Annotated in this window: 107 protein-coding genes, 2 pseudogenes, 1 riboswitch and 1 other annotated feature (2 of these 111 running past the window's edge); of the genes and pseudogenes, 92 read left to right on the top strand and 17 right to left on the bottom strand. The window is 45.5% G+C overall.

From position 1 onward, the window contains the following. From ACFQZR_RS15400 to ACFQZR_RS15360, 9 genes are all read left to right on the top strand, one after another. Positions 1 to 316 carry the 3' end of a helical backbone metal receptor gene (locus tag ACFQZR_RS15400; protein ID WP_379347310.1) on the top strand. 677 nt of this gene lie to the left of the window's left edge, so only the last 316 of its 993 coding nucleotides appear in the window; its start codon lies beyond the left edge, outside the window; the stop codon is at positions 314 to 316. Positions 317 to 355: 39 nt separating this feature from the next. After that, entirely contained in the window at positions 356 to 1,345 is a 990-nt protein-coding gene (locus ACFQZR_RS15395; protein WP_379347308.1) for a FecCD family ABC transporter permease, read from the top strand. 1 nt (position 1,346) lies between these two features. Beyond that, positions 1,347 to 2,138, top strand: coding sequence for an ABC transporter ATP-binding protein (locus ACFQZR_RS15390; RefSeq protein WP_379348861.1), 792 nt, complete (start codon positions 1,347 to 1,349; stop codon positions 2,136 to 2,138). 19 nt (positions 2,139 to 2,157) lie between these two features. Continuing rightward, positions 2,158 to 2,655, top strand: coding sequence for a HugZ family pyridoxamine 5'-phosphate oxidase (locus ACFQZR_RS15385; protein ID WP_379347306.1), 498 nt, complete (start codon positions 2,158 to 2,160; stop codon positions 2,653 to 2,655). 26 nt (positions 2,656 to 2,681) lie between these two features. Continuing rightward, the gene (locus ACFQZR_RS15380; protein ID WP_379347304.1) at positions 2,682 to 3,146 is read left to right on the top strand and encodes a DinB family protein; all 465 of its coding nucleotides are present in this window, start codon (positions 2,682 to 2,684) and stop codon (positions 3,144 to 3,146) included. A 145-nt stretch (positions 3,147 to 3,291) separates the two neighbouring features. Continuing rightward, positions 3,292 to 4,179, top strand: coding sequence for an ABC transporter permease subunit (locus ACFQZR_RS15375; protein ID WP_379347302.1), 888 nt, complete (start codon positions 3,292 to 3,294; stop codon positions 4,177 to 4,179). Continuing rightward, entirely contained in the window at positions 4,176 to 5,096 is a 921-nt protein-coding gene (locus ACFQZR_RS15370; RefSeq protein ID WP_379347300.1) for an ABC transporter permease, read from the top strand. The genes ACFQZR_RS15375 and ACFQZR_RS15370 overlap by 4 nt, the downstream gene beginning before the upstream one ends. A gap of 167 nt (positions 5,097 to 5,263) precedes the next feature. Beyond that, a complete protein-coding gene (locus ACFQZR_RS15365; protein WP_379347298.1) occupies positions 5,264 to 5,770 on the top strand; it encodes an RNA polymerase sigma factor SigV in 507 nt (168 codons plus the stop codon). Further along, positions 5,771 to 5,893: a hypothetical protein gene (locus ACFQZR_RS15360; protein WP_379347296.1), complete on the top strand. Its 123-nt coding sequence runs from the start codon at positions 5,771 to 5,773 to the stop codon at positions 5,891 to 5,893. It abuts the gene before it with no gap. A gap of 21 nt (positions 5,894 to 5,914) precedes the next feature. On the opposite strand, the gene ACFQZR_RS15355 is transcribed toward ACFQZR_RS15360, so the two are convergent. Next, entirely contained in the window at positions 5,915 to 6,649 is a 735-nt protein-coding gene (locus ACFQZR_RS15355; RefSeq protein ID WP_379347294.1) for an alpha/beta hydrolase, read from the bottom strand. Between the two features lie 257 nt (positions 6,650 to 6,906). On the opposite strand from ACFQZR_RS15355, the gene ACFQZR_RS15350 reads away from it, so the two are divergent. The 8 genes from ACFQZR_RS15350 (at position 6,907) to ACFQZR_RS15315 (ending at position 14,776) form a co-directional block, all read left to right on the top strand. Continuing rightward, on the top strand, positions 6,907 to 7,752 hold the full coding sequence (locus tag ACFQZR_RS15350) for an EcsC family protein (RefSeq protein WP_379347292.1): 846 nt from the start codon (positions 6,907 to 6,909) through the stop codon (positions 7,750 to 7,752). Positions 7,753 to 7,906: 154 nt separating this feature from the next. Continuing rightward, positions 7,907 to 10,096 carry a heavy metal translocating P-type ATPase gene (locus ACFQZR_RS15345; protein ID WP_379347290.1) on the top strand — a complete coding sequence of 730 codons (2,190 nt, stop codon included), beginning with the start codon at positions 7,907 to 7,909 and terminating at the stop codon, positions 10,094 to 10,096. 111 nt (positions 10,097 to 10,207) lie between these two features. Continuing rightward, positions 10,208 to 10,363: a DUF1540 domain-containing protein gene (locus ACFQZR_RS15340; protein WP_018758211.1), complete on the top strand. Its 156-nt coding sequence runs from the start codon at positions 10,208 to 10,210 to the stop codon at positions 10,361 to 10,363. A gap of 195 nt (positions 10,364 to 10,558) precedes the next feature. Beyond that, complete coding sequence (locus tag ACFQZR_RS15335; RefSeq protein WP_379347288.1) at positions 10,559 to 11,506, top strand: VanW family protein; 948 nt, start codon at positions 10,559 to 10,561, stop codon at positions 11,504 to 11,506. A 5-nt stretch (positions 11,507 to 11,511) separates the two neighbouring features. Next, complete coding sequence (locus ACFQZR_RS15330; RefSeq protein ID WP_379347286.1) at positions 11,512 to 11,820, top strand: phasin family protein; 309 nt, start codon at positions 11,512 to 11,514, stop codon at positions 11,818 to 11,820. 47 nt (positions 11,821 to 11,867) lie between these two features. Beyond that, positions 11,868 to 13,547, top strand: coding sequence for an ABC1 kinase family protein (locus ACFQZR_RS15325; RefSeq protein ID WP_379347284.1), 1,680 nt, complete (start codon positions 11,868 to 11,870; stop codon positions 13,545 to 13,547). A gap of 106 nt (positions 13,548 to 13,653) precedes the next feature. Next, a complete protein-coding gene (locus ACFQZR_RS15320) occupies positions 13,654 to 14,226 on the top strand; it encodes a bifunctional transcriptional activator/DNA repair enzyme AdaA (protein WP_379347282.1) in 573 nt (190 codons plus the stop codon). Positions 14,227 to 14,233: 7 nt separating this feature from the next. Further along, on the top strand, positions 14,234 to 14,776 hold the full coding sequence (locus ACFQZR_RS15315; protein WP_379347280.1) for a methylated-DNA--[protein]-cysteine S-methyltransferase: 543 nt from the start codon (positions 14,234 to 14,236) through the stop codon (positions 14,774 to 14,776). A 317-nt stretch (positions 14,777 to 15,093) separates the two neighbouring features. Here ACFQZR_RS15315 and ACFQZR_RS15310 read toward each other — a convergent pair whose 3' ends face one another. Further along, complete coding sequence (locus tag ACFQZR_RS15310; protein WP_379347278.1) at positions 15,094 to 15,261, bottom strand: hypothetical protein; 168 nt, start codon at positions 15,259 to 15,261, stop codon at positions 15,094 to 15,096. A gap of 15 nt (positions 15,262 to 15,276) precedes the next feature. Here ACFQZR_RS15310 and ACFQZR_RS15305 point away from each other — a divergent pair, with 15 nt between their 5' ends. The 8 genes from ACFQZR_RS15305 to ACFQZR_RS15270 all read left to right on the top strand — a co-directional run bounded on the left by ACFQZR_RS15305 (position 15,277) and on the right by ACFQZR_RS15270 (position 23,645). Next, positions 15,277 to 15,597: a hypothetical protein gene (locus ACFQZR_RS15305; RefSeq protein ID WP_379347276.1), complete on the top strand. Its 321-nt coding sequence runs from the start codon at positions 15,277 to 15,279 to the stop codon at positions 15,595 to 15,597. 169 nt (positions 15,598 to 15,766) lie between these two features. Further along, a complete protein-coding gene (locus ACFQZR_RS15300; RefSeq protein WP_379347274.1) occupies positions 15,767 to 16,918 on the top strand; it encodes an acyl-CoA dehydrogenase family protein in 1,152 nt (383 codons plus the stop codon). Further along, a complete protein-coding gene (locus ACFQZR_RS15295) occupies positions 16,918 to 18,087 on the top strand; it encodes an acetyl-CoA C-acetyltransferase (RefSeq protein WP_379348859.1) in 1,170 nt (389 codons plus the stop codon). The genes ACFQZR_RS15300 and ACFQZR_RS15295 overlap by 1 nt, the downstream gene beginning before the upstream one ends. A gap of 15 nt (positions 18,088 to 18,102) precedes the next feature. Beyond that, the gene (locus ACFQZR_RS15290) at positions 18,103 to 18,957 is read left to right on the top strand and encodes a 3-hydroxybutyryl-CoA dehydrogenase (RefSeq protein ID WP_379348857.1); all 855 of its coding nucleotides are present in this window, start codon (positions 18,103 to 18,105) and stop codon (positions 18,955 to 18,957) included. 35 nt (positions 18,958 to 18,992) lie between these two features. Beyond that, positions 18,993 to 20,135 carry an acyl-CoA dehydrogenase family protein gene (locus ACFQZR_RS15285; RefSeq protein ID WP_379347272.1) on the top strand — a complete coding sequence of 381 codons (1,143 nt, stop codon included), beginning with the start codon at positions 18,993 to 18,995 and terminating at the stop codon, positions 20,133 to 20,135. Between the two features lie 34 nt (positions 20,136 to 20,169). Beyond that, positions 20,170 to 21,060, top strand: coding sequence for a methylisocitrate lyase (gene prpB, locus ACFQZR_RS15280; RefSeq protein ID WP_379347270.1), 891 nt, complete (start codon positions 20,170 to 20,172; stop codon positions 21,058 to 21,060). Next, positions 21,057 to 22,178 carry a bifunctional 2-methylcitrate synthase/citrate synthase gene (prpC, locus tag ACFQZR_RS15275; RefSeq protein WP_379347268.1) on the top strand — a complete coding sequence of 374 codons (1,122 nt, stop codon included), beginning with the start codon at positions 21,057 to 21,059 and terminating at the stop codon, positions 22,176 to 22,178. Before prpB ends, prpC begins: the two co-directional genes overlap by 4 nt. A gap of 21 nt (positions 22,179 to 22,199) precedes the next feature. Continuing rightward, a complete protein-coding gene (locus ACFQZR_RS15270) occupies positions 22,200 to 23,645 on the top strand; it encodes a bifunctional 2-methylcitrate dehydratase/aconitate hydratase (RefSeq protein ID WP_379347266.1) in 1,446 nt (481 codons plus the stop codon). Between the two features lie 80 nt (positions 23,646 to 23,725). Here ACFQZR_RS15270 and ACFQZR_RS15265 read toward each other — a convergent pair whose 3' ends face one another. Then, the gene (locus tag ACFQZR_RS15265) at positions 23,726 to 24,013 is read right to left on the bottom strand and encodes a hypothetical protein (RefSeq protein WP_379347264.1); all 288 of its coding nucleotides are present in this window, start codon (positions 24,011 to 24,013) and stop codon (positions 23,726 to 23,728) included. A gap of 210 nt (positions 24,014 to 24,223) precedes the next feature. On the opposite strand from ACFQZR_RS15265, the gene ACFQZR_RS15260 reads away from it, so the two are divergent. From ACFQZR_RS15260 to pdaA, 5 genes are all read left to right on the top strand, one after another. Then, on the top strand, positions 24,224 to 26,503 hold the full coding sequence (locus ACFQZR_RS15260) for an ABC transporter ATP-binding protein (RefSeq protein WP_379347262.1): 2,280 nt from the start codon (positions 24,224 to 24,226) through the stop codon (positions 26,501 to 26,503). After that, a complete protein-coding gene (locus ACFQZR_RS15255) occupies positions 26,503 to 27,033 on the top strand; it encodes a DUF1854 domain-containing protein (RefSeq protein WP_379347260.1) in 531 nt (176 codons plus the stop codon). The genes ACFQZR_RS15260 and ACFQZR_RS15255 overlap by 1 nt, the downstream gene beginning before the upstream one ends. A 13-nt stretch (positions 27,034 to 27,046) precedes the next feature. Then, a complete protein-coding gene (locus ACFQZR_RS15250) occupies positions 27,047 to 29,281 on the top strand; it encodes an ABC transporter ATP-binding protein (protein WP_379347258.1) in 2,235 nt (744 codons plus the stop codon). Positions 29,282 to 29,459: 178 nt separating this feature from the next. After that, positions 29,460 to 31,049 carry an acetate--CoA ligase gene (locus ACFQZR_RS15245; protein ID WP_379347256.1) on the top strand — a complete coding sequence of 530 codons (1,590 nt, stop codon included), beginning with the start codon at positions 29,460 to 29,462 and terminating at the stop codon, positions 31,047 to 31,049. A 239-nt stretch (positions 31,050 to 31,288) separates the two neighbouring features. Further along, positions 31,289 to 32,053, top strand: coding sequence for a delta-lactam-biosynthetic de-N-acetylase (pdaA, locus tag ACFQZR_RS15240; RefSeq protein ID WP_379347255.1), 765 nt, complete (start codon positions 31,289 to 31,291; stop codon positions 32,051 to 32,053). Positions 32,054 to 32,165: 112 nt separating this feature from the next. On the opposite strand, the gene ACFQZR_RS15235 is transcribed toward pdaA, so the two are convergent. Beyond that, positions 32,166 to 32,372, bottom strand: a complete 207-nt coding sequence (locus ACFQZR_RS15235; RefSeq protein ID WP_379347254.1) for a hypothetical protein — start codon at positions 32,370 to 32,372, stop codon at positions 32,166 to 32,168. A 364-nt stretch (positions 32,373 to 32,736) separates the two neighbouring features. On the opposite strand from ACFQZR_RS15235, the gene ACFQZR_RS15230 reads away from it, so the two are divergent. Continuing rightward, positions 32,737 to 33,384: a FusB/FusC family EF-G-binding protein gene (locus ACFQZR_RS15230; RefSeq protein ID WP_379347253.1), complete on the top strand. Its 648-nt coding sequence runs from the start codon at positions 32,737 to 32,739 to the stop codon at positions 33,382 to 33,384. A 197-nt stretch (positions 33,385 to 33,581) separates the two neighbouring features. Here the strand turns inward: ACFQZR_RS15230 and ACFQZR_RS15225 are convergent, their stop codons facing one another. Continuing rightward, complete coding sequence (locus ACFQZR_RS15225) at positions 33,582 to 34,478, bottom strand: cupredoxin domain-containing protein (RefSeq protein WP_379347252.1); 897 nt, start codon at positions 34,476 to 34,478, stop codon at positions 33,582 to 33,584. A 108-nt stretch (positions 34,479 to 34,586) separates the two neighbouring features. On the opposite strand from ACFQZR_RS15225, the gene ACFQZR_RS15220 reads away from it, so the two are divergent. The 4 genes from ACFQZR_RS15220 to ACFQZR_RS15205 all read left to right on the top strand — a co-directional run bounded on the left by ACFQZR_RS15220 (position 34,587) and on the right by ACFQZR_RS15205 (position 38,184). After that, complete coding sequence (locus ACFQZR_RS15220; RefSeq protein WP_379347250.1) at positions 34,587 to 35,693, top strand: hypothetical protein; 1,107 nt, start codon at positions 34,587 to 34,589, stop codon at positions 35,691 to 35,693. Between the two features lie 509 nt (positions 35,694 to 36,202). Continuing rightward, positions 36,203 to 36,580: a PadR family transcriptional regulator gene (locus ACFQZR_RS15215; protein ID WP_018758236.1), complete on the top strand. Its 378-nt coding sequence runs from the start codon at positions 36,203 to 36,205 to the stop codon at positions 36,578 to 36,580. A gap of 75 nt (positions 36,581 to 36,655) precedes the next feature. Further along, complete coding sequence (locus ACFQZR_RS15210; protein ID WP_379347247.1) at positions 36,656 to 37,246, top strand: RNA polymerase sigma factor; 591 nt, start codon at positions 36,656 to 36,658, stop codon at positions 37,244 to 37,246. Further along, positions 37,207 to 38,184, top strand: a complete 978-nt coding sequence (locus tag ACFQZR_RS15205) for a hypothetical protein (RefSeq protein WP_379347245.1) — start codon at positions 37,207 to 37,209, stop codon at positions 38,182 to 38,184. The genes ACFQZR_RS15210 and ACFQZR_RS15205 overlap by 40 nt, the downstream gene beginning before the upstream one ends. Positions 38,185 to 38,315: 131 nt before the next feature. On the opposite strand, the gene ACFQZR_RS15200 is transcribed toward ACFQZR_RS15205, so the two are convergent. Then, complete coding sequence (locus ACFQZR_RS15200; protein ID WP_379347243.1) at positions 38,316 to 39,212, bottom strand: pentapeptide repeat-containing protein; 897 nt, start codon at positions 39,210 to 39,212, stop codon at positions 38,316 to 38,318. Positions 39,213 to 39,389: 177 nt separating this feature from the next. Between ACFQZR_RS15200 and ACFQZR_RS15195 the strand changes: the two genes are divergently transcribed. The 21 genes and pseudogenes from ACFQZR_RS15195 to ACFQZR_RS15095 all read left to right on the top strand — a co-directional run. Beyond that, on the top strand, positions 39,390 to 41,996 hold the full coding sequence (locus tag ACFQZR_RS15195; RefSeq protein WP_379347241.1) for a glycoside hydrolase family 84 protein: 2,607 nt from the start codon (positions 39,390 to 39,392) through the stop codon (positions 41,994 to 41,996). A gap of 124 nt (positions 41,997 to 42,120) precedes the next feature. Next, on the top strand, positions 42,121 to 42,399 hold the full coding sequence (locus ACFQZR_RS15190; RefSeq protein ID WP_018758241.1) for a DUF2277 domain-containing protein: 279 nt from the start codon (positions 42,121 to 42,123) through the stop codon (positions 42,397 to 42,399). Positions 42,400 to 42,586: 187 nt separating this feature from the next. Continuing rightward, positions 42,587 to 43,087 (top strand): C40 family peptidase, encoded by a 501-nt coding sequence (locus ACFQZR_RS15185; protein WP_379347238.1) that lies wholly within the window; start codon positions 42,587 to 42,589, stop codon positions 43,085 to 43,087. 8 nt (positions 43,088 to 43,095) lie between these two features. Beyond that, a complete protein-coding gene (locus ACFQZR_RS15180; protein WP_379347236.1) occupies positions 43,096 to 43,722 on the top strand; it encodes a TVP38/TMEM64 family protein in 627 nt (208 codons plus the stop codon). Positions 43,723 to 43,806: 84 nt separating this feature from the next. Then, positions 43,807 to 44,058: a binding site (T-box leader), on the top strand. Between the two features lie 71 nt (positions 44,059 to 44,129). Continuing rightward, positions 44,130 to 45,809, top strand: a complete 1,680-nt coding sequence (locus ACFQZR_RS15175) for a glutamine--tRNA ligase/YqeY domain fusion protein (RefSeq protein WP_379347234.1) — start codon at positions 44,130 to 44,132, stop codon at positions 45,807 to 45,809. Positions 45,810 to 46,061: 252 nt separating this feature from the next. Then, complete coding sequence (locus ACFQZR_RS15170; protein ID WP_018758245.1) at positions 46,062 to 46,568, top strand: sigma-70 family RNA polymerase sigma factor; 507 nt, start codon at positions 46,062 to 46,064, stop codon at positions 46,566 to 46,568. After that, a complete protein-coding gene (locus ACFQZR_RS15165) occupies positions 46,565 to 47,416 on the top strand; it encodes a hypothetical protein (protein ID WP_379347231.1) in 852 nt (283 codons plus the stop codon). The genes ACFQZR_RS15170 and ACFQZR_RS15165 overlap by 4 nt, the downstream gene beginning before the upstream one ends. 266 nt (positions 47,417 to 47,682) lie before the next feature. Then, the gene (locus ACFQZR_RS15160; protein ID WP_379347229.1) at positions 47,683 to 51,591 is read left to right on the top strand and encodes a glycosyl hydrolase family 95 catalytic domain-containing protein; all 3,909 of its coding nucleotides are present in this window, start codon (positions 47,683 to 47,685) and stop codon (positions 51,589 to 51,591) included. A gap of 262 nt (positions 51,592 to 51,853) precedes the next feature. Beyond that, positions 51,854 to 52,900 carry a Gmad2 immunoglobulin-like domain-containing protein gene (locus ACFQZR_RS15155; RefSeq protein WP_379347227.1) on the top strand — a complete coding sequence of 349 codons (1,047 nt, stop codon included), beginning with the start codon at positions 51,854 to 51,856 and terminating at the stop codon, positions 52,898 to 52,900. Positions 52,901 to 53,040: 140 nt separating this feature from the next. Next, the gene (locus ACFQZR_RS15150; protein ID WP_379347225.1) at positions 53,041 to 54,645 is read left to right on the top strand and encodes an alkaline phosphatase family protein; all 1,605 of its coding nucleotides are present in this window, start codon (positions 53,041 to 53,043) and stop codon (positions 54,643 to 54,645) included. 65 nt (positions 54,646 to 54,710) lie between these two features. Continuing rightward, complete coding sequence (locus ACFQZR_RS15145) at positions 54,711 to 55,613, top strand: LysR family transcriptional regulator (RefSeq protein ID WP_018758250.1); 903 nt, start codon at positions 54,711 to 54,713, stop codon at positions 55,611 to 55,613. Between the two features lie 137 nt (positions 55,614 to 55,750). Then, positions 55,751 to 58,033 carry a 5-methyltetrahydropteroyltriglutamate--homocysteine S-methyltransferase gene (gene metE / locus ACFQZR_RS15140; protein WP_379347223.1) on the top strand — a complete coding sequence of 761 codons (2,283 nt, stop codon included), beginning with the start codon at positions 55,751 to 55,753 and terminating at the stop codon, positions 58,031 to 58,033. Positions 58,034 to 58,239: 206 nt separating this feature from the next. Further along, complete coding sequence (locus ACFQZR_RS15135) at positions 58,240 to 58,815, top strand: GNAT family N-acetyltransferase (protein WP_379347221.1); 576 nt, start codon at positions 58,240 to 58,242, stop codon at positions 58,813 to 58,815. 181 nt (positions 58,816 to 58,996) lie between these two features. Then, a pseudogene (locus ACFQZR_RS15130) lies at positions 58,997 to 60,051 on the top strand (suppressor of fused domain protein). 153 nt (positions 60,052 to 60,204) lie between these two features. After that, complete coding sequence (locus tag ACFQZR_RS15125; protein WP_018758260.1) at positions 60,205 to 60,615, top strand: MarR family winged helix-turn-helix transcriptional regulator; 411 nt, start codon at positions 60,205 to 60,207, stop codon at positions 60,613 to 60,615. 88 nt (positions 60,616 to 60,703) lie between these two features. Further along, positions 60,704 to 61,546, top strand: a complete 843-nt coding sequence (locus ACFQZR_RS15120) for an SDR family oxidoreductase (protein ID WP_379347218.1) — start codon at positions 60,704 to 60,706, stop codon at positions 61,544 to 61,546. Between the two features lie 158 nt (positions 61,547 to 61,704). After that, positions 61,705 to 62,901, top strand: coding sequence for a chromate transporter (locus ACFQZR_RS15115; RefSeq protein WP_379348855.1), 1,197 nt, complete (start codon positions 61,705 to 61,707; stop codon positions 62,899 to 62,901). Between the two features lie 112 nt (positions 62,902 to 63,013). Next, positions 63,014 to 63,415, top strand: a complete 402-nt coding sequence (locus tag ACFQZR_RS15110; protein WP_379347216.1) for an RrF2 family transcriptional regulator — start codon at positions 63,014 to 63,016, stop codon at positions 63,413 to 63,415. Positions 63,416 to 63,492: 77 nt separating this feature from the next. Then, positions 63,493 to 64,395, top strand: coding sequence for an NAD(P)/FAD-dependent oxidoreductase (locus ACFQZR_RS15105; protein WP_379347214.1), 903 nt, complete (start codon positions 63,493 to 63,495; stop codon positions 64,393 to 64,395). 185 nt (positions 64,396 to 64,580) lie between these two features. Next, positions 64,581 to 64,739: riboswitch (cyclic di-AMP (ydaO/yuaA leader) on the top strand. A 188-nt stretch (positions 64,740 to 64,927) separates the two neighbouring features. Then, on the top strand, positions 64,928 to 66,754 hold the full coding sequence (locus ACFQZR_RS15100; RefSeq protein ID WP_379347212.1) for an APC family permease: 1,827 nt from the start codon (positions 64,928 to 64,930) through the stop codon (positions 66,752 to 66,754). A gap of 103 nt (positions 66,755 to 66,857) precedes the next feature. Continuing rightward, a pseudogene (locus ACFQZR_RS15095) lies at positions 66,858 to 67,397 on the top strand (flavin-containing monooxygenase); the annotation flags it as partial. 831 nt (positions 67,398 to 68,228) lie between these two features. Here the strand turns inward: ACFQZR_RS15095 and ACFQZR_RS15090 are convergent. Then, positions 68,229 to 68,741 carry a DUF3231 family protein gene (locus ACFQZR_RS15090; protein WP_379347210.1) on the bottom strand — a complete coding sequence of 171 codons (513 nt, stop codon included), beginning with the start codon at positions 68,739 to 68,741 and terminating at the stop codon, positions 68,229 to 68,231. A gap of 367 nt (positions 68,742 to 69,108) precedes the next feature. On the opposite strand from ACFQZR_RS15090, the gene ACFQZR_RS15085 reads away from it, so the two are divergent. From ACFQZR_RS15085 to ACFQZR_RS15070, 4 genes are all read left to right on the top strand, one after another. Next, positions 69,109 to 69,483 carry a hypothetical protein gene (locus ACFQZR_RS15085; RefSeq protein ID WP_379347208.1) on the top strand — a complete coding sequence of 125 codons (375 nt, stop codon included), beginning with the start codon at positions 69,109 to 69,111 and terminating at the stop codon, positions 69,481 to 69,483. Beyond that, the gene (locus ACFQZR_RS15080; RefSeq protein WP_379347206.1) at positions 69,480 to 69,770 is read left to right on the top strand and encodes a hypothetical protein; all 291 of its coding nucleotides are present in this window, start codon (positions 69,480 to 69,482) and stop codon (positions 69,768 to 69,770) included. Before ACFQZR_RS15085 ends, ACFQZR_RS15080 begins: the two co-directional genes overlap by 4 nt. 98 nt (positions 69,771 to 69,868) lie before the next feature. Further along, positions 69,869 to 70,360: a hypothetical protein gene (locus ACFQZR_RS15075; protein ID WP_379347204.1), complete on the top strand. Its 492-nt coding sequence runs from the start codon at positions 69,869 to 69,871 to the stop codon at positions 70,358 to 70,360. A gap of 160 nt (positions 70,361 to 70,520) precedes the next feature. Beyond that, positions 70,521 to 70,823, top strand: coding sequence for a WGxxGxxG family protein (locus tag ACFQZR_RS15070; RefSeq protein WP_379347202.1), 303 nt, complete (start codon positions 70,521 to 70,523; stop codon positions 70,821 to 70,823). A 126-nt stretch (positions 70,824 to 70,949) separates the two neighbouring features. On the opposite strand, the gene ACFQZR_RS15065 is transcribed toward ACFQZR_RS15070, so the two are convergent. Continuing rightward, positions 70,950 to 71,144: a hypothetical protein gene (locus ACFQZR_RS15065; RefSeq protein ID WP_379347200.1), complete on the bottom strand. Its 195-nt coding sequence runs from the start codon at positions 71,142 to 71,144 to the stop codon at positions 70,950 to 70,952. Between the two features lie 223 nt (positions 71,145 to 71,367). Here ACFQZR_RS15065 and ACFQZR_RS15060 point away from each other — a divergent pair, with 223 nt between their 5' ends. From ACFQZR_RS15060 to mglC, 8 genes are all read left to right on the top strand, one after another. After that, a complete protein-coding gene (locus tag ACFQZR_RS15060; RefSeq protein WP_379347198.1) occupies positions 71,368 to 71,673 on the top strand; it encodes an NAD(P)/FAD-dependent oxidoreductase in 306 nt (101 codons plus the stop codon). Positions 71,674 to 71,770: 97 nt separating this feature from the next. After that, on the top strand, positions 71,771 to 72,118 hold the full coding sequence (locus ACFQZR_RS15055; RefSeq protein ID WP_379347196.1) for an ArsR/SmtB family transcription factor: 348 nt from the start codon (positions 71,771 to 71,773) through the stop codon (positions 72,116 to 72,118). A 220-nt stretch (positions 72,119 to 72,338) separates the two neighbouring features. Further along, positions 72,339 to 73,940, top strand: coding sequence for a response regulator (locus ACFQZR_RS15050; protein WP_379347194.1), 1,602 nt, complete (start codon positions 72,339 to 72,341; stop codon positions 73,938 to 73,940). After that, positions 73,937 to 75,676, top strand: a complete 1,740-nt coding sequence (locus ACFQZR_RS15045; protein ID WP_379347192.1) for a cache domain-containing sensor histidine kinase — start codon at positions 73,937 to 73,939, stop codon at positions 75,674 to 75,676. Before ACFQZR_RS15050 ends, ACFQZR_RS15045 begins: the two co-directional genes overlap by 4 nt. After that, positions 75,673 to 76,641, top strand: a complete 969-nt coding sequence (locus ACFQZR_RS15040) for a substrate-binding domain-containing protein (protein WP_379347190.1) — start codon at positions 75,673 to 75,675, stop codon at positions 76,639 to 76,641. The genes ACFQZR_RS15045 and ACFQZR_RS15040 overlap by 4 nt, the downstream gene beginning before the upstream one ends. A 116-nt stretch (positions 76,642 to 76,757) precedes the next feature. Continuing rightward, entirely contained in the window at positions 76,758 to 77,786 is a 1,029-nt protein-coding gene (locus ACFQZR_RS15035; RefSeq protein WP_379347188.1) for a galactose ABC transporter substrate-binding protein, read from the top strand. A 100-nt stretch (positions 77,787 to 77,886) separates the two neighbouring features. After that, a complete protein-coding gene (locus ACFQZR_RS15030) occupies positions 77,887 to 79,398 on the top strand; it encodes a sugar ABC transporter ATP-binding protein (RefSeq protein ID WP_379347186.1) in 1,512 nt (503 codons plus the stop codon). A 24-nt stretch (positions 79,399 to 79,422) separates the two neighbouring features. Further along, positions 79,423 to 80,433, top strand: coding sequence for a galactose/methyl galactoside ABC transporter permease MglC (gene mglC, locus ACFQZR_RS15025; RefSeq protein WP_379347184.1), 1,011 nt, complete (start codon positions 79,423 to 79,425; stop codon positions 80,431 to 80,433). Between the two features lie 76 nt (positions 80,434 to 80,509). On the opposite strand, the gene ACFQZR_RS15020 is transcribed toward mglC, so the two are convergent. Continuing rightward, the gene (locus tag ACFQZR_RS15020) at positions 80,510 to 81,403 is read right to left on the bottom strand and encodes a LysR family transcriptional regulator (RefSeq protein WP_379347181.1); all 894 of its coding nucleotides are present in this window, start codon (positions 81,401 to 81,403) and stop codon (positions 80,510 to 80,512) included. A gap of 104 nt (positions 81,404 to 81,507) precedes the next feature. On the opposite strand from ACFQZR_RS15020, the gene aroA reads away from it, so the two are divergent. From aroA to ACFQZR_RS14970, 10 genes are all read left to right on the top strand, one after another. Next, positions 81,508 to 82,854, top strand: a complete 1,347-nt coding sequence (aroA, locus tag ACFQZR_RS15015) for a 3-phosphoshikimate 1-carboxyvinyltransferase (RefSeq protein ID WP_379347179.1) — start codon at positions 81,508 to 81,510, stop codon at positions 82,852 to 82,854. 19 nt (positions 82,855 to 82,873) lie between these two features. Beyond that, complete coding sequence (gene aroC / locus ACFQZR_RS15010; protein ID WP_379347177.1) at positions 82,874 to 83,929, top strand: chorismate synthase; 1,056 nt, start codon at positions 82,874 to 82,876, stop codon at positions 83,927 to 83,929. 63 nt (positions 83,930 to 83,992) lie between these two features. After that, complete coding sequence (locus tag ACFQZR_RS15005; RefSeq protein ID WP_379347175.1) at positions 83,993 to 84,169, top strand: aminoglycoside 6-adenylyltransferase; 177 nt, start codon at positions 83,993 to 83,995, stop codon at positions 84,167 to 84,169. Between the two features lie 201 nt (positions 84,170 to 84,370). Then, positions 84,371 to 87,787 (top strand): endo-beta-N-acetylglucosaminidase, encoded by a 3,417-nt coding sequence (locus ACFQZR_RS15000; protein ID WP_379347173.1) that lies wholly within the window; start codon positions 84,371 to 84,373, stop codon positions 87,785 to 87,787. A 165-nt stretch (positions 87,788 to 87,952) separates the two neighbouring features. After that, positions 87,953 to 88,180: a DNA glycosylase AlkZ-like family protein gene (locus tag ACFQZR_RS14995; RefSeq protein WP_379347171.1), complete on the top strand. Its 228-nt coding sequence runs from the start codon at positions 87,953 to 87,955 to the stop codon at positions 88,178 to 88,180. A 194-nt stretch (positions 88,181 to 88,374) separates the two neighbouring features. Continuing rightward, positions 88,375 to 89,751: an amino acid permease gene (locus ACFQZR_RS14990; protein WP_379347169.1), complete on the top strand. Its 1,377-nt coding sequence runs from the start codon at positions 88,375 to 88,377 to the stop codon at positions 89,749 to 89,751. 138 nt (positions 89,752 to 89,889) lie between these two features. Further along, positions 89,890 to 90,690 carry a hypothetical protein gene (locus ACFQZR_RS14985; RefSeq protein ID WP_379347167.1) on the top strand — a complete coding sequence of 267 codons (801 nt, stop codon included), beginning with the start codon at positions 89,890 to 89,892 and terminating at the stop codon, positions 90,688 to 90,690. 152 nt (positions 90,691 to 90,842) lie between these two features. Beyond that, a complete protein-coding gene (locus ACFQZR_RS14980) occupies positions 90,843 to 92,291 on the top strand; it encodes a spore germination protein (protein WP_379347165.1) in 1,449 nt (482 codons plus the stop codon). 18 nt (positions 92,292 to 92,309) lie between these two features. Continuing rightward, positions 92,310 to 93,425, top strand: coding sequence for a GerAB/ArcD/ProY family transporter (locus ACFQZR_RS14975; protein ID WP_379347163.1), 1,116 nt, complete (start codon positions 92,310 to 92,312; stop codon positions 93,423 to 93,425). Further along, positions 93,422 to 94,549, top strand: coding sequence for a Ger(x)C family spore germination protein (locus ACFQZR_RS14970; RefSeq protein WP_379347161.1), 1,128 nt, complete (start codon positions 93,422 to 93,424; stop codon positions 94,547 to 94,549). Before ACFQZR_RS14975 ends, ACFQZR_RS14970 begins: the two co-directional genes overlap by 4 nt. A gap of 80 nt (positions 94,550 to 94,629) precedes the next feature. On the opposite strand, the gene ACFQZR_RS14965 is transcribed toward ACFQZR_RS14970, so the two are convergent. Further along, positions 94,630 to 94,845, bottom strand: a complete 216-nt coding sequence (locus ACFQZR_RS14965; RefSeq protein WP_379347159.1) for a DUF3955 domain-containing protein — start codon at positions 94,843 to 94,845, stop codon at positions 94,630 to 94,632. A 257-nt stretch (positions 94,846 to 95,102) separates the two neighbouring features. Between ACFQZR_RS14965 and ACFQZR_RS14960 the strand changes: the two genes are divergently transcribed. From ACFQZR_RS14960 to ACFQZR_RS14915, 10 genes are all read left to right on the top strand, one after another. After that, positions 95,103 to 95,801, top strand: coding sequence for a response regulator transcription factor (locus ACFQZR_RS14960; RefSeq protein WP_018758287.1), 699 nt, complete (start codon positions 95,103 to 95,105; stop codon positions 95,799 to 95,801). Then, positions 95,794 to 96,894 carry a sensor histidine kinase gene (locus ACFQZR_RS14955; protein ID WP_379347157.1) on the top strand — a complete coding sequence of 367 codons (1,101 nt, stop codon included), beginning with the start codon at positions 95,794 to 95,796 and terminating at the stop codon, positions 96,892 to 96,894. Before ACFQZR_RS14960 ends, ACFQZR_RS14955 begins: the two co-directional genes overlap by 8 nt. A gap of 162 nt (positions 96,895 to 97,056) precedes the next feature. Further along, positions 97,057 to 97,884 (top strand): carbohydrate ABC transporter permease, encoded by an 828-nt coding sequence (locus ACFQZR_RS14950; protein WP_379348853.1) that lies wholly within the window; start codon positions 97,057 to 97,059, stop codon positions 97,882 to 97,884. 15 nt (positions 97,885 to 97,899) lie between these two features. Then, on the top strand, positions 97,900 to 98,760 hold the full coding sequence (locus ACFQZR_RS14945; protein WP_379347155.1) for a carbohydrate ABC transporter permease: 861 nt from the start codon (positions 97,900 to 97,902) through the stop codon (positions 98,758 to 98,760). A 25-nt stretch (positions 98,761 to 98,785) separates the two neighbouring features. Then, positions 98,786 to 99,946 carry an efflux RND transporter periplasmic adaptor subunit gene (locus ACFQZR_RS14940; RefSeq protein ID WP_379347153.1) on the top strand — a complete coding sequence of 387 codons (1,161 nt, stop codon included), beginning with the start codon at positions 98,786 to 98,788 and terminating at the stop codon, positions 99,944 to 99,946. Positions 99,947 to 99,977: 31 nt separating this feature from the next. Then, positions 99,978 to 101,294: an ABC transporter substrate-binding protein gene (locus tag ACFQZR_RS14935; RefSeq protein WP_379347151.1), complete on the top strand. Its 1,317-nt coding sequence runs from the start codon at positions 99,978 to 99,980 to the stop codon at positions 101,292 to 101,294. 153 nt (positions 101,295 to 101,447) lie between these two features. After that, complete coding sequence (locus tag ACFQZR_RS14930) at positions 101,448 to 102,236, top strand: DeoR/GlpR family DNA-binding transcription regulator (protein ID WP_379347149.1); 789 nt, start codon at positions 101,448 to 101,450, stop codon at positions 102,234 to 102,236. Continuing rightward, positions 102,233 to 103,387 (top strand): N-acetylglucosamine-6-phosphate deacetylase, encoded by a 1,155-nt coding sequence (gene nagA / locus ACFQZR_RS14925; RefSeq protein WP_379347147.1) that lies wholly within the window; start codon positions 102,233 to 102,235, stop codon positions 103,385 to 103,387. Before ACFQZR_RS14930 ends, nagA begins: the two co-directional genes overlap by 4 nt. A 158-nt stretch (positions 103,388 to 103,545) precedes the next feature. Then, on the top strand, positions 103,546 to 104,412 hold the full coding sequence (locus ACFQZR_RS14920) for an AraC family transcriptional regulator (RefSeq protein WP_379347145.1): 867 nt from the start codon (positions 103,546 to 103,548) through the stop codon (positions 104,410 to 104,412). Between the two features lie 27 nt (positions 104,413 to 104,439). Next, complete coding sequence (locus ACFQZR_RS14915; protein WP_379347143.1) at positions 104,440 to 105,228, top strand: class I SAM-dependent methyltransferase; 789 nt, start codon at positions 104,440 to 104,442, stop codon at positions 105,226 to 105,228. Between the two features lie 69 nt (positions 105,229 to 105,297). Here ACFQZR_RS14915 and ACFQZR_RS14910 read toward each other — a convergent pair whose 3' ends face one another. Genes ACFQZR_RS14910 through ACFQZR_RS14900 form a run of 3 tightly spaced genes read right to left on the bottom strand, consistent with a single transcriptional unit; the run spans position 105,298 to position 109,062 of the window. Then, a complete protein-coding gene (locus tag ACFQZR_RS14910) occupies positions 105,298 to 106,464 on the bottom strand; it encodes a Ger(x)C family spore germination protein (RefSeq protein WP_379347141.1) in 1,167 nt (388 codons plus the stop codon). Then, on the bottom strand, positions 106,461 to 107,969 hold the full coding sequence (locus ACFQZR_RS14905) for a spore germination protein (RefSeq protein ID WP_379347139.1): 1,509 nt from the start codon (positions 107,967 to 107,969) through the stop codon (positions 106,461 to 106,463). The genes ACFQZR_RS14910 and ACFQZR_RS14905 overlap by 4 nt, the downstream gene beginning before the upstream one ends. Beyond that, positions 107,950 to 109,062, bottom strand: a complete 1,113-nt coding sequence (locus ACFQZR_RS14900) for a GerAB/ArcD/ProY family transporter (RefSeq protein WP_379347137.1) — start codon at positions 109,060 to 109,062, stop codon at positions 107,950 to 107,952. The genes ACFQZR_RS14905 and ACFQZR_RS14900 overlap by 20 nt, the downstream gene beginning before the upstream one ends. A gap of 163 nt (positions 109,063 to 109,225) precedes the next feature. Here ACFQZR_RS14900 and ACFQZR_RS14895 point away from each other — a divergent pair, with 163 nt between their 5' ends. The 3 genes from ACFQZR_RS14895 to ACFQZR_RS14885 all read left to right on the top strand — a co-directional run bounded on the left by ACFQZR_RS14895 (position 109,226) and on the right by ACFQZR_RS14885 (position 111,431). Further along, positions 109,226 to 109,609, top strand: a complete 384-nt coding sequence (locus tag ACFQZR_RS14895) for a VOC family protein (RefSeq protein WP_379347135.1) — start codon at positions 109,226 to 109,228, stop codon at positions 109,607 to 109,609. Positions 109,610 to 109,699: 90 nt separating this feature from the next. Beyond that, positions 109,700 to 110,551 (top strand): AraC family ligand binding domain-containing protein, encoded by an 852-nt coding sequence (locus ACFQZR_RS14890; protein WP_379347133.1) that lies wholly within the window; start codon positions 109,700 to 109,702, stop codon positions 110,549 to 110,551. Then, positions 110,541 to 111,431: a DMT family transporter gene (locus ACFQZR_RS14885; protein ID WP_379347131.1), complete on the top strand. Its 891-nt coding sequence runs from the start codon at positions 110,541 to 110,543 to the stop codon at positions 111,429 to 111,431. The genes ACFQZR_RS14890 and ACFQZR_RS14885 overlap by 11 nt, the downstream gene beginning before the upstream one ends. A gap of 213 nt (positions 111,432 to 111,644) precedes the next feature. Here the strand turns inward: ACFQZR_RS14885 and phnE (ACFQZR_RS14880) are convergent, their stop codons facing one another. From phnE (ACFQZR_RS14880) to ACFQZR_RS14865, 4 genes are read right to left on the bottom strand one after another with little or no spacing between them, the layout of a single operon-like run. Continuing rightward, positions 111,645 to 112,442, bottom strand: coding sequence for a phosphonate ABC transporter, permease protein PhnE (phnE, locus tag ACFQZR_RS14880; RefSeq protein ID WP_379347129.1), 798 nt, complete (start codon positions 112,440 to 112,442; stop codon positions 111,645 to 111,647). Next, complete coding sequence (gene phnE / locus ACFQZR_RS14875; protein ID WP_379347127.1) at positions 112,439 to 113,251, bottom strand: phosphonate ABC transporter, permease protein PhnE; 813 nt, start codon at positions 113,249 to 113,251, stop codon at positions 112,439 to 112,441. The genes phnE (ACFQZR_RS14880) and phnE (ACFQZR_RS14875) overlap by 4 nt, the downstream gene beginning before the upstream one ends. After that, complete coding sequence (phnC, locus tag ACFQZR_RS14870; RefSeq protein WP_379347125.1) at positions 113,248 to 114,018, bottom strand: phosphonate ABC transporter ATP-binding protein; 771 nt, start codon at positions 114,016 to 114,018, stop codon at positions 113,248 to 113,250. The genes phnE (ACFQZR_RS14875) and phnC overlap by 4 nt, the downstream gene beginning before the upstream one ends. 20 nt (positions 114,019 to 114,038) lie before the next feature. Beyond that, entirely contained in the window at positions 114,039 to 114,959 is a 921-nt protein-coding gene (locus ACFQZR_RS14865; RefSeq protein WP_379347123.1) for a phosphate/phosphite/phosphonate ABC transporter substrate-binding protein, read from the bottom strand. A 344-nt stretch (positions 114,960 to 115,303) separates the two neighbouring features. Between ACFQZR_RS14865 and ACFQZR_RS14860 the strand changes: the two genes are divergently transcribed. Next, positions 115,304 to 115,343: the start of a DUF6359 domain-containing protein gene (locus tag ACFQZR_RS14860; protein ID WP_379347121.1), read on the top strand. Its footprint extends 3,578 nt past the window's final position; 40 of the gene's 3,618 nt are visible here — the first part of the coding sequence; its start codon is at positions 115,304 to 115,306; its stop codon lies beyond the right edge, outside the window.

Raw genomic sequence — 115,343 nt, 5'->3', positions numbered from 1 at the left:
AGGAAGTATTGCGAAGAAATTAGGAGCATCCAATGTGGTGTCCGATGTACTGAAATCCGAAGAAACTTATATATCTCTAAATATGGAAAATGTCGTCGCGGCGAACCCTGACGTGATTCTATTGGTTGCACACGGCGATGCCAATACAGCAGTGAAGAAGTTCGAAGAAGATGTGAAGAAGAACGGTGCGTGGGATAAATTGAACGCATTTAAGAATGACAAAGTCAAAGCGCTGGATTATAACTTGTTCGGCGTAGCGTCAGTCGTCAAAGCGTCGGATGCCTATCAACAGATGCTAAGCATTCTGTACTCATAAGGACGTAGCTCTTGGGTTCGTGGAATAGGGGGAAGACAAGTGCTCGTACATAAAAAGGCAACCAAGTTAACGATAAGCTTGACGTTCGTCCTACTCATCTTAGCCATTATCGTATCGATGGGGCTTGGCAGCGTTCAATTCTCACCTGAAGAAATTATTAAAGCACTCTTCGGCCATGGCGGCGAAGTATCGGATACCATCCTGTGGGATATTCGAATTCCTCGTGTCATGCTCGCAGCAGTGATTGGCATTAATTTAGCATTATCAGGCGCGATGCTGCAGGCTGTTATGAATAATCCGCTCGCGGACCCGGGATTAACAGGGGTATCCAGCGGTGCATCCGTAGCTGTATTATTTATCTTGCTGGTCGTACCGCAATTCTCATCGTTCATCCCTTTCGCAGCGATCATTGGCGGCAGCTTGTCAGCGCTGATGGTCTATGCGCTTGCATGGAAGAAGAGGGGGATCACACCAATACGGGTTATCCTTGCTGGGGTTGCTGTCAATTCTGTCTTCGGCGGCATTATCGGATTGTTATCACTCCTTTATAGCGATAAGCTGCCTGGAGCCTTGCAATGGTTGAATGGGAGCATGTCGGGCAAAGGTATGGGAGATCTGCGCGTGATGTTGCCGTACTCGGTCATTGGCTGGATCGTTGCGTTATTTTGTATCCGGCAAGCGAATATATTACGTCTCGGGGAGCAAGTTGCCTTGAATCTAGGCGAAAGCCTGAATCGCGTTCGTATTCTTCTCTCTTTCGTCGCTGTCTACTTAGCGGCGGTATCGGTATCAACGGTTGGGATGATTGGCTTCGTTGGACTCGTTGTTCCACATATGGCACGAATGCTGGTTGGATCCGATTACAAACATCTGATTCCGATGAGTATTGGACTTGGCGCACTGGTATTGCTTGTTGCGGATACGATTGGTAGAACGTTCTTCGCTCCACTCGATATTCCTGCGGGCATTGTCATGGCTGTTGTTGGTGGGCCGTACTTTCTATATCTGATGAGGAAAGGTGATGTATAGCATGCTGGAAGCTACCTCGCTATCCATAAGTTATGATGGGAATCGTATTGTGAAAGACGTCTCTCTTCATGTCACTGAAGGAGAAATCGTCTCGATCATTGGCCCGAATGGATCTGGTAAATCGACGTTGCTCAAGGGGATGTCTCGTCTGATCCCATGCGAGAGCGGTCGTGTATGTATCGCAGGTCAAGAGCTGAGTGCGATGCGCAGCAAGCAAATTTCGCAGATGATGTGCATCTTATGCCAATCCAATCAGACGCCGGCTGATATGACGGTGGAAGAACTTGTCTCTTACGGCAGAACACCGCATAAGAATTGGTTCGAGCGATTGACGCGGGAAGATCATGAGATCATCGATTGGGCGATAGAACAGACAGGGATGACTTCGTATCGGAAACGCCTAGTCGTATCCTTGTCAGGAGGCGAGGCGCAGCGAGCATGGATCGCTATGGCTTTGGCTCAGCGTCCTAAGGTATTGCTGCTCGATGAACCGACAACATACTTAGATATTGCGCATCAGCTTGAAGTCTTAGAGTTGGTGAGATCGCTGAATAAAGAGCTTGGCATTACCGTTATCATGGTCCTGCATGATCTGAATCAGGCAAGTACGTATAGTGATAAAATTTGTGTCATTCGGAGTGGCGTCGTGGAGTTGGTCGGTAAACCGTCCGAAGTCTTAACACATGAGATGATTCGCAATGTATACGGCGTCGAGGCAGAAGTAGAATTCACACCGAATTCGACCTCGCCGCGCATTCATCCAATTCGTAGAGCAGTTGCTAATGCAGGCTAATTTTGAGGAGGAATATCAGATGAAGACAATGGATATTGGAACAATGAAGCAGAAATATGTTGATTTTACGAGCAGTCGCAAGACATTAGTGATTAGCAGCTTGGATGAACAGGGTATGCCATTCATTAGCTATGCGCCCTTCGTGAAGCTTAATGACAAGCTGTACATTTATATTAGCCGTATCTCTGATCATTATCGCTATGTGGAGAGCAATGACCGCGTTCATGTCATGATGATTGCGGACGAGAGTGAGACGCAGAATGTATTTGCTCGCGAGCGTGCACGTTGGTCTTGCTCGACTGCGAATCTTGGCAATGAGGGTCATGAAGAAATTTTCGAATTATTTAACACTTCGTTCGGCGAGAAAATGATGACGATGCTTCGTGGATTGGATTTCTCCTTATTCGAATTGACGCCAATCGGAGGCCGATTTGTTGTCGGGTTTGGTCAAGCATTCGATGTGAACCTGTCAGGTGATAAATTCGAGCACGTCGTGGTTGATAAGAAAGATAAATAAGGAATTTGAAGGAGGTAAACTCGACCATGTCCTATGAATTCGTTCGTCCCGTATGGAGAACCGTCCGTGATCGGTTCCAGAAATCGATGTCCACTTTGAAATCTGAAGAGTTGTCGCTGAAACTCTCGGATGACTCATCATCCATTGGTTTTATGGTTCGGCATAATGCTGAAGTAGAGTATATGTTCGCGGAGTGGTTCTTCCAGAAGCAAGCTCCGGAAGGTCTGATCTATCTGACCAATGGTCATTCGACAGATGATTCTGCATTTGCGGATCTAGCGTCGTTGCTCGCGTTCTCGGAAGCTTCGGATAACTATTTAACTTCCGCGATGGAAGAGCTTCCTGCAGAGGCATGGGATCAGCCGGTCACTACACCGATGGGTGTGTCTACGCCGCGTGAAGCGTTGGGACGCGTTCTTTATCACGCGGGACTGCACGCAGGTCAGATTTCTTTAATCCGCAAATGTGCCGGGCAAGCTAGTCGAGTTTAATACATAACAGGGAGCACCTTAGAAGGTGCTTCTTTTTTTGTTGATGCAGGAAATATTTTGCTAAAAAATGGAGGTATTTACCTGATGTTGTCGAATACAACAGGATTGAACTTTGATCATTCTGTTTGAAAGGAAGCTCTCTACGATGTCAAAACTATTTCAAGTATCGCTATTTGTGCCGGGGGTTCTACTCATTGTCCTTCTTTTTTCGATGTTGCCAGTTGTTTTTCAGGCTGATCCTGTGAATGGCGCGCTGCACTTTCAATGGATGAATGGCTTCACGAAGATCGGGGAGTATATTGATGGCATTTGGACCGGGCAATCCTTCCGCTATTACGCTGGGATCAATGAACTATCGTTCTGGGAGCAGATTGGTTACGGCATTAAAGTTACATCCTTTTATATGGTTCTCGGTGCAGTCATGGGCATGACGGTTGGTATCTTGCTTGGCGTCTATTTCGCCGTTTCACGTGCGGAATGGTTCAAGCGTCTCCTGGAGTTGACGGGCGCAATGCCAGACTTCATTATCGTGATCGTCCTGCAATTCATCATCGTACTCGTCGCGATGGAGACGGGCTTGGTCATTGCCAAGGTCGCAAGCTTCAATGATAATGAACCTGCCATCCTACTTCCGCTGCTATCAACAATCATTATTCCTGCGAACTACATGATCCGTAATGTTGCGCTTCATATGAAGCATACGTTTACGGAGGATTATATCAATTTCGCGAAATCGCGAGGACTGCGGAAGGGGTATATCATTTTCCGCCATGCCCTACCCAATGTATTGCCCTTCATCAAAGCGGATTTGCATAAATTTATGGGGATCTTGTTCGGCAACCTGTTTATATTCGAATATTTGTACAATTTGCACGGGGTTACACTGCTTGTATTCACCAATGCGTTTGGTATGAATAGCTATCAGTATAGTCTGGTCGTCAACGGCATTCTGACGTTCTTGTTACTCTACGCGATCGTATATCTGCTGCTAAGGCTTATGATTCTAGGGTGGGAGAAGGTGTTGACACGATGAATCGAGCATTGATTGCAGGTCTCATCATTACCCTTGTCATGATTGCTGCTTCCTTCTTCGGACAATACCTAGCACCGCATCATGTGGAGGATCAGGTTGCAGTCCATTATGTTGTCGATGCGAATGGACAAGGCACATTAGTCGTACCGCCGATCTCTCCGAATGCTGAGTACCCATTTGGAACGGATAAGGCAGGAACGGATCTGATGGCGAAATTAATCGCTGGGTCCAAATACACGATTATTGTATCTCTCGCTGTTGCATTTGCTCGTATCTTCATCGGTGGGATTGTCGGTCTGCTCCTTGGTTATTTCGGTAAAGAAAAGAAGTCTCGTGCGAAACGACTGCCCCTATGGAATGTATTAAATGGGATTCCTATGTTCATCATCGTATGGATGGTCATGATCGGCATTTCGATCAATCCGGTGGTTTCCCCTGTCTATTTGTCGATCATACTCGCCGTCGTCATGACGATCGTCGGAATTCCGTCCGTCGCCTCGACGATTAAAGATAAAACGATGGTTATCCGGGAGAAGCAATTCATTATCTCGGCGAGATCGATCGGTGCAGGCCCCCTGACCATCATTCGAACGCATATTTTCCCACATATGAAGGAAAGCTTCATTATTTTGTTCGTACAAGAGATTATTCTGATTTTGGGATTGCTCGGACAATTGGCTATTTTCAATGTATTCGTAGGCGGTACGACGATGTACTTTGATCCCATTGAATATGTGAGCCGAACGAATGAATGGACTGGGCTAATCGGCCAAGCAAGGAATTTTTTGTTAATCTACCAATGGATCTTAGTTATTCCGCTTGTTGCTTACATCGTGTTTATTTTTGGCTTCCATCTCATTTCCGTCGGACTGGAGTCCATCTACAAAGAGAAATACTCCAAAGTATCTCATATTTAATTCTTCCGTGTTCGTCTCATGATTTGCTCGAGATTGTGACATAATAGCTATATGTAGAAGGGCTGAAGATCAGCATGTAAGGTGCTGCTGCAGTCCTTTTATTGTTCTTCAAGGAAATGATTCAAGCTTGGGGAATATTTGCTTAATGAGAAGGAGTATTCGATCTCATGCTTCAAAGTGAACTCGAAGAATGTTTAATCCGATGCATAACAGATTACCAAGCAAACATTTACCGTCTCGCATATAGCTATGTTCGGAATACCGAGGATGCCCTTGATATTGTCCAAGAATCGATACATAGAGCCTTAGTATCCGCCGAATCGCTGAAAAATCCCGATGCAATCAAAAATTGGTTCTTCCGCATTGTTGTTAATTTGTCGCTTGATTTCTTAAGGAAGCACAAAAGGATTCGAATTGTAGACGATGAAACTCTGGAATCGTATAGTTCGGGCACTGCAGATGTCTATCCAGATCTTGACCTGAAGCGAGCATTAGAGGAGTTGCCTATGAAGTATCGCAGCATCGTAATCCTTCGATATTTCGAAGACATGAAGATTGAAGAAGTTGCAGAAGTCCTGCAAGAGAACGTGAATACGATTAAGACGCGTCTCTATCAAGCGCTCCGCATTCTTCGAATCCAACTGAATGACGACAGTTCTGAGGAGGTACAATAGATGGACAATCCGATCGAACAATTAAAGAAATGGTATCAAGACATTCCAGTACCTGAGGAACTAGAACGTGTTGTTGAACAGGCAATCAAGCGTCGTAAGGGAAAGGCATCAGCCTCGAAATGATGGGGTGGCTTGTCGGAGAATCTAGTCACGTCCTGCTTCATAGATTCTGTAAGCGACGGACCGCGGGTCGGTCTTGGCTGTCGAGAAGTGGTCGCCAACGCCTTGAATATAGCGGAATAATCCAAGCCGACTCGACATGTGTGGATGCCAACCGTAGGAACCGTCAGCTTGTGGGGAGATCGCTGTATCTTCTGTCAGATTGACATAACTTCTTGGAATCGTTAGGTTGTAGAACTTCTTCAGATCTAGCCTCTCAAAAAGCGGTCCTGCGGGCTCAGACGGTGTTTGCTGATACATATGGGAAGCGAACTCGAAGCTTGCGGTGTTAGCGAAGTTCTCACGAAAGACAGGGAAAGGGAGCTTGATTGTATCATCAGGTGAACTTTTGCGTAATTGTATGAACGTTTCACGGACAGCAGGTGGGAGTTCTTCAGCGGCACTCTCTCCGTCCTTGAGCACGAATGCGTTCCAGAAGACCATTCTGCGAATGCGATCCGGTATTTGCTCAGCCACCTTCTGAACCACAGTCCCCCCGAAGCTGTGACCAACGAGGATAATATTGTGAAGGTTGTGAGACACAATGTAATCGACAACAGATTGCGTAATCATCGCATGCGTCACTGCTTTGTTCGGATCTGCACCATGTCCAGCGTATTCCGGTACATACACTATATGTCCTAATTGCCGGAGCTCAGCTGCGATTTCATCCCAGAAGCTTGTATCAGCCCATGAACCATGAATGAGGACGAAAGTCAATGGCTTGGGTTGTATAGCATAAGTGGGACTTTCGATATATGGCCAAGGATTGGAATATCGAACGTAGGGAAAGGGTACAAACATTTGTAATCAATTCCTTTCAGCGTATAGGCTCTTCTATATGTTTCTACGATATGCCCAGAGCGCCCAATTGGTTAATCTGAATGGATATTAAAAAATTGAAACGATCTGGAGTTCATCCACGTACTAGAAAAATACATGTCAACCCATGTGGATCAGAATGAGGGGATTGAGCGATGGTGGATGAACAAAGGACGACTCGAATGGAAACGAGTGAAGAATTACAACAAGAACTTAAAGGGATAACCAAATGGGAACAGGAGCAGCGTGATTTATGGATCTGGGATCGAATCGCTCGCTTTCCTTTCAAAATATTAGATCGACTTACACCGAAGTTCATTCATGAAAAAATTGGCAAGGCACTCGACGAGCTTGGCGGATATGTTCAAGACGGTGGTAAATATCTCGTATCTAGTGGGCAAATCAATCAGAAATTACGAGAAAAAGGCGACTTCCCGAATAGTATTGCTGTTGATCAATTACCGTTATCGATCATGGATGCCGTAGCCGTTGATCTATCCAACAGCCGGAGTAAACTTGCGACCTTGCAAGGCGCAACGACAGGCATTGGAGGAATATTCACCCTCGCAATCGATATACCGGCGATCCTAGGATTATCCTTGAAGGTGATTCAAGAAATTGGACTATGTTACGGGTTCGATCCGAATACGCAGCAAGAACGGGTCTTTACGGTGAAGGTCATGCAATTCACATCGTCAGATATTGTCGGTAAACGCGCCATTCTGGACGATTTGAATGCTGAGACGGCTTCGGAGTATAAGGATTCTGAAGCGGGTAATGCAACCTTGTCCCGTATTGAAGGCTGGCGCGAAGTGATGACAGTCTATCGGGATAACTGGGGTTGGAAGAAGTTGTTTCAGATGATACCAATTGCAGGAATGGTGTTCGGCGCTTGGATTAATCGCGGCATGATGCAAGATGTAGCAGATGCAGCACATAAGTTATATCGGAAGCGGAGAATCCAGATTAGGCTTGCGGAATTAAAAAATCGTCACGCTTAGCAAGGCTTGTTATTGGAAAATAGAGTAGAGTAATAGGGGCATACTTCGGTATGACTCCTATTTTTATTTGTGTAAGAAGCATTGGACAGGGCATGCTCTATCTTCTGAGGCATATAATATATCGATTTACGATGAAAATGGGAGGTAGCGCGTAATGAACACCCAAATTCAGCTTCAGATTACGGGGATGACCTGTGCGGCCTGTTCGGCTAGGATCGAACGAACGCTTCGCAAGCTGCCAGGTGTCGATACCGTCTCCGTGAATTTACCATTCGGACAGGCCCATGTTGAGCTCGACTCGAAGGTGATTCAGGTTCATCAGATTACCGAGAAGATCCAGCAGATCGGTTATGGTGTGAAAGAGGAACTTGAAGATGCACATACGCACGCTAGCAACGAAATTCGATTTTACAGGAATAGATTCGTTGCATCGGCTTTGATGTCAATGCCATTATTCTGGGTCATGTTTAGTCATTTTACTTGGATGCCGGGCATTGAGGTGCCGGCGTTCATCGCCTCACCTTGGACTCAGCTGCTTATCGGGACGATCCTGCAATTCCTCATCGGATTCCCTTTCTATTACGGAGCATACAAAGCATTGATTCAGCGATCTGCGAACATGGACGTCCTCGTTGCGCTTAGCACGTCGATGGCATATCTTTATAGCCATTATCTCATTTTTAATGCGATGCATACCCAGGAGATGCACCATACCCATTATTACTTCGATACAAGTGCGATGATCTTTACCGCCGTGTTGCTCGGGAAATGGCTCGAATCTATCGCGAAAGGGAAAGCGCTCAAAGGAATGAGCCACATGCAATCGCTGCAAGCACAGATGATTCGTCTTCTTGATGGTACACAAGAGAGATGGATACCCGTAGAGGATTTAAGCATTGGAGCGACCGTGATCGTCTATCCTGGAGAAGTCGTCTCTGTCGATGGGAAGCTGATTCGAGGACTGACGGAGGTGGATGAATCTTTCTTGACAGGGGAGAGTAAGCTAGTCCAGAAATCTATGGGTGATATGGTGTACAACGGCTCAAAGAATGTTTCTGGCGTCATTCATATTCGAACTGCTGTAGACAATGCTAATTCACAGTTGTCCAGGATGATTCAGCTCGTGGAACAGGCACAACATAGTAAACCGCTCGTTCAGCGTCAGGTGGATCGATTGGCTGCATTATTTGTTCCGGCGATGATTCTGTGCGGAGCCATTACCTTTCTGATATGGAACTATATGATCTTGCCAGGGAATCCTGAGATGGCATGGCATCACGCGATGGCAGTATTATTGGTCTCCTGCCCTTGTGCCCTTGGATTAGCAACACCGATATCCATTCTGATTACATCGAGTTTGTCAGCAAGGCGAGGAATTTTGTTCAAGGAAGGCAAGTATATTGAGAGCCTCTACCGAATGGATTGCTTCCTGCTCGATAAGACAGGGACACTCACGGAAGGCAAACCCAGTGTTCAAGCGATTGATGCTCCAGGTCAATCCGAGAATTATATTCTCCGCATTGCAGCTGCCTTGGAGCGGTGTTCCGCACATCCGTTGGCTCAATCCATTGTCACAGCTGCTGAGAAGAAACAGTTATTGTTGCCTGAAGCTTCAGCCGTGACGGAGATTGCAAGCCAAGGCATTATGGGGTGTGTTGAAGGCATACAGCTTCATATTGGAAAAGAATCATGGCTGCAGTCGATGGATATCTCAGTCCCAGGTGCATTGAAGCCGCGGGTGAAACATGCAGGGGAGACTCGACTTCATGTCGCATTGCATGGCGTATGGAAGGCGACGATCTATTTATCTGACCCGATCCGACCTTCTTCATCGGAAGGGATTGCACTTTTGAAGAAGCACGGTACCGTGATGATGGTGACCGGAGATGAGCAAGCTGTAGCGGCTGATGTTGCTGAACGTACAGGGATTGAATACGTATATGCTGGCATGCTCCCTGCTGACAAGTTACACCTTGTGAGTCGTCTGCAGTCGGAAGGGCGTAGAGTTGCGATGATCGGAGATGGCGTGAATGATACGGCGGCACTCACCGCTGCGGATATTGGTATCGCGATGGACTCAGGGACGCGAACGGCGATCGAAGCCGGGGATGTTGTTCTGCTGAGAGGGGATCTCACCCATGTTCCAGCTGCAATTCAACTAAGTCGAAATGCCATGCGCAATATTCGCCAGAATCTCGGATATTCACTAGCCTACAATATGATCACGATTCCAATGGCAGCCGCGGGTTTCCTGGAGCCAATGACGGCTTGTGTGCTTATGGCATTTAGTTCAGTGACGGTTGTCTGCAATGCGCTTCGACTGATGAAGCAGCTCAAGAATTGAGAAGAATTAGGATCATTGTTTATACTAAATTGAGAATCGAGTGAGAATGAACAGCTCGTGTATAAACCTCTCCAAAACCGCAATGCTAGTAAAGAGGGAGGTGAATATCACATGGCTAAAGACGTACTATGCGAAGTGAATAACTGCAAATTCTGGGCGAACGGCAACAAATGCAACGCGACTTCTATCTATGTCGTAAGTAACCGCGGTTCAAATGCTAGAAATTCGGAAGAGACCGATTGTAAAACGTTCGAATCAAAAATCTAATGTAAATGGGGTAGCGTCGGAAATGATCCGGACTACCCCATTTACACGTTATAGAGGGGATTACCTTCTGGAAGCCACAGTCTGTGAACTCGTAAGATAAATAGGATTCTACTCCATTGTTACATATCGGATAAATCCATACACTTTGATACACATTATAGAACGTAATGAGATGTGCACTGGAGGTAAGCAATCATGGGGCCATATGGACTTATGACGGTAATTGTTCTATTTTCTCGATTAATTTCACCTGACAGTTTCGTTGTGGAATGGAATGGAGAGACGCTGGCAACCGTTCATCGAACGGATTATGCGCTGCCTCAGCCGGGTATTCCGCTGATCAATGAGAAGAAGTTCCAGAAGTTCCTCGATAATATAGGCGACAAAGTGTATCTTGCACCCGTAAATGCGGGTCTAGATGATCTTGGGAGGATCACTCCGGAACAAATGGGGAGAAAGTTAGATCGGCGTTTGCTCATGGAACAATTTTATCGATATATGTATGAAGGGGGTTCTTCCAAGATCGAAGTCCCACAGCGCCCCTCGTTTCCTAAGGTCGATCGGGAGCTTCTCTCCATCATCCGAGAGAAACAAATTGGTCAATACATAACGTATTTCAACCCGAGGAATAGGAATCGTTCCCAGAATATTGTCCTGGCGGCGCGTGCAGTGAATAATCAAGTTTTGTTTCCAGGAGAGAAGTTCTCCTTTAATCAAGTCGTCGGTATACGGACCGAGTCGAAGGGATATCAACGTGCGCATGTTATCGTCAAAGGGGAGATCGCAGAAGGCGTTGGGGGTGGAATTTGCCAAATTTCTTCCACGTTGTTCAATGCGGTTGATCGCGCAGGGCTGCGTATCATTGAGCGCTATTCTCATAGCCGAAATGTCCCCTATGTGCCCCCTGGTCGAGATGCGACGGTTAGTTGGGGAGGTCCGGATCTGGTGTTCCAGAATAAGTACAACCAGCCCATATTTATTCGAGCATTGGTCCATGGCGGACAAATTCAAGTTCTAATCTATTCGTCTGAAGGGGTTAATTACAAGTCCCGCGGTGTGCCGAGCGCCTCGGAACAGCTGCCGGAAGAGATTTTCTCAGATTCGTATCAATTAGATATACAACAGTTTAATACAGGAGGTTAGATCAGATGAAGGATCTATTGAATCGTTCGTTATCGTTAGGGATTGGTATTATTGCTCAAAGCAAGGAACAAATTGAGAAGACGGTGGAGGAACTCGTCAACAAAGGGGAACTAACCCGTAAGGAATCCGCTGAATGGGTTGATGAACTTGTCAAGAAAGGCGAAGAAGCGCGTCAGAAGATCGAATCGAATGTGATGGAGCGTGTACAACGTACCATGGGGGAACAGCAGACTGGCGGCGTGACGCGGGAAGAGTTCGATGAACTATCCCAACGTCTTGCGAGACTGGAACAGCGGTTGGCAGAGAATCAATAAAGGTTTGATTCGAACTCAGATAAATCCGGTACCGAGGAGGGTGCTGTATGCAGATTAGGAAAAGAATACGCCAGCTTAAACGGTATCGGAAAATTGCCATTGCGCTTGTTCGCAATGGCTTCGGTTTTATCGTCCATGATCTTGACTTACTGGAATTGGTTCCGTTTTTGCGTAGCAACGAAAGACATGATGTACATAAGAAGTCCATTGGTGAGCGAATTCGTCTGATTCTTGAAGAGTTAGGTCCTACCTTCGTGAAGCTCGGGCAAATTGCTAGCACGCGACCGGATTTGTTGCCAGCGGATGTCATATCAGCGCTTGAACAGCTGCAGGATCAAGTACCACCGTTCCATTCTGATGAGGTAGTGGAGATTGTTGAGGATGAGCTTGGAGATCGTCTTCAGCATGTTTTTCTTGATTTTGAATTGGTTCCTTTGGCTTCTGCTTCTATTGGGCAAGTTCATCAAGCGACATTGCATGATGGCACACAAGTCGCCGTGAAAGTACAACGACCGCGAATTCAAGAGATCATCGAGACTGATCTCGGGATGCTGGCTGAATTTGCAATTCTTGCGGAGAAACGCTTGGAATGGGCGAGGGACTACCGCCTTACAGAAATTGTTCACGAGTTAGCCCGTTCACTCCATGCGGAGTTGGACTACTCCGCCGAAGCGCGTAATGGTGAGAAGTTCGCGAAGCAATGCAAGCATTTGCAGCATGTACGGGTACCTTCATTATTTCTTAAGTATTGTACGCGACGCATCCTAACAATGGAATATGTGACAGGGATCAAGCTGTCTGACCACGCAGGGTTGATGGAAACGGGACATAATCGCACAGAAATTGCTAGACAATTCGCATCGGTTATTTTTCATCAGGTTCTTATTGAAGGTTTCTTTCATGGAGATCCGCATCCTGGAAATGTGTTGGTACAAGAAGATGGAGATCTCATATTGCTTGATTTTGGGATGGTGGGACGGCTGTCGGATGCCATGAAGAAGCATTTCGCGCTTCTTGTTATTGCACTGCGCAATCAGAGCTCCAGAGGGGTCATTCGAGCCATTGGGAAAATGGGGATTGTTCCGGATGATGTTGATGATGCTGCTCTACGCTTAGATGTCGATGAGTTAAGAGATAAATATATTCATGTCCCGCTGAGCCAGGTGCACATTGGCGAGGCTGTGAATGATTTATTTCGGGTTGCTCGAGATCACCGAATCCGTATCCCTTCCGAATTAACGATGCTCGGTAAGACACTCCTCACCATGGAAGGCGTTGTAACAGCTCTGGACCCTGAGTTTAGCATATTTGAAATCGCTGAGCCTTATGGGCGTAGGCTATTCAAAGAACAGTTTAACCCGATTCGTATCGGTAGGCAGTTGCTCGATGACATTCCAGAATTTTTTGACTTGCTCACCGAAGTGCCAACGAGTTTGAGAAATTTACTCACTCAGTTGCAGAGAGGGAAAATTAGGATCGAAGTGACGGCTCCGGAATTAACGAAATTTCTACACAAATTGGATCGTGTGGCGGATAAAGTATCGTTCAGTATTGTTCTGCTCGCATTCAGTATTTTGATGGTAGGTCTCATTATAGGGTCATCGATTGGTCATAAGACAACTCTTACGAGATTTCCGGTGATTGAGATGGGTCTTGGTATTGCTGTATTGTTCGTCCTATGGCTTGTCTTCGAGATGATCAAGTCTTTACGTTCCAAGCAGCGATGAAGAAGGTTTTGAATTCCTTCGTTCATTTCAAAATCTTGCGCTTCCATTCAGGCAGGCTATCATCGGGTCAGTCACTTGGTTATACTGTTCATAGAGGTGAGACCCGATGATGGATCAGATTCCAGATGTGCAGTGGCAAGCTATTCTGCAGAATGATGCTGCCTATGATCATCAGTTCTACTATGCTGTGAAGACAACAGGCATTTTCTGTAGACCTTCCTGCAAATCCAAACCGCCGAATAAAGATAATGTCAGTGTCTTCCGGAATGCCGACGAAGCGCTGAATGCCGGATATCGACCATGCAAACGGTGCAAGCCTACGGGTCAGCGATTACCTGATGCGGAATGGGCTGACCAAATATCTCGGTTTATAGAAGAGAATTATCAACACTCCATATCGCTTCAAATGATTGCAGATACATGTCATGGAAGTCCTTATCATCTGCATCGAATTTACAAGCGTGTTACGGGAATTACGCCGGGTGAATATGTTCAACGGATGAGATTAGAGAAAGCTATGGAATCATTGCGCAAGTCAGATATCGCGATATCTACGATTGCCGGGAGGGTAGGGATGCCGAACATCCCTTATTTCGTAACCTGGTTCAAAAAAAGCACAGGATTCACGCCGGCAGCGTATCGCGAGTCCTATCGAAATCCGTTAATGGAAGAGGTGTGAAAAATCTATGAAAATCATAAATCCATTGAACAACATTTACTGGTCATCCGTCCTTCATGATGGCTGGAAGCTGTACTTCGCTTCGACGGATAAGGGGCTCTGTTATGTCGGGTCGCCGAATCGACCCTTCGAGGAAATGGTTGCCACCGTTGCAAAACATCGTACCGACCATCCTTGGATTCAAGATGATGAAGGGTTGAAGCTCATCCGCGAAGAATTGATGGAATATTTGGAAGGCACGCGGTCCAATTTCTCCATTCCGTTCGATCCGATCGGGACTTCCTTCCAGCTTGCGGTATGGCAGGCATTGTGCAGTATTCCCTACGGGGAGACCAAGTCGTACGCAGATATCGCTCATTCCATTTCAAAGCCTGCTGCAGTACGTGCGGTAGGAGCAGCAATTGGAGCGAATCCTGTGCTGATAGGCATCCCATGTCATCGTGTTATTGGAAAGAACGGCGCATTGACTGGTTATCGTGGTGGATTGGAAATGAAGACAAAGCTGCTGCAATTGGAACGGAATCATGCGCGAATGCGTGTCACAATTTAATATGAAATTAGATATAGAAATCCGCTGCGAATGTAGCGGTTTTTTTTGTCGTCGATATGCTGTTGAATCGATATTTAGGTATCTATCGCTATTAAATAAGGAATGCACCTAAAGAATTGAATCCGCAAGTGCATATGATAGGGAGGTGACAGGCATCCCGCGTAAGAATAAGAAGAGGTGATCTGAACATGAACCAGCATTGGCCTATCCATGCGCGTAAGAAATGTATACGAATGGAGCCACAATATCAACAACCTAGGCGTCGTATTAGACGAGGATGTCAATTATTCTATTGCCATCCACGGAGAAGGGTAAATCTAACGACGATTGAAATGGATCAGCTGATTGTGTTGGTCGAGCAGCTTCGAGTCAAGGTAGATCCAATGCGGCAGATAAGTCACTTTCAGCATATACAGCATATACAGCATATACAGCATATCCATCCTATCGTTAAGAACCTCCAGCAATTTATGGATCGGTTGCATCTACCTCCTTCCAGATTGAAACCTGTAAAGTCATCTTTGCAGCAGCTGCTAGACTTGATGAGTCAAGGGAACATGTCTCTGGCAAATCAGAGTTCTGCACTGCAGAACATGCTGGATGCATTGCTACATTTTGCACTGCATGGGACAAATAATCATAAACAAATCACAGCCCACATTCATGCTATACAATTAATTCTATTCAATATCGATGTGAAAATGGCGGCTTCAGCGTTTGATATCAGATCAGGCGTTGGACCTGTAGGTGCGGTGGGTCCCACAGGGCCTGTTGGCCCAACAGGTGCTAGTGGCTTCATAGGATCTTTGTCTGTCCAATAACGATCCCGATGGATTGGTAGAAGCCGTTGCATCACCAACGCAGTGTCATTTGATGCTGCGTTTTTGTTGTTGTGATGTACTTAATCCGAATGGTCCCCTCATATAATACGATGAATGCGGTTTACGTCGAACTTTGTCCATCCTAGACCCCGGTGAGGAGGGAGGAGATATGCAGTTTCTTGGTTCTGAAGAACTTGAGATGACGCGCTCTGTTCTTCGAGACTTTGCTCGCAGTGAATTAGCACTTCGAGTGAAGGAGCGTGATGAGGAGCAGTCATTTGACAGAGCGATTGTCAAGAAGATGGCAGAATTGGGTCTCACAGGGATCCTCATTCCAGAACATTACGGAGGTGCAGCGGGAGATTGTCTGACATATGCGGTTGTGATGGAAGAGCTGGCGGCAATTTGTGCTTCTTCAGCTGCTGTGCTGGCAGCACATACCGCTTATGCGAGTTGGCTGTTATACAGCAACGGTAATGAAAGACAGAAGGCTTTGTATTTGCATGATTTGGCGCTGGGGGTGAAGCTCGGGGGGATTGGTTTTCCGGTCGGGCGTGCAGACAGCGAGAGTCAGAGAGACCAATTATTGGCACATAGGGCAGGGGATGTCATGGTCTTGGATGGGAACCATCCTTGTGTCGCTAATGTGGGGATCGCGAATCTTTATATATTATTTGCATGTGTTCCAAGTGGGTCGAGAAAGCGATATCAAGCTTTTATCGTAGAGGAGGGGAATCCGGGGTTCAAACTTGGCAAGCTGCAGCGCAAGATCGGACTTCGATCGTATCCAACGGCTGAAGTGGTTCTGGAGCAATGCGAGGTGCCCTATTCGAATCGTCTTGGATCTGTACGAAGTGGGCGTAGCAAGGATGTGTCATGGGTTGATTTAGGCCATCTTAGTGCGGCCGCACAGGCCGTAGGAATTGCTCAAGGTGCACTCGATCGAGCAGCAGCTTACGCAAAAGAGCGGGTTCAATTCGGCAAAAACATTGGCCGTCAGCAAGGGATTGCTTTCAAATTGGCAGATATGGCCGTGAAGTTGGAAGCCTCACGATTGCTTACGTATCAGGCCGCATGGCGAATGGATCAGCGATTATCCTGTAGGAAGGAAGCGGCAATGGCTAGATTGTACTCAGCAGAGGCAGCAGTTGCAATTACGACCGAGGCTGTACAAATCTTCGGCGGGTACGGCTACATGCAAGAGGTTGGGTTAGAACGTTATATGCGCGACGCGAAATGTTTGGAATCGGATTATGGTACGGGTGGATTCCATATGGATGTGAGGAGACGTATTCGGTCCGATTCGAAGGTGGTGAAGTGATGCAGGATACCGTGATTGTCTCGGGCTGCCGAACCGCATTCGGCAAATTCGGAGGCATGTGGCGAGACGTCAAGGCCGTTGATCTGGGTGGCGCGGCCATCCGCGGAGTCCTGCAGCGTAGTCCAATGGATCCTGCAGATGTGGATGGCGTTATCATGGGGATGGTGCTTCAAGCGGGAGTGGGACAAAGTCCTGCGAGGCAAGCAGCAATGCTCGCAGGACTCAGCAAGCACGTAACGGCGGAGACGGTGAATAAAGTCTGCGCTTCCGGGCTTCGAGCGGTTACTTTGGCAGATCAGATGATTCGAGCGGGTGACGGCTCCATCTTCGTTGCAGGTGGGATGGAGAATATGAGTCAAGTGCCTTATGCAGCACCTAACATGCGGTGGGGTGTTAGGATGGGCTCCTCTGAGCTGATTGATCTGATGCAGTATGACGGTCTGTTGTGCGCCTTCGAACAGGTACTCATGGCACAATACGGCGATGAGGCGGCTCAAGAGCAAGGGATTAGCCGGGAGGAGCAAGATGAATGGGCTCTGCGAAGCCACAACCGCGCAGTTGCAGCGATAACACAAGGGAAAATAAAAGATGAGGTGATCTCTGTATCCACATCACAAGGTCAGAGGGATACGGATGAATGTCCGCGAATGGATACCAATCTTCAGAAACTGGGCCAGTTAAAACCAATCGTTGGCGATGGGGGGACTGTGACGGCTGGAAATGCGCCAGGTGTGAATGATGGTGCAGCAGCATTCCTACTTATGACGAAGGAAGAAGCCGCACGTCGCTCCCTTACGCCCCTTGCCCGGATTATCGGTCATACGTCGATTGGAATGGAAGCGCGTCATATTGCGCAAGCACCAGCTGTTGCGATTCAGAAGCTGCTGCAGAAGACAGGGCATCGATTGGATGAGATTGATCTCTTCGAAGTCAATGAGGCGTTTGCCGCAGTTATTCTCACTTGTTCACGAATGCTTGCGTGGGATATCGAGCGCGTGAATGTGAACGGCGGTGCGATTGCGCTAGGACATCCGTTAGGTGCGAGTGGAGCAAGAATTTTACTGAGTCTGATTATGGAACTACGGCGCAGGGGAGGGGGCTTAGGGATTGCAGCGATATGCAGCGGCGGTGCGCACGGGGATGCGATACTAGTTCAAGTGGATGGATAGAATGAGGTGATTCCAATAGCCATTCGAGAAGTTACGGTGCTGGGTGCAGGTCAGATGGGAAGTGGAATCGCACAGACTTTTGCACAACACGGCTACCAGGTTGGGCTCTATGATATCGAATCAACGGCCGTCGAGCGAGGGATTGCAGGGATCGAAGGTTCTCTAACTCGTTTCGTACGGAAAGGAAGTTTGACGGAGGAAGACAAAAGTCGGATTATGCAGCAGATTCAACCATCTACGGATCTAGGCATCGCAAACCGTTCACAGCTTGTGATCGAAGCGGTCCCTGAGAAGATGGAACTGAAGACCGCGATTTTTCAAGCATTGGACTCCATTTGCATGCCGGATGCGATTCTTGCAACCAATACATCGTCGCTCTCCATCACCGCGATTGCTGCAGTCACGGGTCGTCCAGATCTGGTGATCGGGATGCATTTTATGAATCCTGTTCCGATCATGCCGCTTGTTGAGATTATTCGAGGATTGGCCACGTCGGATGCGACCTTCGAACAGATCCAGACCATAACACAGCAGCTGGGAAAAACTGGCGTGGAAGTCCAGGACGCACCCGGTTTCGTCTCCAATCGAATTCTAATGCCGATGATTAACGAAGCCATTTATACCGTCTATGAAGGGGTGGCAGCACCAGAAGCGGTGGATCAAGTGATGAAGCTTGGTATGCATCATCCGATGGGACCGCTTACGCTTGCTGATTTCATTGGACTCGACACATGTCTATCCATTATGGAGATATTGCACCAAGGTTTCAGTGATTCGAAATATCGGCCATGTCCTTTATTACGTAAATATGTGAGTGCAGGTTGGCTCGGACGAAAAACGGGTAGGGGGTTCTTCGTATATGACCAATAAGAATCACGCGCTTCATGAGAGAGGAGTGCCTGCGGATGGAGCTCAGATTGTCGAGCGAACAAGAGCAGTGGCAGAGCAGGGTGCGGCAGTTTGCGGAGACAATCCTTGTATCTCATGTGGCTCCTATGGAACTCGAGGGTGCTTTTCCGCGGGAATTGCTGAAGGAGATGAGAGCGAGCGGCTTCATGGGCATTCCCATCCCGAAGCAATGGGGAGGCGCGGGGGCTGATTTCATATCCTACATTCTAGCGATTCATGAAATCTCAAAAGTCAGCGCTGCTGCGGGAGTCATTCTCTCCGTGCATACTTCGGTGGGCACGTTGCCGATTCTTCATTACGGTACTGACGAACAGAGGGAGAACTATGTACAGAAGCTGGCATCAGGTGAAGCACTTGGTGCGTTCGCGCTGACGGAACCTCATGCCGGCTCCGATGCGTCATCCATTCGAACGATGGCAACGCTTGAAGGGGATCATTATCGATTGACGGGATCGAAGATTTTTATCACGAACGCAGGCGTAGCGGATACTTATATTATTTTTGCAGTGACCAATGCAGTACAAGGGGCTCGTGGAATTTCTGCTTTTATTATTGAGAGGGATAGTCCTGGATTCAGCATTGGCAAAGCGGAAAAGAAAATGGGTCTTCATGGCTCGAATACATGTGAGATTACACTGGATCAGGTGGAAATTCCAGTGACTCAGCGCCTAGGAAGAGAAGGTGAAGGTTTCGTGATTGCGATGGGAACGCTCGATGGTGGGCGCATCGGTATCGCAGCACAAGCATTGGGTATCGCGCAGGCAGCGCTTGAACTCGTGGATGGAACAGATAGGCATAGGATCGATGATCGCGGACGAAGACGGAGAAGGACACCATCGGACCTCGATCTCATTGCGGAGCTCATGACGCAGGTTGAAGCCGCAAGGCTGCTTGTCTATCGTGCCGCTTCGTTTCGCCAAATGGGCATGCCTTGTACGAAAGAATCATCGATGGCTAAGATGTTCGCTTCGGATACAGCGATGCGGGTCACTGGCGCGGTGATACGAATCCTTGGACGCCAAGGCTGCATAGATCATTTTACGGCAGAACGGCTGTTTCGCGATGCGAAAGTGACCCAAATCTATGAAGGGACGAATGAGATTCACAGGATCGTGATCAGTGGTTCAATGCTTCGATAAGGTATGAGATGTTCTGTAAAGGAGGTAACCGTCTATGGTAGACTCACCCGGTCTACGATTACGTCAAGCAATAGAAACGGAGCGTCCTCTTCAAGTCGTGGGTGCAATCAACGCTTACTCCGCTATGATGGCGGAACAAATTGGATTTCAAGCGCTCTATCTATCGGGTGCAGGGATTGCCAACGCTTCCTATGGGCTTCCTGATCTCGGAATTACTACACTGCAAGATTGTCTAGAGGATGTCAGGCGAATCTCAAGTGTGACCAAGCTGCCGCTACTTGTCGATGCCGATACGGGTTTTGGTGGGGCATTTCAAATCGCACGGATGATGCAAGAGATGCATCGCGCAGGTGCGGCTGGTATTCATATCGAGGATCAAGTTGCTGCCAAACGATGCGGTCATCGACCGAATAAAGCCATTGTCCCTCAAGAGGAGATGGTGGATCGCATTCGAGCGGCTGTCGATGCTCGCGTTGATCCGCAATTTGTCATTATGGCACGTACGGATGCTATCGCCGTCGAGGGTATGGAGGCTGCCATTGAGCGCGCATGTTCATGCGTTGAAGCAGGGGCTGATATGATTTTTCCCGAAGCGGTGACAAGTCTGGAGGATTATCGTCGCTTCGCAGAGCAAGTCAATGTTCCTGTGCTCGCGAATCTTACAGAGTTCGGCCGGACTCCATTCTTCACGCTTGAGGAACTGCGGACTTCGGGTGTACGCCTTGCGCTTTATCCGTTGTCAGCCTTTCGGGCGATGTCTGCGGCAGCCATGCAGGTCTATCAGGCTATTCGTCAGGATGGTACGCAGCAGAACGTGCTGGATCGGATGCAGACGCGTGCCGAATTGTATGACGTACTTGGTTATGAGGGCTACGAGCAAAAGCTGGATCGGTTATTCGCTACGGAGAGGAGTGAACCAACTTGACGGATCGGCACAATAATGGATTAGCGGATGTCATCGCAGGACAGACGGCTATTTCAACAGTAGGGAAGGAAGGTAAAGGACTTACGTACCGAGGCTATAGGATTCATGATCTTGCCCGCGCAGGGACATTTGAAGAAACGGCGTATTTGTTGATCTATGGAGCACTTCCGAATAGCGAAGAACTGCAGCAATATCGAACGAAGCTAACGATGTTAAGAGATTTGCCTACAGGATTGCAGACAATTCTAGAACAGCTCCCTGCCACGACGCACCCTATGGATGTACTGCGAACTGGCATTTCTGCGCTTGGGGCATTTGAGCCGGAATCCGAAGAGGGAACTGGACAGGATATTGCAAATCGTCTTATCGCGAGTAGTGCTTCAATTCTCTTTTATTGGTTTCATTTTCAGACGAAGGGCGTACGTATTGAGACTGCAACCGGGAGCCGATCTGTCGCAGGTCATTTTCTCGAGTTACTGCATGGCAGCGAGGCTAGTGAGCTGGATCAGCGGGCGCTGGATGCCTCACTCATTCTGTATGCTGAACATGAGTTCAACGCATCGACATTTGCCGCTCGGATTACAGCTTCTACACGATCAGACTTCTATTCGGCGGTAACAACCGGCATCGGAACACTGCGCGGACCTCTACACGGGGGTGCGAACGAAGCGGCAATGGATTTGATTGAACGATTTGAGAGCCCAGATGCTGCGGAGATCGGGATTAAGGAAATGTTGGAGCGTAAGGAACTGATTATGGGCTTCGGTCATCGCGTCTATTCTATCTCCGACCCCCGGTCAGATATTATAAAGGCTTGGTCGAGAACGCTGTCGGAGGAGGCGGGGAATATGCGACTTTATGAGATCTCTGAGCGGATCGAGAAGGTGATGTGGGACGCGAAAAGGTTGTTTCCGAATCTTGATTTCTACAGCGCATCCGCCTACCGGATGTTGGGCATTCCTACAGCTCTGTTCACACCGCTCTTTGTCATATCCCGAATTAGTGGGTGGTCGGCGCATATTCGTGAGCAGCGGGAAGTCAAGCGAATTATTCGCCCTCAAGCTGATTATACCGGGCCTGAACCGATGTCATGGGTCCCAATCAACCAGCGTTCATGAATAGGGGAGGGAGCTTCATATATGTCTCTATCTCATCAAGCTGCTAGGCCGCAACCTGATCAGCTCCTCGTCGAGATTGCAAAATATGTGTTGGAACAATCGATTGATAGCGAAGAAGCCTATCAGACGGCAAGGTTATGTTTATTGGATACATTGGGCTGTGGACTGCTAGCGCTGCGCTATCCGGAATGTACGAAGCTGCTAGGTCCGATCGTACCCGGTACAATCGTGCCGAACGGTGCTCGCGTTCCTGGCACATCGTATCAGAGCGATCCAGTGAATGCTGCCTTCAATATCGGGACGATGATTCGCTGGCTGGATTATAACGATACATGGCTTGCCGCGGAATGGGGACATCCATCAGATAATTTGGGTGGAATTCTCGCAACGGCGGATTATATTAGCCAGAGCCGCACAGCCGAAGGCGGAACTACGCTGCATATGCGGGATGTACTTACGGCGATGATCAAAGCCCATGAGATTCAGGGCGTCCTTGCACTTCAGAATAGCTTCAATCGAGTGGGGCTCGATCATGTAATCCTGGTGAAAGTCGCTTCTACTGCTGTGATAACAGCGATGCTGGGCGGTACGCAAGAGGAAGTCATTCAAGCGGTGTCGAATGCCTGGATCGATGGTCATCCGCTGCGAACGTATCGGCATGCGCCGAATACGGGGACCCGGAAATCTTGGGCGGCCGGAGATGCAACGAGCAGAGCTGTGCAACTAGCGCTTATGACATTAAAGGGAGAAATGGGATACCCTTCGGCTTTAACAGCCAAGACGTGGGGATTTCAGGACGTATTATTCCGTGGGCAACCATTGCGCGTTGAGCGGCCGTTCCAGTCCTATGTCATGGAGAATATTTTGTTCAAAATCGCATTTCCTGCGGAATTCCACGGCCAGACGGCGGTTGAATGTGCACTGCAGCTTCACCCGAAGGTGAATCATCGTCTAGCAGAGATTGATACCATTCAGATTACAACGCATGAATCTGCGCTGCGGATTATCGATAAGATTGGGCCGCTTTATAATCCTGCGGATCGTGATCATTGCCTGCAATACATGGTTGCCATTGGGCTTCTCCATGGCTCGCTCCATGCGGATCATTATGAAGATAACGTTGCAGCGGATCCTCGGATCGATGCATTACGGCAGAAGATGATTCTCGTGGAAGATGAGCGGTATTCCTGTGATTATCTGGATGAGCATCGACGTTCTATCCCGAATGCGATACAGATCACCTTCGTAGATGGTACAGCAACGGATAAAGTAGAGATTGAATACCCGATCGGACACCGCAGGAGAAGACAAGAGGGTACTCCTCTCCTGATGGAGAAGTTCGAATCCAATGTACGAAGTCGATTTGCTGTGAAGCAAGCGAATCGAATCTTCTCAAGTTGTGCGGATCAGGCGGAGCTTGAACAGATGCCCGTGCATCAGTTCATGGAATTATTTGTCGCGAAATGAACGCAAAGAAGAGCTGCCGACGTATCGGCAGCCTTCTTCGTGTCTAGGTCATTCGGTTGATTGGAACGACTTGAATCTGATTACAACTTTCTCTTCATATCCCCAAGATACTTCAGAGCAACCCCGAATGCGCCGACGTAATATGCTCCGAGGAGCAAATAGCCAGTATAATCCAGGGAGACGATGTTCGCAAGTACGAAGAGTGGAAGCACGTAATACAATACGTCTTTCAAATAGTCAAGAAATAGAGAGCTGGAGAACTTATTGTCTACGAGTGCACGGTACAATCCAAGCAAAAAGCTAAGACCCATCAATCCAAACAGAACCCACATCGTGTAAAGCATCCAACCTGTTAGCACAAATGTCATTTCAACTCACCTCCTCCGCAGGAGGATTGACTGCGTACTATACTATATGTGAGACGGATCAAGGTTGTACTAGGACAACGCATAGGGTACCAAAAACAATTTTAACGAAATATTATCATTTCCTGAACCTAGTAATTATGGTAATATCATTGTGTTTCGTTAAACGCATGATACAAACATAACGTTGAGTTAATGATGGAAGGGGTGCCTATGAACCAAAAGTTGAAAGCCGAAGTGCTGTCTGTTCTGCAACAGGTGAAGGCGAGCGATGTTGTCTATTGGATGCATTGTGATCGAAGTAAAGACGGCAAGGGCTTTGCCAGTACGTATCTGATTCTTACGAGCGTTGCACTTCATATCGTATCGAGTACAGAGGGTCAGATTACACAGAAAATATTCAAAGGGATTCAACGAACTCCGAAAGAAACGCCGCGCACAACTACATATCAGTTCGTAGAATCCATTCCACTCCACAGTATCGAGAAGATTTCCATCGTTAATTTAGTTGCATCCGGACTCGTCGTTATACATGAACAAGAAGAGCGTGCCATCGGTGCGTTCACGAACGGGGAAATGGCGCGAGCCGCCAAATTAGCCTCCTTCGTTACAAAGCTGAAGAATCAGGAAGAGATTCGCCAGGATGAAATCGAAGATCATTCGGAACAAGCTTCATGTCCGAAGTGTGGGATGATCTATCCGGAAGAAGGCAGGCAGATCTGTCCGAAATGTATGAAGAAACACGCGATTTTCGGGAGATTGCTCTCGATTGCAGGCGGGTATAAGAGGCTTATTGTCCTCATCGTGCTATTCATGCTGCTTAACTCGGCATCGGGTCTTGTCATTCCGTACTTGCAAGGAACGGTACTCTTCGATCAAGCGCTTAACAATACGGGAGCTTTTGCTGGGCAGATTGGTCTCGTCATCGTACTGATTTTAGCGTTTCGAACCATTTCACTTGGATTTGGCGTTGTGTTCAGCATGTTGAATGCAAAACTCGCCGCCAATGTAGCATTTGATCTCAAAGCAAGTGTGTTCGAATCCATGCAGCGGCTATCCCTGAACTTCTTCCAGAAGAAGCAGACCGGCCAGCTCATGACCCGTGTCAATAATGATGCGACGGAATTGCAGTATTTTTTCGTAGACGGGATTTCGTTCTTTATTGTGAATGCAATGAACATTATCGGGATTACAACCGTAATGCTCATCATGGATTGGAAGCTCACTTTAATTTGTTTCATTCCAATTCCAATCGTCATTCTGCTGATGCGCTGGGTATTCCCAAAGCTTTGGCGATTGTCTTGGCGCAGACACCGACGCGTGAGCATCATGAATGCATTGATCAGTGACTCCATCCGTGGAACCCGTGTCGTGAAGGCGTTCGGTAAGGAGCGGCAAGAGTCGGAACGGTTCCAGCGAGCTAATCACAATTTCTCGGATGCGGAACAATCGTTCAACTTGATGGGCAGCACCATTTTTCCTATTCTGAACATGCTCACGCAAATCGGTGGGATTCTGATCTGGGCATTTGGCGGTTGGAAAGTGATGAGCGGCGAGATCTCATTTGGTCAGATCATGACGTTCGTTAGTTACATCTACATGCTCTATGGCCCAATCCAATTCATGAACAACATCGTGAACTGGTGGTCGTATTGCATGACAGCTGCACAGCGGATATTCGAAATTCAAGATGCTGTACCGGAAGTTGCTGAACAACCCGATGCGATCCATTTGGAGCGGATGAAAGGTGAAATTCAAGTGTCGAATATGACATTCGGTTATGAGCCTAACAAACCGGTTCTACAGAATGTAACGTTTCGTGCGAAACCTGGCCAGATGATTGGGGTTGTCGGACATTCGGGTGCGGGCAAATCAACGCTCGTGAATCTGATCTCTCGTCTCTATGATGTGACAGATGGTGAGATTCGAATCGATGGACATAATGTTCGCAGCTTGAGCATCTCATCGATGCGTTCGCAAATCGGCATTGTATCGCAAGAAGTCTATGTCTTCATGGGTACGATCGCTGAAAATATTGCCTATGCGGATCCGGATTGTACAATGGAGGATATCATTCATGCAGCGAAAATTGCGAATGCGCATGACTTCATAACGAAGCTCCCTGATGGCTACGATACGATCGTCGGTACAGGCGGGCATAATCTATCGGGTGGTGAGAAGCAGCGGATTTCGATCGCGAGAGCGGTACTGCATAACCCTCGTATTTTGATTCTGGATGAAGCAACGGCCTCGCTAGATACGGAGACGGAGCTTCAAATTCAGGAAGCGCTTGAATCACTTATCGAAGGTCGAACGACAATTGCCATTGCACATCGATTATCAACCTTACGGAATGCAGATTATCTCCTTGTCATGGATAGCGGTAAAGTCGTTGAAGAAGGAACCCATGAACAATTACTTGCTAGAGACGGCATGTATGCCGGTATGGTGAAAAAACATGACGAAGCGTTGAAAATGAGAGAGGTGGTCTAATGCAATCCATAGCTGATGAACGCACGGATTTATCCGTTGCCGCGCAGTTGAATTATTTAACGGCTCAGAATGCGGTTTTTCGTAAAACAGACGGGAATATGCTCGCTGTTCAAGTAGGAGATGAAGATTTTCAGGGGGTGTATCTTCATTGCTCCTTCCCTCACACGAATCGAAGAATCTATATCTCCGTACGTACGGGCGAACATAAAGAAGTGGGTATCATCAAAGCATTAGATGAAGATTTTCCACCAGAAACAGCTGTGCTGCTCGAAGAACAAATGGACATTCGATATTTCGCACCCGTCATTACGAAGGTGATCTCGATCAAAGAAGAATTCGGATATTCCTATTGGAATACAGAGACGAGTGCTGGCCATTGTCAATTTACGGTTCGAAGCGGCAGTGGCAATGTGAAGTCGGTTACCGAGAACAAGCTGCTGGTCATCGATGTGGATGGCAATCGCTTCGTGATCGAGAATGTGAAGCAGCTAAGCGAGAAGGAATTCCGGATGGTGGAAATGTGTATATAGGAGGTCGACTGCGATGAATCTGCAATTCGAACTGTCCGAGCAAGATCATCATGCGGTAATGGAAGTGTTGGATGAGCCCATTACGTACTGCGTTCCGGCAGATTTAGCGCTTGATGGAAGAAGAACGAACGGTTTCTTTGTCATCGGGGAGACGAAGTGGGTGGTTGTCATGGATGGAGAGGTTATTGAGACCTGCGCCATTCATGAGACGAGTGATTACAAGGTGATTCCCTTAGTAGGCAATGTCATTATGGAAGCTACCCATCGCGATGTACGGAGAATTATCATTCGAAGTACGATGCAGCATGCCGCGCGTGTAACCTACATGGCGCAAATTCTCAACTATATGTCTTCGAATAGCAAGATACGTATTTACAATAATGAGGCAGAACAGATCTGTACGAATTGCGGAGGCGCGCTTGTACCAGGTACGCGATTATGCCCGAAATGTATGAATAAGGCTGCAGCGTTCAAGAAGCTCTGGCAAGTCTCGAAATCGCATTGGCGCATGCTTGTTTTTGGACTCATCATTTTATGTGTCATGTCGGTGGTTACTTTAACAGGACCCTATTTCCAGAAAATTCTCGTCAACTCAGCGTTAGCGCCGCCTGCCGGTCAAAGTGCTAACCTGACGATGTTCTGGTTTGCGATTGGTGGGATTGTGTTCGGATTGGTCGCGGGGGAACTGTTAGGCGTACTTCGAGGCAGGGTTATGGCTCGTGTCAGCTCGAGAATTGCTGCGGATTTGCGTAATCTCGTCTTCGAGAAGGTGCAGAGTTTATCCCTAGGATTCCTTACCTCCCAGCGTGCCGGAGATATGATGAACCGGATAACATCCGACACGGACCGGATCCGGAACTTGATCCAAGAAGTATTCACGATGGCATTGTTCCAGATGATTATGCTGGTAGCTGTCGGAGGATTGTTATTCAGTACCGATTGGCGCCTTGCACTGATTATTATTTTGCCTGCGCCACTCGTTGCTTATATTCAATATTTTGTCTGGCGCGCCATACTTCGCAAATTATTTCACCAGCAATGGCGGGTTTTCGATAAAGCGAACTCCTTTCTACACGATGTCCTTAGTGGGATTCGTGTCGTGAAGTCCTTCGGGAAAGAAGAGCGAGAGATTAAGCGATTCAGACAATATAATCGAGAATTTGCCATGGCAGCAATTAAGAGTGAGAACGTTTACAGCTATCTATCGCCGATTTCATTCTATCTCATTCAGATCGGACAATATTTCGTATTGCTCGTCGGCTGTAACATGATTCTAGGTAATGAGCTGTCCCTCGGGGAACTAATCCAGTTCACAGGGTATGCAGCAATGATCTATGGTCCGCTCGCATGGCTTATGAATATTCCAAGGTGGATTGCGAATGCGTTGATCTCTATTGAGCGCGTATTCTCAGTTATCGATGAACAGCCAGAGATCAACGATACAGAGAAATCGGTCAAACATCAATTGCACGGGGCCATATCGTTTCAGGATGTTACGTTTGGATACAAATCCTATGAACCGGTATTGAAATCCATTCATTTCGAGATCAAGCAAGGGGAGATGATCGGACTTGTAGGACATTCCGGTGCAGGCAAGTCGACGTTCATCAACCTGATCTCCCGATTCTATGATGTGAACGAAGGCGCGATTATGATCGACGGCGTGGACATTCGTGATATTAAGCAAGAGGATCTCCGCTCACAAGTGGGTGTTGTCCTTCAAGAAACGTTATTATTCAGCGGTACGATTATGGAGAATATCCGATATTCGAAGCCAAATGCAACGATGGAAGAGATCATTCAGGCGGCGAAGATTGCGAACGCGCATGATTTTATTATCAAATCGCCTGATGGCTATGATACCAAGCTCGAAGAGAATGGTAATAATATATCGGGCGGCGAAAGACAGCGGATCGCTATTGCTCGTGCTGTGTTGAACAATCCACGCATCCTCATCCTAGATGAAGCTACGGCTTCTCTGGATATTGAGACAGAGTCTGAAATTCAAGAAGCACTGAAGCGGGTGACGAAGAACCGTACGACAATCGCGATCGCGCATCGTCTGGCTACCCTGAAGAATGCAGATCGACTACTGGTTCTGGAGAAAGGGGCTGTCGCCGAAGTGGGTACCCATGATGAATTAATGCAGCAGGAAGGCATTTATTACAAACTCGTCATGGCGCAGCGGAATATGTCGAAGACGAAGACGGATGCAGAGCCGAAATTAGAGGAAGTCGTGAATAGCTAGAACATCAGTTTAATAATCAACAGAACCACGTGAAGGGGTAACACCTCTGAGCGTGGTTCTTGTGTTTTCTCTCCCAATCGCATCGAATCGTGAACGTTCTTGGAAATTAACGTGTGATAACGTGTTATAATATGAAATAAGTTAAAGACTTCATTATGTAACATAGGGAGACGGTATAATGGATTACCAGGATTGGATTGCACCAGAGTATTATAATTTGACCTCGGAGATGGATCGTCACGATCCGAACAAGCTCGCGCTCAAATGGCTGAATGCGGCTGGAGATTACGAGGAGATTACATATGGAAAATTGCTGCAGCAAGCGAATCAATTGGCTCAAGGGATGAAGGATCTCGGATTGCGTCAAGGAGATCGAGTTCTCGTGATGGTTCCGCGTCGGATAACGGCATATGTCATTTATTTAGCGTGTTTGAAGCAAGGACTTGCCATTATTCCATCTTCAGAGATGCTGCGAGCGAAGGATCTGTCTTATCGGCTTCAGCACTCTGAAGCTCGCGCCGTGATCGCATGTGCCAGTGGAATTACAGAAGTGGATCAGATTGACAGTGAGCTACCTGCCTTAGATTTCCGGATTGCTGCCTTCGAGACGCGCGATACAGCACCTTCCAATTGGTTGATTCTGGATGAATTGATGGAGGACAAGCCAGATTCCTTCGAGACGGTAGTAACACACCGTGATGATATGGCTATACTAGCTTACACATCAGGAACGACAGGCAATCCGAAAGGGGTCGTACATCGTCATGGCTGGGGTTATGCACATCTGCGGATCACGACGCCATGGCTTGATATTCAAGAGAATGATATGGTGTGGGCGACGGCTGCACCAGGGTGGCAGAAGTGGATTTGGAGTCCTTTCCTATCGGTGCTTGGTCGAGGAGCGACTGGGTTTGTCTATGACGGTGGATTCCAACCGAACCGATATTTGGAGCTTATCCAGAGTTACCGGATTCAGGTCTTGTGCTGCACGCCGACGGAATATCGACTGATGGCGAAATCGATGAACTTAGGCCAATTTGACTTATCTTCACTCCGCAGTGCTGTATCAGCTGGAGAACCGCTGAATCAAGAAGTTATCCATTCGTTCCAACAGCAGCACCAGATTACGATCCGAGACGGTTATGGTCAGACCGAGAGTACTTTGTTAATTGGAGCTCTAAAAGATGCGCCTTTCCGATTGGGATCCATGGGGAGATCTATTTCTCCAGGGTTGGTCGAAGTTATTGATGCGGAGGGGAGAGTCCTTCCTGCTGGAGAAGTAGGGGATATTGCCGTTCATCGCGATATGCCTGCATTATTCGAAACCTATTTCAAAGACCCGGAGAAGAAAGAAGCGAATATTCACGGCGATTATTTCATCACAGGGGACCGTGCTTCCAAAGATGCGGACGGATACTTCTGGTTCGAAGGACGCGGGGACGACATCATCATTAGTTCAGGGTATACGATTGGACCGTTTGAAGTGGAAGACGCTTTGATGAAACACCAAGCTGTGAAAGAATGTGCGGCGGTTGCTAGTCCTGATGAAATTCGAGGCCATGTGGTGAAAGCCTTTATTGTTCTCAAGGAGAATGTAGAGGGTTCGGAGGATCTAGTAAGAGAGCTTCAGAACCATGTGAAGCAGCTGACGGCACCATATAAGTACCCTCGCAAAATTGAATTTGTTGAAGATTTACCGAAGACGAACTCGGGCAAAATTCGTCGCATTGCATTACGAGAGCAGGAGAAACGGACAGCGGGCAACTAAGGAAATCAAGTCTCGAACTTCACGATTAACACCTTGTCATAATGGGAACGCTATTTTTCGAGCAAAATGAATCAAAGGCACAAATGCATGAAGGGATTCCTGGATTGCATTTGTGCCTTTTTTTTACCATGATTAGGAATAGCATTGTGTGGAACGGGGATATTATCTATGGGTTGATTGACATCACGATTGGATAGGAAAGGGGAATAAACATCAAACATGTACGATATCTGACCGTTATGATCCTGCTGTTCGTCATGACGGCGGTGCCATATACGAATCAAGCAGCTTATGCATCGAGCACCAATCCGTACCATTTTGGATTTAAGAAGAGCAAGAATCATCAGTCGGCCTCCATTCAAGAAGAAGGATTTAAAGATATCTTGATGCGTCAAAATTCTATTTTCCTCGGCGATGTGTCGAAGAAGGAATTATATTTAACCTTTGACAATGGATACGAGAACGGCTTTACACCGAAGATCCTCGATATTCTCAAGGAGCATCAAGTACCTGCAATCTTCTTCGTTACAGGGCATTATGTCAAAGAAGAGCCGGATTTAATTAAGCGGATGGTTGCTGAAGGTCATCTGATTGGTAATCATTCATGGAGTCATCCGGATATGAGCCAAATATCGAATGCAAAGCTGCGTGAGGAACTGGACAAGGTAAGGATCGAAGTGCAGCGAATCACGAATCAACAATCGATGACATATTTACGGCCGCCGCGGGGGATTTTTAATGAGCGAATCCTTCAGGCTAGCAAGGAACTCGGTTATACGAGCGTATTCTGGTCGATTGCTTACAAAGATTGGGATACGAACGCGCAGCGCGGTTGGCGGTATGCATATGATTCGGTAATGAACCAGCTTCATCCGGGCGCAGTGATATTGCTTCACTCGGTGTCTCGAGACAATACGATGGCTTTAGGTGCGATTCTCGCCGAAGCGAAACGACAGGGTTATGTGTTTAAGAGTTTGGATCAGTTGCAAATGAAAAATTATTAGTGAAGAACCTGGCCGATGGCCAGGTTTTTTTGTTGGGTGAAGTGGTCCGATGATCTTTAAAATGAGAAAGATTGCCTGAATGTTTTCAGACAATCTTTATTTTGCGTATTCTTTATCCTTCATATGAACGATTCATCATCGAGTGGCAGTTATTGTACATTTGTTCTAATTCCGTATCATTCATCTGTGGATGCATTTCCTTCATGAATGGAAGCATGTCCTTGAAAGAAGCGGGTAGATAATTTGACGCATAGGCTACGGTTCCTATTCCTAATGTGATTACAGCGGTCATAAGAACGGCAAATACTTTCATTTTCATTGATGTCACCTCCAGTTGGTTATACGAATGAAGCATATAAGATAATGGTGTAGAAAGGATATGATCTATATCATGTAAATCTTGGATTAGGCGACTTGGAAATGGTGACCCATCTACCCAAGATAAATTGCGTCTTTTGGGATTTTCTGCTATAATTTTTTGCGTGATATTCATTGGGGGTGGTGCAGATGGCAATTCAGAATTGCTCATTAGCTAGGAAGTCCTCATGCAAAGCCTAATCTAGGGCGATACTTTGCGTGAGGTGCGATAGAATTGATTCGATCGCCCAAACTTAACTTTATCGTTTCTAATAGTGGGCTTTGCACCTTATGATCTTTTATAACAAATAAGGGGCTGAAGAGCTATGAGTACACCATTTATTAGAAACCATCAATATAACGTGATTAAGAAACAATCGGAATTCCTTCAGAATACACTGCGAACCGTCGCAGATCGGAGCGTCTTGGAGACCGTAAGATATCGTGCTGCATCGATCATTATGGAAGCAGTTCCCGATCTTACAGAGAGTCAGCAGCAGATGCTGGAACAAATTACGACCTTCGAGACGGCATATGATTTCCAGAGATATCTTAGCGCATTAGAACAATACCTTGAGTCATATCCGCCGATTACGCTGAAGCAGATTCAGAAGCTATTCCCTAAGAATAAGAAACTGAAAGTTCCTGATTTATCATCCATCGATTTTCGATATGTGACGTATCTGAGCTGGGTAGATGTTGCCACGAACAAATTATTCGTTGTATATCCGTTCGAAGGACAGTTCATCGGTATCGAGGGAAGAATTACGCCGACACATAAGAAAGGGTATTGCCTGTTCTGCAATCGGCATCAAGAGCTTGCATTCTTCACAGTCAAGACCAAGCCTGCGAACGCTTCGCCGGATAATTATTCTGCTATTGGTCAATACGTATGTATAGAGTACCATGGATGCAATCAGAGCATTACCGATACAGTAGCACTGGAGAAGTTCATTCTCTCCGTTCGCAAATAACGCAATAATTCAGATGGATATGTTCTTGAACTCTGTTACCCAACAGAATAACGTGTACAAAGTTCTTGAGCGAAATCATCCGATCTGTTTGATTTAACAATCCCGCAATAGCAGTGTAGTTGCTTGTAATTGTTGACAAAGCCGTGGTGAACGCTGTTCATCACGGCTTTTTTGCGTGCGCAGTCGAGCTCGCTGATCTAAGCATTCACCTGAATCGTGGCAGTCATCCCAGATTCTCGATGTCCGGGCAGCGTACATCGTACCTCATAGGTGCCGGCCTCTTCGAAGAGTACGATTTGGCTGCTCTTCTCACCCGCGGCAGCATGAACATGGATGTCGGTGCCAACGATCTCAAAATCATGCTCCAACTGACCGGCATTGTCGAGTGTAATACGAACACGCTGGTTCGCGTGAATCTGAAAGTCGTTAGGTGAAAAGCTGAATTCATTAGCAGCGACATATAGTTCTTGAGCTGCATCTTTGCTCTGATCTCCAGGTGAAGCAGCGTGGTGATGACCCGTATTGGCTTGATCAGGAGAAGGATTTGCGAGTGGTGGATTCGTTGCGGATGAACTAAACGGCAGCTGCAGCCCACCTCCAAGTACGGCGATTATTACGATGAACATACGAATTGGTTTTACGAATAAGGATGATTTCTGACGGAGCTGTTCAGCTTTCAATTCGCCTTGGAGCATGATGAACAGCAAGAATAGAATGCCGCTGCATAGAATCGCCATGATTTTCACGGTGACGGTTATATAAGCCGCAGGCATCATGAACATCAGCATCGCGCCCATCATCCCGCCCATGATGCCAGACAGGAGTCCATCCATGATCGCCATAAGACTGATAGGCCACCCGATGATAACGCCAGCGAGGCCGCCAATCAACATACTGATCATGGTCGATTGAAAGAATTGACCCGGCAGCCATACAGCCATAAAGGTTCCCATAACAAGGCCAACAGTCATACCAAGCGTCATGGCTGACATCATACCTACCATACAAGAGATTTGCCGGCGGAATGTAATTACGAAACCTGTGAGCCATGCAGAGAGTATTACGATTAAACCTGTTAACACAGCTATTATCATATACGATGCCCCCTATCCCTATATGCATATGCTTGGCCTGATTAATTATGCGAGATGTTAGAAGCTTAAGGATGACGACTGATGAAACGAAACGGAGCTGATATATAGATGTTTAACGTTTTTGATGTTTCAAGTGCGATAGTGGAAAATATCCGGCAGCAATGCCCGGATGATATTGCGATTGTTGCCTGCTATGGATCCTATGTACAAGGCTCAGCTAATCCGAGATCGGATTTGGATTTCTTTTTCATTCCTGCAAATTCAGATGGTTATCGCGCGAGTATCCAGTTCATTATTGATGGCATTAGCTTTGATTTCTGGCCGATTAGCTGGGAACGAGCTGAACGGATGGCGAATTATGAAGAATCGAACACTTCGATTATTGCGGATTGTAGGCTATTATATGTCCGCTCGGATGCGGATCGTGACCGGTTTGACCAGTTGCAAGAGAAAATTACGAATCCTCCTGGTCTGAAATTACTTGAACGAGCAGAGTCTGAACTTCAAGGTGCCTATGTACATTTGTACAAAATGAGATCGACACCCTATCAGGATAACCTAGCTTTTTATCGAACAGAATCTCGAGGGATATTGACGAAGGTGCTCTATAGTCTGGCATTGATCAATCGTATGTATTTGCGAAAAGGGTGGGGAAAGAACACAGAGCAAATCATGAATTTCATGATTAGACCGGCTCGACTTGAAGATTACATACATATCTTGATTCATTCTAATTCATGCCGAGAAATGCAAGCGAACTGTGAGCTGCTCACACAGGAGACCATAGAACTCCTCACAAGACAGCAGGAATCTTATACAGATGGGCCTTCCTACACCGATCGAATGAAAGGTTTCTATGAAGAGTTCAAAGGGATATTCAATAAATTAGCTGAAGCGTGTGAAAAGAATGATATTGATACCGCCTATTATTGGTCAACCGGCTTACAAGATGTCATAGCCAAGTTCCTGTATTATTCAGAACGCGGTTATTGGCCTGTGGAGCTGGAAGCAAGTCTAACCTATCAAGTCTATTACGAAAATGCCGGATTTCCGAACTTAGTCGCACTGTTCGATCCTCAGAATTTATTGCCTTTAGAACAAGCTGTACAACGACTTGAATCGATGTTCGTAGAAGTTCTAACAGCGAAGGGGCTAAAGATTCTTCAGTTTAACTCGGTGAATCAATTTCGTGATTTTCTTCGTTCTCGCGAGTAAAGAAGCGGTTGCGTAGGCAGAAATAAATCATAAGTTATAGAGATTAAAACCTGGTGCTCGACTGCTAGGTTTTTTTCTATGTCTGAAAGGCAGAATTGACTTTAAATTTGACAAAACAAGAACATGTGTTCTAATATAACAAAAGTTTATGGTCGTTGTAACGAAAACGATGAAAATAGACGTAAATCAGATATTATGCGTGAAATAAAAATACGTGTTTGCACGTAATATCTCCACTCGCTTGCATCAACCATACGTTAGCGATACCTATCAATGTTCCAGCAAACCATACGCAAGACGTATCTATTTACTACGAAATCGGTACGCATCATTAAATCATGTACAAAAGAAGAGAAACACGAAAAGAAAAATCGACATTTTTCGCATTGAATGCGTAGACATTGAACGCAGAAGGGCTTTAGATCTTGAGGTATCACGTATTTTTAATGCATACGAAATGGAATATACTAGATTTATAGAATTTTGAGTATTGAAGGAGGACAACGAAAATGCGTAATTCGGAAGATAAAATGGTCAAAACAAATTCCCTCGGACATATCGTGAAGGTCCAGCAAGTTATGGATTTTATGGTGCTTACCGAACTGAGACATGGTCGTCGATATGGTAAACAGCTAGATTTGATGATCACAAAATCTCTTGGCGGCGTAGGCGTGAACGATTCTTATTTGGCTCAACGACTAAAGGTTCTCGCGGAGAAAGGCCATGTTAAGAGCCAGTGGGAATCAGATAACCGATTCAACCGATTCTATGAAATCACAGATAGCGGCAATGAGTATTTAGAACAACTAAAGCGCGATTTACCGGAGCGAGTTGAGATTGCACTGAAAGTCTATAAGCGATTTGAAGCGTTCATGAACCAATCGTAGAAAATAAGTCGGGGAGGAGGTGTCCCTTTTTAGCGAGTTCAATTGTTATATCAGTATAAGCATTGGGAGGTGAGGGTGACGACGAACAAATCGATTGAAGAGCATATTGTAGCAGTACAGCAAGGCGAAGTAGAAGCTTATCGCTTCATCGTGGAGAGCTTCCAACGTCCAATCTATGTCTATTGCTACCGTTTGCTTAGGAATGCGGAAGAAGCAGAGGATGCTGCACAGGAGATTCTAATAAAAGCATATACTTCGATACAACATTACAAGGCTCGTGTTAGTTTCTCGGCTTGGTTATATCGGATCGCCCATAATTATTGTCTGAATCTCTTAAAAAGAAGGCAGCGGCTTGTTAGACTGCAATGGTTTTTGCGTAAGGAAGACGCAGCGGAGGGCCCTGAACGTCATTTGGAGATGACTGCTTTCAGCCCACCTTTGGATCAAGCGTTGACTTCGCTTGCACCGGATGAACGAAGTCTATTAATTCTTCATGTATTCGATGAACTAACGTATGTCGAGATCGGGGAAATAAAGGGTAAGAGTCCGGATGCCATCAAGAAAAAAATAGGACGGTTGAAACAGAAAGTGAGAAAACGAATGGCGAAATGGGAGGAGGAAGAAACGTGGACAGATCACAACCAAATGATCGACACGCAGATTTAAAATACTATGCAGCGCATCCCGATAATCTCCCGCCGATTGATTTGACAGATCGCGTGATGGCGAAAGTGAGAAATCTACAGCCTTTCCCTAAGAGATTTCGCTCGATGAAGCGCTCTAGTGTATTGCTTACTGCGATAATTCTCACCCTTGTCGCTTCTGCTACAGCTTATGCGGCAGCAGAGTATATTCAAATTCGGAATGCGAAGGGTAAGGTAGTGATGCGAACCGCCCAATATTGGCCTCCGCTACCCCCTGATCATAATCGTACGGTCCTTTCAAGTTACGATGAACAAGTACGTGGAACGTTGAAGCAAGGACAATTGGTTGCATACTATATTGATAATCCAACGCTCAATGCTTACGGTAATCTCGTCAAGTTTGTCTATAAAAATGAATTCAAGGATTACGATGATTACATCCAGGAGGTGGAGCGAACTTCGGCGCCAAGGTTATTGCAGCCGGAACGAATGCCTAAAGGATATCAATTTAGTCTAGGACAAGTTGTTCCAAGTTTTCTTTTTGGTGATGATCCAGAATACAAAGAGTTATTAAATCGATTCATTGCTAGAGCTACAGCTTCTAAAGGGAAAGAAAAGCTATTTACAGAAGAACTGAATTGGAAGACTTCAGGTACAGCCATGTTGATCTACCAGAAAGATGAGAAGAACTTCCTTTATTTAATCGCAACGAAGGGGATAGGTAGCACAATGACTCAACCTAAAGGGGCTAAAGCTGAACAGCTAACGATAGACGGCCAAGATCTCATATATATTGATAATCGTAATTTAGATACGAAAGTGAGCGAGGGCAAGAATAAGATGGGCTGGTTCAACGAGAAGACGAACGTTGTTTACAACTTGTATGACTCCGCGTCCAGCGATCTGAGGAAACAAGATTTTATAGCCATGGCGAAAAGTATCATAGAGCAATCAAAATAGAATGAACATGAACGCCAAGCGGATTGGGAGTGTGTTTTCTGGTAGAAAAATCCCAACGCTAACAATCGTGAACAAAAAAAAGACTTCATCCTCCGAATTCGGATGACGAAGTCTTCTTTTTGCCAACGAAACTATCGCTGTACACTACTTTTTGCTGCAACCCTGGACCAATGCGGTGGACGTATAAGAGATGGAGGCAGCTTCGTTGCTGCATCTCCTCTAGCTGCGTTAATCTGAGACTGTGTTAGGAATAGACTCTCGCTTAAATTGGCACCACAAAGGTCAGTATCGCGGAAATCGGCACCAATGAGATCCGCCTTGCGAAGATCAGCGCTTCGCAGGTCCGCTGCAATCAAATAAGCACCTCTTAAGTTCGCACCGATCAGATTCGCACCTCGGAGATTTGCACCCATGAGATCGGCTCCCCGACCGACTTTCTTCGGATACCGCGGTGGATTCTTAAGTTCACGGAGTGCTTCGGTTCTGACGAGTTCGCTAGTCTGAAGCAGCAATGCATTTACATCCATGCGATGTAAGGCAACATCCACTTTCATCAGATCGCTCCGGGTAAGCATCGTAAGTCGTTCCGTCTCTTCCAACATCGAACGAAGCTCTGGATGTATCAACTTAGCAGCAGGCAGCATTAACGCTTCACTCAAATACCATAGCAACTCGTGCAAATGCCACATTTTCGGGAATAGCTCGAACATTTCTTTTGCAGCTTGCTTGTCCTGTCGCCAATCATTTCCTTCATAAGTCAGCTGTGAAATCTTCTGGCCGGCTCCGAAGCAATCGAATACCGTACATCCTCGAAATCCTAAATGAACTAGATTCGTATGAACCCCACACCGGAAATCTTCTTGCAGATTGTGGCAGGGCTGCCCTGCACTTTTGTCGATCGCGAAGTCAACTGACGCAGCAAAAGCCAGTGACACGCAGCACAATCCGAAGCAGTTCTCACAATCCGCTCGCAGCTGGGCGTTTCGCTCTTCGAGATTCGTAAGGGGATGATTTTGATTATCTTTCAAGGCCGATATCCTTCTTTCCGTCATCTAATTTCTATAGGATACAATAGTTATTTTCATGTCGTCAATTGTTCGATATGCGCGTTCTCTTTAACAGTGACCTGGTCATATTTGTTGACATGTTTGTTAGGTATGTTATATTGTTCCTGTCAAAATCACGGTAGGGAGAAGAGGTCAGCGATGATGAAACATAAGAATGAAGCATTAAGCAAGCATTATTCAATTTTCCCAGTTCCACAAGAAATGAATGAGCTTGGGGGTGAAACCCGACTCACAGATCGCATTCATATCATTGCCCAAGAGGGATTGAAAGAGGCAACGTTGCCTACGCTGCAAGAATTGTTAATTCAACTTGGCTACAAATATACGGTATCCGATACTCTCGAAGACAATGTAACGAATATATACCTTTCGACACAAGGGATGCTGAACGACACGCTATTGAAGACACACTTGTATGGAGGTGCTTTGGAAGCGTTATCTCATAAAGAAGGATACAGCCTCATCGTTCATAGCGTTTCTTCTATTAGTCAAATTGCCATTATCGGGCATGATGCCGATGGAGTTCATTATGGTGTTGTGACCTTAAATCAGATCTTAAGCCAGGTGCCTGACCGCACCGTCCATCATATGAGCATTACAGACTATCCTGAAATTTTATATCGTGGCTATATCGAAGGCTTCTACGGGTACCCTTGGAGTCATGAAGATCGTATCGATCTGATGAATTTCGGTGGTGCTCAGAAGCTGAACACCTATATTTATGCGCCGAAGGATGATCCGTATCATCGAAAGAGCTGGAGAGACTTATACCCAGCAGGGAAAGCGCAGGAAATTGCGGAACTAGCAGCTGCTGGGCATCGGAATAATTTGAATTTCGTATGGACCATTCATCCAGGGGATTCGATCGATCTTGCTCTTGAAGAAGATTTCCAATCATGCATCATCAAATTAGAGCAGCTCTACAGCCTTGGCGTACGTCAGTTCGGCGTGTTGTTCGATGATCTCGTTGGCATTCCGAATGGACCTCAGCAAGCGGAATTCATCAACCGAATCGATACGGAATTTATCAAGGCAAAAGGCGATATTCGACCGCTCCTCACGGTTGGTACGCGATATTGCGAAGCTTGGGGACCGTCTATGACAGAATATCTGAAGCCTTTCGTTGAGATTCTCCATGATGATGTAGAGGTCATGTGGACCGGTGCTGCGACGATGTCCAATATATCGAGAGAACAATATGATTCACCGAAACGGACAATCGGGTCAGACAAGAATCTTTCCGTATGGTGGAATTACCCGGTCAATGATTACTGCGACAACAAAATCTTGATGGGAAAAATAGAAAATGTTAGCTCAGATCTAGATAATGTAAACGGTTTTTTCTCAAACCCGATGAATCAAGCACAAGCTTCCAAGCAAGCACTGTTCTGCATCGCGGATCATAACTGGAACACCGATGCATTTAACTGTGATTTAAGCTTCTCCGCTTCCTTCAAGGCGCTTGCTCCCGAAGTCGCAGAAGATCTTGAAATCTTCGCGTCGAACAGCTGTTATTTGCTCGATGATGGCGGCGTAAGCGGCGATTTTCTATTCGACGAGAGCTGGATGCTTAAGGATGATATCCATGCGGTCAAAGAAGGCATGGTGCAGGGAGCTGACGTAAGTATGGCAGCGAACAGACTTCTGGCGCAGTTCAATCGTATGGAGGGTGCCGTTGATAATATCCGTGCAAAATGTCCTAATGCAAATTTGCTAGAGGAATTGGCTCCCTTCTTAGAAGCGTTCCACCGTATGGCACGTGCCGCGCAACAAGTGGTTCATGCAATCATCTCCATGCATACAGGTGACCTTCAAGCGATGGAAACGCAGCATGAATCAGCATTAGCACTACTTAGTTCAATGGAAGAATGCAAGGTCAACCGCCTGAAGGAAGGGGTTCCGACTGAGTTTACAGTTGATGTAGGAACACATGTAATCAAACCATTTATTACGGATATGGTCGTCTTGACAGCCGTTGCTGCTGGAACAGAACAGATGAAGGTACAACCGAACTATGATATGAAAAATATTGCGTTGAGTTCTCTTGGCGTTACAGCGACAGCTTCGAGCAGTGCAAACGATAGCGAAAATGCAGAAAAGGTGATTACAGGGGCGATTGCGGGCGGCAAATGGTGTTCGACAGAGCTTCGACCGCATTTGACGATTGATTTGCAACATCCTCAGACGATCAAGCAATATCGGATTATTAATTGTGGTCATCCAGAGGCCAGAGAGACACCATTCTGGAATACAAGGCAGGCACAAATTCTGGCTAGCAATGACGGTGAGAACTTCACAATGATAGATGAAATTCTGGATAACAAGGAACATACGATTAATCGCATTCTCTTGCAAGAAGTGACAGCCAGATACATTCGATTACAGATTATTGAGCCGGCGCAAATCAGCATAGATGGCAGCGGACATACACGGATTTATGCGTTTGAATTATTCGATGAGCGCTATCCAGAGTTGTCGGATAAAGTGTTAAGTTCTGATGTGCAGATTGAACCATCGGGTATAGTCACGATACAGCATGTGAAAGAAGGGGACGTTGTTTCCCTCTATCCTTCTCTTACGGCAGACACGCCGCTCGCCACATCCGAAGAAGTGACGATGGGTTCTACTTCTGTTAAGTTTGAAGGCGTATCACTAACCACCTTGGATCATCGAGTGTTCGTAGAGAGAACAACCAGAAACCATCTTCCAAGTGTTCGAACATCGAAAGGCTATACAATGAACTAAGTTTGATATAGATCCCAGTCCCATTCGATCATGTGTGGGCTGGGATCTTCATATTTTCCAAAGGATGCACTTTATTGTATAATTTGTGGTATTCAAGAGTCTACTTAATTTAAGGAGAATGGTTATGTGCCGGAACATAAAAACGTTATTTAACTTCGATCCACCTGCGACGGAGGATGAAATTCAAGCGGCTGCATTACAATTCGTACGTAAGCTTTCGGGATATAACAGCCCGTCCAAGGCCAATGAAGAAGCCTTTAATCGTGCAATTGTTGAAGTATCTGAATCAGCCAAGAAGCTTTTAGAGTCGCTCGTTACACAAGCTGAACCACGCAACCGTGAGACAGAACTTGAACGAGCGCGCGAACGGAACACGAGACGATTTGGTACATCAGGCAACTAATTCTTTAATTTCTAAAGTCTATTTCGTCGACGAAAATACAGCGCCATTCGATTTTTTTCATCGAATGGCGTTTCTTTTTTTTATAAAAAGAAGGAAATTGGCATCGAAAGTCGAATTTTACAGCCTGACGTCGTAATTTTTTTGGTAAATAACGGCGAATACATCTACGAAAGGAGTAACTAATACATTGAAGAAGCTGCTAATCACAATGCTCTCGGCTGCTATCCTGTTTGGTGCAAGTGCTGGAACCATGTATGCGTCGGAAAAGCCTGATCTCAAGGTTGCAGTCAACGAAGTGATAGGAACCCCTTACAAATGGGGTGGTACGACAACGGAGGGGTTCGATTGCTCCGGGTTCATCTTGCATATTTTTAACCAATTCAAGATTGAACTGCCTCGTACATCCAAAGAACAATCCTTGTTCGGTACATTGGTGGAACAAGTGGACTTGATGCCGGGCGATCTTGTTTTCTTTAACACGGACGGTAAAGGGGTATCCCATGCTGGTATCTATTTAGGTAACGATCAATTTGCTCATTCCTCGAGTTCGAAAGGGGTTATCATCAGTAAATTATCCGATACCTATTATAAACAGCGTTATACGGGTGCTCGTCGGGTGATTGCGGAACCTATTAACCTTGCGTTGGTGGAACCGACACAAGTACAAGCTGAAGTGCCGATTAAGTAATCTTACTTATGAAGTACAGGAAGTGGATTGTAGCATTGATCAATATCTTGGTTCTATCCCTGATCTGGATGTATCGAGACCAGTTGTTCAGCTGGATCGCATCCGATCAAGATCGAAACCCTATGATCATGATATTGATTTTGACCATTATTGCAGCGGTCCCAGGAATACCGTATGGGATTGTTGGGGGTATTGTTGGAGCGAAGTACGGGATTATTGAGGGCAGTATATACAACTTGATCATTTCTTCTCTCGCAGCTGCCACGATTTACGGGGTAACGAGATATTTATTACAATCCTGGGGAAGGGCTCTTCTGGCAAAATCGAATATGATCGAACGATGCAATCGAACGATTCATAACCATCTGTTCTGGTCACTAATCATTGCCCGGATGATACCGGTTCTCCCCGCGGTTGCAATTAATATCTATGCCGGTGTGTTTCGTATTCCATTCTTAACATTTATCATGACAACGATCATTGGTAAAATTCCGATCATGGTCGTATACGCCTATGTGGGGGATAATCTATGGTCAGGCGCTTATCAATGGGTCATGGTCATTGCGATTTACCTTGGTTTTCTAACCATTGTATATTCGATATACAAGTTGTTTCTCATGCGTAGATCATCATGAAATCACCCTTCGGGGTGATTTTTTGTTTCCGAAGAATCGTAGTTTACAACAATAGGAGTCTTTTGCTATTATAATAAACAATATTCAAACGCGATGACGAGAAGAGTAAGGGAAGACGTTCTTGTACAGAGAGCTCCGGCAGCTGAGAAGGAGCAAAGAACCATTCCCCGAACCAAGCCTCTGAGCAGCATACCGGAACCTGTAGGGGATGGTGTGACGGGAGCTCCCGTTACAGAGCTAGAGTATAAGCATCGCTTGCAATGCCGTACTTGAAGAGGTTAATATGGCGACATATTAATGAACCTGGGGTGGTACCACGAAAATTTCGTCCCCAAGACAGAGGTCTTGGAGGTGAAGTTTTTTTTTATTTTATGGCCACAATTACAGTTCATTAGGAGGCGTCCACCATGGATCATGAGAATAGTCATATTAATGAAAATTATTTATATAAACTGATCAGCGAGGAGCTAGAGAAGGACAATTTTAGCAGGGAGATGTGTACGCGGTTTCCGCCAGAGCCTAATGGCTATCTTCATATCGGAAGCGCCTACGCGATCCATACGAATCATACGATGGCTAAGAAGTTTAACGGGACATTTCATTTGCGCTTTGATGATACGAATCCACTGAAAGAAGATCTTAAGTATGTGAACGCTATTATCGAGGATATCAAGTGGCTCGGCTACGATCCCGGAGAACACATCTATTATGGATCAGATTATTCGGATGAAATCTATAACGCTGCAGTTACATTGATCAAGCAAGGGAAGGCTTATGTCTGTGATTTGTCACCGGATGAAATGAGAGAATACCGTGGGACTTTGACGGAATCTGGTAAGAACAGCCCTTACCGAGACCGCTCCGTCGAAGAGAATTTGGAGCTATTCCTGCAAATGAAACAAGGAGCTTATCCAGCGTCTGCCAAGGTTATCCGCGCTAAAATCGATATGAAGTCCCCGAATCTGACGATGCGGGATCCCGTCATTTATCGAATTATCCATGCAGCACATTATCGAACAGGGAATGACTGGTGCATTTATCCGATGTACGATTTTGCGCATCCGATTCAAGACGCGATTGAAGGAATTACGTATTCGTTATGCTCCCTGGAATTCAGAGATCATCGACCGTTATACGAATGGGTCTTGCATGAGCTCAAGCTTCCAGAGCCTCCGCGCCAAAGGGAATTCGGCCGATTGAATTTAACGGGTGTCGTGACGAGCAAACGGTTCTTAAGACAGCTCGTTGAAGGAGGCCATGTCGATGGATGGGATGATCCCAGGCTTCCTACAATTCGAGGGTTCAGAAGGAGAGGCTTCACGCCGGATAGTATTCGAAGCTTCATTGAGGAAATTGGCAGCATCCGTGCGTATAGTACCGTGGACATTTCACTGTTGGATCACTGTCTCAGACAGGATCTGAAGGACAATACGGATAGCGTTATGGCCGTTCTGCAACCTCTGAAGGTCGTGATTACCAATTACCCGGAGGATGGGCTCGAATGGTTATCGATTGAGAATAACAGTGAAAATGAATTGCTCGGAAGAAGGGAAGTACCCTTCTCTCGAACGATTTATATTGAACGGAGTGATTTCATGGAGAAACCTCCGAAAGGCTTCCATCGACTAACCCTGAATGGCGAGGTAAGACTGAAAGGCGCATACTTCATCACATGTGAGGAAGTCGTTAAAGACGCCAATACCGGCGAAATCACGGAGCTCCGCTGCACGTATGATCCGCTTACGAAGAGCGGCACAGGGTTCACGGGCCGTAAGGTTAAAGGGACCATTCATTGGGTCTCTGCAGATCATGCGGTGACGGCAGATGTTCACTTATATGAGAAGCTATTGTTAGATCAAGTTGCGGCTCAGGATGATGAGGGGGATTGGACCGATCGAGTGAATCCTGATTCACTCGTGATCGTGCAAGATGCTAAGATAGAATCGTCTATCGCAGAAGCTCTTCCGGAACAAAAATTTCAATTCTTCCGCCATGGATATTTCAGCGTCGATCCTAGATATACAACGGCCGATCGAATTGTCTTTAACCGAATTGTCCCGTTGAAGGACTCGTGGAACAAGCGATAAGGCTGATCTCAATGGACTATTTGGTGGAGACTTTTTCGAACAGAAGTGGAGTACCATCAAGCCGTGTTTTCAAATAGGACGAAAGTTCTTGTAATACCGATTCGATGGATATTTCCGTGAATCGGTTTTTTTATTTTAATCCCACAATGAGGGAAAGAATAGGGGTATGGTGTATGCTTTTCATTTTATTTGAAACTATTTCACACGCCCGACAGTCTAACTATCGCTAACGTCATTAAAGAGGTGAACAATGTGAATACGAAAATAACTGAACAAGAGTTCGGTGAACGTATAGAAGCCTGTAAAGAAAAAATGTATCGGTTCGCTTATTGCTATGTGAAGAATGAACAGGAAGCGCTGGATATTGTATCGGAAGCAACATATAAAGCTTTTTTAGCCTATAAAAGGATGAAGAATCCAGAATACTTTGAGAGCTGGATGGGGCGAATCGTCATCAACTGCGCGTTGGACCATATCCGTCGGAACAAGAAAGTCACCTATCTCGAGGACAATCAGGTTGAATTTGCAGCCAAAGAAAACGCAGTATCACTTGAAGATAAGATGGATTTGTATGATGCGCTGGATCAACTGGATCCGGAAGATCGAGCCATTATTATTCTCAAAATTTTTGAAGATCAGCGATTTAAGGATATGGCGGGCGTATTATCGATGCCGGAGAACACGGTCAAAACGAAGTTTTACCGAATCATTGAGAAGCTCAAGAAAAATCTCATAAGAAAAGAGGTAGACGCCCTATGACAGGAAAAGAACGATATGACAACATTGAAATACCTGCCCGACTATCCGAAGTCATTCAGCAAGCGCAGCAACGGGGACGAATGGAGAAGCGAAGAAGAAACGTTCTGCGAAGATCTACCTTAACAGCTGCTTGTGCTGCTGCCATCATGATAACGGTCAATGTCCCGAATGTGGCCATGGCATTGTCTGATGTGCCTGTCATCGGTTCGATTGTAAAGGTGCTGCAGATTGGCAGTGGGGGGCAACGAACAGACGGTGTCTCCGTCACGACAACTGCCGAAGAGAACACCTTAAATATCAACTTCAGCTTGAATGGGGAACAAACGTCGAGTGCTCCAGCTTACACGGTGGATTACAAAGCAGCACCAGATCGCCTTATATTCTCATTCTATGGGGTGCGTAATCTCGACTATATGAAGCTGCAAGAGGATATCAAAGGGTTGTCGAATGTCAAAGATGTCTACAATAATGTGATCTTGGATGATTCAGCGTTCCGATTCGTCGTGGAATTGAAGGAGAATATCAATTATTCCGTATCGGAGTACCAGCAGCCTGGATACATTCAGTTGAAATTGTTCGGTGCGAAGAAGCCAGAGCAAGCTCACGATGTTTATTATGTCCGAAGCCAAGCGATGGAGCAAGGTGAATCGATCGCCGTTCTCGACGAACAATATGCAGGAGATGATAGCAGCGTTATCAAGACCAAGCAAGGGAAATTCATCGTTGCTATGGGTGGATTCAACACGCGTGAGGAAGCTGAACAGCTTCTGCAGAAATTATCTGCAAGGGAAGATTACTTCGAACCACTGCACATCGATCATTGGATGAGCAACGCAAGTCCTGAATAAGTGATACAGACTGTCGTTGAACAAGCCGCAGCCTACCGGAAGACGGGGGTTGCGGTTTCTTTTTGTGTCAGAACATAATATTTTCAATCTTTATGAGGAGATTATTCTATTTTTATTACTATTTTCAAGACTTATAATGATAACAAACTGTAGGTTGAAGGAGGTGGGAAATCGTTATACATAGGCAAGGATTACCAAGTCACGGTATAAGGAATCGACACGATGTGTAAGGCATAGAGACGAACAAAAAAAGGAGTATCGATGAGATGAGTTTAGAAATTCATGCAACGAAGCGTTTCGCAAGAATTGCGACCGTATTATCTTTGGTCATGATTTATTCGGTACTTACAAGTTGGATCCATCCCGAATCCCAGGGATTAGGTTCGAAGGCTTACGCATCTGCCGCAGGGAGCGTCAATGATAATGTATCGCTCTGGTATAACAAACCCGCCACGCAATGGGAGACTCAAGCCCTCCCAATCGGTAACGGCCATATGGGTGGCATGGTGTTCGGCGGAGTAGAGCAGGAGCGTATCCAATTTAATGAGAAGACGTTATGGAGCGGAGGACCGGGGTCGGACCCGAATTATCAATATGGCATTAAAGACGGCGCTCAAGTTCACGTCGATACGATCAGACAATTGTTGAAGGACGGAAAAATCAATGAAGCAAAGGCGCTGCTCGGCAAAATCACAGGCGTTATGGGCGCGAACGATTCCGCTTTTGGCGCCTATCAAGCATTTGGTGACGTCTATCTGGACTTTGACAAGCAGTCAACCTACAAATTAACAGCAAGCTCCGATCAGAAGCCTTACGGTGAAGGCGTTGAAAATGTAATGGACGGTTCCGTGGATACGAAATGGTATTCGGGCGATGGCTCTCCGCCGTTCTGGCTGCAATGGGAGTATAGTGAGCCTAAAGTGATTACCGGATATTCATTTACCTCCGCGAACGATGTGCCGAACCGTGATCCGAAGGATTGGACACTCAAAGGATCAATGGATGGGCAGCAATGGACGATACTGGATAATCGCTCGAATGAAGAATTTGCATCACGTAAAATGAAAAAGTCATACACGTTCACCAACCAGACGGCGTATAAATTTTTCAAATTTGATCTCGTCAGCAAGGGTGGAACGCAAATTCAAATGTCCGAGGTTAGCTTTGTTGGGGCATCAGGGGAAAATAAACCGGTAACGGACTATCGCAGGGAGCTGAATCTAGTTGATGGAACAGCGAAGGTAGCCTATACGCGCGATGGTGTACGCTATAAGCGAGAATTCTTCGTCAGCTATCCGGATAAAGTCATGGTCATGCGTATTACGACAGAAAATAATACCCCAATGAGCTTCGATGTCCGCGTTACTGGCGCACAGCCTTCCAATTCGGTCATCACGGAAGGGAATAATTCACTTGTATTAAGCGGGCTTGTTCCTAGTAATAAAATGGCTTATGAAGCGCAGCTAAAGGTGTTGAATGAAGGTGGGTCTGTAGCGGCGAATTCGGGTAAAGTTACGATCAGTAATGCGAACGCTGTCACAATTTTGTTATCAGCCGCAACGAATTACGCGAACAAATATCCGACCTATCGCGGGGATAAGACGCCGAAGGAAATCGTTCAGTCCTATATGAACAAAGCCACATCGAAGTCATTCCAGCAGCTTCGTGATGCACATGTGGCGGATTATTCTGAATTATTCGACCGTGTGTCGCTTGATTTGGGTGGGGAAACCTCATCATTGCCTACCAATGAATTGTTAAACAAATATAAAACGAACGGTACCGATGCGGAAAAACGCAGTCTTGAGACGCTATTCTTCCAGTATGGCCGTTACTTATTAATTGCTTCTTCACGTGAAGGCTCCCTGCCAACCAATCTGCAGGGCATATGGAATCAGGTCAATAATCCGCCTTGGAATAGTGATTATCATACCAATATCAATGTACAGATGAACTATTGGCCATCAGAGGTTGTCAATCTAGCGGAGACGGATATTCCGTACATCGATTATATCGACGCACTTCGTGATCCAGGACGGGAGACTGCGAAGAAACATCATGGTATTCAAGGGGAAGGCTGGGTCATCCATACGGTCAATAATCCGTTCGGGTATACAGCGCCAGGTTCTGATTTCTATTGGGGATGGTCGCCTGCGGCAAATGCATTCATGGTCCAACAAGCATGGGATCATTACGCTTTTAGTGGGGACAAAGATCTGCTCCGTGATAAGGTCTACGACATCATTAAAGAAGCGACGCAGTTCTGGGTTCAATATTTGGTAGAAGATACAGATGGAACACTTGTATCCTCACCGTCTTATTCCCCGGAGCAAGGGGATGTTGGGATTGGTGTAGCCTATGATCAAGAGTTGGTCTGGGAATTGTTCACGCAATTTATGAAGGCCAGCGAGACCCTTGGTGTTGACCCAGATCTTCGAGCTCAAGTAAGTACGATGCGCAGCAAACTATCGATGCCGAAAATCGGTCGATGGGGCCAAGTGCAAGAGTGGAAAAATGATATCGACGACCCGAACAATCAGCATCGTCATATCTCGAACTTGGTGGGCCTATATCCAGGCACACTCATTAATAACGTCGACACACCTGATCTGTTCGCCGCAGCGAGAGTGACATTGAACGCTCGAGGAGATGGAGGAACGGGCTGGAGTAAAGCGAATAAGATCAATTTATGGGCGCGTCTGCTGGATGGCAACCGAGCACACAAGCTGCTCGGGGAACAATTGAAGGGCAGCACACTCGAAAATCTATTCGATACGCATCCGCCATTCCAAATCGATGGCAACTTCGGTGCAACGTCAGGCATCGCCGAGATGCTGCTGCAGAGTCACACGGATAGCATTGATCTCCTGCCTGCATTGCCAGATGCATGGGCGAAGGGAAGCGTAGAAGGCCTGGTAGCAAGAGGGGCTTTCGATGTATCTATGAATTGGCAAGCATCAACATTAACAGGTGCAGTGATTACGTCCAAGAAAGGCAACACAGCCAAGGTTCGCAACAAAGTGTTTACCCAACAAGATGCCATCAAGGTAACCCGAGTGAGCGATGGCAAAACGATCAACCATACGGCTGATAAAGATGCCATTCAATTTGCAACATCCGCAGGAGAGCAGTATCGCATCGTAATTAACGCGAAAACACCTGAGGAACCGGTGAAGCCGATTAAGGTCGACGATCGCGATCCACTCGTTGTATACGACGGAACATGGAACCATTATGAAGATGGTGGCGATTATCAAGGAACAGAAACATATAGTAATACTGTGAATGCATCAGCATCGTTGACATTCGAAGGTTCCGAGATTAAATTCATTAGCGCCTTGCAGCGTAATCACGGCAAATTCGATGTGTATCTAGATGGAGAACGCGTGGCCGAGAATATCGACGGTTATGCGCCTTCAACGAATAAACAGCAAGTACTGTTCCAGAAAACAGGATTAGCGCGAGGAACACATACGATCAAAATCGTCGTCAAAGGATCGAAGAATAGCTCTTCTCTGGATACGATCGCGATGGTTGATGCATTTGAATATGTGCCTTTCAAGAAATTAGCTGATCCAGCAACGACATTAACGAGTCCAACAGAAATCCAGTCAGGAAAGGCGTTCAAAGTACAATTAGGACTCGATAGCGTAAGTCAATCGGTCTATGCCCAAGATATTCAGCTTCAGTATGACGCTGACCGGTTCGAATTCGTGAACCATACTTCGCTCATGGATGGCGTTAGTGTAGTTGAAGCGAAGCAAGAACCTGCTGGAACGCTTCGCTTGATCATAGCCAGCCAAGGAGCAGATCATGGGATAACGGACAGTGGGAAGGTAATTGAATTGACCTTCAAGGCGAAGGAAGTATTTAAGACCGAAAAGGGAACGATTGCAGTAACAAATGCCGTGCTAGCCGATGACCAGGGAACTGAAGTAGATGCTAGCGTATCCAAGACGGAGATTGAGATCGTTGCTACGGTTGAGCCTGGCCATCCACCAGATGTCAATGGCGACGGCAAAGTGACCATTGGTGACCTAGCCATCGTAGCATCCCATTACGGTAAAAATACGAGCAGTCCAGATTGGCAGCAAGCGAAACGCGCAGATATAAACGGAGACGGCAAGATTGATATTACGGATCTTGCGACGGTAGCGGGTAAAATTTTGACGTAAACTTGCGTCATCACCCGGATATGAAATTAGGAACAGAAATACATCACCTTCGATTCATTTGGGGTGGTGTTTTTCTGTTTTATAGCAAGAATCTCAAAAGAATATCATGTTCAGATCACTCACTGAAATGGAAATTATTACAAATAATTTGTTGAGACTTTTTCATGAACTCTCCCGTCTAACGCATGTAAACTTCATGAAGCTACAACAAATGCTTAGTATTAAACCACAAAAATTTACTCACAAGGGAGATTAAATAGTCATGAAAAAGCAAACGATCGCATTATTCACAGCAGCAACACTTTTAGCAGGTACGGCACTTGTCGGTTCCTTGAACACCATTTGGGCGCAGCAGCCTACAGCACTGATGCAACAGCATGTCAAAGATCAGAATTTCCGGAATGTTAAAATTGCGGAATCTACAGTCACTTACACAATCAAAGGGGAAGCCCAAGTACACGAAGGAACATACCATTATACATTGAAGCAGCACGGGAATGTTCTGGCCAAGGGGTTCGGTACGGCTTCGATGGGTGCACCCGAGTGGGGGACGATTAACCAACAGATTTCGGTATCGAGTAATAAATTTGCAGGTAACAAGGGATTATCCTTGGAATTGTACGAGGTCGATTCAGCTACAGGCAACAATGTTAATAATGTCACGGTTCCACTCAATACGTCGAAAAATACGGCAAAAAATAAAGTGTTTCGCAATTTGAAGTTGTCGGAATCCTCCGTAACCTATACGGCAAAAGGAGAAGTCAAAGTGAACGAGGGAACGTATCACTATGCGGCTAAGCAAGATGGTAAAACGCTAGTGAAAGGTTTCGGAACAGCGTCCATTGGCGCTCCGGACTGGGGAACCTTTACGCAACAAATTACGATTCCAAGCAGCAAAATCGCTGCGAATAAATCACTGTTCTTAGAATTGTATGAAGTCGATCAAGCGACAGGTAAAATCGTGAACAAAAAGACAATTCAAATGAAAAAAGCAGAACAAACGCAAACGTTTGGGAATAAAGCATTCCGTAATGTCCAGTCATCCTCGCCTGTCGTAACTTTCACGGTGAAAGGTGAAGCGAGTGCATTTGAAGGAACGTATCAATATGCCGTGAAGCAGGATGGTAAGACACTCGCAAAAGGGTATGGTACAGCATCGATCGGCGCCCCGGATTGGGGAACTTTCTCGCAGCAAGTAAGCATTCCGATGAACAAATTGCAGGGCAATAAACCATTAACATTTGAACTCTATGAAATCGATCAAGAAACAGGTAAAGTGGTCAACAAATTGGTTATGCCTATTAAATAACTTCAGCTAACCGCAGCGCGCATCGTGCTGCGGTTTTACTTTTATGACTTCGAATCGCACGGAATGTATAACGACGAAGGTAAGCTGAGACAATATGCCATAAAAGATAGGTAAAGGGGATTCATGTGCGAAAAAAAATAATGCCATGTCTGATTATCATCTTATTGGTATCAGCTATCATTGGATGTCGACCTCAACAACAAGCCGCAAAGTCTAACGAGCAAGATCTATTACATATTCAATCAACCAAGCACCAAGCTTCTAAGAAGGTTATTTTCTTACTGGTTGATGCACTGATGGCTCAAGCCATTGACCAGGGGATTCGGAGACAAGAGCTGCCGACATTCCAATATCTCATTCAACATGGTCAGTATTATAAGGACATGGTCAGTTCATTCCCAACCATGTCGGTTACGATCGACAGCTCACTCCTAACGGGAACCTATCCGAATGAACATCATGTCCCCGGACTCACGTGGTATTCAACGGAAGCCAAGAAGGTCATTAACTATGGTACTGGTCCCATGGAAATCTTCAAGAACGGTATCGAATCCGTTATGTTGGATGGCTTAATTCATTTGAACGCAACCCATCTGAATCCTCAATTGCCCACCATCTATGAAGACTTGGCACGTCACGGATTAAAGTCCGCTTCCATCAATGGATTGATCTATCGGGGGATAACTCCTCATACGCTTTCGATCCCTTCTTGGGTTCAAGGGCTAACCTCCATTCCAAAAGAAATCAAGGTCCATGGTCCGGATTTTATGGCCCTAGGCGCATTATCTAATCCGCTGCAGGGAAAGACAAGTCTGCCTAAGAGCGTCTTCCGCAAAATGGGAATGAATAGTGCTTATTCGATTGAAACGCTGAATTATTTGATTCAAGCCAAGACACTGCCAGATTTTTCGTTAGTGTATTTGCCAGATATCGACCAGCAGGTTCATCGAAAAGGTCCTGCGAACATGAAGGATGTCAAAGGGATCAGAGACGTAGATCAACAACTTCATACCATGCTGCAGGCATTCGGTTCACCGGAGAAAGCGCTTAGCGAGGCTGTAATAATCATTGCTGGGGATAGCGGGATGACACAAATTTTGCCGTCAAATGAAAATCCGGTCATCGATTTACCTGCTTTGTTACAGAATGATCAAGTGTTACGCCCAGGAAAAGCAGTCTCAGCAGACACGGAAATCGTTCTTGCCGTGAATGAAACAATGGCGTATGTATATAACATTGGGCAGAGGCAATCACTCAGAGGCTTGGCTACGAAGTTAAGTCTTGATCCACGAATGGATTATATTGCTTGGAAAGAAGATGGATGGATCTATGTGAAGCAAGGCAATTCAGATCGCGAACTTAGGTACAAGGTGAAAGGTGACTTTAGCGATCCATATCAACAAAGATGGTCAGTAGAAGGGGATATTGACGTGTTGGACTTACAAGTCGATCACGAAAACCACACCTTGCATTATGGTCAATACCCCGATGCATTGCAGCGATTGCAAGGCGCGCTTCATTCACATCCTGGTGAATTTATTGTTGTAGGAGCTAAGCCTGGATATGAGCTGGTCGATCGCAGCTCACCCACGCATAAAGGCGGAGGGGGTCATGGATCTCTCCGAAATGAAGAATCATTGGTTCCGCTTATCTTATGCGGGACGGATCAGAAGCCGAAGCATCTTCGGATCATCGACCTCAAACCATTTATTCTGCAATTATTAATCAAAAACGAGGGAGAGTAGATGCAACATTCGACTATACGAATTAATCGGAACAAGTTATGATTTATTCGTAAGGGGGAATCGAATTGACGTTGCAGCAACTGAAATATGTCATTGAGGTCGCCAATCGCGGCTCCATCAATGAAGCAGCCAAGCGGCTGTTTATCTCGCAACCAAGTCTATCCAATGCGATTAAGGATTTGGAAGAAGAACTGCAGATAGCGATCTTCGATCGATCGAATAAAGGGATTTCGCTCTCGAAGGAGGGTGTGGAATTTCTAAGCTATGCTAGGCAGGTTGTCGAACAGGCGGAGCTGCTCGAGAGCCGATACTTAAATGCGAAGCCGTCTCCTCAGCATTTTTCGGTATCGACGCAGCATTATGCTTTTGCCGTGAATGCCTTCGTAAGCCTTGTTCAACAATATGGTCATGATGAATATGAACTATCCTTGCGAGAGACCAAAACCTATGAAATCATCGAAGACGTAAAAAGCATGCGTAGTGAAATCGGGATATTGTATCTGAATGAATTTAATGGAAAAGTCATCAACAAGCTGCTAAAAAGCGCAAATCTTGAGTTTCATAGTCTCTTTACAGCCAAACCGCATATCTTCATCAGCATCAAGAACCCGCTAGCCAAGCAATCGATCGTAACGATCGACCAGCTCCAGCATTATCCTTATTTATCTTTTGACCAAGGGGAATATAATTCATTCCATTTCTCGGAAGAGATTCTGAGTACGATGTCACATAAGAAGAGCATTCGCGTCAATGATCGTGCGACCTTATTCAATCTATTAATCGGGTTGAACGGCTATACGATCTCGACAGGGGTTCTCAGCAAGGACCTTAACGGTAATGAGATTATTCCCGTACCATTGGATTGCGAGGAGACGATTAACGTCGGCTGGATTGCGCATCGCAATACGTCGATGTCTAAGCTGGGGCTGGCCTATGTGGATGCACTCATCGAGGCGATTCGCCAATAACGTTAATCCATATGTTCTGTGATCTGCTCTTGGATATAGCTAATGGCTATAGCTAGATATAGTATTAATCAGTTACGCTATACCTAAGAAAACATGGTATCTTTCTTGTAACAACATTTGGCAAGGAGTGTTACGAGATGGCGAAAAGCAGTGTACTGGGGTATCCACGGATTGGTCAGAATCGTGAATGGAAGAAGGCGCTCGAAGCGTTCTGGGCGGGCAAGCTCGACGAATCCACGTTTCAGAGTCAATTGCAGGAGTTAAGACTGAATCATTTGCGGAAGCAGCAAGAGAAAGGGATTGACTTCATCGCGGTCAATGATTTCAGCTACTACGATCATGTATTGGATACAGCGACGATGTTCGGGGTGATCCCGAGTCGTTTTCCATATGAAGGCGGTGTTGTACCGTTGTCCCTGTATTATGGGATTGCCCGCGGTACGAAGGATGCAACGGCAAGTGAAATGACAAAATGGTTCAATACGAACTATCACTATATTGTACCTGAGCTGGGCGGGACGGAACCGGTGGTAACGGAGAATAAACCGCTGATCGCATACCGCGAGGCGAAGGAGAAATTAGGGATTGAAGGGAAGCCTGTTATTCTTGGACCATTGACCTTCTTGAAATTGTCCAAAGGCTACAAGATCGAAGAGACAGATGCATGGTTGGCGCGTTTCGTCCCCCTCTATGTTCAGATTCTTCAAGAGCTTGCAGAGGAAGGCGTTCAGTGGGTTCAAATCGATGAACCGATTTTGGTAACGAAATTAGGGGGAGATGACATTGCGCGGTTGAAGAAGATTTATGAGACATTCGCTTCCGCTGTGCCTCATCTGAACATTTTGCTGCAAACTTATTTTGAATCGGTAGAGCACTATAATGATATCGTGCAGCTGCCTGTCCAAGGGATTGGTCTCGATTTCGTACATGGATTGGCTGGCAACTTGAAGTCGATTCAAGAATCAGGATTTCCAGCGGACAAGTTTCTAGGCGCAGGGATTATTGACGGTCGTGGCATTTGGAAAGCGGATTTGCGTGAGAAATTAGGACTCCTTGAGGTATTGTCGAAGATTGTAACGGAGGATCGTCTCCTAGTACAGACTTCCTGCAGTCTGCTGCATGTTCCCGTAACGGTGAAGAATGAGACGAAGCTCCTGCCTGAATTGAAGGATGCACTCGCATTTGCCGACGAGAAGCTGGACGAGATTGCTCTATTGACCAAAGCGGTTGTTGCAGGGGCGGATAGCATTTCAGAAGCATTAGCACAATGTTCTAAGGAGCTTCTCGGGCTTAAGCAATCGAGTGAACGCAATCGCAAGGACGTTCAGCAGACAGTTGCGACAATCAGTGCGCAGCATCCAGAGCGCAGTCGCCCTTTCACTGATCGTCATTCCGCGCAGCAGAAAAAATGGCAATTGCCGATATTCCCGACAACGACGATCGGCAGCTTCCCGCAATCCGCAGAGGTACGCAAGGCTCGTCAACTATGGCGCAAAGGGGATTGGACACCGGAGCAATACGCCAGCTTTATTCGGGATCAGATTGATATCTGGATCAAGCTGCAAGAAGAGATTGGATTGGATGTCCTCGTCCATGGCGAATTTGAGCGTACGGACATGGTGGAATTTTTCGGTGAGAAGCTTGCCGGCTTCGCATTCACACAATTCGGATGGGTACAGTCTTATGGATCTCGCTGCGTGAAGCCGCCGATTATTTTTGGCGATGTTGCCTTCGAGGAAGCGATGACCGTCGAGGAGACCGAGTATGCGCAATCGAAGACGGAACGTCCGGTTAAAGGCATGCTGACAGGACCGATAACGATCATGAACTGGTCATTTGTCCGTGATGATATTACACGTGAGCAGATTGCCTATCAACTGGCGTATGCGCTGAGACAAGAGGTAGAAGCGCTTGAACAAGCAGGCATTGGCATGATTCAGGTGGATGAACCAGCCGTTCGCGAAGGGCTTCCTTTGAAAGAAGAAGATCAGGCGACTTACCTGGCTTGGGCTGTCAAAGCATTCCGTATGACCACATGCACGGTTCAAGAGACGACACAAATTCATACACATATGTGCTATTGCGAATTCCATGACATGATCGATTCGATTGAAGCGATGGATGCGGATGTGATCTCGATCGAGACGTCCCGTAGTCATGGTGAGCTGATTCATAGCTTCGAGCAGAACACGTATGAACTAGGCATCGGACTCGGCGTATACGATATTCATAGTCCACGGGTTCCACAAGTGGAGGAAATGACGGGGATGATCGATCGCGCCCTGCGAGTCCTCGATCCGAACCTATTCTGGATTAACCCAGACTGCGGATTAAAGACGCGTGGTCTTGAAGAGACGGTTGAATCTTTGCGTAACATGGTTGAAGCGACGCAGATCGCTAGAGGGAAGTATTCTGCATAATTGCATATAGAGCAGGCTGCCTTGGCAGCCTGTTTTTTTATTGTGTGTTGTTTATCGAAGAGATATTTATAACGATTCTTGACATAGAATGAGACCCAGTGCGTTTGATACAATATGTACTTAGATGGATAGGAAAGGGGATAGAAGGGATGCCACCTTGCAAATGATCGTATTGAAAAATGAAGATGAATTCAAGGAGGGTATCTGTGAGTCATTCACCTAACCATAGTCATGACGTTTTCACGATTGAATGTGAAAATGTTATTTTACGCGAATATCGGATCGAGGATTTAGACGCGCTTCACAACCTAACCTGGCAGCCACATTTCCATGCGTTTTTGCTGGATTGGAATGTAACTAGGGAGCAAAGAGAGGAGTGGATCAACCAATACGAAATCCCGGAGAACAGACGGTTTATCGATGCAGTCTCAGAAGGGAAAGACATTGGAGAGCTTCGATTGCGTCTTGGGATCATTCATAAATCAACAGGTGAGTTTATCGGCGTATGTGGTACAGGGATATTAGATCGCGTATCGCCGCCGAACCGAGAGATTTATTATGGCATTTCCAGCACTCATCATAATAAAGGTTACACGACCCAAGCAGCAAGGGGACTCATTACTTATTTGTTCGAGAACACTAACACCTCTGAGCTTATTGCAATTGCACAAACCCGAAACGTGCCTTCCAATAAAGTAATACAAAAATGTGGGTTTGAAATTCAACACAATCTAACGATTGAAGATAGGGAATATCATTATTACAAGCTGAGAAAGAACTAGTAGAAGACGAAAATGAACCTAACGGAGCTTGCCAAATTAAGTTTGGCGGCTCTTTTTTGCTGTCACCGCCGGAATACATGGTTCATGCAACTTTTCCCAATTAAATGCGTCTGAATAAGATGTGAGAATTTAGCGATTTCTAGGAGACGTGGACGCGTTTATTAGTGGAGGGAATGGAGAAATGACAGAAGAAGTGAACACAACAGGCTGGGACGCTATAGACCAGGAAGTGACGAAGATATACGGAGAACAGGAGCCAAAACATTATGGGACACTCATTCCATACGCATTGGGAGGCAATGACCCTTTAGATGGAATTAGTGCTTACAAATCAGACGAGCCTGTGCCGCATTGGCATTTTGTAACGTATGGATTTTCTGAGCTCTACGACAAAGAATTCGAGGATTCCGATGTGAGCGGTTATGGATTTGAATTGACGTTTCGGTTAGCACGTGCAATGGATGAAGAAGAACCTCCGGCCTGGGCACTCAACTTGCTGCAAAATATGGGGAGATATGTGTTTAGCAGCGGCAATATTTTTCGCTCAGGTGATTATTTGGATGCGAATGGTCCGATTTGTCTCAATTCCGATACCAAGCTCAAGGCATTGTCCTTTATTGAGGATCCGGAGCTATCAGCAATCGAAACACCCAATGGCCGGGTTGAATTTTTGCAGATGGTAGGCATTACAGTTGATGAGCTCGAAGCGATGCAGACATGGAATACGCTTGGTGTGCTATCTGCTTGCCAAGCCTATATGCCTCAATACATAACAGACTTATCGCGAGATTCGCTTCTCCAAGTTGAATCAATTGCCGAAACCGTTCAACAAGGGATGGAAGAAGAGGGATCTAACACCGGTTATCTATTCGTCGGTCAGCTGGGCTGGGAGACAGGGAAGAAAGGCTGGTTGAAAAAGACGCCGGACATTCTTAAATTAGGTGCCAAGCAAGCTGGAATCATTGGAACGTTGCTTCACGGGCGTATTCTGAAGGGGAAAAATCTCACGCTGGTCGGTTCAGATGTTCGAGTGATGTTTGAACCGGGTGACCATCCATCCTCCGTTGTGGTGAAGTTCGAATCATCCTTGATGGCAAGACCGTGTCAGAGCTTCGTCAGCGACTGCAGCCGCAGGAGAGTAAGTTCGATTTTCCTTCATTGGAAGGAACGGTCGTTCAAATCGACAAAACCGAGATCAAGGACAACGATGGCAATGTCGTTGAAATCATCGGTTAACTGAAGATATCATGAGGGGAATAAATCGATAGATAGTCAAGAGAGGTATCAAATCACCATACAAGGTGAGAGTGATACCTCTTTCCTTTATTCAAAATGATTGTTTCTTTTGCTATACTGTATAGAACCTTAACAAATCCGAGGGGGATCAGAATGGAAGATTTACAACTCGTGACAACAAAGTTCAGAGAAATTAAAAATGAATTGTCTAATTATTTTACGCAGGTACTGCCTCAATATGAAGTCACGCCAATTATGATGTATACGATACAATTTTTACGTAAAAATCCGGATTCGATTGCTGTCGATATCGCTAACGAATTTGGTCTGACACGCGGAGCCGTAACACAATTGCTCGATAAGCTAGAGCAGGATGATCTCGTACAACGCAAACCTCATCCCGTAAGCCGCAGAAGCCTGCTCATCCAAGTGACTGACAAAGGTACACGTCTTAGTGACTCGATTTTGAATGAATATAACAATAAGATTGAGCGTTTACTTGTGAACTACACCGCAGAAGAGTTGAGATCACTTCGCCTGCTGTTGGACAAGTTACCCATCTAAGCAAAAGAAAACGACATTGACATTTTTGTTCATTTCATATACTGTTTAGATACTATACAATATAAAATTTGAACAAAGAGGTGTTTTTATGAATAAAATTATTTGTATTACGGGTGCTTCATCAGGTGTAGGCTTAGCAACAGCCCTTACTTTCGCAAGGAACGGATGGACCGTATATGCTGGAACTCGGAACTTGGAGCGTGATCAAGCCCAGTTCGCCACGGAAGGAAACCTTCATTTTCTGGAAATCGATGTGGTCAATCCTGATTCAATAGAACGTGCCATGCATGTTATAGCAGAAGAGCAGGGACGAATTGATCTGTTGTTCTGTAACGCGGGGTTTGGGTTTATTCGTACGCTCGGTCAAGCTTCGTTCGAGCAAATTCAAAGTGTCTTTGATACGAATGTATATGGCGTTATGCACACGATTCGCGCTGCGCTTCCATTGCTAATCAAAGCTGAATCAGGACATATCATCGCGACCTCAAGCGTTGGTGGCTTGGTGGGTCAACCGCTGAACGAGATATATTGTGCAAGCAAATTTGCCGTTGAAGGCTTATTGGAAAGTCTCGCGACGTACTATAAACCTCTGTTCAACATTGATGTTACGCTGATTGAACCTGGCGCGATTGAGACCCAATTTGTGAAAACCGCGCTGGACCAAGTTGCTGCGACGGGCGGTGTGCTCGATGATGAATATAAGCCGATTGTCGAGACGTATATCGATATGTTCACAAAACGCAATGCCGTATCACAGACGCCGGAGTCGATAGCCGATCTCATGCTGGAACTTACTCAAATGGAAACAAAACCGCTCCGAATTCGGACATCGGAAGCAGCAGAACGGTTTGTTAATCATAAAGTTCAAGAGGATCCGACAGGGCTTAAGGGGATTGCTCAAACGCGTAAAATTCAGCTTGGGTTGGAGTAGAACCCGTATATTGAGACTATCTCTCTGTCATGCGGATTATTCAGTTATTTTCGCTATTTAACAATCCCCAAACAATCAATCGTTATAATGGTATCTTCTCAGCTAATGTTACAAAAGTTAGGGAGGTATCATCGCAAGTGGAAAAAGAAAATAATTCAATGAAGCACAAACCAGGACTCAAATTACAGAGATTGGTCGAAGTGTTTCTGGTATCCATGAAGCTCGGGCTCACTTCATTCGGAGGACCAATTGCCCATCTAGGTTATTTTCATGATGAATACATTCGTCGTCGTAAATGGATGGATGAACGCAGCTATGCGGATCTGGTTGCGCTATGCCAGTTGTTACCTGGCCCAGCCAGCAGTCAGGTTGGTATGGGCATCGGGTTGATTCGAGCTGGCTTGCTCGGCGGGATCGTAGCTTGGATTGGTTTTACACTACCATCGGTCCTTGTGTTGATTCTGCTTGCCTTCTTCATGCAGGGATTTGATATAGGTGCCGCCGGATGGATTCATGGTCTAAAGCTCGTCGCCGTCGCCATTGTCGCGCAGGCCATCCTGAGTATGGGTCAGAAGCTAACGCCAGACCGCAGCCGCGCGACATTGGCAATTATCGCAATGACGATTACACTCTTATGGCCAACAGCATTGAGTCAGGTTCTTATCATTCTCGTGGCAGGCCTTATCGGGATGTTGTTCTATCGGAAATCAGAACTATCGTATGGCCCAAACCTTTCGATTCCGATTCGTCGTAGAACAGCTGTCGTATGCTTGACAGTGTTTGTAGGACTATTAGTGATATTGCCTATCCTTCGGCCAATCGTAAATGGAACCGGGTTGTCCTTATTCGATAGCTTCTATCGCTCAGGATCGCTTGTATTTGGAGGCGGACATGTCGTGCTTCCTATGCTTGAACGTGAAGTCGTCCCGACAGGCTGGGTGACCAAAGCTGATTTCCTAGCCGGATATGGGGCTGCACAAGCTGTGCCAGGTCCATTGTTTACCTTCGCTAGTTATTTGGGCGCGATGACGAGTGGGGTGAAGGGAGCGATCATAGCGACGGTGGCCATTTTTCTCCCTGCATTCCTATTAATCGTTGGGGCATTACCATTCTGGAGTTCCATTCGGAGAAGCCCCAAGCTTCAAGGCGCATTCACTGGCATTAACGCAGCCGTTGTCGGTATTTTACTGGCAGCGTTATATAATCCGCTCTGGATAACGGCAATTCTTACGCCTGTTGATTTTGCATTTACTTCCATCTTGTTCTTGATGCTCGTCTTCTGGAAGCTACCTCCTTGGAGCGTCGTGATGACTGGAGCGATCGGTGGTACAGTAATTTCACTTCTGCTCATGTGACATGCTGATCGTACCGGGGGCTTGGCTCCCGGTGTTAGCAACAATCCTTGACTAATCTTTGCATCAAGGTTATTGTAGATAAATAAAGTCTATAATTGATTGGGGTGAGAAGATGAAGTTCTCCAAAGCGACAAACTATGCCCTTCATACAATGCTGATTTTGGTTGCATTCGCACCGGATAAACCCGTCGGCGTACAACAGCTTGCTGAAAGGCAGGGCGTATCTTCTACCTATCTGTCGAAAATCTTGACGAAGCTGGTAAAGGCCGGATTAATTGAATCGGCTTCAGGGGCTAGCGGAGGCTATCGACTGAAAGCAAAGAAAGAAGATATCTCGTTCTTGGACGTTATTCATGCTATTGAAGGTACGGCATCCTTGTTCCATTGCGGCCTTCATGATGATACGGAATGTGCGATTCAAAGCGTGATGATTTCTGCCGAAGAAGCGATGGAGCAGCAGCTTCGCAGCAAAAAAATCTTCGAGCTTGCTCAAGAAATAACGTTGTCTAAGTAAGGCATCGTTATTTTTTGGCATCAATTATAGATATAATATATCTTTGATATCTTTTAAAATTCGGAGGGATGATTCTTATGATGTGCGATTGTGCTATTGTGGGCGGAGGCCCAGCGGGGTTAAATGCCGCGTTGGTGCTGGGAAGAGCTAGGCGGAGTGTAGCAGTAATAGATAATAATCAGCCAAGGAATCGCGTTACGCATGCGTCTCATGGGTTTATTACGAGAGATAACGTCACACCTGCCGAGTTCAGGCGTATTGCCTACGAAGAGATACTACGTTATCCATCCGTACGGCATTGGCAAGTTGACGTAACCCATATACGCAAAACAGAGCAGGGGTTCGAAATCAAGACCCAATCGGATGAAATCATCCAAGCAAGAAAGGTTATATTGGCTACAGGGTTGAGGGAAGTCTTTCCTGACATTGAAGGTCTGCACGACTTTTATGGATCAAGCTTATTTAATTGCCCTTATTGTGACGGATGGGAGCTCCGAGATCAGCCACTTGTCATTGTGTCAGAAGAAGCTGGAATATTTCATACGGCTAAAATTATGTATAACTGGAGTCAGGATTTGGTTGTCTGTACGAACGGACTTGAAATCTTAACGGAAGAACAACAAGATATCCTCTTATCCAAAGGACTTCGTATCATGAATAAACCAATCAAAGCTTTCACAGGTAAAAATCGTATGTTGGAGGAAGTGCATTTTACTGATGGCACTTGGATCAAGCGGAGCGGCGGGTTTATTACCCCTACCTTCGTATCTAAAGCAGCGTTTGGCGAACAGCTTGGCTATGAGACGACAGCATACGGGGGTATTGTGACCGATCCAGCAGGAAGGAGCTCTGTTGCAGGTCTATACGCAGCAGGAGACGCGGCTTATGTAAGACCTTCTCAAGTTATCTATGCTGCAGCTGCAGGGAGCAAAGTTGCAATGACTGTCAACGCTGACCTAACAGATGAGGATTTTTTATAAAAAATAAAGAATCACGGCGTGTGAAATAGATAATGAAAGAGCAAGATACAAGTAAACGTTTTCTTGGTATTAAAATCACCCATTTTTTTATTTGCAGCCATCTTTTTCGCGTTTTACAAGGTTATCAATATGGCGTAATATTCAATGTTGGAAATGAACATTACAAGATAAATCATTACAATAAATTCTCATATTCGCTGAGTTTTCCGTTAGGGAAAACGGGGGAACCAACGTGATGGATAAAAACATATCATCACATGGGGTGAATCTGCAGTTATGCAGTAGGGTGACTCTCACCATCCGAATCCGACAGCTAACCTCGTAAGCGTTGATCGAGAGAGAGGATATGAATACTGTGATCGCGTCAATATGACCACAGAGGTTCACGCCTCTGTGGTTTTTTATTGTCAAAATTCGTGAATGACGGCTTGGAGGTTGGTCTTTGAGATGGATAAAACATCGCGATACAAGGGATTATAGCTACATATTCAGACAACAAGTTGTATTAACCAAAAGGGGAGCAATACTTACGATGTTATCCATTTTAAAACGAGTATTAATTGGAAGACCACTCAAATCAACGGAATTGGGCGAACAAAAAATCAATAAAACGAAAGCATTAGCTATTCTGTCTTCAGATGCTTTATCCTCTGTCGCATACGGTCCAGAGCAGATTTTAATTGTTCTGATCACCATTAGCTCAGCTGCATTTTGGTATTCGATCCCCATTGGAATAGGTGTCTTAATTCTATTAACCGCTCTAATTTTATCCTATCGTCAAATTATTTTTGCATATCCGCACGGTGGCGGGGCTTATGTCGTATCCAAGGAAAACCTTGGCATGTACCCTGGGTTGGTCGCGGGCGGATCTCTATTAGTTGACTATATTCTTACGGTTGCCGTAAGTGTATCTGCGGGTACAGATGCCATTACGTCCGCATTTCCGAGTCTACATGAACATAACGTAGGGATTGCTATCCTATTTGTTGTGTTTATTACGATCTTAAATTTAAGGGGCGTAACGGAGTCGGCTTCCATCTTGGCTTATCCAGTATATTTGTTCGTACTTGCTTTGTTCATTTTATCGGGCGTGGGCATTTATAACATCCTGACAGGTCAAGTATCCCCTGATCTGCAAGCCCCAATCGGAACACCGGTCGCAGGAATCAGTTTGTTCCTATTATTAAAAGCATTTGCATCAGGAAGTTCAGCCTTAACAGGCGTAGAGGCGATTTCGAACGCGATACCGAACTTCAAGGATCCTGCACCGAATAACGCAGCTAAGACGTTAATTGCAATGGGATCATTACTCGCGCTCTTATTTTCAGGGATCATCTTCTTAGCGTACTATTATGGAATTTCTCCTAAAGAAGAGGTTACGGTAGTATCACAGATCGCTGAGCAGACCTTCGGAAGGAACTTTATGTATTTCTTCATCCAAGGAACGACGGCATTAATCTTGATCCTTGCGGCGAATACAGGGTACTCTGCCTTCCCATTACTAGCGGTTAATCTGGCCAAAGATAAATTCATCCCAAGAATGTTCACCATGCGTGGAGACCGACTGGGATATTCGAACGGAATTATTTTCTTAGCCGTCATGTCCATCATCTTAATTGTTGCATTCGAAGGGAAGACGGAACATCTCATTCCCCTGTATGCGGTCGGAGTATTTATTCCATTTACACTGTCTCAGACCGGGATGATGCTGAAGTGGCTCCGTGAGAAGCCGAAAGGCTGGGTTACCAAGTTTATTATTAACACGACCGGCGCTACGATTAGCTTGATCGTCACACTCGTGTTCTTCATCACCAAATTTACACAGGTGTGGTCCGTATTAATCTTCTTGCCGATAATTATTGCTATATTTCATCAAATTCGGAAGCACTACGATGCGGTGGGCGAGCAGCTTCGCATTACAGATTGTGAGCCTGCCCCACCAATTGAGGGAAATGTCATTATTCTTCCAGTCGCAGGGATTACACATGCGGTTGAGAACTCGCTGAATTACGCGAAGTCATTGTCAGCTCACCAGATCATTGCGGTACACGTTCCTTTCGAACGAGAAGATGAATTGATTTTCGAGGAAAAATGGAATAAATGGCAGCCAGACGTGAGACTTGTGACCTTGCATTCACCGTATCGAAGTATCATTAACCCATTAACGAAGTTTATTGATACCGTTCAGCGGAAAGCCAGCGAATCCAACTATCAGGTGACGGTCATTATCCCACAGTTTATTCCGAAGAAAGGCTGGCATAATATCTTGCATAACCAGTCGAGCTTGATGATTCGAGCACACTTGTTATTCCGTCGAAATGTGATAATCACGACTGTACCGTATCATTTGAAGAAATAATGCATCGATTATCAGCTGTCTCAATTCGTTGAGGCAGTTTTTTTGATTAAAATATTAGTATATGATAATATGCTCATATATATCGATAGGGAGGTTGAAATGAATGCGGGCAGAAATTGATATTCTCATCATTGGTGCAGGTCAAGCTGGATTGGCTGCTGGATATTATTTGAAACAAGCGAACAAGTCATTCTTGATTCTTAGTAAGGAGAAAAGCATTGGTGATGTCTGGCGAAATCGGTATGATTCCTTGGTTCTATTCACCCCGAGATGGTACAGCGCCCTACCTGGACTTCGACTGGAGGGTGAACCGAATGGATTCGCGACGAAAAATGAAATTGCGGATTATTTGGCCCGATACGCGATACACTTCGATTTACCTGTTCAGCTTAATACAGAAATACGCTCCATGACCAAGGAGAAGGATTTCTTTATTGTTCGGACGAATGCCATGGAGTTTATCGCCAAGAAGGTAATCATCGCGACGGGTCCGTTTCAAAAGCCATTTATTCCAGATATAGCGAGTAAAGTACCACATGATATGTATCAAATACATACGGCGGATTACAAGAAACCTTCTGATCTAAAAAAGGGTCCTGTACTTGTCGTTGGGGCAGGGAATTCTGGCGCACAGATTGCAGTTATCGATGATTTTATCGTTGCTGGGATGTCACCAAGATTCGAAGATATGCCATATGATTTTACCGATATGGTTCAACGCTTACGAGATGGTGAGACAAATGTGAAGTTCTCGAATGAGCTCAATAAACCTGTTCTTGAAGTGGCGGCTATGTTCGACGAATACCGGAAACGCGTTGCGGAAATGGCCATCAAATGGAACGACTGGCGTCAAGGTAAGATCAAAGGAGAGCCAGCCGCGCAGCAGCCGGAACAGCAGTCGCAGACTGAAGAAGTCGAAGCTCCTGATTCTCAAGGTGAAGCCGATAGCTCCGATTCTTCTCCGCCTAGTGAAGAGGTTAGCTTTGAATCTGATGGTCCATCTGATGAATCTGCAGGTGACGCTAAATCTGATCCTGCCCAAAGTGGCGTTACGGACACGGAAGATAAGCAGGAGATCACTGCTGTAGACGTTGATGCAGATATTCTTGAAGCGTATATCCTTGAACATAAACCGCAGTTCGACGACGTAGAGCTAGATTTCCCTGAACTTCTAAGACAGCGTAAGGAAGATAAAAAGACCTGGATGAACATCGCGACTAGTCTGAACATTTCTAGCGGCAAGTTCAGTGCGGCGTGGAAGTCATATAAAGATTTGGATGCGAAGAAGATGAAAGCGGAGGGAGCGGCGTAAGCCGTTCCTTTCGTAGAGAAGAACTCGCTAAGCTATCCCACCTGCATATACAGAATTTTTGGGTAAGCAACTTCTGGAGAATTTATTTGTTAACGCCTAGCTGAACGGATATTAAGGAGATGGCAAAGCCCCACTCAATGAGCAGGGCTATGATTTAAATATTTATTCTTCTTCAGGTCGTTTCACTTGAAGAGGAGGAGGGATTAACCAGCCTTTTTCTTTGGTCATTTGTAGAATTCGCAGGCCCAAGGCGGTTTTAGTGATATGGTATTTTGCAAATAAAGCACCAATATCTTCTCTGATTGTTTGACCCATTGCTTGACTACAAGCAACAAGTCCGATAGAAGTATCTGCAGCGATTTTAGCAGCTATTTCAGGATCACTAAATCTTGCGCCGACAGGGATGTCCTCAAGGTTTGCGGATGGTCTATCAGGCATAATTGGCGCAGTGGGGATTCCATTATCAGTGAGCAATGTATCGCATTCTTTAATCTCCAACTTTGCCTGATCAATAAGAGCTTCCAATATTTTTTTAAGATCCTTGTCACCTGAGTGATTTAAATATGCTTGGTAGCAGGAAACAGCACCTCTCGCAACTATAGAGGCCGACCAAACGCTAAAAATCTCACCATAATGCATTGGTTCATCTTTTGGATTTCCACTTAGAATACCCATTAATCTAACTCCTTTTAATGTTTTTGTACAAAACTTTAAAACCTCGAGACATGTAAACGAGCCGCCAATCAATAACGTGGGGGTAGTATTGTTCGGCGAGAAAGTGAGAGCAAGACATACACAACGATTTACTCAAACCCGTGACTTAAAAGCAATCGTTATGTACCCCACAATATGATAACCAAACTGATTATTAGTATTCATAAATTGATTAAAGGAGAGGTCAAAACCAAGAGGAGAGAATGGAGAGATGAAAACAGCTTCATAGAAGGAAGCTGTTTTATGGGCGGGTGCATGGGGAAGCCAATGGAACCACCATATTGTAATAAGTGTTTCGAGGAACTCTTGAATAGAGGAAGTGAACCGAATGATGTTAACGGATGAAGCCATAGAAGAAATCTGGAACAAAGCGAATTGTTCACGGGGTGATGAAGCACATCTTCGCGATGATGTATTTGATCTAATTAATGATTTGCAGGAATCAACGAAAGAAGTAAAGAGATTGAAAGGAGAAGTTAACGCAGAAGATAGTGAATCATTTCTTACTATTCAAAAGAATGAAGATAACTTGAATAACGCAATAAGAGTTTTAAACGAGATAGCGAATAAAGGCGGTCTAATTATGCCAGGAATTGATTGTGCCAGATTAGAAAGCATTAAATTTGTCTGCGACAGTAACTGCGGCTATGAAGACACTGATTGGAAATTGACCAAGGAACAGTCAGGAAGTGTAGGGGAATGATTGAATGGGCGTTACAGCATTACATCCATACGTTTATACTTCTGCTAGCATTAATAGTTGTTGTGGACAATATCGCAGCGAATTGGGCGAAGGTTCGTTATTTAAAGAACAAATCAATAATCCGATCAAAAGGCCATGAACGGACCCAATCCGCAGAATGGATCACTCGGTATAATAGTGAGAAGAACAACTTCCACAAGGCGAATAAAGAGAATGGGATTTTACGCCAGCGCGTCGGGGAGTTGGAAAAGGAGTTGCAGCTGTCTGCAGACGGAGGCAGTAAGTAGACACAACAAAACCCTGCGTCTTGATTGGCGTCAGTGCAGGGTTTCGAACAAATGATATTCTCCTCATCCAAATATATCACACGAAGGGATTGAGGGGAATGACGATGATGTGGGGGCAGGGGGAGCTATTTGCTTTAGCGACGAAGGAAGAAGTCCAGCACACTAAATTCCTACTCGAGAAATATAACAGCATGGTTTCGCAGATGAATGACTTCGAAAGATTCGAGAAGGAGATGTCGCAAGTGGCCGTTGATGGCGAGTCGGCGCGCAGAATAGACAGCGAGGAATATGATGCGAACAAGACCGCCAACGCCGTAATATTGATGGAAAAGCAGCGCTGGGTGTACCAAGAGTACAGCTTTTATACCAGCATGCTACTCAGGGCGTTCGGGCTAATAACAGATGAGGAAGTGCAAAGAGTTATCGATCTGCGATTCTTTCAAGGTTTAAGTCGCAATAGGACCATATGGGCATTAAGTGGAACGGGTTGGAGTCCCAGCACTATCGATCGTCGACAAGAGGAAGGAATTACTTCAATTGCCAACACATTGAGGATGTATGGCTTCTTCGATAGAGAGACGTTTTTTTAACACAAGTGTTATACAAAAAGACCGAACTAAAATCGGTCCTTTTTCTTTGGTAAATAAACCCCTTTTAACATAGCCAAATTAAAAACGCTAAACAGAATAAATTACTCTAAACAAGAGAAGATAAATAAGACTTAAATACTTTAACCAAAGGAGACTTAAAATGAAAAAATTAGTACTATTAATTTTGATTTGTGTTGGGTTAGTGACTCCGCTATATGTGTCAGCATACGGGTCTAACACAACCAATAATATGGGTACAAATGGATACAAAAACACAACCCCAATGAATATGAACAACACAAACTCTAACATGAATATGAATGACAACACAAACCCTAACATGAATATGAATAGCTACAGAACCAATGCAACTGGAGATAATAATATGGACTGGGGTTGGCTAGGTTTACTCGGTCTTGTAGGATTGGCTGGGTTAATGAGAAGGAATCCGGAACGCACTTAGAGTTAAGTATAAAGCCAATATTGAGAAAAGGGTATTTAGAAATCTTGACGACTACCTAAAGAGGTTACAAAAAAGCTGGCCCGTAGCTTATCTACGGCCAGCTTTTTATTAAGCTATCGTGTTCCGTTAGTTGAATCGTCGACGTTTTTTCAACTTTTTTGTTAAGTAATATTCAACTATCGCCATACCAGAAGAGACTCCAAATGCTACTGAAAATGCAGTTCCTATATTCAAATCAGGCTTAAAAATAGCGTTTAGAATTAGGTTTCCAACAAAGAATATCGAAAATATTGCTAAATAATTAAGTCCAATTCGCTTCAAGAAATATACCCTCCATTATTACAAAGCGTTTCTCCAGGTTAATTTACCCAAGCATTAGGAGAATATTCATTAGCGCAATCTGTCCAGCATCTTCTGGTGGTTCGCCAAGCTAGGGCTTCTAGACGCAGCTAGTGGGAGTAGAATAGGGGAGTTTATTCGTAGGCAAGGTGATCCAATATTCGGATTAGAGTTAAAAGCTCTCCTCCGCGGGGATAAAATTCGTATGAAGCCGAGAACGTTAAGCGTGATACAACATGCGGTTACATTCGAGGACGGAAGTGAAGTTGAAGTGGCAAATATCATATGGGCGACAGGCTTTCATTCGGATTATGGATGGATACATATCTCAGGTGTATTGAATGACAGGGGGATGCCTATTCACGATAGAGGCGTTTCAGTTGTTGAAGGACTATACTTCTTAGGACTGCCATGTCAATATCGGAGAGGTTCTGCGCTTATTGGCGGGGTTGGGGAAGATGCAAGTCATATTGTAAAAGCTATCATCCATGAAAATAATAAAGATGAATGACGAACCCATTATATTCCTTTACAGGAATATTCCGAACGTGATATATTATTTATACATCAAATCATGAGTTTTATTTAGGAAGGAAGCGGGTTCATCGATGAAAGCAAGCATATTCAGTGCCCTTGCCGAGCCGAACCGGTTTCAAATAGTCGAATTGCTGCAATCCAGTCCTCTTACTGTTGGAGAAATCAGCGAACGGTTAGGTATCCGGCAGCCTCAAGCCTCCAAGCATTTACGCGTACTTCTAGATGCCGGGATCGTTGATGTGATTGCAGACGCCAACCGTAGGATATATAAGCTGCGCCAAGAGCCTTTTCAGGAGATGGATGATTGGCTCATATCTTATAGACATTTGTGGGAGGACCGATTTGACCGGCTAGATGCGTATTTGCAAGTGCTGCAGAACAACAAGAAGCCTCAATCCGATGAAGAATCATCAACGTAATGGATCTGTGAAGTATGGTCGAAGCCGGAACATCTGGTGAATTGGTGGGGGCTAGCAATAATTTAATAAGATGGAAATAATTCTAGAAGTTTTGTCGAAAGTATTGCCGAATGGCATACTTTCCCCTATTTTAAATAATGTAGTGTTCAAGGCATGATCTTATGGAGGGTTCTCTTTAAGTTTCATGCCTTTTTTCTAATTCAAGAAGAGGGGCTCGCGCATGTACAATTTGATACTAGTGGATGATGAAGAAGATGTTAGAGAGGGATTGATGCAAGAGATCGACTGGGAATCATACGGCTTCCAAGTGGTTGAACGAGCGGAGAACGGGAAAGAAGCGATGGAACTGATCGAGAAGGTTATGCCAGATATTGTGGTGACGGATATCCATATGCCATTCATGAATGGTCTTCAGCTGGCTGAATGGGTTCGGAAGACGTATCCCTCGATCAAAATCATTATTCTGACCGGGTATGACGAATTCGAATATGCGCAAAAAGCCATCAAGCTTCAGATCGATGAATATGTGCTGAAGCCGTTCTCCGCTTCTGATTTGATGGAAGCCCTCCTAAAAGTGAAGCGGCAGATGGACAAAGAATTGTTCGATATGCAGAACCTGAATGCTCTACGAGAGAAGTATCACAAAAGTCTGCCTGTATTGCAAAGCGTCTTCCTGTCTTCCCTGATTACACGTTCTTTATCGGAAATGGAGATTCACGAGAAGTGTGCACAGTATGATCTTCACCTCTTGGGAACCTGCTATATGGTATCGGTCATTCAAATCGATAACCATCGCTTGGAGCAGGGGGATGCTTATCTCTTGCAATTCGCGATGCTGAATATTGCGGATGAGATCGTACAGAATCACTGCCATGGGCATGTGTTCATCCTTCACAATCATGTCGTTGTCTTATCGATGCTAGAACATCATGACAATAATTGCCTCAGCGAAGTTACAATCGGGGTGCTGGAAGAGATCCGACTGAACGTGCATAAGTTTCTGAAATTAACGGTGACGATCGGTGTTGGTTCGATTCAGAGCAGTTTATCAGAACTGCATGAGTCTTATCCCGACGCCATACAAGCGCTCAATTATCGACTGCTTCTGGGGAATGATCGCGTGATCTGGATCCAAGACGTTGAGACCAAGCGGCATAATCCGCTTATTTTTGATGAGATGAAAGAACAAGCACTCATTCGGTGTATTAAAGTAGGGATGGCAGATGAAGCGCAGGAAATGATCCAACTGCTATTTCATGTCGTGGAAGATGCTAGAATCTCGATACAAGATTTTCAGATCTATTGTATAGAAATCTTAATGGCGATCATTCGTGTCGCTAAAGATATGGAGGTTGAGCTCGAGACATTGTTCGGCAGCTCGCAATTACCGATTGCTGAGATCTACAAGTGCAATAATGTACTTGAAGCTAGGCAATGGATCACGGATATATGCCTGCAATTAATGGATCATATCGCTGTGGGTCGCCAGACCAGCTACAAAAATCTCGTAGATGAAGCGAAAGCGTATATCAAGCAACATTTTGCTGAAAGTGACATGTCGATCCAGCGAATTTGCCAGCATCTCCATATTAGCGCGGGATACTTCAGTAGTATTTTCAAGAAAGAAGTCAAAAGCACATTCGTTAATTATCTGCTGGATCTACGGATGGAAGCGGCGAAGGAACTGCTGCGCACGACAGATTTGAAAGCGTTTGAAATTGCGGAGCGTGTAGGGTATAGCGACCCGAATTATTTCAGCTTCTGCTTCCGCAAGAAATTCGGCATGTCACCAAAAGATTATCGAAATGGTGCCCGATCATGAAGCACTTCAAGCGGATTCAATTCATTATTGCGTTATCTTTCATCCTGATTACGGTCGTCACCGTCTTGATTGTCAGCTTCATGCTATATAATAAATTTTCGAATACGGCCGAAGACAATGCGGATTTAAATATGGGTCAGGTCGTCGAACAGGTGAAATACAATCTGGAGATGTATGTCAAGAATATGACCAGTATATTCGATGTGGTGGAAGAGACGATTAACCGAAGCCCTTCGTATTCGAGCTCCATTCTGAAAGAGCAATTGAACTCGATCATGAAGACGCGAGAAGATTTGATATCCATCGCTGTGTTCACTAAGAATGGAGATCTTGTGGTAAATATTCCGAAGATGGAAATGAGGCCCTATACGTTACTGCAGCGTCAGAGCTGGTTCAATGCGGCTCTGGAAACGCCGGATCAATTATCTGTGTCTTCTCCCCACATTCAGAACCTATTCAAGACATCATATAAATGGGCTGTCTCACTTAGTAAACAAACAACTTACCATCGTGATGGACTTGCCAGTAAAGGCGTACTGGTCGTAGACATGAATTTCAAGACAATTGATGAGCTTAGCAGACAAGTGGTATTCGGGAAGCGAGGATATGTCTATATCATTGATTCCTACGGGAATATCGTCTATCACCCGCAGCAGCAGCTTATTCATGCTGGACTAAAATATGAGGATTTGGAGCGCGTACTTACCTATTCGTACGGAAGTTACCAAGATGAACTGAATGGGGAGCAGCGAATGATCACGATCAAGTCCGTGAACCCCATTGGTTGGAAGGTGATTGGGGTCGCTTATAAAGACGAACTGCTCACGACGAAATCGGAGCTGAACACATTCCTCCTCTGGTTCTTGATCGTTGTTATTATTTTTGTTCTGTTATTAGCGATATTCGTCTCCGCGCGGATATCATCACCGATTCAGCGATTAGCCAGATCCGTCAAGATGATGGGTGAAGGCCACCTGAATACACCGATTCCTGTATCCGGGATATATGAGGTCGAACAGCTCTCCAGACGGTATCATGTCATGCTACAGCAGATCCGGCATCTGATGGATCAAATCATCGTGGAGCAAGAAGCGAAGCGGAAGAGTGAACTCGATGTGCTGCAAGCGCAGATCAATCCGCATTTTCTCTACAATACGCTCAATTCTGTCATTCGGCTGGTGGAGAAGGGACAGAGTGGCGAGGCGGTCACGGCCATCACTTCGTTATCCCGATTTTTTCGCATTAGTCTAAGCAAGGGGAAGAACTTCATTTCCGTTCAAGAAGAGCTGGAGCATATCCGGCATTATCTCATTATTCAGACCATCCGGTATAAGAATAAGTTTCACTATACGATTGAGGCTGAGGATGAGGTACTGCATTGTCTCACGATGAAGCTGATCCTTCAACCGATTGTCGAGAATGCGATCGTGCATGGCATTGAACTGATGGCTGATAGAGGGATGATTCGAATTTCGGCGAAAGTAGATGCTGGCAAGCTTCTATTTGAAATTGCGGATAATGGACTCGGCATGTCGCGCGACGCGCTGGACCAATTATTGAAGAATACGCCTATTAGTGCGCAAGGTTCAGGTGTGGGTGTGCGAAATGTCAATCAACGGATTCAACTTCACTATGGTCCAGATTACGGAATCCAGTTCGAGAGTGAGTTAGAAGAAGGGACAACCGTACGGATCTATCTTCCAGTGGAAATATCGCAGAAAGAGGGTGAAGTATGATGCCTAGGAAGATGTTGTTCTTACTGATGGCTTGTTGTCTGCTGTTATCTTCTTGCTCCGTAGATGGGGGATTACTCACGGACAATCAGGAACGGCATATCGATCTTATCGTGAAGATGGATCACGGAGATTATTGGAGTACACTGCGCATGGGGGCAGAGGTCGCTGCGAAGGAGTTCAACGTGAATCTCCGATTCCTTGCGCCTCCGAATGAAGGTGATATTCAAGGTCAGATTAACCTCGTCAATGATTCGATTCAGAAGCATCCCGATGCCTTGCTGCTCGCGGCAAGTGATTATATGAAGTTGGCGCAAGTTACGGACCGAGCGGCTTATAATAGCATCCCCATCATTTCAATAGACTCCGAAGTCGGTTCGGCACGTGTGAAGAGTTATATTGGCACGAATAACTACGAAGCGGGCCAACGTGCAGCCGAACGAATGATTCATTTGTTAGGCGGTAGTGGCAAAATCGCTGTGATGAACTTTGTGCAGGAAGCGCGTAACGCGAATCAACGGGAGGAAGGTCTGCTTGATTATGTCGCTCGCTATCCGAATGTGCAAATTGTGGATATAGCCTATTGCCAATCCAGCAGGGAGATGGCTTCTGCAATAACGAGGGAGTGGCTCCATAACTATCCGGATCTCGACGGGATCATTACTTTGAACGCAGAAGCCTCCATCGGCGTAGGCCGAGTCGTGAAAGAGGCGGGACGAGGCGGACTGTTGAAAGTGATTGCCTTCGATAGTCCGCAAGAGACGATGGAGATGCTTCAGGATGGAACCGTGCAGGCATTAGTCGTTCAGAACCCCTTTAACAATGGATATCTAGCAGTTCAGTATGCGGTGGAATTAATCGAGGGTCGCAAAATTGCAGACCGTATCGACACCGGCATTAAAGTCATTGATCTGGAGAACATGCTATGGCCGGAGAATCAGAAGCTCTTATTTCCTTTCGTAAGATAAATATCTCATGAGAATTTTTATAGAAATGATGAGGATTTTGGATTCATTACGAATAGCTAACGCGAGATAATGTAAGCGTAGTCAAATGGATTTGAATATGGAGGAGGTCTACAGAGATGAAGAAGTTAACGTCGATGTTATTAGCCAGTGCTCTATTCGTTACGGTGATTAGTGGTTGTTCAACGGGTAGCAAAGAAGGCGGGGACAGCGGAAGCGAACCAAAAGTCGGGGTAGCGATCTACAAATTCGATGATACGTTCATGACAGGGGTTCGGAACGCGATCGAAGCAAGTGCCAAAGGGATTGCCCAAGTTGAAATTGTAGACAGCCAGAACTCGCAGCCTACGCAGAACGACAAAGTGGATCTCTTCATTACGAAGAATACGAAGGCGCTGGTCATTAATCCAGTAGACCGTACAGCTGCGGGCGTCATCATTGACAAAGCAAAGCCGAAAGATATTCCTGTCGTCTTCTTGAATCGTGAACCGCTCCCTGAAGATATGAAGAAATGGGATAAAGTCTACTATGTTGGCGCGAAAGCGGAAGAATCCGGCACCATGTCTGGTCAGCTGATCGTGGATTATTGGAAAGCACATCCAGAAGCGGATAAGAACAAGGACGGCGTCCTGCAATATGTCATGTTAAAAGGGGAGCCAGGGCACCAAGACGCAGAGCTGCGGACGAAGTTCTCGGTGCAAGCGATTGAGGATGCAGGCATCAAAGTCGAGAAGCTCGCTGAAGATACAGCGATGTGGGATCGCGTGAAGGGGCAAGAGAAAATGGCTGCATTCCTCGCTTCTCAAGGCGATAAAATCGAAGCGGTGCTCGCCAATAACGATGACATGGCGCTAGGTGCGATTGAAGCTCTTACAGCGAACGGCTACTTCAAAGACAATAAGTTCATGCCTGTTGTAGGCGTCGATGCGACAGCACCAGCTCTCCAAGCACTTGAACAAGGAACGCTGCTCGGTACCGTCTTGAATGATGCGAAGAATCAAGGGAAAGCATCGATTACTCTCGCGAGTGTTCTAGCCAAAGGCGAGAAGCCATCCAAAGAGAATGTCGGATTTGACATTACAGACAACCAATACATCTGGATTTCCTATAAGAAAATTACGAAAGAAAATATGGCCGACGCGAAGTAAGCTGTCGTTCGATCTTATAGCGCAATTTCATGCTGAGGAGGATGAATGTCTCGAATGTCGAGGCTTCTCCTCTTCATTTCGGATATAGGAGGCAATAGGGATGCCACAGAATGAATATGTGCTCGAAATGAACAACATTGTCAAAGAGTTCCCTGGCGTCAAAGCATTGAATCAGGTCACGCTTCAGGTGCGGCCGGGTACCGTCCATGCCTTAATGGGAGAAAATGGTGCGGGGAAATCAACGTTAATGAAATGCCTATTCGGGATCTATTCACCAGATGACGGTGAAATAAAACTCAATGGTGAACCTGTTGTAATACCGAATTCGAAGATCGCCTTAAGTCTTGGCATCTCGATGATTCATCAGGAACTACATCCGGTTCCGTATCGGAATGTAATGGAAAATTTATGGCTGGGGAGATTCCCAACGCACGGGTTCGGACCGATTCAGTTCATTGACCACCGTAAAATGGCACAGGATACCAGGGATTTATTCCGTGGATTGGATATTGATCTATCACCCGATACGATGGTTCATTCGTTATCCGTGTCAAAGGTGCAGTCCTTGGAAATCGCGAAGGCGGTCTCATTCCAATCGCGAATTATCGTGATGGATGAACCGACTTCATCGCTGACCGATGTCGAAGTGGAGCAATTGTTCCGGATTATACGAGGACTCCGGGAGCAAGGGGTCGCGATCATCTATATCTCGCACAAGATGGAGGAGATTCTGAGAATCTCCGATGAAGTGACGATTATGCGGGATGGCAACAAAATTGGTACTTGGCCAGCAGCAGATTTAACAACGGATTTGATCATTTCGAAAATGGTAGGACGGGATCTGACGAATCGATATCCAGAACGGGAACATGTTTCTGGGGAAGTCCTGCTTCAAGTGAAGGGACTGACTTCACCGTTACCAAAATCATTCAAGGATATTAGCTTTGATCTGCGGCGAGGGGAGATTCTAGGTATCGGCGGACTTGTTGGAGCCCAGCGGACAGAATTGGTAGAGGCGCTGTTCGGCCTTCGTGAGATTGAATCGGGATCTATTCTAATCAATGGGCAGCAGGTGCAGATCAAGTCTCCCGAGGTTGCGAAGAAGCATGGCATGGCTTTGTTAACGGAAGAACGAAGAGTGACTGGAATCTTTCCTGTGTTATCAGTCCATGAGAATGCCGCAATTGCGAATATCGATAAATACCAAAGGCCGTATCTGCTCTTGAATGAAAAGAAGAAGCGCGTTGATGTTGATGCGATGGTCGAGAAATTACGTACAAAAACGCCGTCCACGAAGGAGTTAATTATGAATCTATCAGGCGGCAATCAGCAGAAAGTCCTGCTCGCGCGTTGGTTGCTGACAGAGCCTGAAATTCTGCTCTTAGATGAACCGACGCGGGGAATTGATGTCGGCGCAAAATACGAGATTTATTCCATCATTGTGGAGCTTGCTAAGCAAGGTAAGAGCATCATTATGATCTCTTCGGAGATGCCAGAATTGATCGGGATGTCAGATCGGATCCTGGTGATGTGTGAAGGGAAATTAACGGGAATAGTCGATAGGGAGCAAGCGTCAGAAGAAGAAATTATGCGGTTAGCTGCACAGCACTAGTGTGTGTAAGGGAGAGAGCGAAGTATGGAAACCAAACGAATTCAGAGCTTCATATCACAGAACGCCATTTATATTGTACTAGTCCTTCTGATTGTGGCCATCGCAATCTATGATCCATCATTCCTCGGGCTGAATCCGCTTCGAGATGTCTTGAATCAATCGTCCACACGGATTATTATCGCGCTCGGCGTTGCATTTATATTAATTACAGGCGGAACAGACCTTTCCGCAGGTCGAATTGTTGGACTTACCGCCGTCGTGTCCGCTTCTATGCTGCAGGTGACGGATTATTCACGCAGATTCTTTCCGAATCTCGGGGAGATCAATTTTCTCCTCCCTATTGGGTTAGCTATTCTGGTCGGTCTCATCTTCGGATTGATCAACGGGGTCATTGTGGCCAAATTCAAAGTCCCGCCGTTCATTGCAACGTTAGGCACCATGGTCGCGGTGTATGGTGTGAACTCGCTTTATTTCGATATGGATCCGAATAACTCACAACCCATTGGTGGACTTCGTGATGACTTTACGAAAATCTTCGGTACAGGAAGCATCGGATTCGGCGGTGTCTCGATCCCGAATATTGTACTTATCGCGATCGCCGTTTCGATCTTGGTCTGGGTGATCTTTAACAAAACAAAGCTAGGGAAAAATATGTACGCCATAGGCGGCAATCAGCAAGCAGCCAAAGTATCCGGTATTAACGTGGGCAAAAATCTAATCTATATCTACTCGATTGCAGGCGCATTATACGGCTTGGCGGGTGTAATCGAAGCAGCGCGTACAGGCGGGGCAACGAATAACTACGGTAATATGTATGAACTCGATGCGATTGCAGCTTGCGTTGTCGGCGGTGTATCGACGACAGGCGGGATTGGAACGGTGCCCGGCGTTGTCACGGGTGTACTTATCTTCACCGTTATTAACTATGGTCTGACTTTTATCGGCGTAAGTCCGTATTGGCAGCTCATCATTAAAGGCTCCATTATTGTGGCAGCAGTTGCCTTCGACATGCGGAAATATGCAGCGAAACGGTAGATAGAAGTGTTACAGTGAAAAGATCGCCAACTCCCTGTTTTGTTAGGAGGATGGTGATCTTTTGGCGTTCTGGCATTTACATTCCTTCCGAAGACGTACGTAGAAGCTGAACGAAACTTTCCGCTGCAACAGATAATTTCATGTCTCTTCTCACAGCAAAGCCTATGCTACGAGGAGGGAGGGGATCGATGAGCCTCAGTTCAAACAGCTTTCCATGTAGAAGTTCATCATGTACGAATGAACGACTAATGAAAGCGGCCCCGTAACCTAATCTTGCAAATTCAACGAGTAAGTCAACGCTCCCGAGCTCAATATCTGGCTTGACCAAACGCCCTTTATCCGCAAACCATTGTTCGATGAAGATCCTCGTACTACTCCCCGGAGATAGCAAAATCAACGGCAGTGCTGCAAGTTCCTCCGTTGTAAGCAATCGATCTGCGAGCTCCTGATACGCCTCCCCAACGACAAAACAATCCTCCAGCACAGCTAGCGGTTGAATATGTAACTTTGGCTCTTGAATGGGCATGTGTAAGATGCCACAGTCGATCTCGCCTTCTATGAGGCGCTGCGTGATTTCGGGTGTCTTCCCATGAGAAAGACGAATGCGGATGCCCGGATATGCCTGATGAAAAGCATTCAATTGTGGCAGCAACAGATGCTTAATAAGCGAATCACTCGCCCCGATACGGATTTCTCCCTCGTTCAGTTGCTTCAGATTATGAAGATGTTTCTGACCTGAATCCAGCATCGCAAACGATTGCTCCACATATTGGAGCAATGCACGTCCTTCTTCCGTGAGTTCCACGCCTTTGGATTGTCGATGGAACAATTTCAGTCCGAGCGCCTCTTCCATTTGCTTTATCGCATAGCTTACAGAGGGCTGCGTAATATGGAGCTGCTGTGCGGCTTTCGTTAAATTTCTACATTGGGCTGTATGTAGAAAGATGCGATACCATTCCAAGTTCATCATGATATAGACCACCTCTATGACAACATGATAAAATTCCGATTTCACTTATTTCATACACCTTATTATAATCAGATTAATAGATAAAACAAAAGAGGTGGACGGAGATGGTATTCAATCAGCCGGATTGGGAAGCGCGTTCCCCGTGGTCGACCCACAACGATAAACAAGAAGTGAGGATCAATCCTCCTAGATCACCCATGAAAGGGAGTATTCGTGTACCAGGGAGTAAAAGTCTAACGAATCGAGCATTGATCATTGCATCACTAGCTGACGGAAAATCACAACTTCAAGGAATCTTAAAAAGTGATGATTCGTATTGGTGCATCGATTCGTTAACGAAGCTTGGTGTAAAGGTCGTCATTGATGGTGAGACCGCATATGTCGAGGGCACAGGAGGGGTATGGCCGAACAATGCTGGTGAACTCTATGTCGGTGCTGCAGGAACGGTGGCGCGATTTTTGCCCGGAGCGCTAGCCGTAGGTCATGGCGCCTGGACCTTGAAAGGGAGTAAACGATTGAGCGAGAGGCCGCTCTCCCCATTGCTAAGTGCTTTGACGACCTTAGGTGCGCAATTTGATTATCAGCAGTCCGAACGTTGTCTACCCTTTACGCTCCAAGCAAAAGGTCTACAAGGTGGAGAAGTCCATCTACCAGGCTCTACATCCAGCCAATTTATAAGCGGGCTGCTATTAGCCGCTCCTTACGCCACTGAACAGATCACTCTACACATAGATGGTGAAGTCGTTCAACGGGACTATGTCCAAATGTCACTCGATATGATGGCTTCCTTCGGGGTAACACCAGAAATATCCAATGACGAGCAATCCATCGTGATTCCTACAGGACATTATCAAGGGCAGCCTTATTTGCTTGAGCCAGACATTTCTACATGCTGTTATTTCTGGGCCTCAGCAGCACTGACATCAGGGTGCATTCGGATTGAAGGGGTGAACGCAGCGAACGCGAGTCAACCAGACATTGAAATCTTAGATGCATTAGAGCTTATGGGATGCAGCGTTCTCCGTGGCGACAGCTTTGTCGAAGTGAAAGGCCCGAGCCAGCTCAAAGGTGGCTTTACCCTGAGTATGAAGAAGTGGTCAGATCAGACGCTAACAATTGCAGCGATGGCTCCTTTTGCCGATGGACCGATTACACTGAAAGACGCTGCTCATATCAGGCATCATGAATGTGATCGTATTGCTGCGATCTGTAAGGAGCTCAGCAAACTCGGTATTCGGGTAGAGGAGCATCACGATGGCTTAACCATATATCCAGGCCAGCCGAATCCGGCTTTGCTAGATTCACATGACGATCATCGGATGGCGATGTCGCTTTCCTTGATTGGTCTAAGAGTACCGAATATACGGATTATGGATCCAGGGTGCGTGTCGAAGACCTGTCCAGATTATTTTGAACGATTGTCTGCACTCGGTGTAGACATCACATATTGAACGAGGGGGCGTATTGCAAATGGCAGGGAACACTTACGGTGAGATGTTCAAAATAACAACCTTTGGCGAGTCTCATGGTGCGGCAGTCGGTGTCATCGTGGATGGCGTGACGCCTGGCGTCGAGATCGACGAGACGTATATTCAGCGACAGATGGACAGACGAAAGCCTGGTCAATCCTCCGTGACAACACCTCGCAAAGAATATGATAAGATTCAGATTTTATCTGGTGTATTTGAGGGCAGAACAACGGGAACGCCGCTCGCGATCATGCTGCATAACCATGACATGAATCCTAGTGCATACGATGATATCCAGCACGCCTTTCGACCAGGACACGCGGATTTTACGTATTTGCAGAAATACGGCATTCGGGATTATCGGGGGAGTGGACGCGCTTCGGGACGAGAGACAGCTGCGAGAGTTGCTGGTGGTGCTGTAGCCCGTAAGCTGCTAGAGAGCAGAGGAGTACAGGTGGTGGCATATACCCGTGAGATCGGGGGGATTGCTTGCCAGACTTTCGACGAAGAAGCCATTGAACAGAATGCTGTGCGCGCCTGTGATCCCATAGCAAGTGCTGAAATGGTTCGTAAGATTGAGCAGTTGGCCCTGATTGGCGACAGCTGCGGAGGCATCGTAGAATGCAGGATTCGTGGGGTGAATCCCGGTCTTGGGGAACCGGTATTCGATAAGTTAGATGCCGAGCTCGCTAAGGCCATGCTCTCGATTGGCGCGGTCAAAGGCATCGAATTCGGAGCGGGATTCGCCGCAGCTTCCATGCTGGGAAGTGAGCACAATGACGCGATGAGCAGCAGCGGCTTCCTAAGTAATCATTCCGGTGGAATTATTGGTGGGATTAGCACCGGGCAGGAGATCGTATTTCGGATCAGCGTTAAACCGACTTCGTCGATTTCAGTACCTCAGAGAACGATCAACGTCAAGGGAGAGGAACAAGAGATTAAGACGGAAGGTAGACATGATCCATGCATTTGTCCGCGGATCGTGCCCGTCGTCGAAGCGATGGCATGTTTGGTGTTGGAAGATCATTACAAGCGGCAAGCTGCCATGCTAGGATAAGATCAGTTAACGAGAGCCCCGGATCGATTCGGGGCTCATTCACGTGCGTGTTACAGGAATACTTTGCTGTCGACGTACAACATGGGCTCTATCGAAGTCATGTGGGAGTCAATGGATACCTGTGTATCGTTATTCCGAGAAACTGCCCGTACCTTCACCGAACAATACAATTACTGCATACCCGATTATGATGAAAAAGTAAGTCCCTATATCGATCAAATTCGCCAGAAATCCAAATAATCAATACGCGTACAAGAGGAGCCTCAACGCAGAAAGGGGCTCTTTTCTATGGAAGAAGTTTAATGTCTCCAAATTTTTGAGTAGATGAAAGTGCTTACATCGATTAAGATGTAGCTAAGGCCGATAGAAGGGAGGAACAGTCTGCTCGTACATATTGATTCGATGTGTTAGAAGCATATTATACAATTCTAGGAGGAATACATGAAAAATAAAAATGCTAGATATAAGCGTATTTTATCTTTTGTATTACTACTCCCCCTTGTCGTTAGTATGATAACACCCGAGGCTTATGCCGCAGTGAATGGTGACGGAACGGATGTCATTAATGAGAATTATGCCGATCGGCTGAGCCTTCAGCCATTAGCACCGGCTTTCCGAGTTGAAACCCTACTGCGATGGTCTCCGAACACCGATCCAGACGCAGATTTGAACCGCGCAAGTATCCCCTTGAACACGAAACGATTCAAAGGCTCTCAGATAAACCCACTTGCACATCCACAGGCAGGCATTACCTCGGCTGCAATCACCACATGGAATCATGATGAAGCAAGCTCCGTCGGCAGCAATGAGTTCAATGTCTATGCTTTTGATAACTGGCAGCTGTTAGATTCCTATATTTATTGGGCAGGAACCAATGAAGGCATTTTCGCCATCCCATCCCCGGACATCGTCGATGCTGCGCATCGTAATGGCGTACCTGTTTACGCAACCGTGGGCTTCCCTTGGGGGTCCGGAACCCCAGGTGCACTGGCTGAGGTAACGGTGTTCACACAGCAAAATCCGGATGGAACGTTCCCCGTAGCGGACAAAATGATCGAAGTCGCTCAATACTACGGGTTCGACGGTTATTTCATGAACCAAGAGACCTATGGTGTGAGCAAGGCGACGGCAGAGCGTATGAATGAAATGATGCGGTACGTCAAGCGGAAATCGAACCTTCGGTTTAGCTGGTATGATGCTCAGTCCAATAATGGTAACGTATCCTACCAGAATGCAGTCAACAGCAATAACGATATGTATGTGAAGCCAGCTGCCGATGGGGCGTATGCGGTTGACGAGTTCTTCTTGAACTACAACTGGGGGACGAGTCAGATCAATACAACCGTTAGCACCATGAAAAGTCATAACCGTGATCCTTATGACGCTTATGCAGGCTTTGAAATCCAACAGAATTCGTATAATACCAATATAAATACAACGCCACTCCTCAATGAGCAGAAACAGCCCAAAGTTTCGATCGCCCTCTATACACCGAACTCTACGATGGGATTAGCCGCAAATCCAGCAGACTTTCATGAGAAAGAGAAATATTTATGGACAGGTCCGCAAGGGGATCCAACGCTTGCCGACGATTCATCCAATTGGAAAGGGATGGCCCGATTTGTAACCGATTCATCGGTCATTCAAGAGATACCTTTTACAACCAATTTCAATAGCGGACACGGGAAACAATATTTTGCCGATGGAAAAATAGCCAGTTCACAAGAGTGGAACAACCGCTCCGTGCAAGATATTATGCCAACCTGGCGCTGGTGGATTCGTAGTGTTGGCAGCAGAATCAATGTATCCTATGACTTTGATATGGCTTATAACGGCGGGAATTCGCTCAAATTCAGCGGTCCATTAAATGCGACTTCCGTGAATGACGTCATGCTGTACAGCACCAAGCTTCTGGTCACAGACAAGACAAGGGTTCGACTGGTGTATCAGAACAAGGCGGGAGCCGATGTTTCGCTTGGCGTGGCTTACAGTGCGGATTATGCACAGGACCAGATGAAGTATTATGCGCTGCCGAAGACCGGTGAAGGATGGCAATCGACAGTTATCGACCTGGGCGGAGAATCGGGGAAAACTGCGTATGCCCTAAGTCTTCGTGTTAGTAATACCGATAACCTGGAGAATACTGCGACTCATTTAGGCCAAATTTCTGTCTATGATGCAACCGCACCAATACTATCCGCACCGGAGAACGTCAAGATCGATGAGCAACTGATACGGACCGCCTATGATGCAGAAGCCCGTATGAGCTGGTCGCCGAAGCCGAACGTGCTCCATTACGAAGTCTATCAAAAGAATGCGGATGGGGCTGCAACACTCCTAGGTGTCACGCCGAATACCCACTTCTATGCATCGAATATGACGAGAACGGCTGCGAATGCTTCGCCAGATAATATCACAACGCTACAAATTGTTCCAGTGAATCAGGACTATAAGCGTGGTACAGCGACTGGAGTGGCATTCCAGTGGGGCATAGACACTTCAGCGACGGAAATCAGTGACCACTCGTCCTCGCCGAATGTCGCGCTGCACGCCAAAGTAACGGGGGTATCGGCTGCGAACGAAGCTGAGCCTGCTGCGAAGGCACTGGATGGAACAGCGACAGGGAACAGTAAGTGGTGCGCTACGAATAAACAGAGCGGTTACATGTCAATTGATCTTGGCGAGACGAAGACCATTCGCCGTTGGCGTGTGGAGCATGCCGAATATGGCGGTGAAGCCAAGGACATGAACACGATTGATTTCGAGCTGCTGTACAAGGATGAATCAGGAAATTGGATCAGCGCCAAGCGGATCCGTGATAATCACAGCGCAGTGACAGATATTATCCTGGATCAGCCTGTGACAGCCCGTGAATTCAAACTTCAAGTATACAATAGCGGTTCATCCCCATGGGGAGCGATCCGTATCTATGAATGGCAGATGTTCGAGCGGGGAGCTTTGCCGAAAACCGAGAACATCATGATGCATTTCGTAACCGCTAAGAATCTGGAAGGGGCTCAGGATCAAGTTGTACTGGAACGCGTTCGTCAGGGTCAGACGGTTCGATTATACAAATCATTGGATGCGAAGGAAGCATTAACGGAGAAAGTCGCTCCCAAAGACGGTACCTTAACGATTGAAGGGTTGGATTTCGGCCTGGCAGCAGGAAGAATCTATTACACGGTGCAAAGCGATGGATCTGATGAAAGTCTCAAGTACAGTACGGCATACGCCAAAGAACTCGGATCCAACCAACCCGAAACAACACTTACGGCTGATAGCAGCGTTGAATCCGGTAAGGAGTTCGGTATGAAGTTCGGACTTCGCGACGTAACCCAGAGCGTATACGCGCTGGACATGACGATGGAGTACGATTCGAAGTTGTTCCAATTTATCTCTGCCGATCCTGCTAAGGATGGAATCAGTCTCGTGTCGACCGTCAAAGACCAGCCTGGCAAACTGCGCTTCATTATAGCAAGTAACGGAACCGAAAATGGCATGAAGGGTGAGGTACAGCTATTGAAGCTGAAGTTCAAGGCAGCCAGGGTTGAGGAAGCCGCTGCAGCATCCATTTCAGTCAAAAATACCGTAATGGGCGATGATACCGGAATGGAAACCAAGGCATCTCCTATTGCGATTTCTGTTCAGATCAAGCCGGAGATCGTCCATCCAGGCATTCCGGGTGATGTGAACCAGGACGGCAAGGTAAGTATCGGAGATTTAGCGATGATCGCAGCGAATTACGGTACAACTTCCACAAGCCCGGATTGGGAACGCGTCAAACATATGGATGTGAACAAAGACTTGAAGATTGATATTGAGGACCTTGTGTTTGTGGCGAGCAAGATTATACAGTAAGAACTCGAAAGATATGGAACGCGCAACGAATTCATTGATCCCGTTAAGTCACTGACTTAACGGGATATTTTATTTGATATGTCCCATGAAAACATCACTACGCTCTAAGAATTGATCATCGACAAATAAGTCTTCAGAGAAACCAAGCTTTTGAGAAATTAATGGATGAACAGTGGATTATTGAAGTTAAAGTGGAAGGACTCCAATATCCATTTTTTTATACGATCCATAAACATCAACATTCTACATAAGGCCATAGAACATGACACAACCGATAAGAGATCAAGTATACTCGCTCCGCTCGATAATTTAATATGGGATCGGACGTTAATCAAAGAGTTATTTGATTTTGAATATCGATGGGAAGTGTATAAGCCAGTCGCTGAAAGATAATATGGTTATTATGTATTGCCTTAGATCAAGATTTTAAATTTGATTCATTTTAAAAGACCTATCACACGGACGCAAATTTTGTTTACATTTTGACATCATCCGACATCCTGCATATTCACAAATTTGCAAATAAGGTTATACTGGTATATGCGTTTTAAAATAACATACATGAATTGCACATCAGGAGGATATGGATGGGACAAACAGAGGGATCATTACAAAAAAAATTAAAACCTAGACATATCAGTTTTATGGCTATGGGCGGCGTGATCGGAACAGGAATTTTTAAAGGCAGCGCCGAAACGATCGGACTGGCAGGTCCGGGGGTTATCGTATCCTATGTAGTTGCAGGATTACTGCTGCTAGTTGTTATGGCTGCAATGACAGAAATGGCGACTGTATATCCAAATCGGAATATGAAGGACTTTATCCGAGAAGCGTTCGGAGAAAAGGTCTCATTCACTATGGGTTGGATGTACTGCTTTATGTGGTTGTCTGTATGTGTTATAGAGGTTATTGCTGCGGGCAGCTTTCTGCAATATTGGTTCTCAGATGCGCCGTTATGGTTGCTAAGTCTGGTCTGTGCCGCCTTTATTATTATAATTAATTTGATGAGCGTAGGTACCTTTGGAGAATTTGAATTTTGGCTGGCGGGCATTAAAATTGCCATGATTATCATTTTTATCGTGTTGGGTGGATGTCTGATATTCGGTATTATTCCAAGTGATAATACGCCTTATTTGCAAAATTTCACGAATTCCGGAGGGTTTTTTCCGAATGGCTGGACTTCAGTATTATCTGCAATGCTTGTCGTAATGTTCTCTTACGGTGGGTCTGAGCTGATCGGATTGACTCTTAATGAAACGGAGAACGCTGAACGTTTATTACCCAAGGTGGTTCGTAATTTTATTTTACGAATCATTCTGTTTTTCACCCTGCCGATTCTGGTTATCTGCGGTTTAATTCCATGGAATCAGTTGGGATCGGAGAGCAGTCCATTCGTACAAGTGCTTTCAGCGACCGGGCTGTCAGGCGCAGCTCATATTATGAATTTCATCCTGGTCACGGCTGTTCTATCGGCGGCCAATTCTGGTATTTACGGTGCATCACGAATGCTATTTTCCATGGCTGCAGCAGGAGAAGCTCCTAAATCACTAGCCAAGACGAACCGGAAGGGTAGTCCGGTAAATACGCTTTTGCTGTGTGCGGTCATTTTGCTTGCCGGATCCTTGTTGGGGCTAATCGCACAAGATCAGCTTTTCCGTATTTTGATGGCTGTTCCGGGATTCGTTGTGATTTTGGTTTGGATTTGTATCGCTTTATCCCAGCTGAAGCTGCGTAAGCAATATCCTGTTAAGCCTACCTTCAAGGTTTGGGGATATCCTTATGTAACAGGGTTTGTAGTTTTGTGTCTCGCTGTTATTGCAACCATGTTCCTGTTAGACAGTCAGAACCGAATTAGCATAGGGACTTGCCTTGCAGTCCTGCTCATTCTGATCGTAACGTCTTTTATCAAATTTCGTTCCAACCAATTAGGAAATAGAGGTGAGAACACACGTTCCGAAAATTAGTTGACATTCTATCTCATCGAATATATACTAATATCAAATTGAAAGAGTGCGGGAGAAGCACCTCGCAGGATTGGCTATCAAGCCTTTCTTGTGGGGTGCTTTTTTGCGCTTCTTTTGAAGATCATATGAGATTAGGAGATGATTGATTTGTTGCAAAGAAGAGGTGCAGATAACCGATATAAGATCGGTCTAGTAGTTCTAATTTTATGTTTCTTGCTGTTCCTGGTTAGACCACCATTTGTAGAAGCTTCAGATACTGGGTGGGATAGTGCGTTAACAAGCATTGATCAATTGCATGATAGCTTTTCCGCTTTAGAACTAACCAACAAACAGGATAAGCAGCAAATTCAGGTACTGCGCAAGCAAAACAATGAGAAGCTAAAAGAAATCAATATTCAAGTACAGCTCATAGACAAGGAGAAGCTCGACAGGTTGAAAACGGAAGCAGACAAGAGTCAGAAGAAATTCGCACCTTTACTTGCGGAATACACTGATATTGGCAAGAAAGCAGCAGAAGCCAGGAAACGCAAAGATCATAAATCAGTTCTTCTGTTTGAACTCAAGCGGAACCGTATGAAGGCTTCTGTTCTTGCAGCACGACAGGAGATCATGTTGAAAAAGGATGCTTTAACTACTGCGAAGAAGCAGGCTTCCGAAAAAGCCAAAATTGTAAAAGATATTTTAGTACCGGTGCAAACGCTAAAAAAACAAATTACAGCTGAGAACAAAAAAATAACAGATTTCAATAAACAAAGAATTGAGGCTGACAAACGTTATAAAGCAGCTGTCAAGCAGGGGGATGCCGTGAAGGTAGCTGCAGAATTGAGATTAATCGTTGGAGATCTAAGTCAAATTCATGCATCACAGAAAAAAATAAACGAATGGGAGACGATGATTCGGAGTGCCATTTATGCTGCAGAGGCCAAGCTTCCGAAATAAACGTATGGAAGAAATGCGAGATTACAAGCTGCAATGATTCTGAGGAAACCTAGTTGTTTTGGTGTGTTGTCATTTCTTTCCGTATGGTTTGTCCTTGAGATGGGTACAATTTAACTGATTTTCCCAAGTTGGTTAGAAAGGTGCGGATTGAAATGACAGACTTCGTTGACACATTACGAGACCAATTCGCATTACGATTTCAGGATCATACGAAGATTGTTATTCGTGCCATTTCATCCAATACGGCTGTATGTTATTTGCCTGAACTTGTGGACACAGACATGCTAAACAAGTTCATTCTTGCGCCGCTGCTGCAAGTGAAATGGATTTCGAATTCTGAAGACCTTATGCGAATATTGACGGTTGGAGAAGTTAAGCCATTAGAATCGTTGAACGAGGCCATTCCTCTCATGATGAAGGGGTGGGCTTATGTCGCGACACCGGATATAGGAGTCATCGCGAATGTAGCTAATCTGCCAAAACGGCAGATCGGCGCTCCCGAGAATGAGACGACGATCCTTGGCCCGATGCTCGCTTTTTCCGAGTCGATTGAGACCAGTACAGCGTTACTGCGTTCATCGATTCCAGATCCATCATTACAGAATGAGGAGCTACACTTTGGGAATAAGCGACATACCCTTGTTCGGCTGATGTTCATGTCGGACCGTGTTGAAGAGAGCTGCGTCAATGTGGTACGACAACGGATCGAACAGCTTCAGAACAATGATGTCACGGGAAGCGCCGAACTGCTGCACATGATTCAAGACAACGACGGCAGCATTTTTCCGCAGATGTTGTTAACAGAGCGCGTAGACTTGGCTAGCCACTCGCTGCTTGAAGGAAAAATCATCATACTCGTTGACGGAAGTCAGTTAGCGATTATCGGCCCGGCGGAATTTACGGATTTTTTCTTGTCCACGGAAGATCGCTATATGGGCTGGGGCATCGGGACATTTCTCCGCTGCCTGCGGATGCTCGCACTATTTATCTCGGTCTATTTAACACCGGCCTATGTGGCTGCATTAACGTTTCACTATGAGATCATTCCATCTTCTTTGCTCGTGTCTCTCATTGAATCGAGATCAAAAGTGCCGTTTCCGCCCTTATTCGAGACGCTAATTCTTGAGATTACGATGGAATTGCTTCGGGAAGCTGGTGCAAGGCTGCCTACAAAGGTTGGTCAGACGATGGGTATCGTTGGGGGTATCGTGATCGGACAAGCGGCAGTGCAAGCAGGCTTTACGAGCAACATTCTAATCATGCTCGTTGCGCTTGCAGCACTGGGCTCCTTTGCTACACCGAATTATTTTATGAGCAGTACACTCAGGCTCGTACGTTATCCAATGGTCATTTTTGCAGGTTTCTGGGGTAGCATTGGGATCGTTTTTATCTCTCTCTTGGTGGTGATCCATTTAATTCGTCAGACGAGCTTAGGGCAACCTTATTTTTACGCCATTCACCCGAAGGACCAATCGAATACGTTAAGCCAAGATATGCTAATGCCTGAGCCTAAGGGGCTGACCTCGACAGGACACAGTATCCGTAAATTTATCAAGTCATTCCGTTTATCCTCGTTATGGGCGGGGGATATCGACAACTAACTTAGTTAAGGTGGAAAAATGACCAATCCTGAACATACACCAGCCAAATACCAGTTCAAGGCACATATGCTGTTGTTCCTGATTCCCAGTGTTCAGATTGGCGTTGGGATCTTTGGATTCCAGCGGTACATCTACAAGGAATCAGGGCATGATGCATGGATCTCCGTTATCCTCGCCGGCATTGTAACCCATATTGTGATGTGGATGATGATCACGACCATGAAGAAGAACAATGATGATGATCTGTACGATATCCATCGTACGTTGTTCGGCAAATGGATAGGTAATGCATTAAGCGTTGTTATCATGCTATATTTCATCACGAATATGACAGCCATTGTTCGAACCTACATCGAAGCCGTACAATCGTGGATTTTCCCTGATTTCCCAACTTGGTTGTTAGGCCTAATCTTAGTCGTCTTGATGGTTTATGGCAGCCTTGGCGGGATCCGTGTCGTACTGCAGCTTAGCTTTATTAGTTTTATTCTGATCGCGGCAACGACGATCTTGTTCTATTACCCGCTGCAATACGCAGATTGGCGGCGTCTGTTGCCGGTCTTTGATACCACGGTACAGCATTTGGTCGCGGGAGCGTTGAAGATGGGCTTTACGATCGCTGGATTTGAAGTGATTTTCTTCTTATATACCCTTGTGAAAGATAAAGACAAGGCATTACGGTATGCCCAGGGCAGCATTTTATTCAGCAACTTGCTGTACCTCCTCATTATGGTGATCTCCATTGTATATTTCAGTGAGAATCAGATGCCTAAGACGATCTGGGGCTCGATCAACTTATTAAAGATCATTAAGTACCCGTTCTTGGAACGGATCGAGTTCATCGCAATCCCATTCTGGATGTTCGTCGTCGTACCGGGATTTATGATGCTGGCATGGATTCTCGTCCGGGGAACGACCAGGATTTTCAAATGGAACCAGAAGCTCACGATTTATGGTATCGCAGCCGTCGTACTCATTGCTTCTACATGCTTCCAGAATCGTCGGCAAATTGATCAGCTGAATAATTATATCGGACAATATTCGGTTGTTGTATCGTATTACTATCCATGCTTGTTGTTCATCATGACGTATATTCGTCAGTGGTGGAAGGATCACAAAGGGAGTAAGGAATCATGAAATCGAAGTGGAAGATTGCCGTGCTTATCATCATAAGTTTATGCCTGCTTGTAGGTTGTGTGGGGACCAGTGTGCTAGAAAAGCTCGGTCTTAGTGTAGCAGTCGGGTTTGACGGATTACCGAATAACAAGCTCAATGTCACGTCCGTCATACTTAATCCCACAACAGAATCTGCCAAAAAATCCAAAGTGATATCTACGATTGCGAACAGCACTAAGGGTGCACGGATTAAAATCAATAGTATGATATCGCACAGCTCCGTCAGTGGGCAAATTCGTGTTGTCATATTTGATGATCAATTGGGTAAGGCAGGCGTTTCCGATGTGGTCGAAAATTTGACTCGGGATCCTTTTATGGGCGACAGTATTTATCTAGCCATGAGCAATGGATCGGCGCACGAATTATTATCGCATAACTATCCACAAATTCCGGATATTGGAACGCATTTGTATGAGATGATTCAACAGCACATCGAGGATGATTGGGTTCCCTCCTGTACCGTTCAGGATTATCGTAGTGCGATGTACAGCATCGGCTCGGACGCGGTCCTTCCCATTCTGATGAAGAAAGATGATAGCGTTGAAATATCGGGACTCGTCCTCTTCCGAGATGATAGGGCTGTGGGCACCATCGCGCCAAGCGAGGGGTATTTGCTCAAGCTGCTTCGAGGCAAACAGAAGGAATATTTACAAGAAATCGGTATTGACCGTATTGAATTAGAGCCGCATTTGGTGAGTCAAAAGGGCGGAAAAGTACGTGTCGTTATTTCCAATATTGGGAGCAAGGTTCGTATCCGTCTTACCTCCATGAAGCCGCTCCAGTTCCATGTACGAGTACATATGGATGTAGAATTGCAGGAGATTACAGACCGATATGATTTCAGCAAAAATGAAGCGAAGAAACTTCTTGAGAAGAAGATCGGCGAAGAGCTGCAAAAAGAAACCGATCAACTGATCCAGAAGCTGCAGCGTATGAATTCGGATGCGATCGGTTTCGGAAATGTATATCGGAGCAGTGTAAGGAATGCCCATCTCACACGAGATAAATGGGGAGAAAAATATCAAAAAGCGAAAATTCAAACCCAATTCCATGTGAATCTCATTCGTACGGGGACAATTGAATGAAGCTGGAGATCGTCTTAAACAAAGCGTGACGACGCAAAAAAAACGACATCCTTCCTTAACGAGGGGGATGTCGTCTTTTGTTATCTTTGCCGTATCTTCTTCATCGTCGAGGTGATACCTGTGTACAGCATAGCAATAATGCCGCTGAAGAAGAATAGATAACCGATTGGGATGAGAAAGAAGGGTTCATGCAATGTCCCGTCAGAATCAACACTAGACCCGATCATTGCATAGATTGCTAAACATAGAACGCCAAGAAGCAATGGAATAGACGCGATCACAAATTTTCTTTTCATGTGTATATCTCCTTTTATACCGATCTCGTTGTTTAATCTCTTTTGTATTCCTGAATGTCATCCTTGTTTTACGATAACATTGATATTAATTCAACAATAATTATTAGTCAATAATTAATTATCGTAAAACAATAAATAATGATCGTGATTCAAAAAACAAATCGTATTAGCATCTCGATGTGATTCAACGCTTGGAAGTAAAGGAATGAATTTGATATAATGGTGCAATTGTTAACTATACGCAGAGGATGGATATCATGAAACAGATTACGGTTCTAATCGCAGATGATGAAGCAGAGATTGTTGATCTGATTTGCCTGCATTTAGAGAAAGAAGGGTATGCGATCATTAAGGCGTCGGACGGTCAAGAAGCAATTCATGCGGTGCAAACCCATCATATTGATCTTGCGATATTGGATATCATGATGCCCAAACTAGATGGATACGAAGTCACCCGCCAAATTCGAGAGCATAATCCGATGCCAATCATCTTCGTAAGCGCGAAGGCAACCGATTTAGATAAAATCACGGGTCTTGTACGAGGGGCGGATGATTATGTAACCAAGCCATTCAACCCGATGGAGCTGATCGCTCGCGTGAATGCACAGCTTAGACGTTTCAAACATTTGAATCAACCAGCGCCCGTCGCCGGTTCAACCGTGCTGGAAGTTGGAGGTGTGATGATAAATCTGGATCAGCGTTCGGTCACGTTGTATGGAGAACCGATCGATTTAACCCCCAAAGAATTCGATATTCTATATCTGCTCGCCAGTTATCCGAAGAAGGTGTTTAGTGCGGAGAATATTTTCCAGCAAGTATGGGGTGAAGCTTACTATGAGAGCGGCAACACGGTCATGGTGCATATCCGGGGCTTGCGCAAAAAGCTGAAGGAAGATATGAACAAGAACAAATTGATCAAAACCGTGTGGGGGGTAGGGTACACGTTCAATGGGTAGCATGTTAAGAAGCTTTCGCTCCAAAATGATCTTAATATTCGGACTAAGTATGCTCTTAGCGGGAAGTATCATTTACGGCTTGTACAAAATACTTCAGCTCTATTATCATACCCAAGTGAAATTTGAAGATTATGAGACTAGAATTCGTTATTTTATCCGAGAAGTCGGCGATATCAATTTCTTCTTGATCTTTTTTATTCCCTTAGCAATTCTCTTTTTCTTCTTGCTGACGAAGCGTTATGCAACTTATTTCCGTGAAATATCCAATGGGATTCGAAATTTAGCCAATGGCGAATTCGAGAAACGTGTAACGGTATCGTCTCGTGATGAATTCGGGGATATTGCAGCAGACATTAACATCGCTGGTGAAAAATTGTTGGAAGCTGTCTCAAGAGGAGATTTTGCGGAGACCAGCAAAGATCAACTGGTGTTAAACTTGGCCCATGATCTGCGTACGCCGTTAACTTCTGTCATTGGGTATTTGGACTATATTCTGAAGGACGAGCAATTGTCGCAAGAGCAAGCGCGGCACTATACGAGCATTGCTTACGCCAAGTCTCAGCGTCTTGAGAGATTGATCGATGAATTGTTCGAGATTACGAGAATGAATCACGGCATGGTGCAAATTGAGAAGAAACCAATCGATCTCGCCGCGCTGCTGGAGCAGTTGTCCGAAGAATTATATCCGCTATTTGAGAAGAATAACTTAGCATCCCGCTTACAGGCATCATCGCAGTTAATGATTATGGGGGATGGAGACCTGCTCGCCCGCGTGTTCGAGAATTTATTAACGAATGCGGTTCGTTATGGCAGTGACGGTAGATTCGTTGATATTCATGCATTCCCTGATGCAGGTGACATTGTGGTTCAAGTAATCAATTACGGGAACGCGATCTCACCGGAAGAACTACCGCATCTATTCGAGATGTTCTACACCGGCGACAAATCACGGACGCATCATGAGGGCAGCACCGGTCTTGGTCTATTTATCTCGAAAAATATCGTATCACAGCATAATGGCACGATCACGGCCGACAGCAGCATCATACGTACCATCTTTGAAGTGCGATTACCGCAAGCTGAAGTGAATTAAGGAAAATTTAATGATTACCCCATTTCTTTTTAAAATGTTTCACCTATCCTTGTCGTAGTAGGGAGGGGAACACGGTTGAAAAAGAAATGGGGTTTTTGGCTTGCGTACATAAGAAAGTTCAACTTGGATAAATGGATTCGCAGTGATTCTGCAGCGGCCTGGATGTTCCTTGCGCCTAGCTTGATCGGGTTCGCCTTGTTTTATGTGATCCCGTTCGCTACGGGTGTCGGGTACTCATTAATGGATAGCACGATCAATGGCCAATTCGTCGGCTTGGATAATTATCAAGTACTGATGGCAAGCGACTCCTTTCGCAAAGCCGCGTCCAATACCTTCTGGTTCACCGTAGTAACGGTTCCGGTGATCATCGCGATTTCACTTGGATTAGCCATGCTATTAAATCAGAACATCTACATTCGCAATGCCCTGAGAACGGCATATGTATTGCCGCTTGTGGTTCCCGTAGCATCCATTGTTGTAATCTGGCAGATCCTGTTTGATTGGAATGGATCGCTCAATGCATTGCTTCAAGATTTTGGCATCGGACGTATCGATTGGATGAAGACAAGTGCTGCGAGATATGTTGTGATCGCCGTGTATTTATGGAAGAACGTCGGGTATAACATTATTTTATTCTTGGCAGGACTCCAGCAAATCCCTAAAGATTACTACGAAACCGCTGACTTGGAAGGGGCGGGGCGTCTTCGGCAGTTCAGGAGCATCACGTTGGTCTATTTAACATCGACGATGTTCTTCGTCATCATCATGTCCATTATCAATTCGTTCAAGGTATTCCGGGAAACATACCTGATTGCAGGTGATTATCCCCATGACAGCATTTATATGCTTCAGCATTATATGAACAATACGTTCATTTCGCTCGACATTCAGAAGTTAACGGCAGCGGCAACCATGATGGTAGGGTGCATATTGATCATCGTCATCCTATTGTTTGCGCTTGAACGAAGGTTCCGACAGTTTATGGAATAGCAGGAGGTGAACCAAGTGCAAAAAACGAATGTAGGGTCAAAAATAGCATTAACAGGTTTGATGTCGATCATCGCACTATCCTTGCTGTTTCCAATCGTGATTACTTTCACAAATTCCTTGACTTCGGCGAGTGAAATCAGCATGAATTACGACGCAATCGGGAAGATGAACACATCGGAATTCGTCAATCTGAAGCTTCTGCCAGATGTTGTGACTTTCGAGCAATATCATAAAATTTTAGTAGATAGTCCTAGATTTCTCTTGATGTTCTGGAACTCCATATATATGGTTGTACCGATCATTGCAGGGCAGACACTGGTGGCAGCGTTCGCTGCATATGCGTTCTCCAAGCTGCAATTCCGCGGAAGGGATCAGTTGTTTCTTGTGTATGTGTTGACGATGCTCATGCCGTTCCAAGTTACGCTCGTACCTAATTATATTATTGCGGATCGTTTGGGACTGATGAATACATCAAGCGCAATGATATTACCTGGTATTTTCGCAGCATTCGGCGTGTTTATGCTTAGACAATTCACGATGAATATTCCGTATGCCTATATCGAAGCAGCCAAAATCGATGGTGCTGGTCACATTCGAATTTTCTGCAGGATTATTATCCCGATGATTCAGCCAGGAGTCGCAGCCCTTATCGTTCTATTATTCGTCGATTACTGGAACATGGTGGAACAACCGCTGATTTTCTTGGATGAACCGTTCAAGATGCCACTGTCCGTCTTTCTATCGAGAATTAATCAGGAAGAGAAAGGCGTTGCATTCGCAGCATCCATGCTCTACATGACACCCATGGTGCTGTTATTTCTTTATGCGGAATCTTACTTTATCGAAGGCATTCAACTGTCCGGTATTAAAGGGTAGTTGGTACGGTTAGGAGGCTAACGTAATGGGGTCAATAGAGATATTAGATCAACGCAAACGCAATCGGAAGATTCGAATGATCTTCATTATTTTTATGGCAGCACTCTTGATATTTACCATTTATAGCAACACGCTGCAATCTCTGACGCTGCCGAAAGTAAGAGCGGAGAAAGCGATTCTAGGCAGTATCGAGCATTCGCTCGAGGGGAGCAGTGTGTTGCAACCGCTAGCGGAAGCGAAGCTCTTGAATCCTGCTGGTTGGAAAGTAACTGCTATTGCGGTCAAAGAAGGAGATCGAGTGAAGAAAGGACAGTCCCTAATCACCTATGACAGCAAATCAGCGGAACAAGAACTGAAAGACGAGGAAGCACAATTAGCCAAGCTTAAGTTCGACCTGCAGAATAGCCAAGACCAATTTATTGCATACGCAACGGATGGCGACGAAGCGAAGGTTCGCAGCACTAGACGCGATATCGAAATGCGCAGAATCGATCTTGGTGTACAGGAGAGAAAGATTCATTCGCTGCAAGACAAGCTCGAGAATAACAATAAGCTGACCGCGCCTTTCGACGGTGTCGTCACGAAATTGAACGCTGTTGAAGGGATGGCATCGATCGGAGAACCAGATGTTCAAGTTGCGAATAACCTTCGCGGATTTCGCATGGAGGTCATGGTCGATTCCTCGCTCATGACCAGCCTGGGGATCACGTTGAAGGAGAAAGTACCGATTGAGATCCGATCCGACGCTAGTCAACAAGTCAGGACTATCGAGGGAACGGTCTACGACATCGCTGATGCAGCGCCGCGAATAGACACGTCATCGAATCAAGAGACGAAGACGCCAGCAGTGGTCGCACAGAAAATCATTCATGTGCAAGTAATCGATTCTCAGCTGAAGGGGGGTGAACAGGCTGTCATCAAACTGACGAAACGCTCAGCACAAGAGGGTTTAATCCTCTCGAATGAGGCGATTCACCAGGATCGAGAGGGCCAATATATATACCGGATAGAACAGAAGAAAGGCGCACTTGGCAATGAATTTATTGTTCGTAAGACCAAGATCCAATCCAGTGAATCCAATGACAAAGAAACATTGATCATGTCATTTGATTTTAACATGAATGATCTGATCATTCTGGAGAGTACGGAGCCGTTACAGAACGGCAATCGTATCCGACTGCAATAACATTGATCTAGGAGAAGAGAGGAATCATACGATGAAAAAACAAATGCTGACAGGCATGATGTGTATCTTAATCGCGGCGACGACCGCTTGTGGTAGTGGAGATGACTCCAGCAAGAATACGGCTAGTAAAGAGAAACGAAAGAGCAATGACGGCAAGACGATTGTTACCCTGCGTTCACTCACGGTCAATCCTTACTTCGAGGCGTTAGAGAAGAAATTCGAACAGAAGTATCCGGATATCGACTTGCAAATTCAAGCTTATCTTGGCATTGATGAGGAAATGACGGAATCATCAGCTGAAAAGTATCTTAAACAGACGAATTCAGCGATGTTATCGGGGGAAGGCGCAGACATCATTGAAATGAGCTATTTGCCGGTCGAGAAATATGTGACTAAAAATATGCTTGTCAATATGAGCGATCGGTTAGAAGCCGATAAAACGTTGAATAAAAGCGATCTGAACATGAATGTGTTGAATGGGATGAAAATGAATGGAGGCTTGTATTCCGTTCCAACTTCATTCTTCGTCGGTACGTTTGTCGGGGATGGAGATGCTCTTACGAAGACAGTCAAGGTGGACGAGAAGAACTGGACGTGGACACAGTTCGAGGATGTGGCGCGCAAGTTCAAGGCGAGCAGCCAAGGGGATCGATTCGCGCTGGCGAGTTACGCGCCGGAACGATTCCTACAAATCTTGATTAAGAATAATCTTACTGATTTCATAGACGCCGAGAATCATCAGGCGAAATTCGATACACCGTTATTCGTGCAAAGTCTGGAACAAATAAAAAAGATGTATGACGAAAAAATCTTGTCGGCAAATGAAGGCAAGCCGAGCAGCCAATTGTTCTATCATACATATCTATACTCGCCTTTGGATGTGGCTGAAGTGGCATTCCGATTCTATGCGAATCCGAAATTATTGCCTACCCCGCATACGAAGGAAGATGTACCTGGTACGACCTTCTTAATACCGAACCAACTTGGGATATCAGCCAATTCACCGGTTAAAGATGAAGCATGGAAGTTCATTGCATTCCTTATGTCGGAAGAAGCGCAATCCTTGAAGGAAAGAGAAGGCTTCTCTCTTCTCACATCGGTCAATGAACAGACGCTTCAAGACATCGAGAAGCGCGTTAAGAACGGTGAGATCACAACGAAAATGACGGTTCGCCACTTCGATGAACTGAAGCAGCTCATTCAATCTGCGAGCAGCTTGGCTAAGGCGGACGATAAGATGTTATCCATTATTGAAGAAGAATCTAAATCGTATTTCAGCGGTCAGAAGTCGGCGAAAGAAGTGGCAAAGCTGATTCAGAATCGTGTAACGACGTATATAAATGAGTAGTTGGGCAACAGTTGAAAATGGATGTTGAGTGTGATGGATCTACTGCGATGCGGTGGGTCCATTTTGTTTACTTATAAATACTTATTGAAATTCGAATAATGCTTATATATACTTATTATATTGATTAAATTGCCGAATGAGGAGGGAATGGAGATGTTCCAAGAGGAGAGATTATTGAAAATCTTAGCTTATTTAAAAGCGCATCAATCCATGAGCGTTGGCGAAATTTGCTCGCATTTCCAAGTATCGCGAGATACGGCACGTCGAGATATTGTTAGGTTAGTTCAAGAAGGTGTTGTAGTACGAACGCATGGGGGGGTGGCCCTGCCAGAGCTTCAGAAGGAGCTCTCATCCTATCAAGATCGTCTCATCGAGGAATCTTCCAGCAAAGACGAGATTGGCCGACTCAGCGCCAAGCTGATTCGCGATCATGAGACGGTCTACTTGGACGTCTCGACGACGGTTCAATTTGTCGCGGAGCATGTTGAGGCCAAACAGATTACCGCGGTTACCCATTCCATCGATAACGTTAGCATTCTATCCAAACGTGAGGATCTGAGTATTTATGTGCTCGGCGGTTATCTGCACATCCAGAACCGCCTCTTATCCGGTCCTTCTGTCGTCGATAAAATTCGCGAAATTCGCGCCGACAAAGCATTTATCGGAGCAACGGCCATTCGCCCAGACGGACTCTATTATCCGTATGAAGAAGATGTCAGGGTTAAGAAAGAAATGGCTAGGCAGTCTGATCAAGTGATTCTTGTCGTGGATCATACGAAATTCGGGGCGAAATCGAGATTCAAGCTCGATTTTGAGTACGTCGATATTATCGTGACTGATCAACCGGTTTCAAGCGAAATGAGAGAACTATTGGATGCTAGAAATATTACGCTGATCGAGTGCACGACAGAAAATCCACAGGATGGAGCTGAATCGCGATGAATCATAAGATGATCACAAATGTGAACGTATTGCTGCCGCATCAATTATTATCTTCAGCTACGGTCTGGGTTGCAGATGGAAAGATCGAGCGAATTGAGACGCAAGAGAGCCTGCAAATCGATGACAAATACGAACGTATCGATGGTCAAGACATGTGGCTGATCCCTGGCATGATCGATGTTCATATTCATGGCGCTAATGGATACGACATGATGGATGGAACCGAAGCCAGTATTCAAGAGGTATCTCGTGCATGTGCAGCAACAGGTTGCACATCGTTCTTAGCAACTTCCGTGAGTTCCACGATAGAAGATTTGCTGAATATGATTCGCAGCGTGAAATCGGTGATTGGTCATGAGCATGGGGCGAGGATCGTGGGCATTCACTTGGAAGGGCCGTACTTGAACCCGAAGCGCAAAGGGATGCAGAATGAGAAGTATCTTCGTCATCCTGATCTTGAAGAAATGAAGCTTATTTTCCAGGAAGCGGGTTCACTCATTAAGATGGTGACGATTGCGCCGGAATTGCCGGGTGGATTAGAACTAATATCTTATTTGAAAGAACAAGGAGTTGTCATAGCTGTAGCGCACTCCGATGCGACGTACGAGGAGGCAAAAGAGGCATTTGGCGCGGGCGCAAGCCATGTGACGCATTGCTTTAACGGGATGCGACCGATTCATCATCGAGATCCCGGTCTCATCGTCGCCGCATTCGAGGAACCACATGTGAGCCTGCAAGCAATTGTCGATCAAGTTCACTTGCATCCTGCAATCGTCAGGCTGATGCATCGCATCAAAGGGCCTGAAGGGATGGTGCTCATAACGGACGCGCTTCAAGCGATGGGACTTGGCGATGGGGATTACCTATTCGGCGGCCATCATGTTCATGTAACGGAGGGGATTGCTAGGCTAGCCGATGGTACTTTGGCATCGAGTACGGTAACGATGAATGAAGCGCTGCGTCTGACAGTTGAGAACGGAATACCCTTCATCGATGCGGTGCAGATGGCATCGACATCACCCGCGCGGATCTTAGGATTGTCGAGTAAAGGGAATATTGAAGTCGGATTCGATGCGGATTTCGTCTTGCTTAACGAGAAATATGAAGTGCAATGGACCATGATCGAAGGCGTCATTTCATGTAAAGCCTGATATGTTCAGGCTTTTCTTTTTGATATTCTCGACCTCTTCCTATGTAGTCGATTTAGCAAAATTGGAACAGCAGCTTCTCTTCCTGACAGCTATAATATGTTCAAATGACATCACCGCGCGGAGAAAGGAAAGATGATGCATTGAATTACGCAGAGGATATGAGGCGAAGTATCGCTTATATCGAAATGAACTTGAAAAAGGATCTAAATGCCAATGAGATCGCAGATCATATTGGATATTCGGTTTATCACTTTTGCAGAGTGTTCAGCATGGTTCAAGGCGTGCCGCCAATGGACTTTGTCCGTAAGAAGAGATTGAATCAAGCCAGGAGGGAGCTGCTTTTAGGCCGCAAAGTCATTGATATTGCATTGGAATATGGTTTTGAAACGGCAAGCGGCTTCTCCAAGGCCTTTCGTAAAGAATTTGGCTACAGCCCCACGGTATACATTGCCAAGATTAACAACTTCAGTACAACTCAATCTGCATCGAGTACAGGAGGGTTTCAAATGAATCCAATGATCACGAGTAAACCTGCATTCAAGGTGGCAGGGTATGGCATTCGAACTAACATTGCAAGCGGTTATACCAAAGATATCGCAGCTTACTGGGACACGTATATCGGTGAGAATCTAGAGAACAAAATGTATACCCAGTTGAATCCGCCAGCGCATGGGGAGGTGGGGATCTGTATTCCTTCCTCGGATGATGGCAATATCATCTATTTATTTGGTGTCATTGTTGAAGATTACGCCAAAGTTACACCAGATATGATGACATGGGAAGTACCAGAAGCGAAATATGCCATCTTCACTACGCCCCCCGTTGATAACATGGATTCAGCGTCTTCCTATGATGCGGATCCACTCTCAACAGCAGTGAAGGCAACTTGGAAATACATTTTCGAGGAATGGTTCCCAAGCAGCGATTATGCCTATGATGAATCCAAACTTGACTTTGAATTCTATGATGAACGCTGCCACGGATTGAAAGATGCTGTCATGGATATTTATGTTCCGATTAAGTAACAGGCGGCAGGGAGAGGAATGGAGCTCATGGACAAACACTATTATGGTGATTTATGTTCATTGTATTACGATATTGACAAGCCAACAGCACCGAGCGAAGAATTGAACTATTTGTTATCTTTTGCATCGAAAGAAATGAGAATCTTAGAACCGATGTGTGGTTCGGGACGATTTATTATTCCATTTGTGGAACGAGGATACCTCGTCGATGGATTTGATGTATCGAAAGATATGATTGCAAGGTGCCGGGATAAACTACGCTCGATGGATTCATCATCTCGAATTGATTTATGCGATTTTGCAGCGTTTGACTCGAATAGAGAGCTTTATGACCTTATTTTTATCGCAGCAGCATCTTTTTCATTGCTTACGGACAGAGCTGTGATCGACCAAGCTTTACAAATGATGAAACATTCTCTGAAATCATCCGGACGAATTGTTCTCAGTGTGATAACCGATTTGGAATATCGCAACAATTCTTCCTCTCATGTAGATGAGGCTAAACTCGAATCTGATGCGGAACATCAAGGTAAGAAAGTAAGAAAAGGCTCAATCGAAGTGGTGCTCAAAGGGGATTCGACCTATGATGCCGAAGAGCAAATTCAATCCTCTACATTGTCCTACGATCTTTATGTGGATGGTCGGTATGTTCGTACAGAAGTTGAGGATTTTAATCTGAGGCTGTATCACCCGAACGAGCTAGAGGATATTGTTGAGCAGTGCGGGTTGCACATCGATCACAAATATACGAATTTTGATAAGAATCAATTTGATTTTCTTAACGCTGATGTCATCATGTATGAGCTGCGAAAATAAGGAGAAAGACTTCTGGTGGGATCCTTGAAAGGGGAGATCCCACAGAAGTCTTTTTTTGTACGTGGTTCTTTATCTTCTCAGCTTTATCATGCCGGCGTTTTTAAGCTTCACTCTGACATCAACACGATCGATCATATCCGGACGAAGTCGAATCGTCTGCCCTTTCTGATGACGATTCCAATAATTCACATGCTGACGGTAAATTTCTTCGCGAATGGAGAATAAATCGACGCCCTTCTGAACCCCATCGCGAAATGTTTTTAGTATTTCATTGCGGATATCTTGCTCTGCAAGCTTTTCCATTTTGTGCGGTTGCATATCTGTAAGTGCCTCTTCAATCGAACCGTCAATGAGTAACTGAATTGTGACCTTTGGGATTTGCTGAGGGCCTTCTAGCTTTACAGTAATTTTACTCTCAGGCACATTGAGTGCTAGCATCGCTACAGTCTTCTTATGGGGTTCGATTTGGAGTGCGGTATGTACAACATTTTTTGAAGCCCACCGTAATCCCGTAATGTCTTTTTTAGCCCACCAACCTTGAAACTGATCCTTATCCATCGCAAAGAGTCCATCAATTGCATAAGCTTCCTTTGGTTTCAAATCTTCAAACCAGTGATCTTTATTGAGCGAAATACTAGGAAGGAGCAGCGTAGAGCCTGGACGCAACCAGTTGATGAACATTTCTCTCAGTGACATGGGTTGAATGTAGGACTGCTGCAAATAGACCTCCTTTGGTTGATGAAGGATGGAATTTATGGGTGACAAGTTGAACGTGGTTGGTGCAGCGAACAGCTCTTTTATGGAGCTCCGAGTCCCATATACCCAAGGAGAGAATCGAATCTCATGATACCGCAGCATCGAATCGGTCATTCTACGGAGATTCTGCTTCATCGCACGTTCATGAAAGACGACCGCACTGATATGCTCCCAAATGATAGGCAGCTGTGACGCTGTGAAAATATCATTCACCGCCGCGTCGAGCGTGTCACCTTCACCTCGTCCTGTCCAGACCGGAATGTGTTCTTTGGATTTTGCGCCTTCTTGCTTCGCAACGTTGGTAAAGTCCAAGGATTGTGAATAGACGACAAACTTGTTATTCTCATAATCAACCCCCATTGCCGTGACATAGTTCAAATCTTGAATGTTCTTCTTATCCCAGCATCCGGTTAAGGTTATTGTTAGCAACAAAAATATACCTATCGTGAACAAACTCATGATTCGTCGCGAATAAGTCATGTCTCATCTCCTTGCCTCGTCTCATCCATTGGGTGAATATAATGGGGACGTTTTCCATTTTGAGAACGAGGAAAAGCCACAATGGACTTAAACATATCACGGAAAGAAGGCGGTGAAATGGGGGACAAATAGGATATTCCAAAGGATTCTAATGTGGACAAATACAGCAATATCCCTAACATGGAAATAAAAAATCCAAACATACCAAAATAATTCGACATGAGCAGCACTCCAAATTTAAGGATACTAACGGTTCCACTTAAGGATTGATTCACGAGTGTGAATGTGGCAACCGCATTGACTGCTGCAACAACTAACATGGTTGGGGAACCCAATCCTGCACGAATCGCCGCATCCCCTACAATTAATCCACCTACAACGGCAACGGTTTGTCCAACGGCTTTAGGCAAGCGGGCCCCAGCTTCACGAAAGATCTCGAATAATCCTAGCATAAGTATCAATTCCATAGCTGCAGTGAAGGGGAGTCCCATTCGTGCAGTTGTCACTGTGGCCAGCAGCGGAAGCGGAAGCTGCTCGACGTTAAATGCACATAATGCTAACCAGAATCCAGGTATGAAAATGGATATGATTAGCCCAATTACGCGTAATAGACGTTGAAATGTTACGAAGAAATAGGGAAAATGGACATCTTCAGGTGATTTCAGCTCAAATAAGAGATCAGCTGGACCGATCAATGCCATGGGGACGGTATCCACAATAATGGAAAATCGGCCTCGAACCAATGCCTGTACGACATAATCTGGCCTTCCGATATAATCCAACAACGGGAACAAGGAATATTTCGAATCTCCCAGAGCTTCGCCAAGCTGGTTACTGCTAACAACCGAATCCAGGTCAATCTTGGATAAGCGCTGTTTCACGGTTTCGATCATTTTTTTATTGGCAACATCCTCCAAATATAACAAGGCGATATTCGTCTGTGATCGTCTTCCGATGATACGGGTTTCTATTTTTAGCGATTCGGTCTTAAGACGTTTGCGAATTAACCCAAGATTGGTCGTTATGTTCTCTGTAAACCCATCTTTCGGTCCTTTGATCGAAATTTCAGTGCTTGATTCTTCAGGTGTGCGATTGGGGGCATCTGAAATATCCAGTGTGTAGAATACATTCTGAAGAGGTACGCATATGAGCAAATACCCGCTGAATACCTTAGTTATTGCCTCATGAACACCTTTGGAAGCATCAATCTTCTCAATGGCTAGGAGTGGGTTATGTTCTAATTCCTCTGTCCAATGATGGTTAAGCAGCATTTGATGAATTTTTGGAATAATGAATTGATTGATCTGCTTGTGGTCGGTCACACCATCACACCATACAAGATTGATCTCCATCACAGATAAATCTGTACCGAATACGAGGGAATGGTATTCGATATCTGCGCAATTGGATAAGCGTTCTCTCAGATTCGCATAGGTTAACGGCATACCAGGTGTAGGATTTAAGGTATCAGATTGTTCTATCGGATTACTGGGTTGATGGGTCATGGGGTTTAATCCTCCTGTTAGCATGATGTAACCGGGTCAGCAGACAAAGGATGAAAGATAAGATAATAATGCCTATCGTCGTGATTGGATAGTAGTACGAATACAACCAATTCATAAACACCATATCACTCATACTGAACTGTACAGCAAGGATCAGAGCGATAGATACGGATATGCAAAAAATGAATTTAGGGAGCTTGCTCCGGATGGGCGTAAGATCGTAAATGAAAAATATCGCCAGGGAAATACGAATAAACGCTCCAGATAACCATTGATAAATGGATATAAAATCCAAATGATTGATATACTTGCCGATCGTAACTAGACGCCATTGTTCAAAGACAGGAAACCGTAGCTCCATGGCAATTTCACGACCAAAGTTCGCGATGGAACCTAGATAAGGACCGATCGTTAATCCAGCAAGACATATCGCAAGAATTGCTAAGCCTCGATAGCTAGCCTTCGTCGAGAGATGATGCTGTAGTAAGAGGAACATGAACAGTTCCACCATGCCTGCTCCAGGGTATAGCATACCTCTTAGGATCGGGTAGAAGCCATTCTCGAGTATAGGCGTGATCAAGCTGTAATCTTTATATTGAAAGTTCACTCCCATGACAAAATAACCAAGTATAAGGACAACTGGCAGCAAAGCGCCTGCACAGATGGCAATAGAACGAATCCCGGCAAGTGCCGCTAATGAGCATAGGATGGTCAAAATCGTTGCGAGCATGAAGACAGGAGTTTTCGTTAGGTAGGATGTGTTCGTCCAATTGGCCGTATCTTTTAAGGACACGAAGGCAACGGAGAATAAATACACAAGCAGAATCCCAACGATGATCCAGGCTATGAAAGAGCCAGATTGTTCTTTCAACCACGAATAGATGGGGCGTGTCCCTTTACGGTTCATAACATAGAGCAAGGCAGGAATCCATAGGAAAGCGATGCACATGACAAGTAAAATACTGATCCAGCCATCGTTTCCCGTACTTTGGAGTAGAAGCGGGATAATATGAACATGGTTAAGTAATCCGGTCGATAAGATCATGATCATGCAGGCTTGAAAAAAAGTAACGGATTTTGTGCCAGCTTTCATAGTGAACTCCTAACATTGCAAGATGGTGTTAATGTGCTCCAACACCTGTGAAATCATTCCATTGCGAGGGGGAATTTGTCGCCAAAATCCATTGTGAATGGTTACGAATGGATGGTAAGATCGGGAAGACGCTGTGTAAAATGAAGTCTAAGGAGAGAAGGAAATGATTGAATATTTGAACATCCATCATGTGAGTCTCGCAGTACGCGATTTAACGAAAGCCAAACAGTTTTATAAAGAGATTCTTCAGTTGCAAGAATTGACGCGTCCACCGTTTCAATCCAATGGGGCATGGTATGCCATCGGCGATCAGCAGCTTCATCTCATCGAAAATCCGGAAGGCGAGGCGCTTCGGAAAGGTCCGATTCATACACAAGATAGTCACTTTGCAGTGTGGGTGAAGAGCTATCGAGATACGATAGACTGGTTGGAGCAATCGGGGATACCCTATGAAGCCAGACCAGAGAGCGTTGCGGGATTTTCACAGATTTACATTCTAGATGTCGATCATCATATCATTGAGTTCGATGCACCCTATGGTTCCTAAGTTGACTTTCGAAGAGCAACATCATACAAGAAAAATGAACATCTTTGATCTATAATGAGAACACATTGACGGAGAGAAGGTGTAGAGATTTTGTCTCACGAGTTGCGCGAGATCCGCTTCGATGCAGACCTGCGGGTGGAAGCGTACCGTTTTGAAGGCATTATGCAGAATTTCCCCAATCACTTTCATGACTACTATGTTATTGGCTTTATCGAGCAAGGGAAAAGGCATGTCATATGCAACAATGAGGAGTTTATTGTAAATAGCGGCGATGTCGTGATCTTCAACCCTCATGACCCACATGCTTGCGCACAGATCGACGGGAGATCTCTGGATTATCGTTCGTTGAATATACAGCCCGAAGTGATGCGTCAATACGTCATGGAGATTACAGGGATGGCCCGTTTCCCGCGCTTCACCAAGGTGGTTCTTTATCATAGTGAGCTCGCAGATTCGCTTCGCGATTTACATCGTATGATATGTGACGAACAGCCTGATTTCAAAAAAGAAGAGCTCATGATGCTGCTTATCGAGCAATTACTAATCGATTATTCAGATGTAGAGACCCTGGGTCCTGATCGGGAACTGAGCGCTGAAATCATCGCAATGTCAGATTACATCGATGCGAACTACATGAGGAATATCAAGTTGGACCATTTCAGTCAATTAACGGGGTTAAGTAAATATCATCTGGTTCGTTCTTTCACGAGAGAGAAAGGGATCTCACCGTACAGCTATCTGGAGACGACGCGGATCATCAACGCCAAGAGGCTTCTAGAATCAGGCGCGTCACCAAGTGAAGTGGCTTTTCTATGTGGCTTTAGTGATCAGAGTCATTTTACGAAATTTTTCAAAAAGCTGATCGGGTTAACACCTAAGCAATATATGCGGGTATTTGTTAGTGAACAGGGATCAAGGCGGTTTACACTTTATGGGGGATAAACGTAACATCACAGCCGGGCATTTATTAGCCTTCATGACCATTATCATCTGGGGAACGACCTTTATCTCGACGAAAATCTTATTAGTCGATTTCACTCCGATGGAGATATTATTCTTTCGGTTTCTTTTAGGATATCTAGTCTTGTTCCTTATTTATTCACGGAAGATTCGAACCCATTTCTTTCAAGAGGAGCTCCTGTTTATGGGGGCAGGGCTTTGCGGAGTGACCTTATACTTTTTATTGGAGAACACCGCGCTAATCTACACGCTAGCTTCCAACGTAGGCGTTATCGTAACGATTGCCCCGTTCTTCACCGCGTTATTCGCACACTTCTTCTTAGAAGGAGAGAAGTTGAACGTTCGCTTTATGATTGGGTTTGTTATCGCGCTCGCAGGAATCATAGCCATCGGATTTAACGGCAGTGTCCTGCTGCAGCTGAATCCCGTTGGCGACATCCTTGCTTTTCTTGCACCTATCGTCTGGGCGATCTATTCCGTATTGATGCGCAAAATTAGCGGTCTCGGTTATCATACCGTCGGAAGCACCCGTAAAGTGTTTTTCTATGGACTAATCTTTATGGTGCCCGCACTGTTCCTATTTGATTTCCGACTTGGTCTGGACCGATTCTATGATCTCACGAATGTAGGGAATCTTCTATTCTTGGGTTTGGGTGCTTCAGCCTTATGTTTCGTCACATGGAACCTTGCGGTAGGTATCCTCGGAGCCGTCAAGACAAGTATATACATATATGTTGTACCTGTAATTACTGTTGCAGCTTCTGCGCTCATTCTGCATGAGACACTCACCTGGGCCACCTATGTGGGAACTTTCTTAACGCTGGTTGGCTCGTACATCTCAGAGCGGAGTAGGAAGCAATGATCATTTCGTCGTCCTTAAATTGTTTGCAAAAAAGTGGGTATAGTCCTCGGACTGCACCCACTTTTTCATTGTAGAGCCTCTTAGTAACGTTGTTGGTATATAAGAGAGAACAAGGAATTTGAAAATACTTAATAACATTAATAAATATATTTAATGTACTTAAATAAATAAATGAAATGATGGGGTTATTCATTCGAATTTTTTAATTCCAAATCAAATAATTCTTTTACGTAATTTGCCGGAGATGATGTCAGTCAGCGTGATAAGTATTACGACCCCAAGGAGAATAATACCGACTCGATTCCAATTCCGTACTTGCAGCGCAAAGATGAGTGGCGTTCCGATCCCTCCAGCACCAACGAGCCCAAGCGTAGTCGCTGAACGGATGTTGATCTCGAAACGGTAAAGTGAGTAAGACAGGAATTGGGGTATGACTTGTGGGATGACAGCATATCTCAGCACTTGCAGGCGATTGGCTCCACAAGCAAGTAAGGCCTCTTGAGGTCCGCGATCAATGCTCTCGATCGTCTCGGAATACAATTTCGCGAGCATGCCTATGGAGTGAATACCTAGTGCGAGCACGCCTGCGAATGCTCCGGGTCCTACGGCTTTGATGAACAAGATGGCGACGATTATTTCCGGAAATACGCGGATTACGCTGAGCAGGATTTTACCGCTTCCAGATACCGCGAGGCGTCTGCTCATATTCGTGGATGCCCAGAAGGCAAAAGGGATGCATAATATCGCAGATACAAAAGTGCCAAGGATCGAAATGATTAACGTGTCTAATAATCCACGAAGCAGATCTTCGCCATCTGGAATATACACATACGACCAATCCGGATGCAGGAATCCATTGATAATGGAGAGCATCACTGTTTTCGTTGTGGATTGAACGCCTTCAAAGTGCATGCCTTGAAACGCCCAGTAGTAGATAGCAAGAATAACAATGATAATAAGCCAAAAGCGAATTCGACGGCTCATCGGTTTATAAGCTCTTGTATCTCTCATAGTAGACTCCTCCGAATTCTCGTACTGCCGTAATCAATGGCAAGCACAATGACGAGTGTAATCAGGATGATCATGGATGCACGATCGTAACGGAAGAGTCCCAGGGAACGATCGAGTAATATGCCGATTCCTCCAGCACCAACTAATCCAAGTACGGATGCCGCACGGATATTCACCTCGAACGTATAGAGGAAATAAGAGACGAAATAAGGAAACGCTTGAGGTACCACGCCGAACATAATTACTTGCAATCGGTTCGCGCCAACGGCAGTCATCGCTTCCAGCGGGCCAGGATCAATCGCTTCAATGGATTCGAACGTCAGCTTCGCAATAATCCCGAACGAGAAAAAGAGAAGTGCGAGCATACCAGCGAAAGGTCCAATGCCGAACATCGCGACAAATATCGATGCAAAGAGCAGATCGGGTATCGTACGTACTAAGTTCAAAATGACACGCATCGGTATCGAAACCCACTTGTTCGGCATCATGTTATAGGCACATAAGAGAGCTACGGGAATGGCAAGAATACCGCCTAACGTTGTCCCTACAATCGCGATCTGAATGGTCTCCATTATCGGTTGCCATATGGTAGGTATGTAACTCCAATCGGGAGGAATCATTTCCTGTAGAAGGCTGCCCATTTGAGGCAACCCGGTCATTAACTTGTAGGGCGTGGCATGAATATGAATCGAGCAAAGAATAAACACGACGATGATCAACAACCATGTAGCTATTCGCTTGTACCGTCCTCTGATCAGCTGAATATCAGGAGTGGATTTCCGTCCTGATCCAGGCGCAGCGGGCTTCATACTTCGCCTCCCAGCATTTCGTCGTGTCGAATCGATCGACCGTATATATCTGCAAAGGCTTCGTCGGTTGCCTGTTCCGGCGACCCGTCGAATACGACTTCTCCCGCGCGTAGACCAATAATTCGCGTTGCGTATTCACGGGCTAAATCAATGAAATGCAAATTAATTATCGTCGTTATTCTCATCTCTTGATTGATCCGCTTCAGATCATCCATGACCTGACGGGTCGTCAAAGGATCCAGGGAAGCAACTGGCTCATCCGCTAGAATAATCTTGGCTTCCTGCGCTAAAGCCCTCGCAATCGACACCCGTTGCTGCTGACCGCCGGACAGTTGATCGGCGCGGATATATGCCTTCTCTCGGATATTAACCCGTTCCAGCGCATGTAGAGAGAGTTCGATATCTTCTCGCGGGAACATCCCGAGCATCGTTCGGAATGTCGAATGATATCCAACCCTGCCAGATAGAACATTATTTAGCACGGTTGCGCGCTTAATTAGGTTGAAGCTCTGGAAGATCATGCCGATATCGCGTCGAATCCGGCGCAGCTCCTTATCCTTGGCATGCGTAATAGATTTGCCTCCTACTTGGATGTCGCCTTCTGTAATGTCATGTAATCGGTTAATCGACCGAAGCAAGGTGGATTTCCCTGCTCCGGATGAACCGACGATGACGACAAGCTCACCTTCTTCAATGGTTAGATTAATATGGCGAAGTCCAATGGATCCATTCGGATAGGTTTTCGATACATTATGGAATTGAATCATACAAGTCCAACTCTCTCTCGTTACTTGATTTCTTGACCTACAGCCTTCGCATACTCGCGAACCGAATCAAAGTTCTTGTCGTCACCTTTGACATAGCCAACATGTGTATAGATCTCCTTGATAATCTTTGCTCCATCTGTATCATTCGTGATATCGATAAATGCTTGGCTGATCTTATCTCTCCAACTTTGGTCCATATCATTGCGTACACTGACGGTATCATTAGGAATCTTAGCCGTGTAATGAAGGACACGCGTTTTCTCGAAAATATCCGGAACATCTTTGATCACGGTATTCCGAGCGTCTTGGAAGTTCGCGACGGCATCGACTTGACCGTTCAATAACGCCATTAAGGCCGCATCATGACCTTTGATGGTGATGCCTGTCACGTCTTTATCTGGATCGATGCCGGCCTTTTTCAATTCAGCAGCTGGATAGACATAGCCTGCGGAAGAAGTGACATTTTGCCAGCCGATTTTCTTGCCTTTCAAGTCTTCCAGGGTTTTAATCGGTGAGTCTTTGGGTACAACGATCATCGCTTTGTAGAAGTCTACCTTCTCGGTTGTTGGTTGGCCTGTTGCATCATCCACACCAAACCGTTGGGCTTGGAGCAGAAGATCTGCGGCTTTTTTATTATCGTGGGCGAGTACATACGCATTCGGCGGCAGGAATCCGACATCCACTTGTTTGGATGCCATGGCTTCGACAATGGTGTTGTAATCAGGGGATACCGTGACGTGGACAGGAATGCCAAGTCTGTCTCCTAGCAGTTTCTCTAGAGGTTTGGTTTTAGCTTCAAGGGTATCTGCATTCTGAGATGGAACGAATTGTACATTAAGCTCTTTCGGTACGTAGGAAGAGCTCGCTTCTTTGGACCCGCAAGCAGCTAGACTCGCAGTGATGAGGATGGTCATGATCATTGCCATTGTCTTTTTCATCATTTTTAGTACCCTCCATTGGTCAATTTTATCTATTGAAAAAACGCCTATATCAGATCTATATATCTGACATCACAGGTCGTAGAACAAAGAAAAAAATGAAAGGTAAAAGAGCATAAACGAGGGTATTTCCCTATAATCATAAACACGTCCCATGCGTCATATAATCAACGAATTGCCAAGCAGAGGTTGCTTTTTTATCGTCAAAGACCTCTGCTTTTGTGTCTTATAATGGCAATATTTAACATAACATTAACACTAAAATTCACCGAGACATGCTACAGTTATGACGTTGTAACCACTCTAAATTGGGATGAAGGAAGGGACAAGGGACGATGAGGAACAGAATGAACATGAGAAGGCTTGGCGCTGTATTTTTAGCACTCT

It is taken from the genome of Paenibacillus sp. GCM10027629 (assembly GCF_042676425.1).
Taxonomy (GTDB): Bacteria; Bacillota; Bacilli; order Paenibacillales; family Paenibacillaceae; genus Paenibacillus_K; species Paenibacillus_K terrigena.
This window is presented reverse-complemented; position numbering and strand designations above follow the sequence as displayed.

What these genes read in the sequence shown, in the direction of transcription:
- ACFQZR_RS15390 (WP_379348861.1), top strand. Translation starts at nt 1,347, where the DNA reads ATGCTGGAAGCTACCTCGCTATCCATAAGTTATGATGGGAATCGTATT.
- ACFQZR_RS15385 (WP_379347306.1), top strand. Translation starts at nt 2,158, where the DNA reads ATGAAGACAATGGATATTGGAACAATGAAGCAGAAATATGTTGATTTT.
- ACFQZR_RS15380 (WP_379347304.1), top strand. Translation starts at nt 2,682, where the DNA reads ATGTCCTATGAATTCGTTCGTCCCGTATGGAGAACCGTCCGTGATCGG.
- ACFQZR_RS15375 (WP_379347302.1), top strand. Translation starts at nt 3,292, where the DNA reads ATGTCAAAACTATTTCAAGTATCGCTATTTGTGCCGGGGGTTCTACTC.
- ACFQZR_RS15370 (WP_379347300.1), top strand. Translation starts at nt 4,176, where the DNA reads ATGAATCGAGCATTGATTGCAGGTCTCATCATTACCCTTGTCATGATT.
- ACFQZR_RS15365 (WP_379347298.1), top strand. Translation starts at nt 5,264, where the DNA reads ATGCTTCAAAGTGAACTCGAAGAATGTTTAATCCGATGCATAACAGAT.
- ACFQZR_RS15360 (WP_379347296.1), top strand. Translation starts at nt 5,771, where the DNA reads ATGGACAATCCGATCGAACAATTAAAGAAATGGTATCAAGACATTCCA.
- ACFQZR_RS15350 (WP_379347292.1), top strand. Translation starts at nt 6,907, where the DNA reads ATGGTGGATGAACAAAGGACGACTCGAATGGAAACGAGTGAAGAATTA.
- ACFQZR_RS15345 (WP_379347290.1), top strand. Translation starts at nt 7,907, where the DNA reads ATGAACACCCAAATTCAGCTTCAGATTACGGGGATGACCTGTGCGGCC.
- ACFQZR_RS15340 (WP_018758211.1), top strand. Translation starts at nt 10,208, where the DNA reads ATGGCTAAAGACGTACTATGCGAAGTGAATAACTGCAAATTCTGGGCG.
- ACFQZR_RS15335 (WP_379347288.1), top strand. Translation starts at nt 10,559, where the DNA reads ATGGGGCCATATGGACTTATGACGGTAATTGTTCTATTTTCTCGATTA.
- ACFQZR_RS15330 (WP_379347286.1), top strand. Translation starts at nt 11,512, where the DNA reads ATGAAGGATCTATTGAATCGTTCGTTATCGTTAGGGATTGGTATTATT.
- ACFQZR_RS15325 (WP_379347284.1), top strand. Translation starts at nt 11,868, where the DNA reads ATGCAGATTAGGAAAAGAATACGCCAGCTTAAACGGTATCGGAAAATT.
- ACFQZR_RS15320 (WP_379347282.1), top strand. Translation starts at nt 13,654, where the DNA reads ATGATGGATCAGATTCCAGATGTGCAGTGGCAAGCTATTCTGCAGAAT.
- ACFQZR_RS15315 (WP_379347280.1), top strand. Translation starts at nt 14,234, where the DNA reads ATGAAAATCATAAATCCATTGAACAACATTTACTGGTCATCCGTCCTT.
- ACFQZR_RS15310 (WP_379347278.1), bottom strand. Translation starts at nt 15,261, where the DNA reads ATGCAACCGATCCATAAATTGCTGGAGGTTCTTAACGATAGGATGGAT.
- ACFQZR_RS15300 (WP_379347274.1), top strand. Translation starts at nt 15,767, where the DNA reads ATGCAGTTTCTTGGTTCTGAAGAACTTGAGATGACGCGCTCTGTTCTT.
- ACFQZR_RS15295 (WP_379348859.1), top strand. Translation starts at nt 16,918, where the DNA reads ATGCAGGATACCGTGATTGTCTCGGGCTGCCGAACCGCATTCGGCAAA.
- ACFQZR_RS15285 (WP_379347272.1), top strand. Translation starts at nt 18,993, where the DNA reads ATGGAGCTCAGATTGTCGAGCGAACAAGAGCAGTGGCAGAGCAGGGTG.
- prpB (WP_379347270.1), top strand. Translation starts at nt 20,170, where the DNA reads ATGGTAGACTCACCCGGTCTACGATTACGTCAAGCAATAGAAACGGAG.
- ACFQZR_RS15270 (WP_379347266.1), top strand. Translation starts at nt 22,200, where the DNA reads ATGTCTCTATCTCATCAAGCTGCTAGGCCGCAACCTGATCAGCTCCTC.
- ACFQZR_RS15265 (WP_379347264.1), bottom strand. Translation starts at nt 24,013, where the DNA reads ATGACATTTGTGCTAACAGGTTGGATGCTTTACACGATGTGGGTTCTG.
- ACFQZR_RS15260 (WP_379347262.1), top strand. Translation starts at nt 24,224, where the DNA reads ATGAACCAAAAGTTGAAAGCCGAAGTGCTGTCTGTTCTGCAACAGGTG.
- ACFQZR_RS15255 (WP_379347260.1), top strand. Translation starts at nt 26,503, where the DNA reads ATGCAATCCATAGCTGATGAACGCACGGATTTATCCGTTGCCGCGCAG.
- ACFQZR_RS15250 (WP_379347258.1), top strand. Translation starts at nt 27,047, where the DNA reads ATGAATCTGCAATTCGAACTGTCCGAGCAAGATCATCATGCGGTAATG.
- ACFQZR_RS15245 (WP_379347256.1), top strand. Translation starts at nt 29,460, where the DNA reads ATGGATTACCAGGATTGGATTGCACCAGAGTATTATAATTTGACCTCG.
- pdaA (WP_379347255.1), top strand. Translation starts at nt 31,289, where the DNA reads ATGATCCTGCTGTTCGTCATGACGGCGGTGCCATATACGAATCAAGCA.
- ACFQZR_RS15235 (WP_379347254.1), bottom strand. Translation starts at nt 32,372, where the DNA reads ATGAAAATGAAAGTATTTGCCGTTCTTATGACCGCTGTAATCACATTA.
- ACFQZR_RS15230 (WP_379347253.1), top strand. Translation starts at nt 32,737, where the DNA reads ATGAGTACACCATTTATTAGAAACCATCAATATAACGTGATTAAGAAA.
- ACFQZR_RS15225 (WP_379347252.1), bottom strand. Translation starts at nt 34,478, where the DNA reads ATGATAATAGCTGTGTTAACAGGTTTAATCGTAATACTCTCTGCATGG.
- ACFQZR_RS15220 (WP_379347250.1), top strand. Translation starts at nt 34,587, where the DNA reads ATGTTTAACGTTTTTGATGTTTCAAGTGCGATAGTGGAAAATATCCGG.
- ACFQZR_RS15215 (WP_018758236.1), top strand. Translation starts at nt 36,203, where the DNA reads ATGCGTAATTCGGAAGATAAAATGGTCAAAACAAATTCCCTCGGACAT.
- ACFQZR_RS15195 (WP_379347241.1), top strand. Translation starts at nt 39,390, where the DNA reads ATGATGAAACATAAGAATGAAGCATTAAGCAAGCATTATTCAATTTTC.
- ACFQZR_RS15190 (WP_018758241.1), top strand. Translation starts at nt 42,121, where the DNA reads ATGTGCCGGAACATAAAAACGTTATTTAACTTCGATCCACCTGCGACG.
- ACFQZR_RS15180 (WP_379347236.1), top strand. Translation starts at nt 43,096, where the DNA reads ATGAAGTACAGGAAGTGGATTGTAGCATTGATCAATATCTTGGTTCTA.
- ACFQZR_RS15175 (WP_379347234.1), top strand. Translation starts at nt 44,130, where the DNA reads ATGGATCATGAGAATAGTCATATTAATGAAAATTATTTATATAAACTG.
- ACFQZR_RS15165 (WP_379347231.1), top strand. Translation starts at nt 46,565, where the DNA reads ATGACAGGAAAAGAACGATATGACAACATTGAAATACCTGCCCGACTA.
- ACFQZR_RS15160 (WP_379347229.1), top strand. Translation starts at nt 47,683, where the DNA reads ATGAGTTTAGAAATTCATGCAACGAAGCGTTTCGCAAGAATTGCGACC.
- ACFQZR_RS15155 (WP_379347227.1), top strand. Translation starts at nt 51,854, where the DNA reads ATGAAAAAGCAAACGATCGCATTATTCACAGCAGCAACACTTTTAGCA.
- ACFQZR_RS15150 (WP_379347225.1), top strand. Translation starts at nt 53,041, where the DNA reads ATGCCATGTCTGATTATCATCTTATTGGTATCAGCTATCATTGGATGT.
- metE (WP_379347223.1), top strand. Translation starts at nt 55,751, where the DNA reads ATGGCGAAAAGCAGTGTACTGGGGTATCCACGGATTGGTCAGAATCGT.
- ACFQZR_RS15125 (WP_018758260.1), top strand. Translation starts at nt 60,205, where the DNA reads ATGGAAGATTTACAACTCGTGACAACAAAGTTCAGAGAAATTAAAAAT.
- ACFQZR_RS15120 (WP_379347218.1), top strand. Translation starts at nt 60,704, where the DNA reads ATGAATAAAATTATTTGTATTACGGGTGCTTCATCAGGTGTAGGCTTA.
- ACFQZR_RS15115 (WP_379348855.1), top strand. Translation starts at nt 61,705, where the DNA reads ATGAAGCACAAACCAGGACTCAAATTACAGAGATTGGTCGAAGTGTTT.
- ACFQZR_RS15110 (WP_379347216.1), top strand. Translation starts at nt 63,014, where the DNA reads ATGAAGTTCTCCAAAGCGACAAACTATGCCCTTCATACAATGCTGATT.
- ACFQZR_RS15105 (WP_379347214.1), top strand. Translation starts at nt 63,493, where the DNA reads ATGATGTGCGATTGTGCTATTGTGGGCGGAGGCCCAGCGGGGTTAAAT.
- ACFQZR_RS15100 (WP_379347212.1), top strand. Translation starts at nt 64,928, where the DNA reads ATGTTATCCATTTTAAAACGAGTATTAATTGGAAGACCACTCAAATCA.
- ACFQZR_RS15090 (WP_379347210.1), bottom strand. Translation starts at nt 68,741, where the DNA reads ATGGGTATTCTAAGTGGAAATCCAAAAGATGAACCAATGCATTATGGT.
- ACFQZR_RS15085 (WP_379347208.1), top strand. Translation starts at nt 69,109, where the DNA reads ATGATGTTAACGGATGAAGCCATAGAAGAAATCTGGAACAAAGCGAAT.
- ACFQZR_RS15080 (WP_379347206.1), top strand. Translation starts at nt 69,480, where the DNA reads ATGATTGAATGGGCGTTACAGCATTACATCCATACGTTTATACTTCTG.
- ACFQZR_RS15075 (WP_379347204.1), top strand. Translation starts at nt 69,869, where the DNA reads ATGACGATGATGTGGGGGCAGGGGGAGCTATTTGCTTTAGCGACGAAG.
- ACFQZR_RS15070 (WP_379347202.1), top strand. Translation starts at nt 70,521, where the DNA reads ATGAAAAAATTAGTACTATTAATTTTGATTTGTGTTGGGTTAGTGACT.
- ACFQZR_RS15060 (WP_379347198.1), top strand. Translation starts at nt 71,368, where the DNA reads ATGAAGCCGAGAACGTTAAGCGTGATACAACATGCGGTTACATTCGAG.
- ACFQZR_RS15055 (WP_379347196.1), top strand. Translation starts at nt 71,771, where the DNA reads ATGAAAGCAAGCATATTCAGTGCCCTTGCCGAGCCGAACCGGTTTCAA.
- ACFQZR_RS15050 (WP_379347194.1), top strand. Translation starts at nt 72,339, where the DNA reads ATGTACAATTTGATACTAGTGGATGATGAAGAAGATGTTAGAGAGGGA.
- ACFQZR_RS15045 (WP_379347192.1), top strand. Translation starts at nt 73,937, where the DNA reads ATGAAGCACTTCAAGCGGATTCAATTCATTATTGCGTTATCTTTCATC.
- ACFQZR_RS15040 (WP_379347190.1), top strand. Translation starts at nt 75,673, where the DNA reads ATGATGCCTAGGAAGATGTTGTTCTTACTGATGGCTTGTTGTCTGCTG.
- ACFQZR_RS15035 (WP_379347188.1), top strand. Translation starts at nt 76,758, where the DNA reads ATGAAGAAGTTAACGTCGATGTTATTAGCCAGTGCTCTATTCGTTACG.
- ACFQZR_RS15030 (WP_379347186.1), top strand. Translation starts at nt 77,887, where the DNA reads ATGCCACAGAATGAATATGTGCTCGAAATGAACAACATTGTCAAAGAG.
- mglC (WP_379347184.1), top strand. Translation starts at nt 79,423, where the DNA reads ATGGAAACCAAACGAATTCAGAGCTTCATATCACAGAACGCCATTTAT.
- ACFQZR_RS15020 (WP_379347181.1), bottom strand. Translation starts at nt 81,403, where the DNA reads ATGATGAACTTGGAATGGTATCGCATCTTTCTACATACAGCCCAATGT.
- aroA (WP_379347179.1), top strand. Translation starts at nt 81,508, where the DNA reads ATGGTATTCAATCAGCCGGATTGGGAAGCGCGTTCCCCGTGGTCGACC.
- aroC (WP_379347177.1), top strand. Translation starts at nt 82,874, where the DNA reads ATGGCAGGGAACACTTACGGTGAGATGTTCAAAATAACAACCTTTGGC.
- ACFQZR_RS15000 (WP_379347173.1), top strand. Translation starts at nt 84,371, where the DNA reads ATGAAAAATAAAAATGCTAGATATAAGCGTATTTTATCTTTTGTATTA.
- ACFQZR_RS14995 (WP_379347171.1), top strand. Translation starts at nt 87,953, where the DNA reads ATGAACAGTGGATTATTGAAGTTAAAGTGGAAGGACTCCAATATCCAT.
- ACFQZR_RS14990 (WP_379347169.1), top strand. Translation starts at nt 88,375, where the DNA reads ATGGGACAAACAGAGGGATCATTACAAAAAAAATTAAAACCTAGACAT.
- ACFQZR_RS14985 (WP_379347167.1), top strand. Translation starts at nt 89,890, where the DNA reads ATGATTGATTTGTTGCAAAGAAGAGGTGCAGATAACCGATATAAGATC.
- ACFQZR_RS14980 (WP_379347165.1), top strand. Translation starts at nt 90,843, where the DNA reads ATGACAGACTTCGTTGACACATTACGAGACCAATTCGCATTACGATTT.
- ACFQZR_RS14975 (WP_379347163.1), top strand. Translation starts at nt 92,310, where the DNA reads ATGACCAATCCTGAACATACACCAGCCAAATACCAGTTCAAGGCACAT.
- ACFQZR_RS14970 (WP_379347161.1), top strand. Translation starts at nt 93,422, where the DNA reads ATGAAATCGAAGTGGAAGATTGCCGTGCTTATCATCATAAGTTTATGC.
- ACFQZR_RS14965 (WP_379347159.1), bottom strand. Translation starts at nt 94,845, where the DNA reads ATGAAAAGAAAATTTGTGATCGCGTCTATTCCATTGCTTCTTGGCGTT.
- ACFQZR_RS14960 (WP_018758287.1), top strand. Translation starts at nt 95,103, where the DNA reads ATGAAACAGATTACGGTTCTAATCGCAGATGATGAAGCAGAGATTGTT.
- ACFQZR_RS14955 (WP_379347157.1), top strand. Translation starts at nt 95,794, where the DNA reads ATGGGTAGCATGTTAAGAAGCTTTCGCTCCAAAATGATCTTAATATTC.
- ACFQZR_RS14950 (WP_379348853.1), top strand. Translation starts at nt 97,057, where the DNA reads ATGTTCCTTGCGCCTAGCTTGATCGGGTTCGCCTTGTTTTATGTGATC.
- ACFQZR_RS14940 (WP_379347153.1), top strand. Translation starts at nt 98,786, where the DNA reads ATGGGGTCAATAGAGATATTAGATCAACGCAAACGCAATCGGAAGATT.
- ACFQZR_RS14935 (WP_379347151.1), top strand. Translation starts at nt 99,978, where the DNA reads ATGAAAAAACAAATGCTGACAGGCATGATGTGTATCTTAATCGCGGCG.
- ACFQZR_RS14930 (WP_379347149.1), top strand. Translation starts at nt 101,448, where the DNA reads ATGTTCCAAGAGGAGAGATTATTGAAAATCTTAGCTTATTTAAAAGCG.
- nagA (WP_379347147.1), top strand. Translation starts at nt 102,233, where the DNA reads ATGAATCATAAGATGATCACAAATGTGAACGTATTGCTGCCGCATCAA.
- ACFQZR_RS14920 (WP_379347145.1), top strand. Translation starts at nt 103,546, where the DNA reads ATGAGGCGAAGTATCGCTTATATCGAAATGAACTTGAAAAAGGATCTA.
- ACFQZR_RS14915 (WP_379347143.1), top strand. Translation starts at nt 104,440, where the DNA reads ATGGACAAACACTATTATGGTGATTTATGTTCATTGTATTACGATATT.
- ACFQZR_RS14910 (WP_379347141.1), bottom strand. Translation starts at nt 106,464, where the DNA reads ATGACTTATTCGCGACGAATCATGAGTTTGTTCACGATAGGTATATTT.
- ACFQZR_RS14905 (WP_379347139.1), bottom strand. Translation starts at nt 107,969, where the DNA reads ATGACCCATCAACCCAGTAATCCGATAGAACAATCTGATACCTTAAAT.
- ACFQZR_RS14900 (WP_379347137.1), bottom strand. Translation starts at nt 109,062, where the DNA reads ATGAAAGCTGGCACAAAATCCGTTACTTTTTTTCAAGCCTGCATGATC.
- ACFQZR_RS14895 (WP_379347135.1), top strand. Translation starts at nt 109,226, where the DNA reads ATGATTGAATATTTGAACATCCATCATGTGAGTCTCGCAGTACGCGAT.
- ACFQZR_RS14885 (WP_379347131.1), top strand. Translation starts at nt 110,541, where the DNA reads ATGGGGGATAAACGTAACATCACAGCCGGGCATTTATTAGCCTTCATG.
- phnE (WP_379347129.1), bottom strand. Translation starts at nt 112,442, where the DNA reads ATGAGAGATACAAGAGCTTATAAACCGATGAGCCGTCGAATTCGCTTT.
- phnE (WP_379347127.1), bottom strand. Translation starts at nt 113,251, where the DNA reads ATGAAGCCCGCTGCGCCTGGATCAGGACGGAAATCCACTCCTGATATT.
- phnC (WP_379347125.1), bottom strand. Translation starts at nt 114,018, where the DNA reads ATGATTCAATTCCATAATGTATCGAAAACCTATCCGAATGGATCCATT.
- ACFQZR_RS14865 (WP_379347123.1), bottom strand. Translation starts at nt 114,959, where the DNA reads ATGATGAAAAAGACAATGGCAATGATCATGACCATCCTCATCACTGCG.